Origin of the sequence: Aquimarina macrocephali JAMB N27, from assembly GCF_000520995.1 — a bacterium.
Classification (GTDB): Bacteria; Bacteroidota; Bacteroidia; order Flavobacteriales; family Flavobacteriaceae; genus Aquimarina; species Aquimarina macrocephali.
This window is the reverse complement of record NZ_JACA01000001.1, coordinates 287,581-402,923: the sequence shown is the minus strand read 5'-3', so window position 1 is coordinate 402,923 and position 115,343 is coordinate 287,581. Positions and strand designations below refer to the sequence as shown.

At 33.1% G+C, this 115,343-nt stretch carries 102 protein-coding genes and 1 tRNA gene (2 of these 103 only partly in view); 45 read left to right on the top strand and 58 right to left on the bottom strand.

Annotation, left to right across the window (positions count from 1 at the left end; translation table 11 throughout):
* Positions 1-1,314: the 5' portion of a prolyl oligopeptidase family serine peptidase gene (locus Z054_RS0101945; protein ID WP_024768418.1), read on the bottom strand. 855 nt of this gene lie to the left of the window's left edge; the window shows 1,314 of its 2,169 coding nt (coding positions 1-1,314); it begins with the start codon at positions 1,312-1,314; its stop codon lies off the left edge, out of view.
* Positions 1,315-1,513: 199 nt separating this feature from the next.
* Complete coding sequence (locus tag Z054_RS0101935; RefSeq protein ID WP_024768417.1) at positions 1,514-1,882, bottom strand: DoxX family membrane protein; 369 nt, start codon at positions 1,880-1,882, stop codon at positions 1,514-1,516.
* A gap of 196 nt (positions 1,883-2,078) precedes the next feature.
* Between Z054_RS0101935 and Z054_RS0101930 the strand changes: the two genes are divergently transcribed.
* Complete coding sequence (locus Z054_RS0101930) at positions 2,079-4,616, top strand: M14 metallopeptidase family protein (protein ID WP_024768416.1); 2,538 nt, start codon at positions 2,079-2,081, stop codon at positions 4,614-4,616.
* Between the two features lie 87 nt (positions 4,617-4,703).
* Here Z054_RS0101930 and Z054_RS0101925 read toward each other — a convergent pair whose 3' ends face one another.
* The 4 genes from Z054_RS0101925 to Z054_RS0101910 all read right to left on the bottom strand — a co-directional run bounded on the left by Z054_RS0101925 (position 4,704) and on the right by Z054_RS0101910 (position 8,201).
* Positions 4,704-5,696, bottom strand: a complete 993-nt coding sequence (locus tag Z054_RS0101925; protein ID WP_024768415.1) for an aspartate-semialdehyde dehydrogenase — start codon at positions 5,694-5,696, stop codon at positions 4,704-4,706.
* A 235-nt stretch (positions 5,697-5,931) separates the two neighbouring features.
* On the bottom strand, positions 5,932-6,348 hold the full coding sequence (gene mscL, locus Z054_RS0101920; RefSeq protein WP_024768414.1) for a large conductance mechanosensitive channel protein MscL: 417 nt from the start codon (positions 6,346-6,348) through the stop codon (positions 5,932-5,934).
* Between the two features lie 100 nt (positions 6,349-6,448).
* Positions 6,449-7,561, bottom strand: a complete 1,113-nt coding sequence (alr, locus tag Z054_RS0101915; RefSeq protein ID WP_024768413.1) for an alanine racemase — start codon at positions 7,559-7,561, stop codon at positions 6,449-6,451.
* Positions 7,554-8,201: a thymidine kinase gene (locus Z054_RS0101910; RefSeq protein WP_024768412.1), complete on the bottom strand. Its 648-nt coding sequence runs from the start codon at positions 8,199-8,201 to the stop codon at positions 7,554-7,556. The genes alr and Z054_RS0101910 overlap by 8 nt, the downstream gene beginning before the upstream one ends.
* A 105-nt stretch (positions 8,202-8,306) precedes the next feature.
* Here Z054_RS0101910 and Z054_RS0101905 point away from each other — a divergent pair, with 105 nt between their 5' ends.
* The 9 genes from Z054_RS0101905 to Z054_RS0101865 all read left to right on the top strand — a co-directional run bounded on the left by Z054_RS0101905 (position 8,307) and on the right by Z054_RS0101865 (position 14,575).
* A complete protein-coding gene (locus Z054_RS0101905; RefSeq protein WP_024768411.1) occupies positions 8,307-9,149 on the top strand; it encodes a hypothetical protein in 843 nt (280 codons plus the stop codon).
* Between the two features lie 9 nt (positions 9,150-9,158).
* Positions 9,159-9,503 (top strand): DoxX family protein, encoded by a 345-nt coding sequence (locus Z054_RS0101900; RefSeq protein ID WP_316929912.1) that lies wholly within the window; start codon positions 9,159-9,161, stop codon positions 9,501-9,503.
* Complete coding sequence (gene rsmI / locus Z054_RS0101895; protein ID WP_024768409.1) at positions 9,503-10,174, top strand: 16S rRNA (cytidine(1402)-2'-O)-methyltransferase; 672 nt, start codon at positions 9,503-9,505, stop codon at positions 10,172-10,174. Before Z054_RS0101900 ends, rsmI begins: the two co-directional genes overlap by 1 nt.
* 60 nt (positions 10,175-10,234) lie before the next feature.
* Entirely contained in the window at positions 10,235-10,933 is a 699-nt protein-coding gene (locus Z054_RS0101890; protein WP_024768408.1) for a M50 family metallopeptidase, read from the top strand.
* A 267-nt stretch (positions 10,934-11,200) separates the two neighbouring features.
* A complete protein-coding gene (locus Z054_RS0101885) occupies positions 11,201-11,947 on the top strand; it encodes a hypothetical protein (protein WP_024768407.1) in 747 nt (248 codons plus the stop codon).
* 19 nt (positions 11,948-11,966) lie between these two features.
* Positions 11,967-12,638: a hypothetical protein gene (locus Z054_RS0101880; protein ID WP_024768406.1), complete on the top strand. Its 672-nt coding sequence runs from the start codon at positions 11,967-11,969 to the stop codon at positions 12,636-12,638.
* A 78-nt stretch (positions 12,639-12,716) separates the two neighbouring features.
* Entirely contained in the window at positions 12,717-12,872 is a 156-nt protein-coding gene (locus tag Z054_RS31530; RefSeq protein WP_161635231.1) for a hypothetical protein, read from the top strand.
* 196 nt (positions 12,873-13,068) lie between these two features.
* On the top strand, positions 13,069-13,851 hold the full coding sequence (locus Z054_RS0101870) for a sensor histidine kinase (RefSeq protein ID WP_024768405.1): 783 nt from the start codon (positions 13,069-13,071) through the stop codon (positions 13,849-13,851).
* Between the two features lie 70 nt (positions 13,852-13,921).
* The gene (locus Z054_RS0101865; protein WP_024768404.1) at positions 13,922-14,575 is read left to right on the top strand and encodes a response regulator transcription factor; all 654 of its coding nucleotides are present in this window, start codon (positions 13,922-13,924) and stop codon (positions 14,573-14,575) included.
* A 270-nt stretch (positions 14,576-14,845) separates the two neighbouring features.
* Here Z054_RS0101865 and Z054_RS0101860 read toward each other — a convergent pair whose 3' ends face one another.
* Entirely contained in the window at positions 14,846-15,436 is a 591-nt protein-coding gene (locus Z054_RS0101860) for a carboxymuconolactone decarboxylase family protein (RefSeq protein WP_024768403.1), read from the bottom strand.
* Between the two features lie 129 nt (positions 15,437-15,565).
* On the opposite strand from Z054_RS0101860, the gene recJ reads away from it, so the two are divergent.
* Together recJ and Z054_RS0101850 are read left to right on the top strand one after the other, a co-directional pair.
* Positions 15,566-17,251: a single-stranded-DNA-specific exonuclease RecJ gene (gene recJ, locus Z054_RS0101855; RefSeq protein ID WP_024768402.1), complete on the top strand. Its 1,686-nt coding sequence runs from the start codon at positions 15,566-15,568 to the stop codon at positions 17,249-17,251.
* Between the two features lie 61 nt (positions 17,252-17,312).
* Positions 17,313-17,666, top strand: a complete 354-nt coding sequence (locus tag Z054_RS0101850; protein WP_024768401.1) for a hypothetical protein — start codon at positions 17,313-17,315, stop codon at positions 17,664-17,666.
* A gap of 178 nt (positions 17,667-17,844) precedes the next feature.
* Here the strand turns inward: Z054_RS0101850 and Z054_RS0101845 are convergent, their stop codons facing one another.
* From Z054_RS0101845 to pdxA, 10 genes are all read right to left on the bottom strand, one after another.
* The gene (locus Z054_RS0101845; RefSeq protein ID WP_024768400.1) at positions 17,845-18,786 is read right to left on the bottom strand and encodes an alpha/beta fold hydrolase; all 942 of its coding nucleotides are present in this window, start codon (positions 18,784-18,786) and stop codon (positions 17,845-17,847) included.
* Between the two features lie 111 nt (positions 18,787-18,897).
* Positions 18,898-19,353, bottom strand: a complete 456-nt coding sequence (locus tag Z054_RS0101840; RefSeq protein WP_035090123.1) for a 3-oxoacyl-ACP synthase — start codon at positions 19,351-19,353, stop codon at positions 18,898-18,900.
* Positions 19,354-19,357: 4 nt separating this feature from the next.
* Positions 19,358-20,035: a monofunctional biosynthetic peptidoglycan transglycosylase gene (mtgA, locus tag Z054_RS0101835; RefSeq protein ID WP_035090120.1), complete on the bottom strand. Its 678-nt coding sequence runs from the start codon at positions 20,033-20,035 to the stop codon at positions 19,358-19,360.
* A gap of 18 nt (positions 20,036-20,053) precedes the next feature.
* A complete protein-coding gene (locus tag Z054_RS0101830; protein WP_024768397.1) occupies positions 20,054-21,166 on the bottom strand; it encodes an NAD(P)/FAD-dependent oxidoreductase in 1,113 nt (370 codons plus the stop codon).
* A gap of 210 nt (positions 21,167-21,376) precedes the next feature.
* The gene (accC, locus tag Z054_RS0101825; protein ID WP_024768396.1) at positions 21,377-22,726 is read right to left on the bottom strand and encodes an acetyl-CoA carboxylase biotin carboxylase subunit; all 1,350 of its coding nucleotides are present in this window, start codon (positions 22,724-22,726) and stop codon (positions 21,377-21,379) included.
* Between the two features lie 88 nt (positions 22,727-22,814).
* On the bottom strand, positions 22,815-23,297 hold the full coding sequence (gene accB / locus Z054_RS0101820) for an acetyl-CoA carboxylase biotin carboxyl carrier protein (RefSeq protein ID WP_024768395.1): 483 nt from the start codon (positions 23,295-23,297) through the stop codon (positions 22,815-22,817).
* Between the two features lie 28 nt (positions 23,298-23,325).
* Positions 23,326-24,321 (bottom strand): beta-ketoacyl-ACP synthase III, encoded by a 996-nt coding sequence (locus Z054_RS0101815; protein ID WP_024768394.1) that lies wholly within the window; start codon positions 24,319-24,321, stop codon positions 23,326-23,328.
* A 173-nt stretch (positions 24,322-24,494) separates the two neighbouring features.
* Complete coding sequence (gene rpmF, locus Z054_RS0101810) at positions 24,495-24,692, bottom strand: 50S ribosomal protein L32 (RefSeq protein ID WP_024768393.1); 198 nt, start codon at positions 24,690-24,692, stop codon at positions 24,495-24,497.
* Between the two features lie 7 nt (positions 24,693-24,699).
* Positions 24,700-25,242 (bottom strand): YceD family protein, encoded by a 543-nt coding sequence (locus Z054_RS0101805; RefSeq protein WP_024768392.1) that lies wholly within the window; start codon positions 25,240-25,242, stop codon positions 24,700-24,702.
* A gap of 175 nt (positions 25,243-25,417) precedes the next feature.
* Positions 25,418-26,476, bottom strand: a complete 1,059-nt coding sequence (pdxA, locus tag Z054_RS0101800) for a 4-hydroxythreonine-4-phosphate dehydrogenase PdxA (RefSeq protein WP_024768391.1) — start codon at positions 26,474-26,476, stop codon at positions 25,418-25,420.
* 87 nt (positions 26,477-26,563) lie between these two features.
* On the opposite strand from pdxA, the gene Z054_RS0101795 reads away from it, so the two are divergent.
* Positions 26,564-27,151, top strand: coding sequence for a riboflavin synthase (locus tag Z054_RS0101795; protein ID WP_024768390.1), 588 nt, complete (start codon positions 26,564-26,566; stop codon positions 27,149-27,151).
* 137 nt (positions 27,152-27,288) lie between these two features.
* Here the strand turns inward: Z054_RS0101795 and Z054_RS0101790 are convergent, their stop codons facing one another.
* Entirely contained in the window at positions 27,289-27,546 is a 258-nt protein-coding gene (locus tag Z054_RS0101790) for a hypothetical protein (RefSeq protein ID WP_024768389.1), read from the bottom strand.
* 375 nt (positions 27,547-27,921) lie between these two features.
* Here Z054_RS0101790 and Z054_RS0101785 point away from each other — a divergent pair, with 375 nt between their 5' ends.
* Positions 27,922-28,260, top strand: coding sequence for a hypothetical protein (locus tag Z054_RS0101785; protein ID WP_024768388.1), 339 nt, complete (start codon positions 27,922-27,924; stop codon positions 28,258-28,260).
* 106 nt (positions 28,261-28,366) lie between these two features.
* On the opposite strand, the gene Z054_RS27715 is transcribed toward Z054_RS0101785, so the two are convergent.
* From Z054_RS27715 to Z054_RS0101770, 3 genes are all read right to left on the bottom strand, one after another.
* Positions 28,367-28,897: an aminopeptidase gene (locus tag Z054_RS27715; protein ID WP_262482413.1), complete on the bottom strand. Its 531-nt coding sequence runs from the start codon at positions 28,895-28,897 to the stop codon at positions 28,367-28,369.
* Between the two features lie 104 nt (positions 28,898-29,001).
* Positions 29,002-29,223 carry a hypothetical protein gene (locus Z054_RS0101775; RefSeq protein WP_024768387.1) on the bottom strand — a complete coding sequence of 74 codons (222 nt, stop codon included), beginning with the start codon at positions 29,221-29,223 and terminating at the stop codon, positions 29,002-29,004.
* Positions 29,224-29,258: 35 nt separating this feature from the next.
* Positions 29,259-29,510, bottom strand: coding sequence for a hypothetical protein (locus tag Z054_RS0101770; protein WP_024768386.1), 252 nt, complete (start codon positions 29,508-29,510; stop codon positions 29,259-29,261).
* 421 nt (positions 29,511-29,931) lie between these two features.
* Here Z054_RS0101770 and Z054_RS0101765 point away from each other — a divergent pair, with 421 nt between their 5' ends.
* The 4 genes from Z054_RS0101765 to Z054_RS27710 all read left to right on the top strand — a co-directional run bounded on the left by Z054_RS0101765 (position 29,932) and on the right by Z054_RS27710 (position 34,713).
* Positions 29,932-31,575 carry a helix-turn-helix domain-containing protein gene (locus Z054_RS0101765; protein ID WP_161635230.1) on the top strand — a complete coding sequence of 548 codons (1,644 nt, stop codon included), beginning with the start codon at positions 29,932-29,934 and terminating at the stop codon, positions 31,573-31,575.
* A 90-nt stretch (positions 31,576-31,665) separates the two neighbouring features.
* Entirely contained in the window at positions 31,666-31,824 is a 159-nt protein-coding gene (locus tag Z054_RS31525; protein WP_161635229.1) for a hypothetical protein, read from the top strand.
* 169 nt (positions 31,825-31,993) lie between these two features.
* Entirely contained in the window at positions 31,994-34,024 is a 2,031-nt protein-coding gene (locus Z054_RS0101755) for an alpha/beta hydrolase family protein (RefSeq protein WP_024768384.1), read from the top strand.
* Positions 34,025-34,089: 65 nt separating this feature from the next.
* On the top strand, positions 34,090-34,713 hold the full coding sequence (locus Z054_RS27710) for a serine hydrolase domain-containing protein (RefSeq protein ID WP_051473642.1): 624 nt from the start codon (positions 34,090-34,092) through the stop codon (positions 34,711-34,713).
* Here Z054_RS27710 and Z054_RS27705 read toward each other — a convergent pair.
* Positions 34,663-36,567 (bottom strand): AAA family ATPase, encoded by a 1,905-nt coding sequence (locus Z054_RS27705; protein WP_035090303.1) that lies wholly within the window; start codon positions 36,565-36,567, stop codon positions 34,663-34,665. The two genes, Z054_RS27710 and Z054_RS27705, sit on opposite strands and share 51 nt — an antisense overlap.
* On the bottom strand, positions 36,564-37,928 hold the full coding sequence (dndC, locus tag Z054_RS0101745; protein WP_174412242.1) for a DNA phosphorothioation system sulfurtransferase DndC: 1,365 nt from the start codon (positions 37,926-37,928) through the stop codon (positions 36,564-36,566). Before dndC ends, Z054_RS27705 begins: the two co-directional genes overlap by 4 nt.
* A gap of 525 nt (positions 37,929-38,453) precedes the next feature.
* Here dndC and Z054_RS0101740 point away from each other — a divergent pair.
* Positions 38,454-39,986: a pentapeptide repeat-containing protein gene (locus tag Z054_RS0101740; RefSeq protein WP_024768382.1), complete on the top strand. Its 1,533-nt coding sequence runs from the start codon at positions 38,454-38,456 to the stop codon at positions 39,984-39,986.
* 196 nt (positions 39,987-40,182) lie between these two features.
* Here Z054_RS0101740 and Z054_RS0101735 read toward each other — a convergent pair.
* Positions 40,183-40,256, bottom strand: a tRNA-Ile gene (locus Z054_RS0101735).
* 142 nt (positions 40,257-40,398) lie between these two features.
* Positions 40,399-40,821, bottom strand: coding sequence for a methylmalonyl-CoA epimerase (gene mce / locus Z054_RS0101730; protein WP_024768381.1), 423 nt, complete (start codon positions 40,819-40,821; stop codon positions 40,399-40,401).
* A 63-nt stretch (positions 40,822-40,884) separates the two neighbouring features.
* Here mce and rbfA point away from each other — a divergent pair, with 63 nt between their 5' ends.
* Entirely contained in the window at positions 40,885-41,277 is a 393-nt protein-coding gene (gene rbfA, locus Z054_RS0101725) for a 30S ribosome-binding factor RbfA (protein WP_024768380.1), read from the top strand.
* 119 nt (positions 41,278-41,396) lie between these two features.
* Positions 41,397-42,599: an ABC transporter permease gene (locus tag Z054_RS0101720; RefSeq protein ID WP_024768379.1), complete on the top strand. Its 1,203-nt coding sequence runs from the start codon at positions 41,397-41,399 to the stop codon at positions 42,597-42,599.
* A 154-nt stretch (positions 42,600-42,753) separates the two neighbouring features.
* On the opposite strand, the gene dusB is transcribed toward Z054_RS0101720, so the two are convergent.
* On the bottom strand, positions 42,754-43,746 hold the full coding sequence (gene dusB / locus Z054_RS0101715; RefSeq protein ID WP_024768378.1) for a tRNA dihydrouridine synthase DusB: 993 nt from the start codon (positions 43,744-43,746) through the stop codon (positions 42,754-42,756).
* Positions 43,747-44,095: 349 nt separating this feature from the next.
* Between dusB and lepA the strand changes: the two genes are divergently transcribed.
* Both lepA and Z054_RS0101705 read left to right on the top strand, forming a co-directional pair.
* The gene (gene lepA, locus Z054_RS0101710) at positions 44,096-45,892 is read left to right on the top strand and encodes a translation elongation factor 4 (protein WP_024768377.1); all 1,797 of its coding nucleotides are present in this window, start codon (positions 44,096-44,098) and stop codon (positions 45,890-45,892) included.
* Between the two features lie 106 nt (positions 45,893-45,998).
* Positions 45,999-47,075: a hypothetical protein gene (locus Z054_RS0101705; protein WP_024768376.1), complete on the top strand. Its 1,077-nt coding sequence runs from the start codon at positions 45,999-46,001 to the stop codon at positions 47,073-47,075.
* Positions 47,076-47,080: 5 nt separating this feature from the next.
* Here Z054_RS0101705 and Z054_RS0101700 read toward each other — a convergent pair whose 3' ends face one another.
* Positions 47,081-47,893: a Cof-type HAD-IIB family hydrolase gene (locus Z054_RS0101700; protein ID WP_024768375.1), complete on the bottom strand. Its 813-nt coding sequence runs from the start codon at positions 47,891-47,893 to the stop codon at positions 47,081-47,083.
* A 176-nt stretch (positions 47,894-48,069) separates the two neighbouring features.
* On the opposite strand from Z054_RS0101700, the gene Z054_RS0101695 reads away from it, so the two are divergent.
* The gene (locus tag Z054_RS0101695; protein WP_024768374.1) at positions 48,070-48,492 is read left to right on the top strand and encodes a secondary thiamine-phosphate synthase enzyme YjbQ; all 423 of its coding nucleotides are present in this window, start codon (positions 48,070-48,072) and stop codon (positions 48,490-48,492) included.
* A 145-nt stretch (positions 48,493-48,637) separates the two neighbouring features.
* Here the strand turns inward: Z054_RS0101695 and Z054_RS0101690 are convergent, their stop codons facing one another.
* The 12 genes from Z054_RS0101690 to uvrC form a co-directional block, all read right to left on the bottom strand.
* Positions 48,638-49,078, bottom strand: coding sequence for a hypothetical protein (locus tag Z054_RS0101690; protein ID WP_024768373.1), 441 nt, complete (start codon positions 49,076-49,078; stop codon positions 48,638-48,640).
* 150 nt (positions 49,079-49,228) lie between these two features.
* Positions 49,229-50,281, bottom strand: coding sequence for a cytochrome-c peroxidase (locus Z054_RS0101685; RefSeq protein WP_024768372.1), 1,053 nt, complete (start codon positions 50,279-50,281; stop codon positions 49,229-49,231).
* A gap of 264 nt (positions 50,282-50,545) precedes the next feature.
* Entirely contained in the window at positions 50,546-53,800 is a 3,255-nt protein-coding gene (locus Z054_RS0101680; RefSeq protein ID WP_024768371.1) for a TonB-dependent receptor, read from the bottom strand.
* A 460-nt stretch (positions 53,801-54,260) separates the two neighbouring features.
* Complete coding sequence (pgi, locus tag Z054_RS0101675) at positions 54,261-55,910, bottom strand: glucose-6-phosphate isomerase (protein ID WP_024768370.1); 1,650 nt, start codon at positions 55,908-55,910, stop codon at positions 54,261-54,263.
* A gap of 3 nt (positions 55,911-55,913) precedes the next feature.
* Entirely contained in the window at positions 55,914-57,176 is a 1,263-nt protein-coding gene (locus Z054_RS0101670) for a peptidoglycan DD-metalloendopeptidase family protein (protein ID WP_024768369.1), read from the bottom strand.
* A gap of 12 nt (positions 57,177-57,188) precedes the next feature.
* Positions 57,189-58,154 (bottom strand): tryptophan 2,3-dioxygenase family protein, encoded by a 966-nt coding sequence (locus Z054_RS0101665; RefSeq protein WP_024768368.1) that lies wholly within the window; start codon positions 58,152-58,154, stop codon positions 57,189-57,191.
* Positions 58,154-58,933: a DUF3108 domain-containing protein gene (locus tag Z054_RS0101660; protein ID WP_024768367.1), complete on the bottom strand. Its 780-nt coding sequence runs from the start codon at positions 58,931-58,933 to the stop codon at positions 58,154-58,156. The genes Z054_RS0101665 and Z054_RS0101660 overlap by 1 nt, the downstream gene beginning before the upstream one ends.
* Before the next feature lie 507 nt (positions 58,934-59,440).
* Positions 59,441-60,433: a fumarylacetoacetate hydrolase family protein gene (locus tag Z054_RS0101655; RefSeq protein ID WP_024768366.1), complete on the bottom strand. Its 993-nt coding sequence runs from the start codon at positions 60,431-60,433 to the stop codon at positions 59,441-59,443.
* Between the two features lie 205 nt (positions 60,434-60,638).
* Positions 60,639-61,778 carry a 4-hydroxyphenylpyruvate dioxygenase gene (gene hppD, locus Z054_RS0101650; RefSeq protein ID WP_024768365.1) on the bottom strand — a complete coding sequence of 380 codons (1,140 nt, stop codon included), beginning with the start codon at positions 61,776-61,778 and terminating at the stop codon, positions 60,639-60,641.
* A 189-nt stretch (positions 61,779-61,967) separates the two neighbouring features.
* Entirely contained in the window at positions 61,968-63,125 is a 1,158-nt protein-coding gene (locus Z054_RS0101645) for a homogentisate 1,2-dioxygenase (RefSeq protein WP_024768364.1), read from the bottom strand.
* A 179-nt stretch (positions 63,126-63,304) separates the two neighbouring features.
* Positions 63,305-65,587, bottom strand: coding sequence for a patatin-like phospholipase family protein (locus Z054_RS0101640; protein WP_167549781.1), 2,283 nt, complete (start codon positions 65,585-65,587; stop codon positions 63,305-63,307).
* Between the two features lie 2 nt (positions 65,588-65,589).
* Complete coding sequence (gene uvrC / locus Z054_RS0101635) at positions 65,590-67,389, bottom strand: excinuclease ABC subunit UvrC (protein WP_024768362.1); 1,800 nt, start codon at positions 67,387-67,389, stop codon at positions 65,590-65,592.
* Between the two features lie 167 nt (positions 67,390-67,556).
* On the opposite strand from uvrC, the gene Z054_RS0101630 reads away from it, so the two are divergent.
* From Z054_RS0101630 to Z054_RS0101610, 5 genes are all read left to right on the top strand, one after another.
* Entirely contained in the window at positions 67,557-67,985 is a 429-nt protein-coding gene (locus Z054_RS0101630; RefSeq protein ID WP_024768361.1) for an ATP-dependent zinc protease family protein, read from the top strand.
* Positions 67,985-68,857, top strand: coding sequence for a 30S ribosomal protein S6--L-glutamate ligase (gene rimK / locus Z054_RS0101625; RefSeq protein ID WP_024768360.1), 873 nt, complete (start codon positions 67,985-67,987; stop codon positions 68,855-68,857). Before Z054_RS0101630 ends, rimK begins: the two co-directional genes overlap by 1 nt.
* Positions 68,858-68,861: 4 nt before the next feature.
* Entirely contained in the window at positions 68,862-69,842 is a 981-nt protein-coding gene (locus Z054_RS0101620; RefSeq protein ID WP_024768359.1) for a succinylglutamate desuccinylase/aspartoacylase family protein, read from the top strand.
* Positions 69,835-70,404, top strand: coding sequence for a 5-formyltetrahydrofolate cyclo-ligase (locus Z054_RS0101615; RefSeq protein WP_024768358.1), 570 nt, complete (start codon positions 69,835-69,837; stop codon positions 70,402-70,404). The genes Z054_RS0101620 and Z054_RS0101615 overlap by 8 nt, the downstream gene beginning before the upstream one ends.
* A gap of 65 nt (positions 70,405-70,469) precedes the next feature.
* Positions 70,470-70,871: a response regulator gene (locus Z054_RS0101610; RefSeq protein ID WP_024768357.1), complete on the top strand. Its 402-nt coding sequence runs from the start codon at positions 70,470-70,472 to the stop codon at positions 70,869-70,871.
* Between the two features lie 19 nt (positions 70,872-70,890).
* On the opposite strand, the gene Z054_RS27700 is transcribed toward Z054_RS0101610, so the two are convergent.
* From Z054_RS27700 to ileS, 8 genes are all read right to left on the bottom strand, one after another.
* Entirely contained in the window at positions 70,891-71,493 is a 603-nt protein-coding gene (locus Z054_RS27700) for a lipoprotein signal peptidase (RefSeq protein WP_035090110.1), read from the bottom strand.
* A 129-nt stretch (positions 71,494-71,622) separates the two neighbouring features.
* On the bottom strand, positions 71,623-73,071 hold the full coding sequence (locus Z054_RS0101600) for a S41 family peptidase (protein WP_024768356.1): 1,449 nt from the start codon (positions 73,069-73,071) through the stop codon (positions 71,623-71,625).
* A gap of 78 nt (positions 73,072-73,149) precedes the next feature.
* Positions 73,150-73,866, bottom strand: coding sequence for a DUF4097 family beta strand repeat-containing protein (locus tag Z054_RS0101595; protein WP_024768355.1), 717 nt, complete (start codon positions 73,864-73,866; stop codon positions 73,150-73,152).
* 37 nt (positions 73,867-73,903) lie between these two features.
* Positions 73,904-74,659 carry a DUF4097 family beta strand repeat-containing protein gene (locus Z054_RS29805; RefSeq protein WP_024768354.1) on the bottom strand — a complete coding sequence of 252 codons (756 nt, stop codon included), beginning with the start codon at positions 74,657-74,659 and terminating at the stop codon, positions 73,904-73,906.
* 25 nt (positions 74,660-74,684) lie between these two features.
* Complete coding sequence (locus tag Z054_RS0101585; RefSeq protein ID WP_024768353.1) at positions 74,685-75,479, bottom strand: HEAT repeat domain-containing protein; 795 nt, start codon at positions 75,477-75,479, stop codon at positions 74,685-74,687.
* Positions 75,480-75,484: 5 nt separating this feature from the next.
* Complete coding sequence (locus Z054_RS0101580; RefSeq protein WP_024768352.1) at positions 75,485-76,018, bottom strand: RNA polymerase sigma factor; 534 nt, start codon at positions 76,016-76,018, stop codon at positions 75,485-75,487.
* Between the two features lie 189 nt (positions 76,019-76,207).
* Positions 76,208-76,591: a TraR/DksA family transcriptional regulator gene (locus Z054_RS0101575; RefSeq protein ID WP_024768351.1), complete on the bottom strand. Its 384-nt coding sequence runs from the start codon at positions 76,589-76,591 to the stop codon at positions 76,208-76,210.
* A 5-nt stretch (positions 76,592-76,596) separates the two neighbouring features.
* The gene (gene ileS / locus Z054_RS0101570; protein ID WP_024768350.1) at positions 76,597-80,001 is read right to left on the bottom strand and encodes an isoleucine--tRNA ligase; all 3,405 of its coding nucleotides are present in this window, start codon (positions 79,999-80,001) and stop codon (positions 76,597-76,599) included.
* Positions 80,002-80,329: 328 nt separating this feature from the next.
* Between ileS and Z054_RS0101565 the strand changes: the two genes are divergently transcribed.
* Complete coding sequence (locus Z054_RS0101565; RefSeq protein WP_024768349.1) at positions 80,330-81,112, top strand: amidohydrolase; 783 nt, start codon at positions 80,330-80,332, stop codon at positions 81,110-81,112.
* Here the strand turns inward: Z054_RS0101565 and Z054_RS0101560 are convergent.
* A complete protein-coding gene (locus Z054_RS0101560; protein ID WP_024768348.1) occupies positions 81,104-82,717 on the bottom strand; it encodes an Ig-like domain-containing protein in 1,614 nt (537 codons plus the stop codon). The two genes, Z054_RS0101565 and Z054_RS0101560, sit on opposite strands and share 9 nt — an antisense overlap.
* Before the next feature lie 178 nt (positions 82,718-82,895).
* On the bottom strand, positions 82,896-83,576 hold the full coding sequence (locus tag Z054_RS0101555; protein ID WP_024768347.1) for a ComF family protein: 681 nt from the start codon (positions 83,574-83,576) through the stop codon (positions 82,896-82,898).
* A 73-nt stretch (positions 83,577-83,649) separates the two neighbouring features.
* On the opposite strand from Z054_RS0101555, the gene Z054_RS0101550 reads away from it, so the two are divergent.
* From Z054_RS0101550 to Z054_RS0101540, 3 genes are all read left to right on the top strand, one after another.
* Positions 83,650-84,531 carry a hypothetical protein gene (locus Z054_RS0101550; protein WP_024768346.1) on the top strand — a complete coding sequence of 294 codons (882 nt, stop codon included), beginning with the start codon at positions 83,650-83,652 and terminating at the stop codon, positions 84,529-84,531.
* A 176-nt stretch (positions 84,532-84,707) separates the two neighbouring features.
* Positions 84,708-86,243, top strand: a complete 1,536-nt coding sequence (locus Z054_RS0101545; protein ID WP_024768345.1) for a glycine--tRNA ligase — start codon at positions 84,708-84,710, stop codon at positions 86,241-86,243.
* Between the two features lie 230 nt (positions 86,244-86,473).
* Positions 86,474-89,461: a T9SS type A sorting domain-containing protein gene (locus Z054_RS0101540; RefSeq protein WP_024768344.1), complete on the top strand. Its 2,988-nt coding sequence runs from the start codon at positions 86,474-86,476 to the stop codon at positions 89,459-89,461.
* 5 nt (positions 89,462-89,466) lie between these two features.
* Here the strand turns inward: Z054_RS0101540 and Z054_RS0101535 are convergent, their stop codons facing one another.
* On the bottom strand, positions 89,467-89,835 hold the full coding sequence (locus tag Z054_RS0101535) for a hypothetical protein (RefSeq protein WP_024768343.1): 369 nt from the start codon (positions 89,833-89,835) through the stop codon (positions 89,467-89,469).
* 147 nt (positions 89,836-89,982) lie between these two features.
* Between Z054_RS0101535 and Z054_RS0101530 the strand changes: the two genes are divergently transcribed.
* The gene (locus tag Z054_RS0101530; RefSeq protein ID WP_024768342.1) at positions 89,983-90,747 is read left to right on the top strand and encodes an exodeoxyribonuclease III; all 765 of its coding nucleotides are present in this window, start codon (positions 89,983-89,985) and stop codon (positions 90,745-90,747) included.
* 48 nt (positions 90,748-90,795) lie between these two features.
* Positions 90,796-91,755 carry an OmpA/MotB family protein gene (locus Z054_RS0101525; RefSeq protein WP_024768341.1) on the top strand — a complete coding sequence of 320 codons (960 nt, stop codon included), beginning with the start codon at positions 90,796-90,798 and terminating at the stop codon, positions 91,753-91,755.
* Between the two features lie 65 nt (positions 91,756-91,820).
* On the opposite strand, the gene Z054_RS0101520 is transcribed toward Z054_RS0101525, so the two are convergent.
* Positions 91,821-92,225, bottom strand: coding sequence for a hypothetical protein (locus Z054_RS0101520; RefSeq protein WP_024768340.1), 405 nt, complete (start codon positions 92,223-92,225; stop codon positions 91,821-91,823).
* 300 nt (positions 92,226-92,525) lie between these two features.
* Between Z054_RS0101520 and Z054_RS0101515 the strand changes: the two genes are divergently transcribed.
* From Z054_RS0101515 to Z054_RS0101500, 4 genes are all read left to right on the top strand, one after another.
* Positions 92,526-93,038, top strand: coding sequence for a hypothetical protein (locus tag Z054_RS0101515; RefSeq protein ID WP_152538425.1), 513 nt, complete (start codon positions 92,526-92,528; stop codon positions 93,036-93,038).
* 334 nt (positions 93,039-93,372) lie between these two features.
* Positions 93,373-94,053: a TerB family tellurite resistance protein gene (locus Z054_RS29800; RefSeq protein WP_024768338.1), complete on the top strand. Its 681-nt coding sequence runs from the start codon at positions 93,373-93,375 to the stop codon at positions 94,051-94,053.
* A 294-nt stretch (positions 94,054-94,347) separates the two neighbouring features.
* On the top strand, positions 94,348-97,722 hold the full coding sequence (locus tag Z054_RS0101505) for a CHAT domain-containing protein (RefSeq protein WP_161635228.1): 3,375 nt from the start codon (positions 94,348-94,350) through the stop codon (positions 97,720-97,722).
* Between the two features lie 214 nt (positions 97,723-97,936).
* Complete coding sequence (locus Z054_RS0101500) at positions 97,937-98,233, top strand: phage repressor protein (protein WP_206538787.1); 297 nt, start codon at positions 97,937-97,939, stop codon at positions 98,231-98,233.
* Positions 98,234-98,729: 496 nt separating this feature from the next.
* Here the strand turns inward: Z054_RS0101500 and Z054_RS0101495 are convergent, their stop codons facing one another.
* Positions 98,730-99,053 carry a cell division protein FtsQ/DivIB gene (locus Z054_RS0101495; protein WP_024768335.1) on the bottom strand — a complete coding sequence of 108 codons (324 nt, stop codon included), beginning with the start codon at positions 99,051-99,053 and terminating at the stop codon, positions 98,730-98,732.
* 329 nt (positions 99,054-99,382) lie between these two features.
* Between Z054_RS0101495 and Z054_RS0101490 the strand changes: the two genes are divergently transcribed.
* The gene (locus Z054_RS0101490; RefSeq protein WP_024768334.1) at positions 99,383-100,414 is read left to right on the top strand and encodes an aldo/keto reductase; all 1,032 of its coding nucleotides are present in this window, start codon (positions 99,383-99,385) and stop codon (positions 100,412-100,414) included.
* Here the strand turns inward: Z054_RS0101490 and radA are convergent.
* The 5 genes from radA to panC all read right to left on the bottom strand — a co-directional run bounded on the left by radA (position 100,411) and on the right by panC (position 105,409).
* Complete coding sequence (gene radA, locus Z054_RS0101485) at positions 100,411-101,778, bottom strand: DNA repair protein RadA (RefSeq protein ID WP_024768333.1); 1,368 nt, start codon at positions 101,776-101,778, stop codon at positions 100,411-100,413. The genes Z054_RS0101490 and radA overlap by 4 nt on opposite strands.
* A gap of 249 nt (positions 101,779-102,027) precedes the next feature.
* Positions 102,028-103,173, bottom strand: coding sequence for an alpha/beta hydrolase (locus tag Z054_RS0101480; protein ID WP_024768332.1), 1,146 nt, complete (start codon positions 103,171-103,173; stop codon positions 102,028-102,030).
* A 48-nt stretch (positions 103,174-103,221) separates the two neighbouring features.
* On the bottom strand, positions 103,222-104,187 hold the full coding sequence (locus Z054_RS0101475) for a lysylphosphatidylglycerol synthase transmembrane domain-containing protein (protein ID WP_024768331.1): 966 nt from the start codon (positions 104,185-104,187) through the stop codon (positions 103,222-103,224).
* Positions 104,188-104,190: 3 nt separating this feature from the next.
* Entirely contained in the window at positions 104,191-104,541 is a 351-nt protein-coding gene (gene panD, locus Z054_RS0101470; protein ID WP_024768330.1) for an aspartate 1-decarboxylase, read from the bottom strand.
* Positions 104,542-104,560: 19 nt separating this feature from the next.
* The gene (panC, locus tag Z054_RS0101465; RefSeq protein WP_024768329.1) at positions 104,561-105,409 is read right to left on the bottom strand and encodes a pantoate--beta-alanine ligase; all 849 of its coding nucleotides are present in this window, start codon (positions 105,407-105,409) and stop codon (positions 104,561-104,563) included.
* A gap of 112 nt (positions 105,410-105,521) precedes the next feature.
* Here panC and Z054_RS0101460 point away from each other — a divergent pair, with 112 nt between their 5' ends.
* From Z054_RS0101460 to Z054_RS0101440, 5 genes are all read left to right on the top strand, one after another.
* Positions 105,522-106,331, top strand: coding sequence for a glycogen/starch synthase (locus tag Z054_RS0101460; protein WP_024768328.1), 810 nt, complete (start codon positions 105,522-105,524; stop codon positions 106,329-106,331).
* A 20-nt stretch (positions 106,332-106,351) separates the two neighbouring features.
* A complete protein-coding gene (locus Z054_RS0101455) occupies positions 106,352-108,013 on the top strand; it encodes a DUF4270 domain-containing protein (RefSeq protein ID WP_084050026.1) in 1,662 nt (553 codons plus the stop codon).
* 22 nt (positions 108,014-108,035) lie between these two features.
* On the top strand, positions 108,036-109,883 hold the full coding sequence (gene glmS / locus Z054_RS0101450; RefSeq protein ID WP_024768326.1) for a glutamine--fructose-6-phosphate transaminase (isomerizing): 1,848 nt from the start codon (positions 108,036-108,038) through the stop codon (positions 109,881-109,883).
* Positions 109,884-110,122: 239 nt separating this feature from the next.
* Positions 110,123-112,885: a TonB-dependent receptor gene (locus tag Z054_RS0101445; protein WP_024768325.1), complete on the top strand. Its 2,763-nt coding sequence runs from the start codon at positions 110,123-110,125 to the stop codon at positions 112,883-112,885.
* A gap of 32 nt (positions 112,886-112,917) precedes the next feature.
* Positions 112,918-114,402, top strand: coding sequence for an SGNH/GDSL hydrolase family protein (locus Z054_RS0101440; RefSeq protein ID WP_024768324.1), 1,485 nt, complete (start codon positions 112,918-112,920; stop codon positions 114,400-114,402).
* 53 nt (positions 114,403-114,455) lie between these two features.
* Here the strand turns inward: Z054_RS0101440 and Z054_RS0101435 are convergent, their stop codons facing one another.
* Positions 114,456-115,343 carry the 3' portion of a sterol desaturase family protein gene (locus tag Z054_RS0101435; RefSeq protein WP_024768323.1) on the bottom strand. 387 nt of this gene lie beyond the right edge of the window, so the window shows 888 of its 1,275 coding nt (coding positions 388-1,275); the start codon falls outside the window, past its right edge; the stop codon is at positions 114,456-114,458.

Below are 115,343 nucleotides of genomic sequence, written 5' to 3'. Positions count from 1 at the left end.
TTTTGGCTTACGATATAATTCTGAAGTACCTTCGGCAATATTGTATTTATAAATACTACTTGGTGTTTTATAATTGGTAAAGGAGTAATACAGTTCTTTTTCTTCTTTTTGGCTTTCGAAATCTTTTATGCTTCCTACTCCAGGTAATTCTACTTCACGAATTAATTTACCATCATAATCATATTGCATTACTTTAGAAACAGCATCAACCATATATTCTGCAAAGAAGTATCCTCCTCCAGTATTAGGACTTAATACATTTTCAGTTTCAGGAATAAAATCTTTCCAGTTCTCTGGAGTTGGATTAGAGGCATCTACCGTTACAATTTTCTGGTTGGGCGCATTTAAATTAGTAACAAGATAGAGCTTAGAACCTACATTTTCTATAATATAGGTGTCACTATCTGTAGTTCCCATAATAGTAACAAGTTTACTATTTGGATTTGTAAGGTCTTTGATAAATAACTTATTTCCTGATGTAGAAACACTGGCAGAAATAATAAGATACTGATCATCCTCTGTAACATTTGCACCAATATATCGGTGTTTTTCTTCTGGTGTACCTCCAAAAATTAAAGCATCGTCTTTTTGAGAAGTACCCAGGGTATGGTAGTATACCTTGTGTTGATCTGTTTTGGCAGAAAGCTCACTTCCTTCTGGCTTATCGTAGCTAGAGTAGTAAAAGCCTTCGTTACCTTTCCAGGATATTCCAGAAAACTTAACATCAACAATAGTATCTTCTATGATCTCTTTGGTTTCAGCATTTTTAACAATTACTTTACGCCAGTCACTACCTCCTTCAGAAATAGCATAGGCTACTAGTTTTCCGTTTTTAGAAAAAAATGCTCCACCTAGAGATGTTGTACCATCTTTACTAAAGGTATTAGGATCCAGAAAAACTTCGGGATCATCATCTTCATTCTTAAAACGATAGATAACATATTGATTTTGAAGTCCGTCATTCTTATAAAAATAGCTATAATCTCCTTCTTTAAAAGGAGCGCCAACTTTTTCATAATTCCAAAGGTCGGATAGGCGTTTTTTTAGATCTTTTCTAAAAGGGATCTTTTCTAAATACCCAAAAGTAGTTTTGTTTTGTGTAGCCACCCAGTCTTCGGTCTCTTTGCTACGATCATCTTCTAACCACCGATATGGATCTTCTACTTGAGTACCAAAATATGTATCTACTGTATCAACTGTTTTAGTTTCAGGGTAGTTCAATGCAATGGTAGTTTTAGAGGGTTCTTCTTTAGTTTCGTTTTTGCAAGCCATCATTATTGTAATGATGGATAATACAAGGAATGCTTTTTTCATGATGTAATGCGTTAATATGATTCACAAATCTATCAAAAGATGTGTCTATAAATGCTAAAGAAAATATAAAAAAGACTGCTCCGCAATTAACCTGTAAAGAAAGTAAGGTTTCTACCATATTGCTTTGGGGTATAGCAACATGTAGGATTAATATGCAGGAGCAGTCAGAATTTTCTGTAAGAAACGAAAAATTTTGGTCTTAGAAAAGTGTTTTATACTTGTCCCAATATTTAAATATTAAGAAAGCGTTTATAAGGAAGACTAATGCTCCGGGACCAATGTTGGCAGGATCTAATGTGGCATGGAATAAAATAATATTTACAGAAATAGGAGCTAATAATACCAGGGCAAAGGGAACTGCTTTATTTGTAAGAAGTAAAAGTCCGACAATCACTTCGATAATCCCCACTACCTTTAGTACATAACTACTGGCTAATGCACCAAAAAAAATACCAGCATCGGGATTGGCAAATTCAAAAGCAGGCATGAATTCAAAAAATTTATTACTTCCAAAGACAACTAACATCACTCCGAGTAGTATTCTTAAGGCTAAAATCAACTTGTTCATTTTTATATTTTTAAGGGATTAAATTGCTGTATTAGAGGGAGAAATGTTAAAAACCTTACAAATGTCAAGGAAAACCAGAGTTAAAAAAATACCTTTCAAGATTATAAGTACACTACATTGATTTGTCTCTTAATTATAAGTGACTTCAATTGTTTTTATGTAGCTAATCTATTTAATCTAAAAATCAATGAAACTAATGAACTTGCTAAAAATCAACTTTTTGGTTTGTATATTCTCTGTTTTTTCTGCTACTGCGCAGGATTATTTTTTTAAAGACAAAGCACCTTTTAATACAGAAATTCCTTCACCCGAAGAATTTCTTGGATATCCTATTGGGCAGCAACATACTCGCCATGATCAAATTGTAGCCTATCTTACTAAACTTGCAGAAGTTTCTGATCGGGCAACGATCACTAGCTATGGAAAAACTCATGAAAACAGAAAATTAGTAATACTTACCGTTTCTACTCCAGAAAACCTAAATAAGCTTTCTGTATTAAAACAGCAACATTTAGCATTTACCAATCCTTCTAAAACGCCTACTAATTATGATGCAGTACCAATTTTTGTTCAATTAGGATATAATGTACATGGTAACGAACCTTCTGGTTCAGAAGCAGCTATGTTAACAGCATATACGTTGGTGGCATCTACTGGCGCAGAAGTAAAGAATTATATAGAAAATGCTGTAATCTTTATTGATCCGACAATTAACCCAGATGGACGTGACAGACATACGCAATGGGCTAATCAATATAGAGGAACCCCTTTGGTAAGTGATAATTATGATGCAGAGCATAACGAGATGTGGCCTCGGGGACGTACTAACCATTATTGGTTTGATCTTAATCGTGATTGGTTGCTAGGTATTAACCCAGAGAGTCGAGGAAAACTACAATGGTATCATGAGTGGTATCCTAATGTAGTGACCGACTTTCATGAAATGGGAACGAATAGCACCTATTTTTTTGAACCTATGAAACCCATTGGTTCTCAGGATCCTATTATGCCCAAAGAGAATTATGAGGATCTAAACAATTTATTTGCGCCGTATTTTTCTAAAGCTCTGGATAATATAGGATCATTTTATTTTACTAAAGAAGCTTTTGATGGCACCTATCCTGGATATGGTTCTTCGTATCCTGATTTACAAGGAGCATTAGCACTATTGTTTGAACAAGCTAGTTCTCGCGGACATTTACAGGATACAGAGTATGGAACCATATCGTTTCCATTTACAATTCGTAATCAATATGTATCCAGTATTGCTACTGTTAAAGCTGCAGTTGATAATAAGAGCAAACTACGTAAATACCAACAAGACTTTTTTAAATCAGCAGTTAGCAATACTTTCAAAAAAGGAAATGATGCATATGAGTTCGGAGATGCATATGATCATAATAGAAATAAAGCTTTTATCGATAAACTATTACTTCATCATATAAAGGTTTATAAAAAAGGGACACGTTTTGTAGTGCCTGTAAAGCAGCCTCAACAACGTATGGTACAAACGATTTTTGAAACCTATAATAAGTATCGAGATAGCGTATTTTATGATGCTTCGGCATGGAGCATAGCCAATTTTTATAATATGAAATATAAAGGCATAAAATCCACCGATATGAGTGAAGAAATTCTATCGACAGATGGATTGGTGAATGTGTCAAAAGTATCAAAATCGGACTATGCATATATCATGGATTGGGATGATTATAATGCTCCGGCGGCGTTGTATTTTATGCAGTCTAAAGGATTAAAAGTAGCCTCGGCATTTAAGCCTTTTAGTAGTATAACTTCAGAAGGAAATAAAAGTTTTAATTATGGTAGTGTGATGGTGCCTGTAAGTAAGCAGAAGAAAACCAAAGATGAGGTGTATGCAATTATTAAAGAAGCACAGAACAAGTACGATGTGCCCATATATTCTGTCGATTCTGGTTTTAGTGTATCAGGAATTGATTTAGGGAGCAGGAATTTTCAGAAGTTAGATAAACCAAAAGCATTAGTACTAGTTGGTGAAGGTGTTAGTTCTTATGAAGCAGGAGAGGTATGGCATTTGCTGGATACACGAGTGCATATGCCTATTACAAAATTACAAATGAGCGATTTTGGCAATGCACCTTTAAAGGAATATAATACGCTGGTCCTGGTTTCGGGAAGATATAATACATTAGATTCTCTTCGTCAGAAAAAAATAAAAGATTGGGTATCACAAGGAAATACCTTAATTACAATTGCAAGGGCCTCAAAATGGGCGATTGATAAGAAAATTGTAAAAGAGAAACTTATCAAAAAACCAAAGGATACGACAAAGAATAAAGTAATAAAACGATTACCATATGTTGATGCCGGGGAGAATATTGGTCGCGAACGTTTGGGGGGTGCTATTTTTGAAGTTGATCTGGATATCACTCATCCTTTAGGTTTTGGGTATCGTGATACTTCTCTTCCGATATATAAAAATAATGAAGTGTTTATTGCACCCAGTAAAAACCCATATTCTACGATTGCAAAATATACAGAAAATGCACATATAGATGGTTATATTTCTGCTGATAATTATGAAAATTACTTAAAACCTTCGGCTTCGCTAGTTGTAAGTAAATTAGGTAGTGGACGAGTAATTTTATTTGCGGATAACCCTAATTTTAGAGGTTCATGGTATGGAACCAATCGTCTGTTTTTGAATGCATTGTTTTTAGGAAATCATATATCTGTGCCTAAAGTAAGGGAATGACGAAATTATCATAATAAATTAAAAAGAAGATCCTTGTTTTCACTTTGAAAACAAGGATCTTCTTTTTAATAGTATTGTTAGGATGGATTAACCTATAAGTTCATTTTCAACCAGGTATTCTCCGATTTGTACTGCATTAGTAGCAGCTCCTTTACGTAGATTATCTGATACTATCCACATATTTAAAGCATTCTCTCTAGAGTGATCTCTTCTAATTCTACCAACAAAAACATCGTTTTTACCTTCGGCATAGATTGGCATAGGATACGTATTTGTATCAGGATTATCCTGCACAGTAACTCCAGATGTTTCGTTTAGAAGTTGTCGTATTTCATTTTCATTGAAATCACTAGCAAATTCGAGATTTACACTTTCACTATGGCCACCAACTACAGGAATACGAATTGCTGTTGCTGTTACTGCAATAGTACGGTCATCAAGAATTTTTTGGGTTTCGTTTACCAACTTCATCTCTTCTTTGGTATATCCGTTTTCCTGAAACACATCACAGTGTGGAATAGCATTACGGTGAATAGGGTATGGATATGCCATTTCTCCTTTTTCACCTGCATATTCATTTTCTAATTGCTGTACTGCTTTTACTCCGGTACCTGTTATAGATTGGTATGTAGAAATCACAGCACGGTTTATTTTATATTTATCGTGTAATGGACCTAAAGCCATAACCAATTGTATAGTAGAACAATTAGGGTTGGCAATAATTTTATCTTCTTTGGTCAATGATTTAGCATTGATTTCTGGAACGACTAATTTTTTTGTAGGATCCATTCTCCAGGCAGATGAGTTGTCAATAACAGTTATTCCTGCTTCTGCAAATTTTGGAGCCCATTCTTGAGAAGTACTTCCTCCGGCAGAGAATAAGGCAACATCTGGTTTCATTTCTATGGCAGTAGCAAGTCCTACTACAGAAAACTCCTTACCTTTATATGAAATTTGTTTCCCAATAGATCGTTCAGACGCTACGGGAATTAATTCTGTTACCGGAAAATTTCTTTCTTCTAATACTTTTAACATTACGGTTCCTACCAGACCGGTAGCACCTACTACAGCTACTTTCATCAGTTTATATTTGTTTTCATTTTCGCATAGCGAAAGTCATACACCTTTTAATTTCATACAAATTTGAGGAATATTTCCTAGATGGCAAGCGTTTATATTGAAAATATAAAAATTTGTACTATTTGTATATTATATAACATTATGTAAAAAAGAACCGCCCTAAATTTGGGCGGTTTAGTGTTAGAATATGTAGTATAGCGGTAGCTATAGATAATTCGTTATACTATTGGAGTTTTTATTTTTTTAATAAATCTCGTATCTCGGTTAATAATTCTTCTTGAGTTGGTCCTGCTGGTGCTGCAGGAGCTTCTTCTTCTTTCTTTTTAGATTTTTCATATGCTTTGAGTACCATAAAAATAAATAAACCAACAATAATAAAATTAATTATTGCTTGTATCAAGTTACCATAGGTCATAACGGCAGCTCCCGCTTCTTTAGCAGCGGCAAGAGTAGCATACTCTCCACCATCAAGAGCAATAAACTTTTGAGTAAAATCTGTTCCTCCTGTTATTACACCAACGACAGGCATTATAATATCTGCTACAGCAGAGCCAACAATTTTATTAAATGCACCTCCGATTACAACAGCAGTAGCTAGTGCAACAATGTCTCCTTTTAGTAAGAAAGATTTAAAATCCTTAAAAAACCCCATAATTAATTTTATTTAGATAGTTAGTAATGTACTAATTTAACAAAAATTTAAAATAATTATAAAAGTGTTCCTGCCTAATACGTTTAGATTTCGTTAAAAATCAATTATCGTCGACAACAACACGTTTTACTCTGGGAGAAATTGCAGTAAGTAGTTCATAAGAGATTGTTCCCGAATTTTCGGCTACTATAGCTGCGCTTGAGTCTACATCAAAAATAACGACTTCATCCCCTTCTTTACAATCAATATTGGTAACGTCTACCATGATCATATCCATACATACATTACCAACAACATAAGCTTTTTTATTATGTATGGTTACAAATCCTTTTTTATTTCCATATTGTCTGCTAATCCCATCGGCATGCCCGATAGGTATGGTAGCGGTTTTTGTAAGTTCTGAAGCAATGAATGCCCTGTTATACCCTAATGATTCTCCGGGTTCTAAGGTGTGAATTTGTGAGATTACCGATTTTAACCCAGCTACAGGCTTTAGTGCAGCATCATATTTTGCATCATTTCCGTATCCATACAGTCCTATACCTGCTCGTACCATACCAAAATGTGCTTCGGGATAATTAAGAATCCCAGAAGTATTAGATTGATGAAGTATAGGAGTGTACCCTAACTTATCGATCATATTACGAGTAATTTTTTTAAAAGAATCGATCTGTTGTATTGTAAAATCTCTTTCTGAAGCATCTTCACTAGCCGCCAGGTGAGAAAGAAGAGCAACTACTTTAATAGCTTCAGTAGTATTGAGATTTTCAATAATATGGTCAATATCATTTTCCCAAAAACCAATTCTGTTTAATCCAGTATTAAATTTGATATGTACAGGATACTCTTTTTGATTTAGCATTGTAGCTGTTGCTATAAATGTTTTGAGCACTCTGGAGCTATATAGACTAGGCTCTAATTGGTATTCGATTAATTTTTGAAAATTTACGGGCTGCGGATGCAATACCAAAATAGGAGTTTTTATCCCCGATTCTCGAAGTGCAATACCTTCTGATACATAAGCAACGGCAAAATAATCGGCTCCTATTTTTTCTAAGTGTTTTGCAATTACAGAAGCATCACTACCATATCCCGAAGCTTTTACTACTGCTAAGATTTTGACATTGGAGTTAACCTTGCTTTTTAAATAATTAAAATTATGAGTAAGATGAGCCAGGTTGATTTGCAAAACAGTTTCTTTTACACTACTCATCAGTTTTTTCAGTTTTTTTCGATATTTCTTTAGGGTCTTTAACCTCCATTTGATTTACTTTTTCTTTGAGCATGGCTTTATAATATGCAGCTCGACTTAAAGGTTCATACTCATCTGTTTCTCCTAATAAAACCAAATCATCTTTTGCAGATTTTCTATAGCTAAATTGAGCGAGATTTCCTGTCCTGGTACAAACAGCATGGACTTTGGTAACATATTCTGCAGTAGCCATTAATGCTGGCATTGGTCCAAAAGGATTTCCTTTAAAATCCATATCTAATCCAGCAACGATAACACGAATTCCTTTATTAGCTAAATCATTGCAGACAGCTACAATTTCATCATCAAAGAATTGCGCTTCATCAATTCCAACAACATCACAAGTATCAGCAAGAATTCTAATATTAGCTGCTGCAGGAACAGGGGTAGAACGAATTTCATTAGCGTCATGAGAGACTACCATTTCATCGTTATACCTAACATCAATTGCAGGTTTAAAAATTTCAACACTTTGTTTGGCAAATTGCGCGCGCTTTAATCTGCGAATCAATTCTTCGGTTTTACCCGAAAACATAGAACCACAGATTACTTCTATCCACCCAAATTGCTCTTTATGATTTACCGTATTTTCGAGAAACATTTTGTATTTTTCAGCATCAATTAAAGAAATCCCTTCTCCTTACTCTAAAGATGAGGTAAATTTATTAAAAAACAAAAAGCAGTATTGTAAACGAATAAGAAAGTTATGAAGAAGAAATTGGAAGCGGAACTTATAAGTATTGCCCACAGAATATTACAACTTAAGGATAAGACTACCTTATCACAGTTACAGGAAGAAGCCCGTGAACTATATGAAAAGTTAACCATTCTTAATTTTTCTGAATCTCATTTTACAGGGCCACAACCTACTATTGGTCAGATTAAAGCAGTCTTGGACACTAATGAATCAGATACCTCTGACAAATTAGATGAGTCAGATGAATTAAAAAAAGTAGAGCAAAAAGTCAAAGCTGTTATTAATCCCAAACCAACTTTTGATAAAAAAGAAGAACCTGTTCCCGAACAATTTTCTTCGTCAAAGAGTGATCAAGAGCAAAAAACAGATGATATTGCTGCTATAGAAAATAAACCCGAAATTATTATCGAAGAAATTAATGCAAGGGTTACTGAGGATCTTTTTGTGCCAGCAAATACTAAAGTGACAGAAGAAGCTGTTTCTTTTTCAGATTCGATTCCACCTCAATCAACATATGATAAAAACGATAAGGAAGATGTTACTCCAACTGCAGAGGATATATCTTCTTTACAGAACACAGACGTTAATGATCGGCCTAAATCTCTTAATGATCAATTAAGAAAAGAAATTAATATTGGACTTAACGATCGATTAGCTTTTATAAAATACCTTTTCGGGGGGAGTGCTCCCGATTATAATCGTGTATTATCCCAATTAAATACATTAAGAGAGAAAAGTGAAGCAGAAGAATTTATCACAACTATGATAAAGCCGGATTATCAAAATTGGGAAGGTAAAGAAGAATATGAGGAGCGTTTTATGGATGTTGTTCTTAGTAAATTTGATCACTAAATACAGATTATGAAAATTATATATTGGATTGCCACGATTGCTTTATGCGCTATAATGCTGTACTCTGCTCAGATGTATTTTTTTAAAACTGAAATGGTAAAAGGTTTTTTTGAAAGCTTTAATTATCCAACATACATCGTAATTCCCTTGGCAGTGGCTAAAGTATTAGGAATAACAGCTATTCTAACAAATAAAATAAAATGGCTCAAAGAGTGGGCATATGCCGGTTTTTTCTTTGATTTGGTATTGGCTACGTTAGCACATTATCATGCAGAACACCCTATAGGATTATCAGTATATGCAATTTTAATTCTTATAGTTTCCTACACTATTGGTAAAAAAATAAGACCTTAATGTCAAAATTATACCTTGTACCTACACCGATTGGTAATCTTGATGATATGACTTTTAGAGCGATAAAAGTTCTTGAAGCGGCAGATTTGATATTAGCCGAAGATACTCGAACCAGTGGAAAACTATTGAAGCATTTTGAGATTACTACCCCCATGCAAAGTCACCATATGCATAATGAACATAAAATGGTAGATCGTATTATTCAAAAATTAAGTGCAGGAGAAACTATAGCATTAATAAGTGATGCAGGGACTCCCGCAATAAGCGACCCTGGATTTTTACTCACCAGAGCATGTGTAGAGCAAGGGATAGCCGTAGAATGTCTTCCGGGAGCAACAGCTTTTGTACCTGCTTTGGTTAATAGTGGTTTACCTAATGATAAATTTATTTTTGAAGGGTTTCTACCCGTAAAAAAAGGAAGGCAAACCAGATTAAAACTTTTATCTGAAGAATCTAGAACGATGGTGTTTTATGAATCTCCTCACAAATTGATTAAGACATTAGGAGATTTTGCAACTTATTTTGGTGAAGATCGACAAGTTTCGGTATCACGTGAATTGAGTAAACTGCACGAAGAAACCATACGAGGAACCACAGCAGAAGTCATAAAGCATTTTGAAAAGAAGCCCCCAAAAGGTGAAATTGTAATTATTGTAAAAGGTAAGAAATAGAGGGCTTCAATTTTTAGACATAAAAATCGTTATCTATTTTAAGTATAAAACTTTGAGTGCGTGAAAAACTACCCCTTGCTTTCTATAATAGGAATTAGCTTGCTTGTTTTTTTATTGTGGCAACTACCTTATTTTGGGTTTATACAATATCCATTATTATTGTTAGGTACTTGGTTTCATGAAATGGGCCATGGCTTAACTGCAATACTGGTGGGAGGTAAGTTTATCTACCTCGAAATATATGAAAACGGAGGTGGTGTAGCCTACTCTAATGTTTCGGCTAGTTACTTACCTTTTAAAATCGCCAGAGGTATTACCGCTGCAGGAGGCTTATTAGGTCCGGCAATTTCGGGAGCTATACTTATAGCCTCGGCCAGAAATAGAATAAGTTCTAAAATCGCATTATGGTTACTAATTGCAATAATGGTATTATCATTATGCTTATGGATTCATGAGTTACTGGCATTAATTATCCTAAGTGTTTTTGCCGCACTTCTCTTTTTTATCGCAATTCTACGAGTAAGAAACCTTGAAGCTTTTACGCTCTTGTTTTTAGGAACTCAATGTGTGTTAAGTTCATACCTACAAATAGGATATCTATTTACAAAACAATTCGAACGAGACGGGAAAATCCAATATTCTGATACGCAAATGATTGCGGCTCATCTACCCGGTACCTATTGGATGTGGGCAGTATTAATTTTATTAATTACCATGTATCTGCTGTATAAAAGCTATCGATATTACTTAAAAAAATAATCACTTTATACGCTGGTATAGATTATTGTTTTTTGTCACTCCAACCTTTCGGCCAAGCTCAGGATAAACTAAAGGCTGAGATCCATTTTTACATATATTTTCCTAATAAAAAGCATATAAAAAATCGAAAAAATACTTGAAATTAAAATACGTGGTAAATACGTGTTTTTATACGGTAATTACCTGTAAATTCCTTTTGAAGCAAAGTGTGCAGGTTTTTTTTGATTAACTTTAATACTAATTATTAACTTATAAATATATCATCCAATGGAAAACGTAATCACACAAGAAAGCCCTCTAATTACAGAAAAAGTTTTTAAAGAATCTACCTCTCTATGGAGAAATGCAGATGTACTACAATTAACACATCATTTTCATAAACTAGATCCTGCTAAAGGGCAATATGAACGAGTATATTATTTTAGCATGAGCGATGATGATGTTGAGCGTTTTAATAAGATACAAGAGATTAAGACTTTTACTATGCACATGGCGTTGAAACGTGGATATAAAGAAAAATTTACATTTTTTCCAATTTTTGAGATTGTTGATATAGATGGTAACAAGCAGTACTTTGGTCTGGAAGCTTATCAAAAACCAAGAATCAAGACATTACAAAATAAAGAAGACGAACTGGGATCCGAGATTGTGCCTTTAACCTTTAAGCAAATGATTCATGATAATTGGGAAGAGGTAGATATGAGTCTGGTTGATGATTTGTTTACAGTAAAAACGAAGAAAAAGCCAATGGAAAGAGTAATTTTTTATACGGTAACAGCAGCTTTGATCAATCCCTATTTGCCTAATGGTATTGAAAAAATAAAATTTTATCCTGGATTAGATATGAACAAGTTTCAATATAAGGATATGATATCTTTTACTCCTGTTATTGGGATCACACCCAAGGAGCCAGTAGAAAATATGTTACAACGAGCTGGTATCATAGAGTATAGCGATAATGAGGTATTTATTGAATATTCAAAACCATGTCCACCTACTTGTACAGGAGAATGATCTATCTAATTAGAAACTAATGAGTGAAGAACTTTTTAATATTTTAGGTAGTGTCTCGTCTTTTATAGTGATTATCCCTTTAATATTATCGGGATATAAATTTAAATCACTAAATATTGTACAGAAAAAATTACTGTATTTACTAATAATAGTACTAATAGTAGAATCCGTATCGAATATCCTTTGGTATCAAAAGGTAAACAATTTACCACTGTATCATTTTTTTACGGTAATTCAGTTTTTATTGATTGTTAATATTTATAGGAGAGTATTGTCACAAATGTTTTCAAAGTATTTCTTTGTTAGTTTAAGTATTGGTTTCATTGTATTTGCTATTATCAATATTATATGGTTTCAAGATTTATTTACTTTTAATTCTAATGCAACAACTCTTACTGGAGTGATAGTAATCTTTTTTTCCTTAAGCTATTTTTATGCATTGCTTAAAGAGGTAAAATATAGTGCCCTGGAAACGAATCCTATGTTTTGGATCAATTCTGGATTTTTGATTTATTTTTCTAGCAATTTAATCCTGTTTATTATGAATAATACACTATTCAAAGGGGTTACTGAAGCTAGTTTGATTCTATGGGGATTACATGCTATTATAAATATTGTATTAACTATTTTTTATACAGTAGCTATATGGGTGAAACCCAAAAAAGAGACTAATGAAAATAGTGATTTTTGATCAAATGATTTTGGCCTGAAGTGCTGGTTTTACTGTTTTTTTGAGCTATATTTATGTAAACTTTTAAAACCTAAAATCATGAAAACAATTCGTTTATTATTTTTAACCCCACTGAACTCATTCGTTGTCAGACAGCAGGAAGGGCCTCCAGATAGTAGTGAGCAAAAAAATCCAATACTTAATTGGAAAATAGTAAATCCAGAAGTCATGATATTTGGTTTTTATCAGAATTAGACTAAAACAGGACCGTTTATTTATGAGTATTTAAATCTTGTACACCAACTTGTACACCACCGATAGACTAGTCTGGAAAAGATAATTAATTAAGAAGTAAAGAGCTATATTTTACATGTAGGTTATGAATAAAAAACAAGAAGTATAGCTATTGTATTTGATGTAGCTCTTTACTTTTTTTTATACTATTTGTTTTATGGGTGAACCCGAAGAAGCTGTTGCATTAAAGGTTATAATTATCGGTATGGTGGTGATTTTTTTGCTATCATTATCTGTAATTATATTTTTTATTCTCTATCAACGCAGGTTGTTGGCACAACAGCAGAAACATCAAAAAATAGAGTCTGATTATCAGAAAGAATTACTTAAGACCTCAATTATTAGTCAGGAAGAAGAAAGGAGTAGGATTGCCAAAGAATTACATGATGATGTGGGAGCTATGTTAACCACAACCAAATTGTATTTTGGGCAAATTACACCAGAATTGCCTCCAGAAGAACTTATAGGCATTGCTAAAAAAATGACTTCTTTTCTTGATGATATGATACAAAGTGTACGTAGTATTTCTCAAGATCTAAGACCGGTAGTTCTAGAAAAATTAGGACTGATAGAAGCAATACAAAGCTTGGTGCAAACCATAAATGATTCGGGAAAAATTAGTGTGCATTTTAAAAATAACACTATAAAAACGATTGCCAAATCAAAAGAACTTAACCTATATAGAATCATTCAGGAATTAATTACGAATACACTTAAACACGCAGAGGCTTCTGCAATACATGTTGAGTTAAAAAATGAAAAACGTTCGTTAATTATACTTTATGAAGATGATGGTAAGGGTTTGGAACAAAAAAACCTTTTACATAAAAAAGGGCTAGGGCTCAAAAACATAGAAAGTAGGTTGTCTGTACTTTCTGGAAATATACATTTTTTAAAAAAGAGCTCTGGTATGAAAGTAAAAATTGTAATACCAGTTTGATCATAACAACAGTAAAAAAAACCCCTAAGTAAGTAAAAAGAAGCACTAACAATTTTAATCACAATTAATCATGGAAACTATAAAACTAGGACTGATTGATGATCATAACTTATTTCGTGAAGGTATAAAGTCACTGTTAAAAAGAATGGCCAATATTACATTGGTATTAGAAGCGGTGAGTGGTAAAGACCTGTTAGCACAGTTGAATAATGTGGTTCCGGATGTAATCCTTTTGGATTTAGAGATGGGAGAGATGAATGGTGTGGATACAACTCTAAAATTACAAGAATTGTATCCTGATCTAAAAATTATTATTCTAACAATGCATACAGAAGAAAGAATGATCTCTTATTTGATGGAAGCGGGAGCTAATGGATATCTACTAAAAGATACCACCCAGCATGAGTTAGAAATAGCAATACGATCTACATACGAAAAAGGATTTTATTTTAATTCTTTTGTATCAGAAGCGTTATTAAAAGGGTTGAAGCATAAAACTTCTAAACCCCCTGCTATACGAAAAGATTATCACCTTACTTCTAGAGAATTAGAAGTGTTAGAAGGGATTACTCAAGAGTTTACAACTGCAGAAATTGCAGAGCAACTTTTTCTAAGTGTAAGAACAATTGAAGGACATCGAAAAAATTTAATGGGTAAATTAGGCGTAAAAAATACGGCTGGTTTAGTTATTAAGGCAGTTAAAGAGAAAATCATTTCTGTTTAAACCCGGATTATGTATTAGAACTTTGTTATGAAGCTTTCAAATACCATAAATACGGGTATTTTCTTGATTTTAGCATAGCATCGCTATGGTTAAATTAAAAAATAAAGCAAAGCGTCAGTATTTACAGTAGTTGGAAGATGGAATAAATTTTCTAATGCATAAAGCGGGTCAAATCATTTAGGAAAGTAAAAATAAACCTGTCGGGATTTTAAAATCCCGACAGGTTTCTAATACGAAATATTCTATTATAATCTTTAGCTTCAGAAAATACTAAATATGCTTTCCTTTCTCCCAACCGTGTTTTCCTAGGTATTTTTCACCAGATTCAATAGCTCCTTCCTCAACCATTGTGCCCATAGAATCATTCCAGCGATTTAGATATCCAAATAAAGAAATCACGCCTAGCATTTCTACAATTTCTCCTTCATTCCAGTATTTATATAATTCTTCTTTGATGGTGTCATCTACAGCATTAGGAACCATCGATGCAGCAAGCGAAAAATCAAGTGCTGCACGTTCTGCATCACTAAAAGCGGCATGCGTTTTATACTCCCATATATTATCTAATTGCTCTTGCTCTGCTCCATATCGTTCGGCCGCACGAATAGCATGTGCCTGGCAATATCTACATCCTGTAGCGTTACTGCTTACCCAAGCAATCATACGTTTTAATGCAGAAGTTACTTTACCTTCATTTGCCATTACGGCTTTGTTAAGGTTGATAAATGCTTTAGAAATAGCTGGCCTTCTTTGCATAGTAAGTACAGAATTAGGGCAAAACCCTAAGGTTTCATTAAAAAATTCTGCTAATTCTCTGGTTTCTGGATCATGATCTGCCGATAATGGAGTAACTAATGCCATATTCTATTTTTTTTTTGAGTTTAAACGTATAATTTTTAGCAAAGCAAAATACAAAACTAATGTCAAATCAAGAGAGGTCAGGATGTTTTTTGTACTTTGGATTTTTTAATATAGGAATTTACCGCACGAATGAGATGGACACTACAACCAAAACCTGATATTTCAACAATAGAAAATCTGGCAAAAACTCTTAATGTAGATACAATAATTGCTTCGCTATTAGTGCAAAGAGGGATAACAACTTTTGATCAGGCCAAAAAATTCTTTAGACCGTCTTTAGAAGATATACACGATCCTTTTTTGATGAAAGATATGGATAAGGCAACTGTCAGAATCCAAAAAGCAATTGCTAATGGCGAAAACATAATGGTATATGGCGATTATGATGTAGATGGTACCACATCTGTAGCATTACTGTCTTCTTATTTAAAAACCTTATCCAATCAAATTGCTACATATATTCCTGATCGGTATGGTGAGGGATATGGGATATCATATATGGGAATTGATTATGCTCATGATAATGATATTTCTCTTATTGTTGCTTTAGATTGTGGGATTAAAGCTATAGAGAAGGTAGCGTATGCCAAAGAAAAAGGAATCGACTTCATCATTTGTGATCACCATAGACCAGGAGATAAAATTCCTGATGCAGTCGCGGTTTTAGATCCAAAACGTAAGGATTGCGAATACCCATATAAAGAATTATGCGGTTGTGGAGTAGGGTTTAAATTGATTCAGGGATTGGCAGTTGATCAAAATCAGACTATAGAAGATTTGTTTCCATATTTAGACCTGGTGGCTACTGCAATTGGCGCAGATATTGTGCCAATAACAGGTGAGAATCGTGTATTGGCATATTATGGCTTACAAGTTATTAATGCAAATCCAAGAATTGGATTTAGGGCAATGTTATCTGAAGTGAAAAAAGAAACTTTAACGATAACAGATTTGGTGTTTATCATCGCACCCAGGATTAATGCAGCCGGAAGAATGAAACATGGATTACATGCTGTTAATTTATTGACAGAAGAAAATCTTGATATTGCATTACAATATGCCGCAGAAATAGAATTGTATAACACCAATAGAAAAGATGCTGATAAAAACATAACTCAAGAAGCATTAGAACAGATACTTCAGAATAAAGAAGAGGATAGATATACTACTGTGGTGTATGAAGAAAATTGGCATAAAGGAGTGATAGGTATTGTAGCATCACGATTAACAGAGACGTATTATCGTCCAACTTTGGTTTTTACAAAAAGTGGCTCGAAGTTAGCAGCTTCTGCAAGATCTGTAAAGGGATATGATGTGTATAATGCATTAGAAGCCTGTTCTGAGCATATAGAACAGTTTGGAGGCCATAAATATGCTGCAGGTTTGACATTAGAAGAAAAGCAATATCTGCCGTTTAAGCAAAAATTTGAAGAAGTAGTGTCTTCTACTATTGATAAAAAAATGCTTATCCCCGAGATATCTATTAATGCATCTCTTGAATTAGATCAAATCACCCCTAAATTCTATCGTATTTTAAAACAATTTGCTCCATATGGTCCAGGAAACATGGCCCCGGTATTTATGACAGAAGGATTAAATGATACCGGATATGGAAAACGTGTAGGAGGTGATGAGAAACATTTAAAATGTAGAGTACAAAAAAATGGAGTTGCTATTGGAACTATTGGCTTTAATCTTGGTCCTAAATATGATTTGATAACCGAAGGGCAACACTTTAAAGCTGCGTATACTATCGACGAAAATGAGTGGAACGGAGAAGTATCTCTTCAATTAAAGTTGAAAGATATAAATTAACTTATTTTTATTTAGATTTATTATAAATAGTTACTATTTTTGATTCAAATATGTATTCAGGATGAACGCTATAGATAAAATATACAGTAACGAATTAGGTATTTCTTTCTTTTGGAAACAAGAAAAGCATATTTCAACGCCTAGAGTTCAGTTGGTATTTAGAGATATTGGATTTTTACTTACTTTAAATGAATTAAAGGATTTTTCTAATTCTTGTACTACTACTATTGAATCTCAATGCTGTAATCAATGCAAAAATTCACAACAGTGTAAATCATTATTATTGAGAACACCTTCTGATAAGATAGATTTAGCAGTAAGTAGAGAAGAGGTTCATCAAATCCAGGAACTAATCAAGGGTACTATTTTTAGAGTAGAGTTAAAAGATTGGGTGAGGAACCTATCTCTTAATTGAACCCGTGCGTAGATAAGGTTTTAATTGTCAGTCTGAGCCTGTCGAAGACATTTGAAAACCCGTATTTGAAAGTACTTCGACAGGCTCAGTGTGACAAGAAATTTTAAACCCTACCCTTAACTTAAAATCATTATCCGGATTTATGTATTAGAAAATCTATTTCATGTGAGAAATGGTTTTATTCTTTTTTATATAAAAACTCAACAATTTTATACGTGATTTCTTTTGCTTTTGTTTCCTGCAAAAAATGTTTCTCATCTATAAAATGAATATCTTCATTCTTAACCTTTAGTGCATTAGCTGCATGAACTTGTTGTGGAGGCCATTGTAGCATTGTGTCATGTATCCCCCATATAACAGTAACAGGGATATTGATATTTTCAAAAACATCTGAGTAGTCAGGTAATTCATTACAGGTTTGACTATAGAAATAATACATAGCATGTGTTTTACCTTCTAATAAAGGAGTTTTATATCCTTCTACATCAAGAGAATTTAAAACGTTTTCTTTAAGTCCTTGATTAAATAGATTTTTGAGCAAGGTATTGGTTGTAACTCCATTTCTATAACCCCACATAGCTGTTTTGGCTAGACCTCCCGGTTTCATACGTACAGGAGGGTAAAATCCAGCATCATAAATGATGGTATTAAGTACAATTAGTTTTTCGATTTTATCAGGAGCTTGTTTCATAAGTTCCCAGGTCCATAATCCACCAGCATCATGCATAACATGAGACCAGGTATCGATGCCCAATGCCTCCATAAGTTGTAACAAGCGTTTGGCATGATTTTCTCCGTTATAGATTTCAAAACCTTCTGGAGAATCGCTAGAGCCATACCCTAACATATCAGGAACAATGACACGATATCCATTTGCCACCAAGGGGTCGATCATTTTACGATACAACCATCCCGAGGTAGGTACGCCATGTAATAATAAAATTGCAGGCCCTTTTCCTTTATCTATATATTTAATTAAACCATCATCTGTAGGATATAATCTTTGATCAGATCTAAAATCTTCATAGGTGATTTGATTTTTCCTGATTTTGGTATTCTCGTATGGTTTACACGAAAAAAGCAATACCCCTATTAGGGTAAGCACAAAAAATTTATTCATGGTAAAGATGATTTATGAACTGGCAATTTACTTAAAATCATTTTTGTATGCTATACAGGTTCAAAAATTTAATAGCCGCTATGTTTAAAACCAGATTTTTTTATTCCTTATCTAGGAGACTTGTTTGATTATTATTTCATTTCCATTAAAGCTAAAAGAATCACCAGTGGTTTTTCCCAATAGTAATTTACCAATAGGAGAATTAGCAGCTATGGCAAAATAGGATTTATTTTCTATAGAGAGTTTACCAACAGAGATGCTAATAAAATAATGACCTTGTGAGGTAATCACTAGACTGCCTAAATGAATATGTTCTGAAGGAGAAATTTTAATCTTCGCTAAGACTTCTTGCAGTTTCTGTACTTCGGCTAATTGTTTTCCTGCTTTTTCACGTTCTAATTGTAACATTGCTCGCCCGGTTTCATGTTTATCTCCAGCAGTACTTTTGGTTTCAGAAGTTAAAGATTCTTGAATACCAGTAATAGTATTTTGAATTCTTTGTAATCTTTGATCTACATAATTTTGGCATTGATGAAGTATTTCTTCTTTGATTTTTTGTGGATTCATATTACTATTTCTTATCAAATACTAAAGTACCGTAATTACGCATTTGTATCATAATCCATTTTTTTCTTTTTTTGGTGTATGCCGAAGGAGGATTTGCCAAAAAGCGTATGGGATTAGGAAGTATTGCTGCAATAGCTGCAGCTTCATCCTTATTGAGTGCAACTGCAGAGGTGTTAAACCAAAATTGGGCAGCAGCTTCGGCTCCATAGATGCCATCTCCCATTTCTATACTGTTCAGATAAATTTCGAGAATACGTTCTTTACTCCAGAAAGTCTCTATCAAAAATGTAAAATAGGTTTCAAATCCTTTTCGTATCCAGCTGCGATGAGGCCATAAAAAAATATTTTTGGAAGTTTGTTGAGAAATCGTACTTGCGCCTCGCAATCGTTTACCAGATTTATATGCTGCCATTGCTTTTTCGATAGCTTCTTTGTCAAAACCATGATGGTCAATAAACCGTTGATCTTCACTGCAAATAATTGCTAGTTGCAGATTCTTAGAAATCTTAGATAATGGTACCCATTGATGGCGAATAGTATACTTATTTTTAGATTGTAACTTTCGAATTCCCATTAACGGGGTAGCAGGAACATTAACCCATGTATATATGAGTACCCACAGCACACTTAATATGATAAATGCGATGCAGCTTTTAAGTATAAAACGGAAGTATTTTTTCATAATTCAACAGGAATCGACTTATAAAAGATCAGCTAATTCTGCACCTACCAAACTTCCTATTGCAACTCCCATTCCGCCCTGGCGCACACCGCAAAATACGTTTTGGGATAATTGTTTAACAATAGATTGTTTTTGATTTCCTACACCCATAATTCCGCTCCAGCGATGATTGATTTCAAAATTAATATCGGGCAAAATGATATCTCGTAAAATTTCTTCTAATTTTTGTTGTACCAACTCTGTTTGAGCTAAATCTGTAGTTTCTTCTGCCTTAAAATCTAGATTTCGACCTCCACCAAATAAGATTCTGTTATCAATATTTCTAAAATAATAATATCCTTTATCTAGATGAAATGTTCCTTTAATGTGTAAATTTTCTATAGGCTGGGTAATCAAAACCTGAGCACGAGCAGGTTTTACTTCCTGAATTCCTAATTGAGAAGCAAAACCATTTGTAGCAATCAATACTTTGTTTGTAGAGAACGTAAATTGATCGGTTTTTATTTTAACAGCAGTGTTGTCATCATCAAAAGTTTCGACGGTACAATTATTTAGAATCTTAATCCCAGAATTTTGAACCTTTTTTAGTAATGCTTCCATCATTTTTCCGGTATCGATTTGACCTTCAAATTGATTAATGATGTATTGAGGCTGGATATTTTCAAAATTAAAAACATTATCACTTATGCCAAAAACGTCATCTTTAAAGATTGGTTTCAATAAGGTGTTTATTTGCTCTCTTTTTGAAAAACAATCTTCATAAAGAGCTTGATCATTTTTGGTAAAAAGTTCATATCCTCCGTTTTGATGATAGCCGATAGTCTGATCTCCCAGATGTTTTCTCAATAGTTGAAGCCCATTGTGTCTTTTTTTAACAAGCTGCAATACTTCTTCTTCACTGTGCGAGTTTAGGTCGTCCAGAATTTCAGAGAGGCTTCCAAAACAAGCAAAGCCTGCATTCTTGGTACTAGCGCCATTGGGTAATATACCACGCTCCAGAATAAGAACTTTGGCTTTCGGAAAATTATTTTGCAATCTTAATGCGCAAGTAAGCCCTACAATACCGCTTCCGATAATAGTAAAATCAATATTAGATAACCAAGTTTTATGTTCCCAATAGCTAAAATTCAAAGTACAAGAGGTATTATTTGTTAGAAAAACAAATATAGTCGTTCCTAAAGAGATTTTACGATTTCTTGTATAGTTACACTAGTAGAAAATACATTTTTAAGAAAGTGTTCTTAAAAGTGGTTAGGGGTAGAATCTTGTTATTTTGAAAATGTAATTTTTGATGGTAAGTAAAAGCAAAAAAAAGCCTCATTGCTGAGGCTTAATTGGTTGTTATTCAGTTGGGTCTTCCATTTCAAAATCTTCCATAAACTTAGTGGTGTAATTTCCAGCTATATATTCTGGATGATCCATAAGTTGTCTGTGAAAAGGAACGGTAGTTTTTATACCTTCTACTACGAATTCGTCTAATGCTCTCTTCATTTTATTAATTGCCTCTTCACGTGTTTGCGCGGTGGTTATTAACTTGGCAATCATAGAATCATAGTTAGGCGGAATAATATACCCACTATATACGTGAGTATCTACTCGCACACCATGGCCTCCAGGTATATGCAAATTGGTAATTTTACCTGGTGAAGGTCGAAAATCTTTATATGGATCTTCTGCATTGATCCTACATTCTATAGAGTGTAATTGTGGAAAATAGTTTTTACCCGAAATTGGTATTCCGGCAGCAACAAGAATTTGTTCTCTAATTAAATCATAATCGACTACTTGTTCTGTAATAGGATGTTCTACTTGGATACGAGTATTCATTTCCATAAAGTAGAAATTACGGTGTTTGTCAACCAAAAATTCTACAGTTCCTGCTCCTTCATATTTGATATATTCTGAAGCTTTTACTGCAGCTTCTCCCATTTTTTTACGCAATTCGTCTGTCATGAATGGCGAAGGAGTTTCTTCTGTAAGTTTTTGGTGTCTACGTTGTATCGAGCAATCTCTTTCGGATAAATGACAAGCTCTACCATTGCTATCTCCTACAATCTGAATTTCGATATGGCGTGGCTCTTCGATAAGTTTTTCCATATACATACCGTCGTTACCAAAAGCAGCGGCAGCTTCTTGTCTGGCACTATCCCATGCTTTTCTCAAGTCTTCTTTTGCCCATACGGCTCGCATACCTTTTCCACCACCACCGGCTGTAGCTTTTAGCATTACAGGGTATCCCATTTCATCGGCAAGCTTTTCGGTTTCTTCAAAAGAATCCAGAATACCTTCACTACCTGGGATTGTAGGCACTCCTGCTGCTTTCATAGTCGCTTTTGCAGAGGCTTTATCACCCATCTGATCAATCATTTCAGCACTGGCACCAATAAATTTTATTTCGTGCTCTTCACAAATCTTAGAAAACTTAGCGTTCTCAGAAAGGAAACCATAACCTGGATGTATTGCATCTGCATTTGTGATTTCTGCAGCTGCAATAATATTAGACATTTTAAGGTAAGATTCATTACTGGGTGCAGGTCCGATACAAACTGCTTCATCTGCGAAACGTACATGTAAACTTTCTGCATCTGCTGTAGAATAGACTGCAACGGATTTTATCCCCATTTCTTTGCAGGTTCTGATTACACGCAATGCAATCTCACCTCTATTTGCAATTAGAATTTTTTTAAACATAACTTCTTAGAAATTATAATATTCAAACAACAAATTCCAATTCTCAATATGTGATTTGAAATTTAAAGATTTGAAATTATGGGTTTAATTATGATGGGTCTACTAAGAATAGTGGTTGATCAAATTCTACTGGAGAAGAGTCATCGACTAATACTTTTACAATTTTACCAGAAACTTCACTTTCAATTTCATTAAAGAGTTTCATCGCCTCAATAATACAAAGTACATCTCCTTCTTTTATTGAATCACCAACTTCTACAAACGTAGGTTTGTCTGGTGATGGTTTTCTGTAGAGTGTACCTATTATAGGTGATTTAATAGTTATGTATTTCGAATTATCGTCAGAAGCACTTTCTTCAACAACTGCTGCAGGTGTAATTGCAGTGGGTGCTGGTTGTACGGGAGCTACCACTTGAGGAGTTACTGGCATTTGTTGTACAAATGTGGTTTCTTTACCATCTTCTGATGCAGTTTTAATGGTGATTTTAATGTCATCCATTTCTAACTTTACTTCGCTAGCCCCTGATTTGGCTACGAATTTAATTAAATTCTGAATTTCTTTTAAATCCATAATGTTGGGTATTGTGTGTTTTAGTTGTTTAGGAATTATAGGCCCATTTAAGATAAATAGACCCCCAAGTAAAGCCTCCACCGAATGAAGCAAATACTATGTTATCTCCTTTTTTGAGTTGTTTTTCGTAATCGTGTAACAGTAATGGTAATGTGGCTGAGGTTGTATTACCATATCGTTGGATATTCATAAGGACTTTATTCTCATCTAGCTCCATTCTTTTGGCTGTAGCGTCAATGATACGTTTATTGGCTTGATGTGCAATAAGCCAATTTACATCCTGTCCTGTTAAATTATTACGTTCCATAATCTTAGAACTGGCATCTGCCATGTTAGAAACTGCATATTTAAATACAGTTTTTCCGTCTTGTTGAACAAAGTGCTGCCTTTTGGCTATAGTTTCTTCTGATGGAGGAAGGATAGACCCTCCAGCTTCAATTTTTAAGAACTCTCTTCCGATACCATCGGTACGAAGGTATTCGTCTTGATGTCCTAGACCTTCATAATTGGGTTCAAAAAGAGCTGCGCCACCACCATCACCAAAAATGATGCAAGTGGTACGATCAGTATAATCAATAATAGAGGACATTTTATCTGCTCCTATTACTAATACTTTTTTATATCTTCCTGATTCTATATAACTGGCGGCGGTAGACATTCCATATAAAAAACTGGAACAAGCGGCCTGTAAGTCATAAGAAAAAGCATTAACGGCTCCGATTTTTGAAGCTGTATATGCTGCTGTTGCAGCAACTGGAAGATCTGGAGTTGCAGTTGCAAAAATCACCATATCAATCTCTTTAGGGTCGAGATTTTTTTTAGCGATTAGATCTTCTGCTGCTTTTATACCTAAGAAAGAAGTTCCCTTATCTTTATCTTTTAGTATTCTGCGTTCTTTGATACCTGTACGACTGGTTATCCATTCGTCGTTAGTTTCGACCATTGTTGCTAATATATCATTAGATAACACATAGTCTGGCACGTATGCACCTACAGCGGTGATAGCGGCTGTGATTTTACTCATATCTTAGTTTTAGTTTCACAAACTATAGCATAAAAATGCGCTCAAAAAGTTGTCGAAATTACTAAATTATACACAAATATGGCGCAAAATAACGGGATTTTGACACATATTCAACTAAAAACAAAAAAACTCTCACATTTGTGAGAGCTCTCTTTAAAATTTTAACAGTATCCTTACGCTACTTCTTCTTCAGTATTGTCGATAACAATTTGACCACGATAGTATAATTTACCTTCATGCCAATGTGCTCTATGATATAAATGCGCCTCTCCAGTAGTTGGATCAGTAGCTATTTGTGGTACAGAAGCTTTATAATGCGTTCTTCTTTTATCTCTTCTTGTTTTCGATATTTTTCTCTTAGGATGTGCCATTGCTTAGCTATTGTTTATCGTTTAATAAGTTTTTTAATTTATCCCAGCGAGGATCTGTCTCCTCATTGTTATTTACTATTGTTTTTTCTTTTGGACTTAATTCTTCTAATTTTTCAAGTATGTCTGATTCTAATGTTCCGTTCTCAACACCAGGATGAACTCTTTTGGATGGCATAGCCAAAACAATAAGCTCATAAATATATTGTTGAACGTTTACTTCATAATCCCCATGAGGAATAATAAGAAGCTCTTCATTTTCATCATTATATTCGTCTCCAAACTTCACTACCAAAAAGAATTCATTTTTAATAGGTAAGTCAAAAGGTTCATTGGTGAGATCACAATTTACATTTACAGTTCCGGTTGCTTTAAATTGAAGTTCTAATAAAGTCGCTTTTTTATTAAACTCCATATCAACTTTTACTGCAGATGAATTAAACTCATCATACTCAAAATGTTCAAAGAACGCATTGTCAATTTGATACTCAAACTGGTGTAATCCTTGCTTCAGTCCAACAAAAGGAATAGTATACTCTTTAAGTTGTATCATTTCATCATCAGTTTCAAGTGCCTATCAATTTGATAAAGGCGGGTGCAAAGATAATAAAAATTCGTTATGAAAGTATTTTTGTAAACAAAATTATATCAGATTGTTAGTGATTAATTAGGTTTGTGGATTATGGTAATAGGTTTGAGAACTACTTTCATACTTAATTCCTAACCTATCATGGCTTATTTTGAGGTTTACGAGGTTGCCTTTTTAGAGGGTTTTTGGTTAATTCGTTATACTCATTTCTATTTTTGAAAATCCTTAATGCAGCAAAAACAGCTTCTTTAAATGAACTATTATCGGCCTGGTCTTTCCCAGCAATTTCAAAAGCAGTACCGTGATCTGGAGAAGTGCGAACTTTATGTAAGCCTGCAGTATAATTTACTCCTTTGCCAAAAGAGAGTGTTTTAAAAGGAATTAATCCCTGATCATGATATGAAGCTACAACAGCATCAAAAGCTTTATAATTATTAGAACCAAAAAAACTATCTGCTGCGTAGGGTCCATATACTAATATGCCAGATTCATTAATTTTTTGGATCGTTGGCTTTAATACATCTTCATCTTCTTTGCCAATTACACCGTTGTCTCCACTATGAGGATTGATTCCTAGTACCGCGATCTTTGGTTTTGAGATACCAAAATCCTGTTTAAGCGCGTGATGAATAGTGTCTATTTTTTGTTCGATCAATTCTGGTGTTATAGTATCGGCAATATCCTTAACGGCAACATGATCAGTAAGTAATCCTACTTTTAGATCATCGGTGATCATAAACATAAGGCTATTTCCTTCTAGTTCCTGATCCAGGTAATCGGTATGTCCCGGGAATTTAAATTCTTCAGATTGAATACTGTGTTTGTTAATAGGTGCGGTGACCAGCACATCAATTTGATCATTTTTTAAAGCTTCGGTTGCAGATTTAAGTGATTTGATCGCGTAGCTTCCTACTTTTTCATCTTCTTGCCCAAAATTAATACTAACGGCTTCTTTCCAAACATTAAGAACATTTATTTTACCATCCAGAATTTGAGATGTCTTATCTATACCATGAAGGTTTATGTTGCTAGTATATTGTTTTTTTAAGAAAGAAAGAATTTTTACCGAGGCAAAAATTACCGGAGTACAAAAATCTAACATTCGCGAATCTTCAAAAGTTTTAAGGATAACTTCACTTCCTATTCCGTTAAGATCACCAATAGAAATCCCTAATCTTATTTTTTCTTCTTTCTTCATTATATAAACTACTTTATCAGTATTTTTGAAATCTAAAATCAGACTTCAAACTTCAAGGTCACAAATTTAATTAAATAATTCGCATTTATGTTTACAGGAATCATCGAAGAATTAGGAATTGTTACTTCTTTACAAACTAATAAAGAAAATCTGGATATTACAGTACGTGCGAATTTTACCTCAGAATTGAAGATTGATCAAAGTATAGCGCATAATGGAGTTTGTTTAACAGTGGTGTCTATTAATGAAGATATGTATACAGTTACGGCGATCAAAGAAACGCTGGATAAGACCAATCTTAATACCCTCGCAGTTGATACTGTTGTAAATCTGGAAAGAGGAATGAAATTAGGAGATAGGTTAGATGGACATATTGTGCAAGGACATGTGGATCAAACTGCAATTTGCACGGCAATTACAGAAGCTGATGGAAGTTGGTACTTTACTTTTGATTATGATCCATCACTAAATAATATCACTATAGAAAAAGGATCGGTAACAGTTAATGGAGTTAGTTTGACTGTGGTTAATTCTAAAAAGAATGAGTTTAGCGTTGCTATTATTCCATATACATATGAACATACAAACTTTAATACTTTTAAAGTAGGCAGTCTTGTTAACCTTGAGTTTGATGTTATTGGTAAATACGTAAAACGAATTACAGAGCTAAGATAGCTTACTATATATTTATTACCAGTAGATGTTTTAACTTTCCTTAATTACCTTATTCCTGATAAAGAAAAGGCTAAAAGAATTTATAATTACTTATTCGTAATAAATAATAAGGAAGGTTGAAAGAAGTAGAATGGCAACTATACCAATTCTACTTCGTTAAATTTAAAAAGTGAAACCCTGTTTCTTCCGATCTTTAAGAGTACTCCTCCCAGATCACTTAAAGTAGCGCAGGATTCGAAATCCAATACTTTGCCAAAATACTGGCTTTTTGCATCAATTACTTTATACCGCATAATTCTAGATTTGATTAATTTTCCCAATTTTTCGTTATCGTAGTTCTTTCCCCAAAAAACATACCATACCGTATCAAATTCAAAAGTAAATTTAATAGACATGCTTGGTTTTTTAAAATAAACTTATCAGGTTTTATTAACAACAGTTATTGGTTTTAATGATTAAATAACTGTAGGTCAAATAGTTAAATATTGTTTGGTTTTCGTTGTATTCTTGTTTTTTTAGGTAAAAAATTGAAAAATAAAGACATAAAAGTGAAATATTATTATTGGAATCATTCCTAATTCCGTATTTTTGTATTGGAATTATTCCTAATAAGGAATATGGATTATGAATTAAAATTTTAAGATTTACTTAAGCTTTTTTTGGTTAATCTTTTAAAGTTCTGGCATACGTTTTGCAAAAACAGAGATAACTTCGAATCGTATACTTATGAGAATATGAATACTTAACCTAGTGCAAATTACTCTTATGTTATGAGTGGTATTAACTACGAAATACAAAATAGAAAATTACAATCGTATAAGCATACTTTTGATTATGACTTCTGCAAAAGAAAGTATGATGAGTATGCACATATGACATTGGATGAATTTAGAGAATGTTTAAAAGATGCCCAAAAACTGGGAGAGATAGGTCATTTGTGTTGTTTTATTCTATGGGTAAAAAATAAGGCCAAGTATGAGTATCGGGATAGCTTAGGTGATTATGGATTAATTCACTTATTATTTCATTGCCTGGAAAATAAACACCATGCAGAAGTGCACGCCGAATATATTCACATGTTATTTAAGGAAGACATTAAGTTGGTATAGTTTCCTTTCTTCTAAAACAGTGGTAAAAGAAGAGTAATTTTACGTTTCAGTATATCTAAATAACAAATAATATCATCTACGATTTATTTTGCTAATCTTTTGTGTATTATATAAGAAACTTTCCATTTTCATAGATCAGTTTTTCGTCTGCCAATATCTTACCTCCTTGCGTCATATCTGTAATCATATCCCAATGAATGATAGATTTGTTTTTAGCTCCAGTTTGAAAATACGATTGTCCTACCGCCATATGTATAGTACCTCCTATTTTTTCATCAAATAAAATGTTTTTTGTGGCTTGCTGTATATTGTAATTGGTTCCAATAGCTACTTCTCCAAAATAATTAGCTCCGGGAACTTTAAATATGTCATCTAATAGTTCTTGTCCTTCTTCTGCTTTCCAGTCTATAATTTTACCATCCTTAACTGTTAGTGTAATTCCCTTCACGATATGACCTTCAAATACAGAAGGTAAACTAAAATATGCTGTTCCGTTCACGCTATCTTCAATTGGCCCGGTAAATACTTCTCCACTTGGCATGTTTGTTCGCCCGTCTGAGTTTATCCATTTACGTCCTTTAACACTAAACTGTATGTCGGTTCCTTTGGTGATGTACTGTACCTTGTCTGTAGATATATAAATTACTCCTGCTTTTCCTTTTTTACCGTGGTATATATATTATTATTTAGTCTTTTTTTGGTACCCTTATCTTCGAACTGACTTCTGACTCTCGACTCTTTTCAATGTTCATTACAATTATGAGGTGAATTACGTATGTTTTTCTCTATTCGTTTTAGGGTATTTGCATGTAAGGCTATTTCACCATCTGTAATGGTTATTGGGGGATTCATTTTAGATAGCACTTTTTTAACCTCCCCTATAGAACTATTACTCCATAATGCAATTTTGCTATCCGTACGTTTTTTTTGATCAAGGTTTAAATTATTATAATAAGTGTGCATAAGTAGAAAAGTTCTGGATTGATCCTTTGGTAAACTCAGGAAGTTGGGGTACTACACAAACCATTTTTGGGGTTAAGCAATAATATATTACGTGCTTTATAAATCAATTGTATGGCATCATCTATAGATGTTCCTTTACTGTATAGTTTATCAATCCAATTATACAATACCATCTCATAAGGGGTATGATGTGCCAGGTTATACATAAAAGTATCCATTTTAAGGTGTAACATTTTTAAGATATCGGACATGAACTTGTGTTTGCTGTTATATTCTATATATTCCATGTTGGTTGTTTTTTGTTGAGTCAAATATAACGGGGAGAATTGCGTTAATGCAAGGGAGATATATCGAGATTGATGAATATCGTGATCTATTTTTATAAATCTCGAGTAATACTCTGTTTAAATTAAGAGCTTAACAATAAGTCATTTATAGGTGTTTTTAAAGTATTAAGAATATTATATTTACAACTTCAAAATCTGAACTTAGGCAATACACATTTATTTTATAAATATTTATAACTCTATTTATTAAAAAACAATGTTCCCTAATATTCTGAAAATACTTGAGAAAGTAAAACTAAAATATTGGAAATTTTCAATGAAAAAGTACCAAAAAGAAATAGCAGTATTTTTGACTTTAGGGTTATTAACTCTTAGAGTTTATAGTTGTTTTGCATATCAGGAGAAATCAGAATATTTGGTTTTGGATTCATTAAAAAATAAAACATTTGAAGAATTAGAAAAGGGATTTAACCATAACAAAAAAAGAAATGATTTTAACTTAGCTAAATTATACCTAAGTACATATTTAAAAAAAGCTAAGAGACTTAATAGGAAAATGAAAGTTGTAAATGCTTATGAGTTATATTATAAAATAAATCGAAACAAAAGTTCATCATTAAATTATGCTGATAGCATAATCCAATTAACTATTGAAATCAAAGATAGTCTTTACCCAGCAAGAGGCTTCTTTTTAAAAGCTGCCTACTATTATAGAAATGGAAAATATGATTTAGCTTTAGATAATTATCTCAAAATGGATCAATATGCAAAGAAAAACAATAATCTTTTTCAACAATACAAAGTAAAACATTCTATAGGGTTGTTAAAAAATGCCAGTGAAGAAGAAGATCAAGCTCTCCAACTTTTTAAAGAATATTATGATTTCATTAAACATCATAAAAAGACCCACCAAAGAGAGTATTTAGTTTCTCTTATTGCTTTGGCAGATGCTTATAGTAAAATGGATGATTATGATTCTGCAAAAAAAATTGCTGAATTAGGAATTGCTGAAAGTGAAACATCTGGAGAAAAATTACATTCTTCTTTTCTTCTGATATTAGGAATCGTTAATCATGCAAATAAAAACTATAATGAAGCAATTGATGCTTTTAAAAAAGCTGAAAAAGAGCAAATAAGAAACAAAAAATATACAAATTTAATGGTAACTTATCTTCATTTAGGTAAAACATTAAAAGAACAAGGTTTAGAAGGGAAAAGTATTAAGTATTTAAAAAAAACCGATTCAATAGGGTTAGAAAAAAGTCTTATTTTTCAAGAAATGAGACCTACCTACGAACTACTTATTGATTATTATAAGAAAAATAATAATAAGGAGCAACAATTAAAATATATAGAGCGATTATTACATGTAGATAGTGTGTTAACTAAGAATGAAAAAACATTATCTAAAAATATTTTGACAAATTATGAAACTCCACAGCTAATTTTAGAAAAAGAGTTAATTATAAGTCAATTAAGAAATAAGCAAAAAAGAGCCTATATTCTTGTCTGCATTTTTGTAATAATAGCTATAAGTTTTCTAATTGTAATTTATCGGCTTTACTTAAAACATAAAACTTACCAAAAACGTGTTGATAAATTACTACATAGTAATGTTAAAAGTACTAACCACAACATAAATGTGAAAAGTTTTCAAAGTACAGATTCTGAAAAACTGGGTATATCAAAATCTGTAGTTGAAAATGTTATTTCAAAACTAGAACTATTTGAAAAACATCATTCTTATCTCTCCAACGATATAACCTTAATTAGTACTGCAAAAAAGTTTAAAACTAATTCATCATATCTCTCTAAAATAGTCAACTCATCTAAGAATAAAAGTTTTAGTAACTACATTAATGATTTAAGAATTGACTATATAATTGAAAAGCTAAAAAAAGATAAAAAAATTAGATCATATTCAATCAAAGCAATTGGAAATGAAATTGGCTTCAATAATGCTGAATCTTTTTCTAAGGCATTCTATAAGAATACAGGTGTTTACCCTTCTTTTTTTATAAAAGAGCTTAAAAAAAACAAACAGAATTATGGTCGACATTCATAAATATCGACCATAACTAAAATTATTAATAATTCTAAAAGTATAATTTTTGTTAAGTTTGACGATGTATAATTATTAAAAATGAATATTGAAATGAAAGATTCTAACACAAAAAAAATAAAAGATTCTAAAAAAAATTTAACCTTAGAAAAATTACATATCAGTAAAATTAATAATCCCAAAATAATTAGAGGAGGAAGTGATTGTCCGGATCCAGAAAATAGTACTATACTTACTGATGAAACCATGTGATTTTTTAAAAAGTTTCGATTCACAGAGTTAAAAAACCAGAAACTTTTTAATTTTATATTTTAGAAGAACAATTAAGAGTTAATGACTCTTAATTGTTTAAATCTTTTAAAGACAGGTGTAAAAAACACCTGTCTTTATCGCTCATAATTTATTAAAAATTAAGAACAGAATGAATAATTTAGTCTTTAAAAAAACAATCAGTTCGAATTTAATTATATTAGCAATAATAATTCTAGCTTACAATAATTTAGTTTATGGGCAAAAATCTACAATAGAAGTTGGATATCCAGTTGAAGAATACTTATCCCAAATAAATATCTCAAATATTTCCATATCTCCAAATGGGAAATATATAGCTATTGTTACGAATGAAAATGATTTTAAGGAAAATAAAATTCAAAAAAGATTATGGCAATATGAAATTGATGAAAAAGATAATGTAATTGCTAAAATAGAAGTCCCAATATTTAAAAACACAATCTCACAACTAAAATGGACAAGTAATAGCGATTTTTTATTATTTAAATCAAAAGATAATATAGGTTACAACTTATTCAAAATATCTCCTAAAAACCCACTTATTATTACTCCTGTAATTAATTCAAAAGAAAGGTTAAAGAAATTATACTCTTATTCAGTACTTGATAATAATCAAATTGTTTTTTGTGAAAAAATTTCCGTGATAAAGCCTAAAACCAATTCAAGTTTCATTAAACTTCCAAAAGAGAACTTAATTAGACATACGGTATTTAAAACCTTTAAGTTAGGGTCAAAAATTATAGATTCTTTATTTACCATTAAAGCAAATGTTTCATATTTTGAAATTTCACCAAATAAAGAAAATATAGTATACTCTAATTATAAAACTAAAAGTTATTTTAGTAATGATGTTTATTCTGAATCCCACACTTATATCATTAATAGTAAAAATGGTTCATTAATAAAACAATTGACAAAAGATATGGTTTGGGATCGATCACGATGGTTTACAAACGATAAAGTAATCTCTATGTTTACTGGAGATCCACAGAAAAATAAGAATAATAGATCTTTTGATCAATTATATTTTATAGGGTTAGATAATAATACAAAGAAATTGATTAAAAACTTTAAAGGTAAAATACAAGGTTTTGTCACATTAAAAGATAAAACAGTTCTTATTAATGCTGAAGAATCTACGTCATCAAACCTTTTTATCTATAAGGAAGATTCTTTTAAAAAAATAAGTGATTTTAAAGGGACTATTAATAATTTTACGACGAATAATAACGAAAAAAAACTCTTCGCTTTTTCTATGGTTAAAAATGACTCATTTGAAGAAGTATATATAGCTAGGTCAACAGAAGGGTTGAAAACTCCAATTAAAATAACTAATTTTAATGAAAAACTAAATAGCTACCCTAAACCTGAAATAGAAAAAATTATTTGGAAAAATTCAACTGGAGAGACTATTGAAGGTGTACTTATGTGGCCTCCGGGTAAAAAAGGGTCTAAAAACTTACCTTTTGTTGTTGACATACATGGAGGGCCCATGTCAAGTAGATCTGAAGCTATTACAGTTAATAAATTACAATATTATTATTTCGCCTCCTTATTAGCTTCTAAAGGTTTTTTAGTTTTACAACCTAATTATAGAGGTAGTACAGGTAGAGGACAAGAATTTGTTGATGCTATTATCGGAAACCCTAAAACTAAACCAACAGATGATGTCTTGAAAGGTGTTGAATATGTAATAAATGAAAAGTGGGTTGATAGAAATAGAATGGTAGTTAAAGGGGCTAGTTATGGAGGGAACTTAACTAATATGATTATTGGAGAAACAACTTTATTTAAAGTTGCGTTAACCAGTTGTGGGATATGGAATGAAATTGCAAATTTTGGCACTAATGATGGGGATGTAAATAAAAATATTCTTTTTAATAATATAAAAGTATGGGAAAACCCTACGCTCTACAGAAAAGAAAGTGCTATCTATAATGCTACGAAAATAAAAACGCCTACTTTGATTACTCATGGCGAAAAAGATTCGCGAGTGCCTACAAGTAATGCATATGCGATGTATTATACTTTAAGAGATTTGGGTGTAAAAACAGAACTTCTAATTTTTAAAGGAGAAGGACATGTATACAGGAAACCTTCAAACAAATTAGCTAAAGTGAAAGCTGAACTAGATTTTATTAATAAATACATTAACTTATAAAATCCTAGATCAATTTTACTGATATAATTATCCAAAATAAAAATCCATATTATATCAATCGTTTAATGAAAACATCAGTTCTTTTATTTGTTTTGAGTTGTTTATTCATCGCTTCATTAAGTTCCTGTAAAAACAAACAAACAGTAACTAAAGCTACACTATTACAAACTCAACTCGATTCTTTGTATACTAAACAGTTTCCAAATCCTGATCAACCTGGGGGTACTGTTTTAATTAAAAAAGGAGAGAAAACCCTTTTTTTACATAGTTATGGGGTTGCCGATATGCAAACAGGAGATAAAAACACAGAACACACCTTATTCAATACCAGTTCAATCTCTAAGACTTTTGTAGCTAACGGTATTCTAATATTACAGCAGCAAGGTTTATTGTCAATAGAAGACTCTATAGTTAAATATTTTAATGATTTTACCAATCAAGAGATTGCTAACAAAATAAAGATTAAACATTGGTTATCTCATACATCGGGAATACCTGATTCTCGTAAAGTATCACAAAATCGAGAGTTTTATCTTACCGCTAGAGATACACAAAATTTTGCTCCTCTTAAAAAAGTAGATAGCCTTTATTTTGAGCCAGGTGAGCGTTTTAAGTATTCTAACCCTACTTATAATGGTTTAGAACTCTTTAATAATATTTTTAGAGTGAAATTTATCAAATTTCTGTAACGGGCTATCAATAAATACGGGAAACTTAATGCCAGATTCGTCAACCAATGCTTTTAACAGTGCTGTAGCATATAATTGCTGTTCTCCTTTAGACAAAGAATCTTTATCTATAACATTACCTTCTTTATCTAATAAATCAATATCCATAATGTCTTCTTTGATGTTTACCCTTACATCTATAATGAAATCATTCTTGTGCATTAATCTTTTAAGACCTAAAATCATAGACCTCTGTAATGAGAATTTTTTGTCTTGCTTAATTTTCTTAATAACATCATTAATTTTTAATAGTAGTTGTTCAGTGACTTGGTGTTTTTTTCTATCAGTTTTAGCCAAATTAAAGTTCTTTTCATATTCTGAACGTACTTTTCTTGTTGAAGAATGATTTGTATTAAGTCCTCCTAATTCTTCTATAAGCTTATTTTTCTGCTCAATAAATTCCTGAATACTTTTTTCCGTTTCAGCTTTTTCTTCTCTAAATTGTTTTGCTAATGGCTTATCTTTTCGAGCTTCGGCTTGTTTTATTTTATTTGTAACTCTTGACAGTAGTACTCTGTTGTTTTTCTCTTCCTGAACAATAGCATTAAACTGACTTACATAAGTCGTTTTGATATTTGTGTAAATGGCTTCAAAATCTCTAAATCTTTCTTCAGAAAAATCTAACAATACTTTTTTATCATTTTCAGAAGTATTTTTCTTTTTGAATTTAGTTTCTAATGATAGATTGAGAGCTTCTTTAGCTTTCTTCTTTGAATCAGTGTCTAAGATTAGAGCATCAATGTTTTCAAGTACACTTTTTGAAAAAGATTCTATTTCCTTTCTCAATAATTGAGAATTTAATACTCCATTTAGGACATTACTTTCTAGAGCCAATTGATCATGAAGTTTTACCAATTGTTTTCCAGCAATTACAAGAGGAACTATATCTAAAAGCTTTTTAAGTTTATTTTTGATTCCAATAGATTCTTCTTTTAGAATATTTCTTTCAGATTTTAATTCTTTTAATTCTTCTAAAGTGATAGCATTTCCTTCTCTGATTAACTTTTCTTGAAGACTATCACTTTTACTCTTTAGAATAGTAATTTGTTTATCAATATCATCTCTTTTATCTTGATTATGATCGATACGTTTTTGAAGTTCTTCTTCTTTAGAAATTAAATCATCTAATTTGGATTTTTCGAATTCAGATCCGCCTCGTCTTCGAAGTTTTGAAAGTAATACTTCAAGATTATTTTTAAGTTCTTCATACTTTTTAATACCCAATACTTCAGAATACGCCTTACTCAAACTCTTTAATTCGCTATTTGATTTAGCTTCGGCAAGAGAAACTATTTTTTCTGCATCAAAAAAGAAGAATTTGGCTATCTCTCTAGGTAAAATAAAGTCATCGATAAAAACCTCGTAACCTACGTCTTTGGTTAGTTCATTTTCATCTCCATCTATTAAGATAATCAGGTTTTCTTCTTCAGATTTTAAATCAAAAGATCTTTTTATAGTTACAGTTCTGCAAGGGATAGATGGTATGAATAAATCTTGTAGTTCAACTTCAACAGAAAAGTTAGAAATTTCTGAATCATTTTGCTCGAAATCTCTTTTTACACTTCGATTAATCAGTGATTTCAAATACTTTTCATAACCACCAGAATTTTTAATGTCTTTTTTGTATTTATCTTCAACTTGAGCCATTAGTTTTCCATAAAAAACCCAAATTAAAGAAGTCAAAAAAGTTGTTTTCCCAAAACCATTTTTCCCTGCTATTATACTGATGTTTTTTTCTCCATTAGAAGGGAATATTAACTTGTTTTCACCTTTGTATATTCTGAAATTTGTTAAGTTTATTTTACTTATCTTCATATTTCGTTATCATTTACAAAAGATTCTATTCTGTTTTCTACATCATTGTGTAAACCATATTTAGAAATCATCAATGTCTTAGTTTCTTGTAAAGAAATTAAATTATCTATTAGATGGTAATACTGAATATCATCCTTACAGACATCTTTCAAAATCCTTCTCTCAGTATTATCAAGCGATTTAATGTTATTTGTACTTATCTCTTTATTATAGATTTCTCTGTAAATCTCCCCTACGTTATAATCAAATATCATATCTCTACTCCAAGTTACTTGAATAGCGATTAATTCTTGATTTGTAATCAGTGTTATATGAGGTCTTTCCTTTTGAATTTCCTTTTGAAAAGTAAGCAAATCTTTAAGAATAGAAGCTCTGTATTTTGGGGTATAATTTCCATTGAACGTACCATCCTCTCTAACTGCTTTTTGCCCATTTCTTCTTGTAGACATTCTGTTTTCACTAACATTTCTCTGTTCAACAAGGTCATTTCTAAAATCAAGAAGAGGTTTCATCCAATGTTGCCCATTCTCTACTAGTGAAGACATGGATTTGTCTTTTTTAACGACAGTACAAGTCCAACATCCAAATCTGCTTTGCCCGCAAGATTTGTGTTCTTCACTTGTTACCACAGTGGGGCATTCATAGTCATCTGCACTCGCATCAGAATAAATTTGAAAAAGGATGGAGTTATCAAAACCCCAAGGAGAAGGAACCACATTGATTATATACCAAATTTCTTCAAGCATCATTTCTTTAATGGGAGCATATACATATGTATTTGCAGTGGCTTCATGTTTTGATAATCGTTTACCTTCTACTTCATGCTTTCGCATCGAACGTTCTCTAGCAGCGCTTTCTTCATATCTTGTGCCCAGTAAAACAATAGCTTCTCCTTTTCGATCTATTTGTTCTAACAAGAAATTTGAGGTAGGTTTGATTTTTAGCTTAGTAGTACACCATCTAAATGCATTATTAGGCACAGGATATCCTTTGCCTATTACATTAATCCAATAGGTTTCTTCAAGCTTAGGAACTGTTTTCTGAACAAAAATAGGTAACCCTTGATCTCTAGCACTTTCTTGTATTTTATCAAGAACATCATCTACATAACTAGAAATTATTGGATTTTCTACCATTGTATCATTGGAAACTACATAAACTGGCCTTCTTAATTGATAAGGATACGGCATTTCTTTACGAATCCTTTCTAGGGCTATCCATACTAGAGTCAAAAGTACTGTTGAATCTTTCCCTCCACTAAAACCAATAATCCAAGGTCTTTCAGAAGTATCAGTATATGCATATTGATCAATGATTTCTGGTATAATCCCTTCTACTTTTTTGCTTTTTATTTTCAACATTATTTATCTCCAAAACTTTTTCTAAAATTAATCCAAATGTCTTTGATTAAAGACTTTATCAAAGTTTTGTTATTAAAAAATTATAAACATTTTAGATTTAATTGATCGTTTTTTTTACACAGCCAACATAAGTAATTATAGATCATAAACAAAGGAAGATAAATAGAATTTGTAAATTGAAGTTTAACTATCAAAATTGTGATTTAAAATGTTTGATTTAAATAGTATGAGATCACTTCGTTATACAGAATCCAACTGGATTAAGTTTGAAGTAGAAAGTATCTATTCTCATCTAAGTTTGTCTTGATTAGAGTAGATTGATAGTGTAGATTTATGTAAAAAAACAAGAAATATGATAACGTTATTCCTGTTGAAAAAGATTCTCATTTAATTTAGCTTGCTTTATATCTATATTGCTGACCTTGTAAATAATGTTTGTTTTTCTGCATCTATTTTTACTATATTTATATTCTAATTTAATTACCCTTCGTCATAATTATATTTTTTAATTAACATCTTGTTGTTTTGGGCGAAGAGAAATCAAACTACAGAGAATTAGAATCTGAAAATAAACTTCTAAAATCTAAATTAGAAGATGTTGAGCAATCCAAAAAAAGAAAAACAGGTACAATTAAATGGATTATTAGGCAAGGAGTCTCGATTTTTGTTGGGAAAGGTTTAAAATCTGCCATTAAACAAACAATTGAAGAATATAATACAGAAGAAAAAATTTCAGTTGATTCAATTTCTAATCTAGGCACACATGTTATTTGGCGATTGACGAGAGTTGGAATATTTGCAATAGTAATAGGTTTGATTCCTACTTGTTTTCTAATTATTCAGACTCAATATCTAGGGAAACAAAATGAAAAAATTGATAATCAGAATGTACTTATATGTAAACAGAATGAATTGATTAATAATCAAAATATTAGACTGGAACAGCAAACATATTTGCAAGAAGCTGGCAGAAGAAGCTCTATTGTTTTTCTTTTTAGCAATGTGATGGATGCAATTGCTTCCGAATTAAGTAATAATTTAAACACCAAGAGAGAGCTATCAAGTCAATTAATTGGAAGAATTATATCATTGTCGAGAAGTTTAAAACCCTATAAATACCTTCAAAATGACTCATTAACTTTTCTTAGAAGTCCAGAAAGAGGTCAATTACTTATTAATTTGACAAATGCTAATCTAGGTCAAGAAACTTATTTAAAGATATTTGAAAGCGGAGATTTTTCCTATTCAGAATTGAAAAATTACACTTTTAAAAATAAAGACTTTGGGAATATCAAATTAGAGAATTCTGTTATGGATAATATTGCCTTTGAAGATTGTGTTTTTCAGAATCCTAACTTTAGTGGTTTATCTTCCGAATACATAAGATTTAGAAAGTGTTTTTTTGATAGTTTAAATTTGTCACGATCATTTATCAAAACAATCTATTTTAAGGATGTAATATCTAATGAATTGTCCTTTGATTATTCTTTGATTCGTTTGATGAATTATAGTACGTCTTTTTCAAAACGTCTGGAGTGTTCAGTTTGTTATATTAATAATTTCTCTTTAAAAGAAAGTTTCTTAGTAGAATTACACTTGTTTAATTATCGAGCTCAAAAAGAGGAGAAGAAGTTTTTAAGAAAGTTTAATATTGATAGATATAACCGTTGGGAGATTCCAGGAATTAGCAAAGACGCACAAAATTCTTCAGAATATTTTTTATTTGACAATTCGTATGTGATTGATGCAAGAGTAACATCTGATTTACTTCAAAATATTAGAAATCCCAATAAATTTCATTTTGATGTTTTTTATATACCTGTCGATGATAATAAAAAAATGGATATAATCAGTTTGCCAAGTTTTTTGAAAAATCAAGAATTTGAAATAAAGGAAGATGAAGACAATAAAAATAATTTGATAATAAATAATCCAAATATTGATGGTTCTATAATAGCGGAGAGGTTGAAAGCACTATATGAAGAAAACAATAAAAATAACCATGCTTCGTATAAAAGACTTTATCACCATGCTTTTGATATTTTCAATGAATTATAATTTTAATTCTTTGGATCAAGGCTTAAAATTAAATTACAAAGAATAATAATAAAGACTCATTTAGTTTGTGTTTAAGGATATTTGAGCCTGTATTAAACCACCAAAACCGAGCAAAAACCGAGCAAATTGTTGCAAAAAGGTATAAAAACAAAAAGAGTTACGAAATTTTATTATCGTAACTCTTTGATTATTAAGGTGGTCCCACTTGGGCTCGAACCAAGGACCCCCTGATTATGAGTCAGGTGCTCTAACCAGCTGAGCTATGGGACCTAAAACGGAGGGCAAATTTAAGGATTTGATATAAACACGCCAAACATTTTTCTATTATTTTAATAGTCTTTTATTCCTAAGCCAGATAATGGCTTTGATTCCTCTTTAAAAAAGGAAAAAAGAGCTATAAAAACGATAGTATTTATTTTGTAATATCCTGATCAATAGGTTTTTCCTGGCATAACTCTATTAAAACCCCATTTGTGCTTTTAGGATGAAGAAAAGCAACTAATTTATTATCAGCACCAGGTTTTGGTGTTTTATTGATTAATTGAAACCCTTCTTTTTCTAATCGATCCAGCTCTAGTTCGATATTATCGACATCAAAAGCGATGTGATGAATACCTTCTCCCTTTTTGGTAATAAATTTTCCGATAGGTCCATCCTCCCGGGTACTGGCCAGTAATTCTATTTTACTATCTCCCACTTTAAAAAAAGAGGTGATTACAGCTTCGCTTTCTACGGCTTCCTGCTTATATGGAGCGACTCCCAAAAGTTTCTCATATAATGTATTTGCTTGCTCGATATCTTTGACTGCAATGCCCAGGTGTTCTATTTTATTGATATGATTCATAATATACTTTTATCACTATGTGGCAAAAATACATATAAATTGTACTTTTGCACCATGGAAACAAACAGACAGAAAAAAATTGGAGGAGTATTACAACGGGATGTAGCCGATGTGATACAACTTGCATTACGTGAAGCGGGAGTACAGGGGATTTTGGTTTCCGTTACCAAAGTAAGTGTGACTACAGATCTATCTATTGCAAAAGTATATATGAGTGTATTCCCGCATCAGGAAGGAGAAAGAGTGCTAAAAGAAGTAAACCAGGTAAGATCACAAATAAAACATCAGGTAGCACAGCGTACCAGAAATCAGTTACGCCGTATGCCAGAATTATCCTATTTTATTGATGATTCTCTTGAGTATATTTCTAATATAGAAGAAGCTGTAAAAGGGAAAGAAGATCCGATTAATAATCCCGAACTTCTCGAAAAACGTAAAAAGAAGTAATTTTAGGTAGTGCCATAAAATAGAAAAATCATAGAAAGTAGAAGAAATAGAATTTTCTTTTCTCTTATCTTTATTGCAGAATTAAAATTTCATACATATCTAATGCTCATCATAAGGATTTGAATTTTTCATACTACATCGCAAAGCGATACCTGTTTTCTCCTGGTAGTAGCAATGCTATTAATATTATTACAATTATTGCTGCGACCGGTGTAGTCATAGGAGCGATGGCATTATTTCTTGTGTTATCGGGATTTGCAGGGCTTAAGGATTTTAGCCTTCAGTTTTCTTCATATTTTGATCCCGATCTTAAGATTTTTCCGTCAAGCGGAAAGACATTTACATTTACCGATACCCAAAAAGAAAAACTAGCTAAACTTGATGGGGTTGCCAATTTTTCTGAAATTGTAGAAGAGCGTGTTTTCCTAGAGTTTATGGATAAACAAAAGATGTCCTATATCAAAGGAGTAGATGCTAATTATCATAACGTTATTCATGCCGATAGTATACTGGTATTCGGGGATTGGTTAACCAATAATGATTTTCAGGTAGTTGCGGGTAATGGCATTAGCAGGGAACTTAATATGGGAGTTGAGCAAACGTATACAAACCTGCTAAGTATTTATGTACCAAAACCGGGTAAAGGTATTCCCAGCGACCCATCAAAAGCATTTAGATCAGAGAAAGCAGTAAATATTGGGGTGTATAGTGTAAATGAAGAACTTGATAAAAAATATATTTTTGCAACTACGGGATTAGTACGAAAATTATTGGAATTACCAGAAGATAAAGTGACTCATATAGAGCTTAAACTATCACCACAAGCTAATGAAGAAGTAGTGATAGATGAATTACAGCAGATTTTTGATCATAATGTGATTGTAAAAAACAGGGTACAGCTTAATGATACATTGTATAAGATGTTAAATACCGAGAATTTAGTATCCTATCTGGTGATCACGTTGATTGCCATTATTGCCCTGTTTAATGTCGCCGGAGCCATTATTATGATGATTATCGATAAGAAAAACAATGTAAAAACACTCTATAATGTGGGGGCTTCTCTGCCGAGTATCAGAAAAATATTTTTGTTTCAAGGTTCACTTATGACCGTTTTGGGTACAGTATTAGGATTGTTATTAGGGTTTATACTTATTGTATTGCAACAGCAATTTGAATTATTAATGATCACACCTTCGTTACCTTATCCAACTCGTATTACCATGATTAGTTTTGTTGTGGTGTTTTTTACGATTACTATTATCGGTTTTATAGCTTCTCTTTTAGCTTCTAGTAGAATTAATCAGAAATTGGTGAATTAGTGTAGTCATTATTATAGATAAAGATATGGGTGTTCGGGCGGGCTATCCGTTTTTACTCCTCGATATGTTGATCTTTCGACTGGGCTCAGAATAGCAGCTTTTCTGTGGGGTAATCACTACTATCCCTAACACAATGCCTTTTGGTTTTTTAAAATTATACAAACTCAAATCCGGTGAATGTAGACTGTACTTCATCAAAAGCAGCAAATACATCTTCGGGGAGGTCACTGGTTACCATTTTGGTCCGATATTCTTTAAAATGAGGTATTCCTTTAAAGTAATTGGTATAATGTCTTCGGGTTTCAAAAACGCCTAATTTTTCACCTTTCCAATCAATTGCCATTTGTAAGTGTCTACGTGCTGCATTTACTCGTTCTTCTATAGTTGGTGGTGGTAAAAGCTTACCGGTTTTAAAATAATGTTTTACTTCCTTAAAAAACCAGGGATAACCAATACTGGCACGGCCAATCATAGCGCCATCAAGACCATATTGATCTCTCATTTCCATAGCACGCTCGGGTGTATCTACATCACCATTCCCAAATACAGGAATGTGCATTCTCGGATTGTTTTTTACTTCGGCAATAGGTTTCCAATCTGCATTGCCTTTATACATCTGTGCCCGGGTACGACCATGAATAGAAATGGCTTTGGCTCCCACATCCTGTAGTCGCTCTGCAACTTCTACAATTCTGATAGAGTCATGATCCCAACCCAATCTGGTCTTTACGGTAACAGGTAATTTGGTATGTTTAACCATGGCTTCGGTAAGAGAAACCATAAGATCAATATCTTTAAGAATTCCTGCTCCGGCACCTTTGCTCACTACTTTTTTTACGGGGCACCCAAAATTAATATCAATAATATCAGGGCCTGATGCTTCTACAATCTCAACAGATTTAAGCATAGAATCCAAGTTAGCTCCAAAAATCTGAATACCAACCGGGCGTTCTTTTTCATAAATATCAAGCTTCATGACGCTTTTGGCAGCATCACGTATTAGTCCTTCACTAGAAATAAATTCTGTATACACTACATCGGCTCCTTGCTCTTTACACAATGCACGAAAAGGAGGATCGCTTACATCTTCCATCGGGGCTAATAATAATGGGAATTCTCCTACATCTATGTCTCCTATTTTGGTCACAGCAACTATTTTTTTGGTAAAAATACAAATTCTTTAAGACCTCACAGGTCTCTGAGATCTGTGAGGCCTTATTTTTTTGAAATGAGTAAGATCTAAAAATACAGGGAGAGATAGTATAAAGCTTCTAAAATCGATTATATTTGCAAGTTATTAAGAGTGTGAAAATTGCGTTAGGGATAGGAGCAAGCTACCATGTAGCGCAGATAGCCCGCCCCATAATGTAATGACGGGTCACGCCCTAAAACGTATTGAAAAAGAAGAATGAGACCCATAATGGGTATTTAAAAATGATTGATATACCTTTATAAATGATTATGTTAGATTTGACGGTATACAAGAGAGAGACTACATGAAAAATATTAGAAATTTTTGCATTATCGCACATATTGATCACGGTAAAAGTACACTGGCAGATCGATTATTGGACTTTACCGGATCAGTAACCGCACGCGAAGCTCAGGCGCAATTACTTGATAGTATGGATTTGGAGCGCGAGCGTGGGATTACCATCAAGAGTCATGCAATCCAGATGGAATATACGCATAAAGGAGAGGAGTATATCCTTAATCTTATTGATACTCCTGGCCATGTTGATTTTTCATATGAGGTTTCTCGTTCTATTGCAGCTTGTGAAGGAGCATTGCTAATTGTAGATGCAGCGCAAAGTATACAGGCACAGACAATTTCTAATTTATACCTGGCTCTCGAAAATGATCTGGAAATTATTCCGGTACTCAATAAAGTAGATTTACCAAGTGCTAATCCAGAAGAGGTTACCGATGATATTGTGGATCTTTTAGGATGTGATGCAGAGGATGTAATTCCTGCAAGTGCTAAAACAGGAATTGGAATAGAAGAGATTCTTACTGCAATTATAGAGCGCGTTCCCTCACCAAAAGGAAATCCTGAAGAGCCATTACAAGCCCTGATTTTTGATTCGGTATATAACTCATTTAGAGGCGTAGAAACATATTTTAAGGTAGTTAATGGTGAGATTAAGAAGGGGCAACAGATTAAGTTTGTGGCTACCGGGAAAAACTATTTTGCTGATGAGGTAGGAACATTGAAATTAAATCAGGAACCTAAACAAGTAATCAAAACAGGTGATGTGGGATACCTGATTACAGGAATCAAAGATGCTCGAGAAGTAAAAGTAGGAGATACTATCACAGATGCTAAAACACCTACACAAAATGCAATCGAAGGTTTTGAGGATGTAAAACCCATGGTATTTGCAGGGATTTATCCTGTAGATACAGAAGATTATGAAGAGCTTCGTAATTCTATGGAAAAATTACAGCTTAATGATGCTTCTCTGGTTTTTGTACCAGAGAGTTCTGCAGCATTAGGTTTTGGTTTTAGATGTGGATTCTTAGGGATGTTACATATGGAGATTATCCAGGAGCGATTAGAACGTGAGTTTAATATGACTGTGATTACTACAGTACCTAACGTATCTTATCATGCGTTTACTAATAAAAATCCCGATGATATCATAATTGTAAACAACCCATCGGATTTACCTGACCCTTCTTCTATGAACAGAGTAGAAGAACCATATATCAAAGCTTCTATTATTACCAAATCTGATTTTGTAGGATCTGTAATGTCTTTATGTATTGAGAAACGTGGAGAGATTACTAATCAGACCTATTTAACTACAGAACGAGTAGAGCTTACTTTTGATATGCCATTGGCAGAGATCGTATTTGATTTTTATGATCGCTTAAAAACAGTATCAAAAGGATATGCGTCTTTTGATTATACGCCGATCGGTTTACGTGCTTCTAAACTGGTAAAGGTAGATATATTACTTAACGGAAATATTGTAGATGCGTTATCTGCATTATTGCACAAGGATAATGCTTATGATATTGGTAAAAAAATCTGTGAGAAATTAAAAGAATTAATCCCTCGCCAACAATTTGATATCCCGATACAAGCAGCAATTGGAGCTAAGTTTATAGCTCGTGAAACGGTAAAAGCTCTTCGTAAAGATGTAACAGCCAAATGTTATGGTGGTGATATTTCTCGTAAGCGTAAATTATTAGAAAAGCAGAAGAAAGGAAAGAAACGAATGCGTCAGGTAGGAAATGTAGAGATTCCTCAGGAAGCGTTTATGGCGGTATTAAAGCTAAATGACTAGAAATTTTGTTATCAGTTCCTTATAAATAGGTTCAATTTATTTGCTGTATAATTCAAATAAAGTGTCTATTATAGCGTTGTTTTTTTATAACTTAAGAATTTATATCATGCTAAAGCCCCAACCAAAGCAGAGCCTAAAGATCTTATCTTTTGTAGGTTTATTTGTTTTTTGTTTTTTATCCTGTAGTAAAGATGATACTACCGGCTCTACAGATACAGGAGTTGATCCTGATCCTGATCCATCAGGAGAACAAACTGTTTTTTCAGAAGATTTTATTTTAGGCAAAGACAACAAACTTATAAACTATGTTTTATCAGAAGCTGATTATAATAAGTTTATTGCCGGAAATGGTGATTTTGCTATGGTGTCTAAAAAGGTGTATGAGCATTTAAATGACAATTTTGATTTTATTTTTATACTCTCTGTTGAAACAGAACAACCTAATGATTTGTATTATGGAGTTACTCAAAAGGTTAAAAACGATGTAGAAGGTATAGGTTCGTCCATATATAATAATACTGCTGCATATGGATCTCAGGGTACATTGAAGAGTATTATTCATATGCCAAGGGCCGAATATATTAAAAATGGCCCCTTTTTACATGAAATAATGCATTATTGGGGGAATTATGATTTTATCCCAACTACGGTTGGTGGTCACTGGGGATATTCTAGCGTAGGAGGGCAACTTGGTGGTTTTGATGAACTTATTGATTTAGGAGGTAATAATTATCAAGGAAAACGGGATGGTGAAAATGGATTTGGAACTTTTGCTAATGGAGGAAACACATTGCCGTATGGTAATTTAGAATTATACCTTATGGGGCTAATAAAAGAAAGCGAACTCGAATCGATTCAAGTGGCTGAGAATCCACAAGCAGTAGCAAGTGGAGGTAAATTTGCAGCAGATAAAATTACAACTTTTACAGCAGCAGACCTTATTACAAAGAATGGAGCTCGTGTACCTTCTGAAGAGAATTCTCAAAAAAGCTTTAAAGGAATTACCGTAGTTATTTCTACTTCAAAATTAAGTGATGAAAGGATTGCATCTATTAATATGGATCTAGATAACTTTACTAAAAAAGGAACTCCTGATTGGGGTAATTTTTTCTTTAATTTTTGGCAGGCTACAGGAGAAAAAGCTACTATAGAGATTGATATTTCTCAGGCTAATATAAAATAGCAGATTTAGTTAGCTTTTTTGGCTTCAATCATTTTGTGTAACATATATTCTACACCATTGTCATTATTGCTCTTTGTCGAGTAATTGGCAATTGCTTTTATGTTTGGGTGGGCATTTTCCATAGCAAAGCTATACGTTGCTTTGGTCATCATTTCAAGATCATTGTTGTAATCTCCAAAAACCATAGTCTCTTCAGGTAATATATCATTATTTTTTTGCAACTGTTGTAGCGCATGACCTTTATTAGCGAGGTTATGAGAAAGGTCCAACCAGATTTCTCCAGACACTTTTACTTTCAATTTGTTTTCCAGATGTTTTAAAGCAGGATAGAGATATTCTTCTGCTCCCTTTTGATTACAAATTGCAATTTTGAGATATTGATCATCGATTACTTCAGAAAGATCTTCTACAATCTCATACCGGTCATAAAATTCACTAAACATATCGACAAAATCTTGTCCGTAGTCTTCAATATACCCTCGTTTTCTTCCGCAAACGATTACTTGTGAACCTTGTAATGTTTTAGTAATATCAAGGAGTTCCAGGTATGTTTTATGATCGATTTCTGTAATCTGAAGTTCTTTGTCTTGTTGCATGGTTAAAGCTCCATTTTCGGCAATGACATAAATGTCATCTTTAATGGGTTTTAGTTTATCAATAATACTATAGTATTGTCTTCCGCTAGCAGCAACAAAAGTTACGCCCAGGCTATTTAGCTCTTCAAAAAGCTCAAAAAAATGACGACTTACTTCACCTTTAGCGTTAAGAAGTGTGCCATCCATATCTGTAGCAACCATTTTGATTTGGGATAGATCCATAGTAGTGTATAATTTTAATTGTAAAGGTATTAGAGTTAGAATAAATACAGGGTATTATAACTGTAAAATTTGTATTAAATTGCTAGTAAATAAAGAGCTTTGATCGGTTTGATATTACCTGCCAAAGTAAATTAAATACTAATTAAAAAAATCCCGAGTCGTACTAGGACAATACCATGAAATTTTTTCAAAAAGAAATACAATTACCATCATATCCCAGAGGGTTTCATTTGATTACTTCTAAGATTCTTGCCAAGATACCAGAAATCAAACAGATACGAATGGGACAATTACAAGTGTTTATTAAGCATACATCTGCTAGTCTTACTATAAATGAGAATGCGGATCCCACAGTACGACAGGATTTTGAAAGTCATATGAATATTATGGTTCCAGAAAATGCTTCGTATTATATTCATACCTACGAAGGGCCTGATGATATGCCTGCCCATATCAAAGCTTCTTTGATGGGTACTTCTGTTTTGATTCCTATTACTAACGGAGAATTAAATTTGGGAACATGGCAAGGTATTTACCTCTGTGAACATAGAGATTCTGGAGGCCCCAGAAAACTGGTTTTAACAGCTTATGGATCTTAGAGACTATAAGTTAATCGAGATTACTTCTATAACAAAACCATTTTGGTTTTATACTAATTAAACTTGTCATTCTAGCGTAGACCAGAATGACAAGCATTATAGGTTTTTACAAGCCTAGTTTAGCTATAATTAAAACACTTTTGATTTAGAACCATTGTGCCCAAGGTATTCTTGATAACATAAGAATCCAGGCAATAGTATAGAAAATAGCTAGCATTTTAAACTTAGGTGTAGAAGTAAGTTTCTTTTTATGTTTAGAGTATCCCATTGTGATAAAAACAATGGTTAAGATCATTACCATAGGATGCTCTACATTATATAATCGTAAAGTAGCGTCCTTCATAATTTCTCCCATTTTGTGAGTTCCCGAGAACCAAACTACAAGAGGGGAAACAAAGAAGATAATAATACCGATTAAAAGCTGAATATGGGTAACGATAAGCGCAAATAGAGAGACTCTAAAATCTTTTGGAGCATATTCTCTTTTGGTAAAAAATCCAGCTAGGGCATTAATAGTTGCTAGTGTAACGATAAGAACAACAAGATAAGCCCAATATGAATGGACGATTTGAATAGCTTCGTACATAAAATGATGTGTTTAATTTTTTCAAAGGTACATATAATGCATAAAAAAGCCTCATCCTACGAGCACAGGAGTCTTTATTTAGACTTATTCTACAAAGTGTTTGCTCTATTGAAAATTTATTTAGTCATAGCTATATATAACATACCAGTTTTATTCTAAAGCTTCTTCTGGGACCTCTCCTGTTAAGGTTTGTAAAAATAAGTGAATCTCATTAATTTGCTGTGGATTTAATTTTTGATTTAATTGAGTTTCTCCCATAATTGAGATCGCTTTTTTAAGGTCTTTAATACTACCATCATGAAAGTAAGGTGTGGTTTTTTCAATATTAAGTAGCGAAGGAACTTTAAAGACGTATTTATCAGCTTCATTTTTGGTGAGATCAAACCTGCCATTATCTACTTTTTCACTATTTGTATACTCCCAATAATTTACGGTAAGCCCAAATTTTTGATACATATTACCTCCTAGTAATGCTCCAGTATGGCAGGTGATACAACCAACACTTATAAAGGTTTCCATACCTTTCTTTTCGTATTTGTTTAGTGCAGAACCATCTCCAGCCATGTATTTGTCGAACTTAGAGGGAGTAATCAGTTTTCGTTCAAAAGCACCAATAGCTTTTTCTATATTTCTATATGTTATAGGGGTTTTCTCCTCTGGAAAAGCTTTGGCAAAAAGCTCGATATACTCATCGATTTTTGATATTCGGTCTACCACTACTGCTTCGTTAGGCATTGCCATTTCTATTGGGTTTAATATGGGGCCTCCGGCTTGTGCTTCTACATCAGGTTCTCGTCCATCCCAAAATTGAGTCATATGTAATGCAGCGTTTAAAGTTGTAGGGGAGTTACGTCCTCCTGGTTTGCCATCGTTACCTATTGAAAAAGACAGATTGTCTACTCCATATGTTTTTAGATTATGGCAGGTATTACAACTTTGTGTATTGTCTTTAGAAAGTCGTTTGTCATAATAAAGTGTTTTCCCCAGAGTTACTTTTTCCTGGGTTATTGGATTGTCTGGGTTTTCTGCTATTTCGGGTAATATACCAAAAATTTCTCGAGCTTTCTTGTCAATTTCTGATACTGCAACCGCCTTATTTCCGACTGAAGAAACTGGAACGTAATCTTTGTCTTTTTGTTTAGAATCGTTTTTACATCCTATACATATTGCAAGGATTACACCCCATTGAAGTACGTTTTTCATAGTGTTTTTTTTGTGTTAATATATATATGTTAAAGTTGGATTTTTTACTGTCGTTATCATATGGAGATACTTACAGATAAAATGGTGTTTTTTTGAAAAAAAAATAAACCGTTGTAAATATTTCGATATCAGAAATTTACAACGGTTTTTACTATGATTTAGTATTCATTATTATGGAGAATAATGAAGATCAGAAGTTGAGGAGATAAAAAAAACCTCATTCGATCTTCGAATGAGGTTTTTGATATTTGATTTATAAATTTCTTAGTTGAATATATAACGTAATCCAACTTGCATTTGCCATCTTGATGATTGAAGACCATTATCATCTATTTGTTCAATTCCATCTTCAAAAGAACTAGCGTCAAAGGTAAACTCTGGATCTGCTGTTCCACCTCTTACAGTTTCAATTAATGCAACATTTCCAGGGATGAATTTACGTTTTCCCCAATCTTTATTTAAAAGATTAGTGAAGTTAAAGATATCAAGAGAAAGCTGAAGCGTATTTTTCTTTTCGCCGGTTTTGATATAAAAATCCTGTAAGAATTTTAAATCAATAGCATGACTCCAAGGACCTCTGTCTCCGTTACGTTCTGCATATCCACCTCTTCTTTTTCTTAAATAATCATTTCCTTCTATAAAAGCATTTAGTGCAGCCCATTGCTCTGCAGGAGTATCTGATCCTGGGATTATGTCTCCGTCACGATCTCTAAAAGGAACAAGGTTAATTTCACTTGCGTTTGAAGGAATATAGATAAGAGCATTATCTCTAGAATCATCATTTAAAAGGTCTCTACCTTCTCTGTAAACAAAAGAGTGAGGAGCACCTTGTGTACCTTCATAAAATAATGCAATTGTTGATTTCATAAACCCTAGGTATTCTTTTTCATAACTAACATTAGCAGAAAAACGAGACCCTTGTGAAAAATCAGATCTTGATGTTGGTAAGAATGAGTTCTTACCATTTACCGTTTGAATACCTCTCCACTGTGAACTGTTTTGTGAAGAAGTACCATCAAAAATAGCTTCTGATTCACCATAAGAATAAGATACACTTCCCTGAAATCCATTGTCAAAAGGTTTTCTTAGGGTAAAAGATGTATTATAAGAGAATCCCTCACCAGTATTGGTTCCAAGGGTTATTCTACCATAAGTATTATCAATTAAGTCTCCAAAACTATCACTATAGTATGGTCTGTTATCAGCACCATTCAAGGCTCCTTCTGGGCCGCGAATATTTAAGTTTTGATAATAAATATTAGTAATAACATCAGTATATAAAAAGTCTGCACTTGCAATTAATCCCCAAAGTGGTAATTTTTGATCAATAGCGATATTATATTTCATTACCTGAGGTAATTTTAGGTCAGGAGTGAAAATATCGATATTTCCTGCTGTTCCTCCTGTTCCTGGTGTTACAGCTACAGGTTGTTGATTAACATCTGGGTTAAACGTTATTGTAGAAGGATCTAGATTAAATCCGCCAGTAAATCCACCAGTAATACCATTATTGTTATATGAACCACCAGGCCATACTAACGGAATTCTTGAAGTAAAAATACCAAAACCACCACGTACTTGAGTAGTCTTATCATTTTTTACATCCCAGTTAAATCCAACACGAGGAGATAAATGTGCAGAAGGTCTTATTTTTTTACCTACTCTTGCTCCTTGAAGATCTTTTCCGGCAGCTTCAAGAAGAGGAATAGTTCTGTCATTAAAATCAGCATTTTCAGCACCAGCATCAAAAATAGGAACATCAACTCTTAATCCAGCTGTTAGTTTAAAATTATCAGTTACACTTATTTCATCCTGAACATAAAAACTCGGTTGGTATAATTTAAATTCTGATGCTCCGGCAGATTCATCACCTACTGCAGTACCACCTACTAGAGAATATCCTTTTTGGTATTCATCAATAACACCATTAAAGAAGTCACTTAAGTTATTAAAGGTGTAATCTCCGTAATTAAAAGCAAAGAATAAGTTTTTAATTTTTGAAAACTCATGTTGAGTACCTATAGTTACAGTATGTTTACCACTATAAATCTCAAAATTATCGGCTATATTAACAATATCCTGATCTAATAGGTTTGCAGTAGAAAATGGTTCTGCTCCAAAAGAAATTGTTCCTCCACCATCACGAATATCAACAGTTGGAAACGGGTTACCAGAAGGATCACGATCATCTCTTACTGATTTATAACCAATAAGTAAGTTGTTAGAAGCCCAGCTTCCTATAGACGAACTAAATTCTAAAGTAGTTTCATTTTTAGTACTTTCAAAAAGCTCAGAACCATTAATAAAACCAATATTTCTGTTTCCACTATTTCTTGCTTCTAGATTATCAGCTTTTACAAAATTGTGCTTTACACTTAATTGATGGTTATCATTAATATTCCAATCTAGTTTAACTGTTAACTTATCACTTTCTAATGTTCTTGTGTTATTGTCAAACCCACCAGGGTTATAGCCATATGTAGTCTGTAAGAAATTAGATAGATTTTGGATATCAGCCAAAGTAGAATTTCCTTGGTAATTACTAAAATTAAACGGCTGTGGAGTTTCTTGTTCTTCTCTCTCATAATTAACAAAGTAAAATAATTTGTCTTTTATGATTGGACCACCAATACGAGCTCCGTAAATTTTTGCAGAATAATCAGATAATTTTTCCCTTGAATCGCCAGTTCCTACTAAATCTGGAGGAGTTTTTCCTGAAAGACTTTCGTTTCTAAAATATGTATAGGCAGATCCTTCGATGCTATTTGTTCCTGATCGAGTAATTGCATTTATAGCACCACCAGAAAATCCTGATTGTCTTACATCAAAAGGAGCAATGTTAATTTGAAAAGTTTCAATCGCATCGATTGAGAATGGGTTTACCCCTGTTTGACCACCATCAGTACCAGAACCAGCTAGACCAAATACGTCATTACTTACTCCCCCATCAATATACAAAGCATTGTATCTGTTATTTTGCCCAGCTAAAGAAACTGAAAAGCCATCATCTCCTTCAGTTATTTGAGCTTGAGGAGTAATTCTTACAAAGTCGGCAACAGATCTTGATACCGAGGGTAAAGAATTAATTTGTCTCTCGGTCACCGTAGTTTCTGTACCCGTTTTACCAGAATCAAATACACTATTGTTAGTTACTGTAATTATAACTTGTTCAAGTGCACTAGCTTCTTCAATCATTTGAGTGCTTATATTTTGCGAATCCCCTAATTGAAGAAAAACATTGTCTTTTACATAATCCTTAAAACCAACATATGAGATAGTAACCTTGTATGGTCCACCAGTTCTCATATTTGCTATTCTGTAAAAGCCATCAAAATCAGTAATTGCGCCATATTTTGTTCCAGATGGAGTGTGGATCGCAACTACATTGGCACCAGGAAGAGCTTCTCCTGTATTATCAGTCATTTTACCATTAATGGAAGACTTAGTTACCCCTTGCGCAAACGTTTCCCCAACGACTGCCATAAGGATTACAACAAATAAAAATGTAATCTTTTTCATGAGTGTGTTTTAATAGTTTTTAATTGTCTCATGAAACTCTTAACGATTAAAATAATTACACTAAAAGGTTTAAAATCATTTAAATCGTATACAGTTTCGTAAATAATTGATAGAGTTAATAATCTTCGCAAAAGAACGAATCTTTATGCGTGCATAGTTTATTAAAATGTTAAATTTTATACAGATTTATATTATAGTTTTTAAGATAATTTTTTTTTGTACCAGATTGATTATTAATTAATTGAAGATATTAAAAAGTTATTAACTAAGAAATTGTTAATTAAAAATTGATTCAATCTTGCAACATTGAGTAAAAAAAACGTCTAGAGCTTGGAAAACAGCCTCTAAATAGATTAATATTAACACATTACTATTTTCAAAAAAAGAGTATAAGTCTCAAATCAATTTATAATCATAAACCGATTTGAGACTTATTTTTTTATGTTATCTGAAAATAGATTTAGTATTCAGATTTCCCTAAATACCGTTGTAAAAGAGTATGTGTTGAAGAATCATGTTCTTTAATCTCACGAGTGTCGATCTCAGATAAAATAGTAGTAGCCAATTGCTTACCTAATTCTACACCCCATTGGTCATAGCTAAAAATATTCCATATAATACCTTGAACAAAAATACGCTGTTCATACATCGATATTAATGCCCCTAGGCTTTTAGGGGTAAGGGTGTCGATTAAAATAGTGGTCGTAGGTTTGTTACCTGCAAATACTTTAAAAGGTAGCAGTTTTTTCAGCTTTTCTTTAGCGGTGTTTTTAGCACTTAATTCCCGAAGCACTTCGTCTTGGGTTTTACCATTCATCAAGGCTTCTGTTTGTGCAAAAAAGTTGGCCATTAATTTATTTTGATGATCAAGATCATCAAATAAAGAGTGCTTAAAACCAATAAACTCTGCTGGAATCAATTTTGTCCCCTGATGAATTAATTGAAAGAATGCATGCTGGGCATTGGTTCCTGGTTCTCCCCAGATAACCGTACCAGTTTGGTAGTTAATAGGGTTACCATTGCGATCTATACTTTTTCCATTACTTTCCATAATACCTTGCTGTAGGTACGCTGGTAATCTATGTAAATATTGAGAATAAGGGATGACAGCCTCACTTTCTGCATTAAAAAAATTATTGTACCATATGCTAAGCATTCCTAAAATTACAGGAATATTTTCTTCAAAAGGAGTATTCTTAAAATGCTCATCCATCTCATGAGCACCTGCTAGCAGGGCTTCAAAATTTTCATAGCCTACGGATAAACTTATAGATAGTCCTACTGCACTCCATAAAGAAAAACGACCTCCAACCCAATCCCATAGCGGGAAAATATTTTCTTCTGCAATCCCAAAATTAGTAACATTAGGAATATTACTTGATACGGCTACAAAATGCTTCTCTATAGCTTCTTTTGGCGCATTTTTGGTGAACCAATTTCTTGCTGTTGTAGCATTTGATATAGTTTCTTGAGTAGAAAAGGTTTTAGATACGACTACAAATAAGGTAGTCTCTGGATCTAATTTTTTTAGGCTTTGATGAACATGATCTCCATCTACATTAGAAATAAAATGTAGAGTAAGATGATTCTTATAATAAGCTAAGGACTCGGTAATCATAGCAGGACCAAGATCAGATCCTCCAATACCAATATTTACAATATCGGTAAAAGCTTTACCTGTATATCCTTTAAGATTTCCCGAAATAACCTGATGGCTAAAGGACTTTATTTTTTCTTTTACGTTTGTAATTTCCGGAATTACATTTTTACCATCAACATTAACTTGATGTGTTGATGGTGTTCTGAGGGCGGTATGTAGAACGGCTCTATTTTCTGTTTCATTAATGGTACTTCCATCAAAATAATGTTGTATCGCTTCATCGAGCTTTACTTCTCTGGCTAGATCTAATAACAGTTTTTTTGTAGTTTTATCGATTCTGTTTTTAGAATAATCTACATAAAAATCCTTCCATTCAATCGAAAAAAAATCTGCACGATCCGGATTGTGTTCAAAAAGATCTTTAAGATGTGTTTCTTTTATGGTTTCGTAATGAGATTTTAATGCTTCCCAGGCTTTTGTGGTGGTTGGGTTAATAGTTGGTAACGTCATGGTTTATAAAATTTCCAGGGGTTTTTGTGGTTTAAAAGGAATGCTATCTAATTCGGTCTTTAAAGGCTGGACATGGTTATAAAATCCTTGTTTAAGACTATCGGCTAGTGGTTTTGAAGCCGGAAGATCTTGTTTAAATGGGTCTACTTCTTTTCCGTTTTTCCAGAATCTGTAGCATACATGGGGACCTCCTGTATTACCAGTCATCCCAATATAGCCTATAACATCTCCTTGCTTTACAAACTCACCTACTTTTACAGCTTGTCTGCTCATATGTAGATATTGAGTGTCATAAGTGGCATTATGTCTTATTTTTACATATTTACCATTTCCACCTCTTCGCTCAGATTTGGTTATGACTCCGTCTGCAGTGGCTAATATCGGTGTGCCAATAGGAGCGGCAAAATCGGTGCCTCGATGTGGTCTTACTTTATTGCCATAGTATTTGATTCTACGTTTAAGGTTGTATCTCGAAGAAATTCTACTAAATTTTACCGGAGCAGTAAGAAATGCTCTACGCAAATTATTAGCTTCTTCATCGTAATAATCTATAGAATTGTTAATTGAATCATCTATAAATCTAAAGGCATAAATAGGTTTGCTTCTATGTTCAAAATAGGATGCTTTGATCTGGTCAACTCCTGCAGGAATAGTATCGTCAATAAATTTTTCGGTATAAATTACCTTAAATCTATCTCCTGCTTGTAATCTTGTAAAATCAATAGTCCAGGCATAAATATCTGCCATGTTATATGCAACCAGAAAATTGAGATCCATATCATCAAATGTTTGCATTAAACTACTATTTATGATTCCAGAAGCAGTTTTTTCAACCAGTGTTACCGGTTTTTTACTTTTTTTGGCAATGATACTATCTCTAAAATCAATTACGGTATAATCGATTTTGTTATTTTGATATACAAACACCTGTGCTTTTTCTGTTGTATCCTTTGTTTTAAGAAGCATATAAGGTTTTCCTGCCTGAATTCTGGCTACATTAAAAGTATCTTTAATTGTATTGGTGATTTCGAATACTTTAGTTCTACTTATACCATGAGTATCCATAATGGCACCAAAACTATCTCCGGGGCGTATGGTATCTTTGACAACATTAAAATCATTTAGGACATAACCAAATTCGGTTATAACGGGGGGTGCTTTTTCTTCCTCGATAACTTCAGGAACAATAATTTTTGCTTCTTTTTTTTCTTTCTGACATGAAAATAATACTACCGCTATAAGTAGTAAATAACCTATTTGCTTCAACTGACGACTATTTTATTTTGCGGCATTAAATTGATGAGCAACCCATTGTTGGCCCCAGTTTTCTTTTTCTTCCTTGGTCCAAAGATTAGGGAAAAACATAATTCTTTGAAAACTTGGAGGCAAGAAACTTTTCCAGTTCGTTCCTCCTGTGGCCAAAACTTCACCTTTCTCTTTATTGAGATACCTATAGGCGGCACCCATGTGCATTAATAACCAATTAACATTCACATTAATGTCAAAAGTACGCAAAGCTTCGATAAGGAGCACATTATTTTGCTCTTTTTCTGGTAGTTCGAGGTATTTATGAAAAATAGTGCTGTGTTGTACCTGGTGAGCAATACGCATCATTCTTGGTGTATATCGATATTCGAATTGCTTAAGGGTAAGTGTTTTTTCACCAGTTTCTTTATCAGTAGCACCAGATTTCCAGTATAAATGTTCGAATACTTCTTCGAGGACATCTTTTTCAGAAAATAAACTTCTTTCTTTAGCACTTACAAGATTTGCAAGGGGAGTTGAATATATTTCGATCAACCTGAATTGCACCGATTGAAAACCACTTGCTGGCAGAAGAGACATTCGGTATTTAAGAAACTGTTCTTTGTCCATTCCTCTAATCATGACATCAAAAGAATTGATCAAAACTCTAAAATAACGATTTACTCGATCAATTTTAGCGGTAAAAAACGCTGCATTTTGTAATTTATCATCAATAATTTGTTTTAACTCATGTATAATGAGCTTAAAATAAAGTTCTGTAATCTGATGATAAGTAATAAAAATTTCTTCGTCGGGAAAATGCGTTCTTGGAATTTGTAAACTTAATAGGGTGTCCAGATGTATATAGTCCCAATAGGTTAAATATCGATCATGAAGCAAGCCATCCAAATATGATCCCAAATCCTGGCCAGAATTTTTAAATTTCTTTTCTAGTTGCTTTATTTTTTCAGCAATCTCTGGTTTTATAGATTCATTCATTAATCTACTATAATTTTAAATGGGTGTTTAAGTCCTTTAAATGCATCTAAATCTGCTTTTATCGAGCCTACAACAATATCTGCTTTTATTCTTACAGGCATACGATTATCATCATCACTTACCCATACAGTCATACTTTCTTCTTCTTTAAAAACTCGATCTGCTTGGACATATGGCCTAAATTTTAAACATGCAATTTTACCCATTTTGGTTTTAATTACTTCTCTTCCTAAGAATTTTAACTTAAAACGATAGCTTTCATTATCAAAAAACATATTTACATATTGTTCGTCTCCTTTTTTTAGAGAAGATGTATTAATGCTATTACGCAAGTAGTAAAAAGAAGACATCATATCCTGTACATCAGATTGTATAGGGTAAGATTTTTTTGTGTTGTGTTTTTTGTTGAAAACTAATGCTTTGTTTTCATTATGATCGAAGTTAATTTCTATATTCTTGGTATGCCCTCCTTCATTTATTTTTCGAATAAAACGATATGGTTTTACTCTATCCATGTCAATATAAGTTTCATAATAGTCTTCTACTTTAAAAAAGACACTTAAAAAACCAGATGATTTACCTGTACCAATTATATGATGTACTGGTTTCCCATTTAACTGCTCTTTTTTAATTTCAAGTGTAGCATAACTAGCTGTAAAAAGACCATAATGAATTCTGAATTTAAACCATTCTCCAGAATCGAATGCTTTATGGTTCTCTTGCGCAAAAGCAGGAACTATACTTGTTATCAAAAGCAATATTATGATATACTTTTTCATAGTTTAGGGCATTGTTATTATTTGATATACATATTAATTGAATATGCAATTACAATATCCATTCCAAAAATACTATTTAATATGAAGAGATAAAAATGAATATTGTTATCTAATCTAAAAATATAAACAAAAAAAGAGAGCCACCACAGCTCTCTTCTTTACTTTTATTAACCAACTAAAAACTTAAATTATGAGAATAATTATTGTTTTAGATATAGGCGGTAACCACTCCACCTATTATATGCAAAAATGGACTTTTTTTGAATAATTATCAAACGAAAACGTTTTTTTATTATGAAATTTAACAAAAGTTTATATCGATTGCTACGAAAATTGCATTTTTCTCAAAAATCAAAAAGTAGTTTTAATCCATAAAAAAGAGCCTATTTCAGTTATTTTTTTTAACCAAAATTCTTTCCATTTTAAACTTAAAAAGGAGATTTGATCTGCTTGTCGATAACTTGAGTTAACTTGTCTTTGATTAAAAATGTTAAATTCACAATTTATTTAATTTATAGGTTCGTATTGTTTTACTACCTGATCTATTTTTCCAAAAATTGTTTCTCCTTGTTTATTTTTCATTTCGATTTCTATACGATCGTCAAAACTCATGAAAGGAGTGGATGGTTTCCCGTTTTTTATAATTTCTAAACATCTAACTTCTGCCAAACAACTTGATCCATCTGGACTCCCTTGGTTAGCAACAGTGCCTGAGCCTATTACGGATCCAGCCATTAAAGATCTTGATTTAGCTGCATGAGCAATCAATTGGCCAAAATCAAAAGTCATATCTATTCCTGCATTAGGTGATCCTATAACTTTAGAATTTAATGTAGAGACTAATGGTAGATGTACTTTGGCATTACTCCAGGCATCATCTAGTTCATCTGGTGTAACTACTACCGGAGAAAATGTAGTCCATGGTTTAGATTGATAAAACCCAAATTGTTTAGCTAGCTCATTAGGGATTAAATTTCTTAATGAAACATCATTAATGATTGCCACAAGTTTAATATGCTTTTGAGCATTTTTTGCACTTACACCAGCAGGAACATCATCTGTTATTACAGCGACTTCAGATTCAAAATCTATTCCCCACTCTTCTTTTTCAATTTCAATATCTTCATTTGCTCCAATGAATGCATCAGAAGCTCCCATATACATTAAGGGATCGGTCCAGAAAGTCTCTGGTAATTCGGCATTCCTTGCTTTTCTTACTAGTTCTACATGAGTAACATAGGCGCTACCGTCTGCCCAATGATAGGCTCTGGGAATTGCAGCCATGGTTTCGGTCGAATCAAAATCAAAAGTATTTGGTAATGTATTATTTTGTAACTGATCGTACACTTTTTCTAGTTTAGGAGAAATATCATCCCAATTATCCAAGGCTTCTTGCATTGTTTGAGCAATTTCAGGAACTTTTATTGCTTTGGTTAGATCCCTGCTTACTACCACTAGTTGTCCGTCTCGGCTGTTATTTTTTATTGTTGCTAATTTCATTGTATCGTTTTTCTTTGAAGTTCATAACCTGTATTATAATTTCATTTCGAGGAAACTATTTTTACGGGAAACTTTTGTTTGATTTTTTAGAAATACTATACCATACATTATATACCAATTAAAAGATAAGTTCTAAATAATTGGTATATAAAAATGGTAAGAAAATAATAAGTCTATTTTCTTAAAATGTAGTGTTATGCTCTTTTTAAAGCGTACCTCTTTGTTCTTGTTCTCTCTCGATAGCTTCAAACAATGCTTTAAAATTACCTTTACCAAAAGACTGAGCTCCTTTACGTTGTATAATTTCGAAAAACATTGTTGGGCGATCTAAGACTGGTTTAGTAAAAATCTGAAGCAGATATCCTTCATCATCCCGATCGATTAGAATTCCTAATTCTTTAAGTGGTGCAAGATCTTCATCGATTTCTCCAACTCGATCCAAAACAGTTTCATAATAACTAGAAGGAACAGTAAGAAATTCTATTCCTCGATTCTGAAGTGAAGAAACGGTTTCAATAATGTTATCGGTAGCTAATGCTATGTGTTGTACTCCGGCACCATTATAAAAATCGATATATTCTTCAATTTGAGATTTTTTTCTTCCCTCTGCAGGTTCGTTTATAGGAAACTTAATACGACCGTTACCATTACTCATTACCTTACTCATTAAGGCTGTATATTCTGTAGAAATATCTTTATCATCAAAAGATACTAATTGTGCAAACCCCATAACTTTGGCATAAAACTCGCACCATTTGTTCATCTCATTCCATCCTACATTACCTACCATATGATCAATAAACTTAAGACCTGTAGTTTCTGTTTTATAGGGTTTGTTCCAAGCCATATAGCCGGGTAAGAATATTCCGTGATAATTTTTTCGTTCTACAAAAATGTGTACTGTTTCTCCATAAGTGTGGATTCCCGAAAACACAACACGACCGTTTTCATCTTCTTCAATGGTGGGTTCCATATAGGATTCGGCACCACGTTTTACGGTTTCCTGATAGCTTTTGGTAGCGTCATCAACCCAAAGAGCTACTACTTTTACTGCATCACCATGGGCATTTATGTGTTTGTTAATATCTCCATCTGGTTGTAGAGGAGAAGTAAGAATCAATCTTATTTTATCCTGTTGTAGTACATAAGAAACACTATCCTTGCGTCCTGTTTCTAATCCGGCATAGGCTATAATTTGAAACCCCCATGCTGCTTGATAATAATAGGCCGCTTGTTTGGCATTACCTACATAGAGTTCTACATAATCTGTTCCTAATAGCGGCAAGAAATCTTCTGCTTGTGGAACTACTTTTTCTAAATTCTGAGGTGTTATGTTGGTCGACATAATGCTTTTAATTTTTATAGTTAAATAAATGAGTCAATGAGAAAAATATATTCATGATTTTTCTCGAATAGGGTAGTCTAAAAACATTACCACATGGCTCTTAAATGCGCTGTAATATCTTTCCTGTAATTTAGCATAACAAATTATCTTTTTTAAAGCTATTTTGGTTATAAAACATTTCCTGATGTGTTACTCAAGCCAGGATTTATGATAGTCTTCGTCGGCTATTTTCATAGCTTCTTCGGTAACCATAAGAGGTTTAAAGGTATCTACCATAACGGCTAATTCATCAGTTTTGGTTTTCCCAATACTTCGCTCTACTGCTCCAGGATGAGGACCATGAGGTATTCCTGCAGGATGTAAGGAAATATGTCCTGCATCAATATCGTTTCTACTCATAAAATCACCATCTACATAGTATAATACTTCATCACTATCTATGTTACTATGATTGTAGGGAGCAGGAATACTGTCTGGATGATAATCATATAGTCTTGGTACAAAAGAACAAATCACAAAAGCATCAGTTTCGAATGTTTGGTGCACTGGTGGTGGTTGATGTATTCTACCAGTGATAGGTTCAAAGTCGTGTATCGAAAAGGCATAAGGGAAATTAAATCCATCATATCCTACCACATCAAACGGATGTGTAGCATAGATCATATCAAAAATTTCGTCCTGCTTTTTTACCTTGATTAAAAAGTCTCCTTTTTCATCGTTAGTTTCTAATTCGTATGGAGTCCTGATATCACGCTCACAAAATGGAGAATGTTCTAGCAATTGCCCAAACCAATTTCGATATCTTTTTGGAGTATAAATTGGTCTTCTTGACTCTACAATAAACAAGCGATTATCAGAAGTATCAAAATCAAGTTTATAAATAGTTCCTCTGGGAATCAATATATAATCTCCATATTTAAAATCGAGATTGCCAAGGTGGCTACGAAATTTTCCACTTCCGCGATGTACAAAAATTAACTCATCGGCATCTGTGTTTTTATAAAAATAATCGGTAGTGGATTCCTGAGGGGCAGATAAAATAATACTTACATCACTATTGATTAGTACATTTTTTCTGCTCTGTAAATAATCCTTTTCCGGATTGACTTTAAAGCCGTGGAGTCTATAGGATTTGATATTATTTTTAATAGCTACTTTGGGAGCTACACTATAACTTCCTTTAATTTCTTTTACTTGTGTCGGTCTATGGCAATGATATGAATTGGTTGACATTCCGTCAAAACCGATTGTTCCAAATAATTGCTCATAATATAAATTACCATCGGGTTTTTTAAAGATGGTATGGCGTTTTGGGGGTATTTCCCCGAGAGTATGATAAAAAGGCATGATGTTGCAAATTTATAATATTAACTACTTTTTTTAATAAGACAATAATAAATAGCAGATCTACCTTATTCGGGATTGCGCTTAATAAGGTAGTGTAGTAATAATAGTAAATCCTGCCAAAACAAGTTCATAACAATACAAATATCGTAAATATTTCTATTCTTTTGCAGTATAATTTTTTAAAACCAAAAACCAATACTAAAAAACCAGCTACTTTCGTCTAGTTCTGGAGAATAAGAATATTTAACTTGTACGGGTCCAGCAAAGGTATCCAAGCCATAACCCAAAGCATAACCAGAAAATTCTGGGTCTTCAAACCATTTTCCGGTACTAAATAGCTTATTGCCTACATTTGCAAAGTTGGCAGATGCGTTAATATGGTTATTTTTAAATATTTCATAATCTACAGATAGTAAGGCTTTCACAAAACTTTGCCCTGTCATTCCGAAAAAATCATATCCATAAAAAGGAATAAAATTATTAATAGTTTTAGCGCCAAAACCTCCAAGTAGAAAATCGAGAGAACTTAGGGAAGTATTTCCAATTTTAGTGCCTGCTTCCAGGCTAATATTCATAGAAAAATCATTATATAATGGTGTAGCGAACCCTAGTTGCGCTTTGGTAATTGAAAATTCATCAAAACTTTCTGTAAAATCAGAAGAAAAGAGATAGGTATGGATATCACCTTCAAATAAAAATCCACGCTTTGGAAAATATTTGTTGTCATAAGTATCTAGTTTAATATACCCAAAGACACTCCAATAATCGCTGTCATCAAATACGGTTCTTGGAATTTGATTTTCATCTTCTCCAAACGTTTCAGAAATAATGCTAAGGCGTTTATATTCTGCACCTAATCCAACAGAAAAGGTTTGTTGTAATAAGGTTTCTGCATAGATTTGTGCATTATAGTCGGTATAATCTACATCGATAGTATTAATATCTAAATCAGGGATTTCTCCAAATCTTCCTATAAAATCAAAATCAATCGCTTTTTTAAAATTGGTATAGCGAACTTTTAGCCCGGTACTCCAATAAAAACCTTTGTCTATATAGTAGTCCAGATTATAACGAATATTATCACCTAAAGCTACATCGGCAGAAAGTACATCATTATCAAATAACAGGCTTTTTCTGGTAACATTAATTAGGGCTGCAGTTTGATATAGATCATCATAATGAAGTGCAAAACGTAGTAACATTTTGTTATCACTCTCTTTTACATTAAGTGCTAGATGCTTGCCATCTTTTGTGTCAATGAGTTTGTGACTTACACGATCAAAATTTCCCGTTGCCGATAAGTTGTTAATGCCTTCATTTAATTTTCCATAGGTAGTAACTCTAGGAGTTTTTAGTTTTAGCTTTCCTTTGATATAAGCTCTTGTATATCTTTCATTTCCTGAAATGGCCAAACTGCTGACTAATATGTTTTCTGAGCTTTTAGCAATTACAGGTTTCTTTGATCGAGGTTTTTGACGCATTGCAATTGCTTTGAGCTTTTCATAATTTGCAAAGGCAGCTTTTTCTCCATTAGCAATAATTTTATCAACCTGGTCAAAAGAGATTACCGAAAAATCCGTTATCGAAGGCTTAATGTATAAATCTGTTTCAGAAGCTTTATTTTTCATGGCTTCATAAGTTCTGAAATTGTTGATTTGAAGCATGATATTAGTTACCGAGGTTAGTTGGTCTCTAGACATTAGGCTGTCTTGTACGTCAATCCCTATTACTATTTCTGCTCCTTTTTCTTTAATTTCTTTAACAGGATAGTTATTGGTCACTCCTCCGTCTGTCATTAAAATTCCATTTAATTCTACAGGGCTGAAAACTGAAGGCAATGCACCACTAGCAGCAACAGCATCGGGCAAATATCCTTTGTCCAGCAGTACTTGTTCTCCAGTCTCAATATTAGTAGCCATACAGAAAAAAGGGATTGGCAGATCATTAAAATCACGTATTTCACTTACATGAGCTGTAAATCTTGAGAATTGGTTATAAAAATTTTGTCCCTTAGATAGCCCTTTGGGTAAACCGATTTTAAATTTATCAAAAGGAAGGGTTATGGCATATTTTTCTGAATCTTCTCGTTCATAAAAAGTTTTAGCACTTCTCGGAAGTTCGTCTTGTATAAATGCATCAAAGTCAACAACCCTAAAGATAGAGTCGAGTTCTGCCGCACGATATCCAGAAGCATATAAAGCTCCTACAATAGCTCCCATACTGGTACCACCAATATAATCGATACGTACTCCTGCATCTTCTATTATTTTTAAAGCACCAATATGAGCAAGTCCTTTTGCACCACCGCCACTTAAGACTAATCCTATCTTTAGATCTTCTGTAGCAGGATTATCGTGAACTTCTAAGGATTGTTTTTCTTGCGACCAAATTATATCGGGAGTGAGGAACACTAAAAGTAGTATTCCAGATAAAAAAAATCTTAATGTATTGTGTCTGGCCACGCTTATTCTTTTTTAGAAAGATAATAATTATACACTTTGGTTGCGCGCGAATCCCCTATCACTTCACTTAATTCGTGTTTAGAAGCTTCACTTATTCTTTTTACAGATCTAAAGTTTTTTAATAATTCTATTACGGTTTTTTCTCCAATCCCAGGAATTAAATCTAATTCGGTATCTAAAGCGGCTTTGCTTCTTTTTTGTCTATGGAAAGTAATTCCGAATCGGTGTGCTTCATTTCGTAAATGTTGTATGACCTTTAAGGATTCTGATTTTTTATCTAAATATAGTGGTATAGAATCTCCTGGATAATAAATTTCTTCTAATCGTTTTGCAATACCAATAATGGTTATTTTTCCTCTTAAACCCAATGCGTCCAGAGCTTTTAATCCTGAAGAAAGCTGTCCTTTCCCTCCATCTACAATCACTAGTTGAGGTAAAGGTTGATTTTCTTCTGTTAATCGTTTATATCGTCGATATACGACTTCTTCCATAGAAGCAAAATCATTGGCACCTTCTACCGTTTTTATATTAAATTTTCTATATTCTTTTTTACTGGGTTTTCCGTCTTTAAATACTACACAGGCAGCGACTGGATTAGTCCCCTGGATATTCGAATTGTCAAAACATTCGATATGTCTTGGTTCTTCGGGTAACCTCAAGTCTTTTTTCATTTGTGCCATCAAGCGTTTTATATGTCGATCAGGATCCATGATCTTGATTTGCTTAAAACGTTCTTGTCTATGGTATTTTGCATTTCTTAAAGATAAGTCTACAATCTTTTTTTTGTCACCTAATTGCGGGATTGTGATTTTTAGACCTTCTCCTACTTCTACATTAAAAGGAACAAATATTTCTTTAGATGTAGAGTTAAAACGCTGTCGGAGTTCGATAATGGCAAGTTCCAAAAGTTCTTTATCAGATTCGTCCAATTTCTTTTTAACCTCTGTAGTATGTGATCTAATTATCGCACCATAGGATAGTTGAAGAAAATTTATATACCCATAGGATTCATCTGATATGATAGAAAACACATCGACATTACTTATTTTAGGATTAACTACAGTTGATCTTGCCTGGTAGTTTTCTAGTATTTGTATTTTTTCCTTAATCCGCTGGGCATCTTCAAACTCCATTTTTTCTGCATGTATCATCATTTGACCTCTAAAGCGATTAAGAGAATCTTTAAAATTTCCTTTTACAATTTGACGAATAGCTTCAAGGTTTTCGAGATATTCTTTTTCATCTTGTAACCCTTCGCAAGGTCCTTTACAATTACCTAAATGATATTCTAAACAGACTTTATATTTTCCATTATTTATTTTTTCCTGGGATAAATCATAAGTGCATGTTCTAAGCTGGTATAGTTCTTTAATAAGATCCAATAGGACATGTACTGTTTTTACCGAAGTATAAGGGCCATAGTACTCTGAGCCATCTTTGATAAGATTACGAGTAAGAAATACTCTGGAGAAACGCTCTTTTTTGATACAAATCCAAGGATATGTTTTATCATCTTTGAGCATGACATTAAACCTGGGTAAATATTTTTTAATCAGATTGTTTTCTAATAAGAGTGCGTCTGTTTCTGTTTCAACAACAATATGTTTTATAGTATGAATCTTCTTTACAAGAACCTTAGTTTTATAGTTATCATGATTCTTTGTAAAGTAAGAAGAGACTCTTTTTTTTAGATTCTTTGCTTTTCCTACATAGAGTATTGTATCGTCTTTATCATAATATTGATATACTCCAGGACTGGTAGGTAATATTTTAATTTGTATGTCTAAAGTAGCTTCTTGCATATTCGAATGGTAAAGTTAAGAGTTTACCTCAATTGTAATACGAATATTAGGAGTTTAAATTTTTGTTAAGTACTGTTTAGTGTTATGGTTTTCTATTAAATAGTGAGGATGTAATACAATGCTTATTGATTTTTATTACATTAGTAGCGCAATATCAATCATATCTTTTGGAGAAAGAAAAGAAAATAATTGGCAGGACTGATAAAGTGGATTTTCCTCTTTTAGAATTGAAAGATATCGATACCAAAATCGATACAGGAGTATATACTTCATCTATTCACTGTATTGATATAAGAGAGGTGGATCAAACATTGCAATGCAATCTTCTTGATATAGCGCATTCAGAACATAATGGCAAAAGATTTACATTTAAAAATTATGACATTACCGCAGTAAAAAGTAATAATGGAAAAGTAGAAGTGCGATATGCCATTAGAACACAAATTATTGTATTTGATAAAACGTATCCTATAACTCTTACATTATCTCCCCGTGATGATATGCGTTTTCCAGTGTTAATTGGCCGTAAATTTTTAAGTGGTAAATTTTTGGTTGACCCCCAATTAGAAAATCAGTCTTATAATAGAAAACGGTAATGAATATCAAAATCTTGTCGCGTAGTGCAAATTTGTATTCTACTAATGTCCTGGTTCAGGCAGCAGTAAAACGAAAGCATAATGTACAGGTAATAGACCCTCTTAATTGCGATATTATTATTGAAAAACAAAAGCCTGAAATTTATTATCGAGGTAAAAAATTAGATCATGTAGACGCTGTGATTCCCAGAATTGGAGCTTCTATTACTTTTTACGGGACTGCGGTAGTACGACAGTTTGAGTTAATGAATGTCTTTACTACACTTAAATCACAGGCGTTACTGCAATCTAGGGATAAACTAAGAAGTTTACAAATATTATCTAAAGCAGGATTGGGACTTCCGAAAACAGTATTTACCAATTATTCTAAAGATGTTTCTGAAGTTATATCTCATGTAGGAGGAGCGCCTTTAATTATTAAATTATTAGAAGGAACCCAGGGATTAGGAGTTGTGTTGGCCGAAACTAAAACTGCTGCAGAATCTGTGTTAGAAGCTTTTAATGGATTACAGGCTCGTGTAATTGTACAAGAGTTTATAAAAGAAGCCAGAGGAGCAGATATAAGAGTTCTTGTTGTTGATGAAAAAGTAGTCGGAGCTATGAAAAGACAGGGTAAAGAAGGTGAGTTTCGATCTAATTTACATAGAGGAGGTAGCGCATCGGTGATTACTCTTAGTGAAGAAGAAGAACAAGCTGCTATAAAAGCAGTGAAAGCTTTAAAAATGGGTGTAGCAGGTGTAGATATGCTACAAAGTGATAGAGGGCCTCTCATTCTCGAAGTTAATTCTTCTCCGGGATTAGAAGGTATAGAAAAAGCTACAGGAAAAGATATCGCAAAAACCATTATTCGTTATATTGAAAGAAGTTTATAACACAATGACCAAAGTAACAGGAAAAAATATACTTAATATTCTTGGTAAAGAAGTATTGCCCGGGACAAGTACAACAATAAATTTTAATATAGCCAAGTTATATACTTCTACCAAGGTAGAAATACCTATAATTATAGAAAGATCAAAAAAACCAGGTCCTACAGTGCTTATTACTGCAGGAATTCATGGAGATGAGATCAATGGAGTAGAAGTTGTGAGGCAGATCATTGCAAAAAAAATCAATAAGCCTGCAAAAGGTAGTATCATATGTATTCCTGTACTTAACGTATTTGGTTTTTTGAGTATGGATCGTTTTTTTCCTGATGGTCGAGATCTTAATCGGGTTTTTCCAGGAACCAAAAATGGATCTCTAGCCAGTCGCTTTGCTTATCAATTTATAAATGAGATTTTACCAGCAGCAGATTTTTGTTTAGATTTTCATACCGGAGGGGCCAGTAGATTTAATGCTCCACACATCAGAGTGGATCCTAAAAATGAAAGATTGATAGCTTTGGCAAAAATTTTTAATGCTCCGTTCACTCTTTTTTCTAAGAATCTTGAAGGATCATATCGAGCTACCTGTGCCAAAAAAGGAAAAGATATATTATTATTTGAAGGAGGGAAATCCCAAAACAGTAGTAAAGAAATAGCCAGAGAGGGAGTACAGGGAACCATGCGGATACTAGATCATCTGGGAATGCTGAACACCGAATTTGAATCTCTAGTTCAGAAATCGGATACTCAAATTGTCATAAAAAGCGTATGGATGCGCGCAAAATATAGTGGTTTATTGCATATTAAAGTACCCATTGGAAAACATATAGAAAAAGGAGAGATTATGGCAACAATTACAGACCCTTATGGTAAGATGAGGCATGTGGTTAAAGCGAATAATGAAGGGTATGTGATAAATGTAAATGAATCTTCAATTGTATATAAAGGAGATGCTATTTTTCGTATAACTAAAGAATTAGTCAATGAATAAAAAAGAACTACGAGCTAAATATAAAACCCTTAGATCTCATTTAAGTAACGAAGAAGTTGAGAATTTAAGCATTGATATAGCAAATCGATTGCTCGAATTACCTATTTGGGAAAAGTCGTATTATCATATTTTTTTATCTATTGATCAAAAGAAAGAGATCAACACAGAATTTTTGTTGAATATTCTCCTGGGAAAGGATAAAAATGTCATCGTATCAAAAAGTAATTTTAAAGAGAATACATTGCAGCATTTTTTACTTACAGATACCACTGCGTTAAAAGTGAATTCTTGGGGAATTCCGGAACCAATTGATGGGATCCCAATCCCCGAAGATAAAATAGAAGTAGTTTTTGTGCCTTTATTAGCATTTGATCAAAATGGGAATAGAGTAGGTTATGGAAAAGGGTTTTATGATAAGTTTTTGGCAAAATGTAATCCCAATACTTTAAAAATTGGCCTTTCTTTTTTTTCTGCTGAAGAAGAAATAGAAAATGTAACGACAGCAGATATACCACTTGATTTTTGTGTTACTCCAACAGAGGTTTACTCTATTAAGAAGTAAATAGGATTTTCTGAAATAAAGAATACTTTTGTATATTAGATATTTTAACTTGTATCCTCTAAAAAATGCCCCAAAATATAGAAAGTGTTTGCATCATTGATGATGACCATATTTATATTAATCTACTAAGCAAGATCATTGAATTAAAAAAACTATCAGAGTCTGTTTTAGTTTTTAACAATGGTAAAGAAGCTTTAGATTTTTTTCTACAGTCTTTACTGAAAGAAGAAAACGAAGAGGTGCCACAGATTATCTTTTTAGATCTTAATATGCCAGTTATGGATGGTTGGGAATTTTTGAATGAATTCTCTAAAATCAAAAATCAAATTAGAAAAAAAATTAGCCTTTATGTAGTAAGTTCTTCTATAGATTCCAGAGATATAGAACGTGCCAAATCTATTGATATAGTGTCGGATTATCTTACCAAACCCATTAAGTTAGATGACTTCGAGAGAATATTGATATAGTTAGAATTTAATACTTATTTTATTTTTTCGGAAATGCTTTTTTGTTAAAAACAATCAATAAGAATACACCAATACTTATTGCAGAATCGGCAATATTAAATACAGGATCAAAGAATGAAAAATGTTTGCCTCCCATAAACGGAATCCAATCTGGCAGAATATCATCATAGAAGGTAAACTGAATCATATCGACTACCTTACCATAAAAAATACTTTCGTAACCACCACCTTCTGGTAAGAAACTTGCAATCTCCACAAGTGTGCTTTCACTAAATAAGATACCATAAAAGATAGAATCAATAATATTTCCAAAAGCACCAGCAAAAATTAATGCAATGCAGAAGGTAAGAATAGTAGGGCTGTTTTTGCGAACAGAATCGTACAACCAATATCCGATTCCTGTAATGGCAACTACTCTAAATAAAGTAAGAATAAGTTTTCCATAATTACCCGGAAGTTCAAATCCCCAGGCCATCCCTTTATTTTCTACAAATATGATGCGAAACCAACCGAATACTTCGACACTATCATGAAGAGTAAAATGAGTTTTAATATAAATTTTGGTGATCTGATCAATAAGTAACACTAAAATTATAACTAAAATAGATTTCTTTAAAGACATATAAGTATTAATTTGCTTGGCTGTTAAAAGCGACGGACAAAAATAGTGTTTTATTTTGTTTTATAGATACTTATTGTTTTAGCTACAAGATTTATGAATTTTTGTTCAGCATTAAGATAAAATTTATGACTAGTCTTCTTTTAGTATTTTTTCAACATATTTGATCCATTGATAATCAGGAATGCTCTTGTCGATATAATAATCTGGTTGAATACCTTTATTATCAATTGTCATTTCTGGTATTCTCATACTTTTGGATAAACTATATCCCAATTGTAGATCTTTACAGGGAGAATCAACAAAATTCATGTTTGAAATATCTAAAACACCGGTTGTAGTAGTGCCATAGAGTTTTACTTTTTTACTTTGCTTTGCTGCTAATAAAAATTGTTCTGTTGTACTGCCATTATTTTTATTAATTACAATAGCAACATTTTTTGGGTAAGGGTAGATAGTATCTATTTTTTTGATATCTATTATGGTGTCATCAAGATTTACAAATTCACCAATATGCTTATTCAATTTTTCCAATCCTTCTTTTGCCCATTTCTTTTCTTCAGCAGACCAGCTAGGGTCCTTCATGAATTTCTTCATTCGATTATTATTAAGTGGTGTCGATAGCAGTTTAACACCTACTGTGCGTATAGGGTTAGTATACAAATAAGGAATGATTTTTTTATAGCTAGCATCACTTCCTCCACCATTATTTCTTACATCAATGATGAGGTTTTTTTTACGAGTCAACTGATCGTGATTAACCATAATCAAGCTGTCTATATATTTTTTGTTAGAATATGAAAATGATGGAATTCTAAGAAGAATGGTATTGTCATTTAACTCTTTAATCATAGGGTTTTGGGCTTTGATTAACGCGAAATGTTCTTCTATTGTTTTATCAACTTCAAAATACGGTTTTAACCTTTTTAAAGCGATAAAGCCCATTTGCAGGTAATTTTTTCCAACCAATTTTATATCTTTAAATATTCTGGCAGAATGATCTTTCATGTAATAAATAGCTTCTTTCTGGTCATTTTCAGAAACTTTGATCCTAAATTTGATTTGATTTTTTTTCCAGTAAACTCCATCAGCTTCAAGGACAAATCCAATATATTCGTTTTTGGTTTTTATGACACCAATTTTATACGGTTTTGATTCCCATACTCCTTCATAAGTAGTGTTTTTTAATTTAGAAATATAGTGTTCAAATTCTTTTTCTCCTATATCATATTTTTCCCAATCCTTAAATTGATCCAAAGTTTCAGTATCAGAAGATCCATTTTGAACTTTGTTTTGTTGATTATTAATCCGTACTCCTATATGCCCAGATCTAAAAAACCGAAGCCAGTCATTTAGTACAGAAGAGCATTCCTTAATGGTTTTAACAGGTTTTATTTTAGCTCTAAATTTTTTATTATGGTTTGCATAAAGATCTTCTCCTTTTTGCTCTAATGTATAAAGAAAACCAGCATCGTTTTCTTCAAATGTTTTCTTTAACCAGTTGAAATTATCTTCGCAAGAACAATTTTGTGAAAAAGTAAAAAATGAAGTGAAAAAGAATAAAAGAAATACTGGTTTCATTACATTGGATATTTGCTGTTGTATAATAGAAAACAATTACCTTATTTTTCTAAGGCAATTGTTTTCATATTCTTCTCATTATTGTTTTCTAATAAATATACTTCCACTCACGGTTCCAAGTTTTAGCTCGCTTCTTACGTCTCCAAAAGTACCTGTTACTTTACTCCCTACTACTCTGTTTTTACCATGATCAAATTTCATGTCTTTATCAGAATAAATCATTCCGGTAACTGTTTCAGCTTTTAATCTCGATTTTGAAACATTGATGTCTATATCACCACTTATGGTTTTAAGATTAAGATCTCCATTGTAGCTTTTTATATCGATATTTCCACTAATAATATCTACAATTAATTCTCCCTGATAATTTTCAGACTGTACGTTTCCAGAAATGCTTTTTACTCTTAGAGTAGAATTTTTTGGAAGATACAAGGTGTACATAGCATCAATATCTAAATTATTACAAGGACCCCAATTGTTTTTACGGTTTGATCCACCACGTTCTTTTTTCCACTTGTCGAATAGATCACCATAGTCTGATGATATATCCAGAACAGATGAGGTGTTCTTTATTTTTAAGTTAAAATAATCGTCAAATTCACCGCCATTAATACTTACACTGGCTTTTAAAGATACGTTGCTTTTGTCCCATGTTTTGATAACGATGTCTTGAGCGAATTTAAATTCTACTTTGATTAGATCGGCAGAAGTGGTAAGTTCTTTTTGGATTACTTTCTGTGCATTTATTTGTAATGAAACAAAGCACAATAGGATGAGTTTTAATACAGTTTTCATGTTCGTTTTTTTTTTTTTGATTAATTGATGACCTCTACTATTTTTTTCTCAGGTAAATATTTCCTGTGGATGACCTTAGGGTAATATCAACTCCACCATTATTTATTTTGGTGTTTATAGCTCTTCTACCGCTGATTACCTTCATATTTTTATGTTCAACGGGGAATTTTATATCAAAATCAGTATAGATTTCTCCCATAGAAGTTTTTAATTCTAGGTTTGCAGGAGTGCTAGATGGCAGACTTACATCGATCGCTCCCGTAGCAGATACAATAGAAATTGGTGAACTTTGGCTTACTTTGTCGAATACAATATTAATTTCACCTGTTGCAGTTTTGGCTACAATTGGACCTGTAACATTTTTTAATGTAATACCTCCAACATTGGTTCTTGCTTCTATTTCGGCAGAAAACCCATTAAAAGATAAGCTTCCCAGATTACTACTCTCTGTAGTGATGTTGATCTCTTTTGGGAGATAGATTTCTAAGGTCTCGCTATGCATACCTTTTAAGTTTCTGATAATAAGCGTTTCTCCTTCTTTTTGAATATAAATCCCTATACCGGTGTTGTCGCTTCCGCCAGAATACACGGCCTTTAATCCTCTGGCTTTTTCGGGAGTTTTTCTTCCTTCTCCTTTGATCAATACTTCATTTTGACTGTGAGTTTTTGCGATAACTCCAGATTCTGAAGCTATTCTTACTTTTTTGACTCCTTGTAGAGAGTGTTTATAATCTTGTGCGGTTAGATTTCCTGCTACTATAAATACTAGTAATGCGATTGCTATTTTCTTCATGACTATTTGTTTTTTGATTGTACTTTTAAATTAAATTGGGCAACCCAATTTTTACCTGATCTTTTACATAATCTGGTGTTTCTTCATTCTGAAGTAATTTTTCCATAGAAGGAACTGCGCGTTTTTCCTGAATAGAAACTAATATTTGAATTAATTCAATTTGTATACCTGGATCTTGTTCAATATCCAAGGCATTGATTAATGCTTTACGAACCATCTCAGAATCCGAAAATTTTGCCAGTGCTTCTGCTGCAGCTAATCGCACATTGGTATGATCGTCATAATGCATTTTATTGATTAAAGCGTTTAAGATGTCATTTCCTGGTTTTTCAAATTCTTCTGCATAGTTTACAGCCTGTAGGCGTTTGCTTGCAGATTCATTTTCTATTAAAGAAATAGTCATCGTTTGCTTCATTTGATATTTTTCTTTTTCTAATACTGCCATTTCTTCAGAAAGTGATGCGGTATTCTCTAGTTTTCCGTAGAAATACCCCGAAAGAACAAGTGCAATAGTTGCAGCGATCTGCAAAGCTGTTTTCCAGGAGCTTTTGGTTGTTGGATTTAAGGATACAATCTTAGGATCATTGACTCCCTCTTTTTCTTTCTTCAACATTTCCTCAAAGTTCATTTGTAAACTTTGATCCGGTAGTTCCTGAGAAGAAGTGTTATGTATAGCTTCAAAAACGGTTTGAAGTTCTTGTAGGGCTGTTTCACACTGCTTACAGCTTTTGATATGTACTTCTACTTTTTGATATGTTTCCTGATCCAGATTATGATCTATATAATCAATCAGTTGATTTTGTATGTCTTTACAGTTCATAACAGTTATATGTTTTGTAAATAATAATCTTTTAGTTTATGGATAGCGCGATGAACTTTTGTTTTTACAGCTCCTGCTGTAGAGCCCGTGATCTCGGCTATTTCCTGATACTTTATTCCTTGATATCGATTCATAACAACGAGTTCTTTATCAGTTTTATTAAGTTGATTTAATGCTCGATATAATTCCTCATTAGTCTCCTTTATTTCGATATTATCTTGCTCTTTTTGTTCTATTTTATATTCGACATTTTCAAAGCGTTGAGCGACTGTTTTTTGACTTTGATAATGATCGCTAAATATATTTCTGGCAATGGTATAGATCCACGATGAAAACTTTCCTTTTTTATAAGAGGATCTATATTTAATCGCCTTATAGAAAACTTCTTGCGTAATGTCCTGGCTGATCTCCCGATCTCTCGTCATTTTTAATAAGAAATTAAAGATTTTGATATGGTATCTTTCAAAAAGGACACTCATTACATCCAGATTACCATTGGATACCAGAATCATTAATTCTTCGTCAGTTAGATTTTTCAAGATGTTACTCTTTTGGTTGGTTTCTATTACTAATACCTTGTTTTTTTAAAAAGGTTACATTTAATATCAGATAAATCAAATTCTTTTAGTCTCATTTTATAATCTATTTAATATAAGATAAAAAAAAAGACCTCACTGGTTTAAAAACCGGTGAGGTCAAATCTAAAATTATAGATTATTTTTTTGTATTTAACTCTGCATATTTTTTGCTTCGATACTTAATGTAGCATGCGGAACCAGTTTTAATCGATCAGGATTAATTAATTTTCCTGTTACACGACAAATACCATATGTTTTGTTTTCAATACGTAATAAAGCATTCTTTAAATCGCGTACAAATTTTTCTTGTCTAATAGCAAGTTGTGTATTTGCTTCTTTAGACATAGTTTCACTTCCTTCTTCAAATGCCTTGAACGTTGGTGAAGTGTCATCTGTACCGTTATTTCCGTCATTTTTGTAAGCACTTCTTATTAATTCTAAATCTTTCTGTGCTTTTTCCATTTTTTCTACGATGATTTCCTTAAACATCGTTAAATCAGCGTCGCTGTACCTTACTTTGATATCTTCTGCCATACTTCTTAATGTTTTTTTATTATCAATTGGGTTGCAATGTCGTCAAACGCAATTTCTGTACCATTTATTACATCTGATGCAAATTCAATTGTCTCGGTTAAGGTTTCATTTTTAATATAATTCTCATTAGTGGCGATAGCTTCTTTAATAGCTTCATTTTCTTGGAAAACAATTTTTATCTTATCAGTCACCTCAAGACCACTATCTTTACGAATGTTTTGAATACGATTTACAAGCTCTCTGGCGATTCCTTCTTTTTTAAGCTCAGAACTTATCGTTACATCTAATGCTACAGTCAAAGTTCCAGAATTTGCTACTAACCAACCTTCAATATCCTGAGAGCTTATCTCTACATCATCGGTACCTAATGTAATAATTTTATCATTAATTTCTACATCAAAATGCCCTGTTTGTTCAAGAATTTTAATGGTTTCTTGATCGAATGACTGTATCTTACTGGAAATCAGTTTCATATCTTTGCCAAAGCGAGGGCCTAATGTTTTAAAATTAGGCTTGATTTGCTTTACCAGAATACCCGATGCATCATCTATAAGCTCTATTTCTTTAACATTAACTTCACTTTTTATAAGATCTGCAATGTCATTGATTTCATTCTTTTCGGCTTCGTTTAGCACAGGAATCATAATACGCTGTAATGGCTGTCGAACTTTGATTTTTTCTTTTTGACGAAGAGAAAGTACCAAAGAAGATATAGTCTGCGCTTTCTGCATCTTGTGTTCTAAAGGTGTATCTACAAAATCCTGATTATACTCAGGGAAATGCGCTAAATGAACACTTTCAAAATCTTCTTTTTGTGTCCCTGTTACCAAATCTTTATATAATCGATCCATAAAAAATGGTGCTACCGGTGCTCCTAATTTAGCAATGGTTAACATACAGGTATACAATGTTTGATAGGCAGAAACTTTATCTTTTTGATAATCGCCTTTCCAGTATCTCCTTCTACTTAAGCGTACAAACCAGTTACTTAGATTTTCCTGAACAAAATCAGAGATTGCTCTGGTTGCCTTTGTAGGCTCGTAATCATTATAATAGGTGTCTACATTTTTGATCAAGGTATGTAGCTCGCTTAGAACCCAACGATCAATCTCAGGACGTTCTGCTAATGGGATGTCGGCTTCAGTATAAGTGAAATTATCGATATTGGCATATAAAGTAAAGAATGAATACGTATTATATAGTGTGCCAAAAAATTTACGGCGAACCTCTGCAATTCCTTCAGAATCAAATTTCAAGTTATCCCAAGGATTGGCATTACTAATCATATACCATCTGGTAGCATCTGGTCCAAAAGTTTTTAAAGTCTCGAAAGGATCAGCTGCATTACCTAGTCTTTTAGACATTTTCAGTCCATTTTTATCTAATACAAGACCATTAGATACTACATTTTTATAGGCAACATCATCAAAGATCATGGTTCCTATTGCATGAAGTGTATAGAACCATCCACGAGTTTGATCTACTCCTTCGGCTATAAAATCGGCTTTTCTTCCTCCTGCTTCTACCTTTTCTTTATTCTCAAAAGGATAATGCCATTGCGCATAAGGCATTGACCCAGAGTCAAACCATACATCGATAAGATCGCTTTCGCGTTTCATAGGTTTTCCTGTAGGAGATACTAAGGTAATTTGATCTACCACATTTTTATGAAGATCAATTTTATCATAGTTCTCTTCGCTCATATCGCCAACTGCAAAGTCTGCAAATATATCTGCTTCGAGTGCCCCTGCCTTAACCGCTTTACTCATTTCGGTTTTTAATTCTTCAACAGAGCCGATGATAAGTTCTTCTTTACCATCTTCTGTTCTCCAGATTGGTAATGGAACACCCCAGAATCGAGATCGAGATAGATTCCAATCATTAGCATTAGCCAGCCAGTTACCAAAACGGCCCTCACCAGTTGCTTTAGGTTTCCAATTGATACCCAGATTAAGCTCATGCATACGATCTTTAAAATCGGTTACTTTTATAAACCACGAATCTAAAGGATAATATAAAACAGGTTTATCGGTACGCCAGCAATTTGGGTAACTGTGTACATATTTCTCGACCTTAAAGGCTTTATTTTCTATTTTTAGTTTAATGGCTATTTCTACATCAACAGATTTCTCTGGAGCTTCACCATCATCGTAATATTCATTTTTAACATATTTACCACCCAAATCACCCATTTGCGAGATAAATCGCCCTTGTAAATCAACAGTAGGTACAAGGTTATCATTTTTATCCATTACTAATAATGCAGGTACTTCGGGCTTTGCTTGTTTGGCTACTAGTGCATCATCTGCACCAAAAGTTGGCGAAGTATGTACTATCCCGGTTCCATCTTCGGTAGTTACAAAATCACCTGCAATGATTCTAAAGGCATTCTCTGGGTTATGGTATGGTTGCACATAATCTATAAGTTGCTCATAACGAATATCTATCAGATCTGCTCCTTTACATTCCTTTAAGATGAAATAAGGAATCTTTTTATCTCCTTCTTTGAATGTAGTTAGTTCTTCTTTAGTTTCTGCCTGCACAAACTTGCCGGCAAATTGTTTTCCTACCAAATTTTTTGCAAGAACAACATGAATCGGCTCAAAAGTATATTGATTAAATGTTTTTACAACTACATAATCAATTTTAAGACCTACTGTTAATGCTGTATTCGAAGGAAGAGTCCATGGAGTTGTCGTCCAAGCCAAAAAATAAATAGTTTCTTCTATCTCCTGCAAAAACGAAGGCAATGTTTCTTTTTTAGCTTTAAATTGAGCTACAACTGTTGTGTCGGTAACATCCTGATACGTGCCAGGTTGATTAAGTTCGTGTGAGCTTAGTCCTGTGCCTGCTTTAGGAGAGTACGGCTGTATCGTATATCCTTTGTATAATAATCCTTTTTTATAAATCTGAGAAAGCAACCACCATACACTTTCCATATACTTAGATTTATAGGTAATATATGGATCGTCCATATCTACCCAATATCCTATTTTTTGTGTAAGATCATTCCAGATATCGGTATAACGCATCACGGCTTTTTTACAAGCTTCATTATACTCTTCTACAGTGATTTTTTTACCAATATCTTCTTTGGTAATTCCTAATTCTTTCTCTACACCAAGTTCTATCGGAAGTCCATGTGTATCCCACCCGGCTTTACGTTGTACTTGATATCCTTTTTGTGTCTTATAGCGACAAAATATATCTTTAATTGCACGAGCCATTACATGATGAATTCCCGGTAATCCATTTGCTGAAGGAGGACCTTCAAAAAAGATAAACGGTTTTGCTCCATCTCGTTCACTAATACTTTTTTCAAATATGGTATTCTGTTGCCAGAAATCCAGTATTTCGTCAGCTACTTTAGGTAAGTCAAGTCCTTTATATTCAGGAAACTTCGTGCTCATTTGATCGTTCTTTCTATTAAGTGTGCGAAAATAAGGATTTTCTGGAAAAAAGAAGGGTGAATTTGGAATGTGATATGAAATAATTGTTAGGTAAATATGATTTTTTAACATAGAATTCAATTTTTCATTGAATTTTTATCGAAAACACACCTAGTAGTAGTAATATTAATTTTGAAATAAACGATATGTAATGTCGAATAATGAGATCTCTTTTTAAAATCATTTGCCAGCGGTTAGATTTTAGTATTTTTAGGCGACGAAATAATTACATGTGATTTTGTATTGATCTATTCAATACAGATCTGATCTCTAAATATAGTATAAACAGATGAAAGAAACTCTAGATATTGTATTACTCCAATCTCATCTGGCATGGGAAAACCCAGTACAGAATCGTGCGGCTTTTACTCAAAAGATTAATTCGATATCCCAGAAAGTAGATCTAATTATTTTACCCGAAATGTTCACTACAGGGTTTACAATGAATGCTATCGAAGTAGCAGAAAAAATGGGTGATGATACTTTACAATGGCTAGCGAAAATGGCCAAATCGGGGGATTGTGCAATTGTGGGAAGTATTATTATTGAAGAAAAAGGAAACTATTATAACCGATTGGTCTTTATGCTTCCTGATGAAACTTATGAGATGTATGATAAACATCAGTTATTTACACTAGCCAAAGAACAAGAAGTTTTTACCGCAGGCCAAAAAGATGTGATTATAGAATATAAAGGTTGGAGAATTAAGCCTCTAATTTGTTATGATCTCAGATTTCCGGTATGGGCAAGAAATACTTCGGGATATGATGTATTGCTATATGTTGCCAGTTGGCCAAAACCTCGTATTGATGCATGGGATGCATTGCTAAAAGCAAGAGCTATCGAAAATATGTGTTATTGTATCGGGGTAAATCGTGTTGGTCTTGATGGTAAAGGATATGAATACAATGGTCACTCTGGAGTATATAATGTTTTAGGAGATTCGGTTTTAGAAGAAAACCCTGTCGAGAGAGAAGCTATTTTATATGCAACATTAGATATTTCTCATGTTAAAAAAATAAGAAATAAATTACCTTTTCTTGATGATAAAGATAATTTTAAATTAATCTAATGTGAAGGTTTGTTTTATTTCCCAGTTTGCTCTAACATCTATTGGTTCTGCAAAGTAGCGGATTTCTTCAGGTTGTATTCCTTTTAAAAAATTACCGCTGTCCCACTTGCCATTATTATTACGGTCAAAAACGATTCTGATGTAATATTTAGACGGGTCGAGATAATCAAAAACCAAAGTTTCCTGACGTTGCACATTTTTTTCTGAAATCACTTCTTCTTTTTCATTAGTGACTTGAACCAAAATTGGATAAGCTTCTACTTTTTGGAGTGTTAAGAAAATAGTCCCGTAATCGGTTAATTTCTTTGTCCGGAAATTGATTTTTATAGTATCATTAACATTGCCTGTGAAATCTTTAATAGCTTCTGGCAAAAACTGTAAACTGTAGGCATTATTTTCTGTTTTTTCAAAAGTTAGTTGTGCTTCATTTTTTGCGATATCTAATTTGATAGAAAAAGGAACCTCAAGTGTATCCTTATCAGTTAGAGAGATTAGTTGCTCATTAATGCTGTCCAGGGCAGTATTTGCTGTAAAAACAAAATCTTTATTAGGTGGAAGTGTAGCTCCAATGTAAGAGGATACTACAAGAGAATCTTTATACTGATCTTTAAATCTGGTAAGTACAGTATCTCGATATTTTTTGACATTGGTTACTTCAAATAATAATGAATCAGCTTTAAAAAATGGTCTAAACCAATAGTGCAATGTATCTTTGTTTTTATCGGGAAAGATTCGAGTTTCAAATGTATCTGGTGCGTCACTTAGCAACTTAATTTTCATACTATCTACTTCACCTTCATATGGAAAAATAAATTTGTTTTTTGAGACTTGTTTAGGATTTAGCGCTTTAAAATCCAGGGTTTCTTTAAATATATTAAGATTAAAGACTTTAGCGGTATCTTCAGGAAGTGATATTATCTCTTCATAAAACCCTATTTTATCCTGTTTAGGTTCATAGATATAGTTATTAGAAACATCTTTTAAAGCAATGAGTTTAAATTTTCCTTCTTTCAGATTATGCAGACTAAAAGCTAAGCTATCTAAGGTATTAGTAATATATCTGGGAACAGTCTTATATACTAGTGAATCTGAGTAGTTTTCATCAATTTCATATAAAGCTACTGTAATATAAGGATCTACCTTTTTTTGAATGGCATCACCAACAGTACCTTTTATACTTAAAGAATCAAGAGAGTCTCCTGTAGAAAAAACATATCTAAAAAAAGAATTAGGGTTTTCTTCGTTATTATCTACTACACTTTCACCAAAATTAATACTATAGGTTGTGTTTTCTAATAAGGTGTCAAGAAATTTAATTTTTATGTATTTACTGGCTCCTCCCAAAGGAGTGATGGTTGGTTTAGGATCCATAGGAGGAGAAACGATGATTTGTTTTTGCGGATCTTTTAATTTTACATATTCATCAAAATAAATTCTGATCTCGTTTTTGTCAAAATTTGTAGAGAAATTGGGAGGCATAGCTTTTATAAAAACCGGAGGAGTCTCATCTTTAGGACCACCGGTTATAGAACCTTTTTTGGCACAACTAACCACGATGACAAGTGACGCCAAGGTAAGCAATATCATATTTATTCTTTTGCTCATATCTCCGCAATAATTTTAGGACACAAAGAAACAACTATATTTAAAAAACAAAAAACTTAATGAAATTCTATTTAAGAGCGAATTCAAAATTGGCATATAAATAGAAATACTTTGTATCAATCTCACTTGTATAAAAGGTTTCAAATGTAAATTTATTGTATATCAGACTTTATTCTAATTACTCTGTTATAGCTATTGTGGCGACACTTATTTTGATACCAGGAATAGATTTTAACGCATTTACACAGGATTCTATTGTTGCACCTGTTGTAACAATATCATCAACCAACAAAATATGCTTGTTTACAAGTAAGGACTCATTTTGAATCCCGAATGTTTCAACAGTGTTTATCCATCTGCTAAGTCTTCCGTGTTTGGATTGTTTTTTATTGTAGGAAATTTTTTTCAAAACAGAATCAACATATTCGGCATTTAGTTTTTTGGCAATTTCGACTCCGAATTTTCCTACTTGATTATATCCTCTTTCCTGTAATCTCTTTTTGTGTAAAGGAACTGGGATTACAGAATCAATAAACTGGTATCCAGATGTTTGAATTAACTCCTCGCCGAGCCATTTTCCTAGCTCTTCTCCTATCTCTTCTCTTCCTCGATATTTTAAGTTATGAATTAAATTTTGTACTAAGCTATCTTTATGAAATACAAATAAAGCAGTAGCATTTTCAATTTTGACGCGACCATAAAATACTTTTTCAATTTTTTTTGCGTTTACGTTATGGAAATTGCCCAAAGGAAGCTCGTGTCTGCAAGAAGTGCACAGTAACCTTTCATTAGTATATAGAGGGCTGTCACAGGCAGCACAATATATAGGATAGAATAAATACGCTAAGTCTCTTAGCATTTTATTAGGGAGATTAACATTAATTATTATATTTAGCTATTAAAATAACCATCAAAAATTATAAATCTTAATTATGACAACTCAAAACAATAACTTAACCCTTAAGATTCTTATCGGTGTTCTAGGAGCACTGTTACTTATTCTAGGGATATTTACGTATAAGTTTTACAACGAAGAGAAGCAAAATAAAGCAATTTTGCAACAAGAAAAGGATCTTATTGAAAGTGAATTAGGAGAATTGATAACAAAGTATGACAATGCTATTGCTCTTAATGAAGTAATGGATGATCATTTACTTAAGGCTAAAGAACGTATTGTAGTCTTATTAGATAGTGTAAAAGATAATGATGCTAATCTGGCTTTGATCTCTCGATACAGAAGAGAAGTAGGTAAACTTAAAAAGGAACGTGAAAGATTGTTTAAGCTTGCAGATAGTTTAACGGTTGCAAATACGCAATTAACTACAGATTTAGATAGTACTTCTGTTGCATTAAATAAAAGAATAATCTTATCAGATTCGTTACAAACTCAAAACAGTAAACTTGCTGATATTGTAGAAAGAGGTTCGGCGCTTACGGCAGCAAATATCAAAGCAGAAGGAGTACGTGTACGTAACAGTGGTAAAATATCAACAACTTCTAAAGCAAGTAGAGCAGAAAAAGTAAGAGTTTGTTTTACACTTGCACCAAATAAATTAACAGAAAAAGGAGATAAAAACCTTTATGTACAGGTAGTTAATCCTGATAATGTTTTGATAGGAGATAAAATAGCTATAAACTTTGATAGTGCTACACTTACCTATAGTGGAACTAATAAAGTATTCTATGAAAATGAAGCACTGGATGTTTGTGTATTAGTAGATGCAGCAGAAGGTGAACTAGTTAAAGGAAACTATATTGTAAATGTATTCTCTGGACCAAAAATGATCTCAAACACTCAGTTTGAACTAAGATAATTTTTTTAGATACAGAATTAAAAACCGTCATATTGCTTAAAATATGACGGTTTTTTTATGCTTTTGTCAGAAATTACTTTCGATGAGTAACCCCTGCATTAGCAACTGATGAAGATTTTAATAAAAACAAAATCAGATTCGTTTTCAAATCATTTAAATTCAGTTATTTTTGCGCAATGGCAAAGCAAGAAGATAAATTTAAAAAGGTTATTGCCCATGCTAAGGAGTATGGGTATATTTTTGGTTCTAGTGAAATTTATGATGGACTGAGTGCGGTATATGATTATGGTCAAAATGGAGTAGAACTTAAAAAAAATATAAGAGAATATTGGTGGAAAAGTATGGTAAATATGCACCAGAATATTGTTGGTCTTGATGCTGCAATATTTATGCACCCTACAACCTGGAAAGCTTCGGGGCACGTAGATGCTTTTAGTGACCCTCTTATTGATAATAAAGATTCTAAAAAAAGATATAGAGCCGATGTACTTATTGAGGATTATGCAGAGAAGCTTAATCAAAAGGCTCAAAAAGAAATCGCTAAAGCAAAAAAACGTTTTGGAGATGACTTTGATGAAGCTCAATTTGTAGCTACTAACCCGAGAGTGGTAAAATACTTTTCTAAAAAAGAAGAGGTTATACAGCGTATGGCAAAATCTTTGGATAACGAAGATCTTGCAGATGTAAAGGCATTAATAGAAGAATTAGAAATTGCTGATCCAGAGACTGGTTCTAAAAACTGGACAGAGGTGCGACAATTTAACCTAATGTTTGGTACTAAATTAGGAGCATCTGCAGAATCTGCTACCGATTTATTCTTAAGACCAGAGACCGCTCAAGGTATTTTTGTGAATTTCTTGAATGTTCAGAAAACGGGACGAATGAAAATACCGTTTGGAATTGCCCAAACCGGAAAAGCATTTAGAAATGAGATCGTAGCGCGCCAGTTTATCTTTAGGATGCGGGAGTTTGAACAAATGGAAATGCAATTCTTCGTACGTCCTGGTGAAGAAATGAAATGGTACGAATACTGGAAAGAAACCCGATTAAACTGGCATTTATCACTAGGATTAGGTAAAGAGAACTATCGTTTTCATGATCATGATAAACTAGCACACTATGCGAATGCCGCAGCCGATATTGAGTTTGATTTTCCATTTGGATTTAAAGAATTAGAAGGAATTCACTCTAGAACAGATTTTGATCTTAAAGCCCATGAAGAACACTCAGGTAAAAAATTACAATTTTTTGATCCAGAGTTAAAAGAAAGCTATGTTCCTTATGTTGTTGAAACTTCGGTTGGATTAGACAGAATGTTCCTAGCTGTATTCTCTACCGCATTACAAGATGAAGAATTAGAAGATGGTAGCAGTAGGGTGGTATTGAAACTACCTGCAGTTGTTGCGCCAGTAAAAGCAGCAATACTTCCTTTGGTTAAAAAAGATGGCCTGCCAGAGATCGCAGAACAGATTGTTGATGATCTAAAATGGAAATTTAATGTCATTTATGACGAAAAAGATGCTATTGGACGTCGATATAGAAGACAAGACGCTAATGGTACCCCATTTTGTATCACAGTAGATCATGATACTAAAGAAGATAACATGGTTACGATACGAGATCGAGATACTATGGAGCAGAAACGAGTGGCGATTACAGAGCTTAAAGCCATCATTTCTGAAAAGACAGATGCCGAGTATTGGTTAAAATAATTTTGGGATAGGTTTTCCATGATAAAGCTGCTTCATTATGAGGCAGCTTTTTTATTTTAATAAAAACATAGATAAGATATAATCATTGACAATTATTGATAATTTTTTTTAAAATTAACCGTTTTTTTATCAATACTAAGGATAAAGTGCCTTATGGTTATCGTATTTTGAAGTTTAGTTGTATTTTAGTCTCTAAGTAAAGAGCCAGATCTTAATATAAATTATTGCTTATGCTATTAAAGAAAATTGTAGTAGTTTCTTTTCTATTTTTTGTTGCCATAGGATTTTCGCAAAAGAAAGAAACCATGAATGCTAGTATGGTAACTACTGCTGCTTATATGAGGGCAATAGAGCCATTGGCAGGAAAAAAATTATTACCTGGTGAACCAAGAGAAGGTAAGATTAATCCTAGAAGAACAGATGCGAATAAGATTGTTCCGGGAAAAGGTTTTCCAAAAGGAATGGATCCTTTACTTGCAAAACAAAAGAGCAATCAGATGATGAGAGCTGGTAAAGCTCCTTCTCTTACATTTGAGGTAAATTCTAGCAATAGAGCTCCTTCAGATCCTACAGGAGCTGTTGGTCCTAATCATTATGTAAGTGCCAAAAACTTTGCTTTTGCAATACACGATAGAAGTGGTAATGAGTTAGTGGCTTCATCATCATTAGCCAATATATTCCCAGGAGAAACTCTTGGAGATCCAATTGTATTTTATGATAGTTTTGCAGATCGATTTGTGATTACTCAGTTTTCTAATACTCCAAACGGATTTTTGGTAGCTGTAGGTCAAGGGCCAGACCCTGTAAATGATGGATGGTTTACATATAGATTTAATACAGAAGGATTTCCTGATTACACAAAATTTTCAATTTGGTCTGATGGATACTATGTAACGGCAAATAAAGATCAGAATTCGGTACAAACCAGTGAAATTGTGTTTGTGATCGAAAGAGAAAAAATGCTACAGGGAGCAGCAGAAGAAAATGTAAAAATGGTAGGTTTTCCGCTTCCAGGAGCTAGAATAGGTGGGTTTTACAGCCCGGCATCATTTAATGCTTTAGGAAAAACGTTACCTCCCGATGGTGATGCGAGAATTGTTTATTTTCAGGATGATGAATGGGAAGGTGTCGATCAGGATATTTTAAAACTATGGAAAATTGATGTAGACTGGGTTTCTCCCAGTCAATCAACAATTACAGAGGCCGAAGAGCTTGCAGTAACAATTTTTGACTCTACTTTTGATGGTGGGTCTTTTGGTAACTTACCACAACCAGGTAGTGATCGAAATATTGATGCATTACAAGGTGCAGTTATGTTTGCCAGTAATTACAGGAGATTTTGTAATTATAACTCTGTAGTACTTAATCATGTAGTAGATATAGATGCAGATGCAGATGATGTAGCAGGAATACGTTGGTATGAACTACGACAAAGTGGAGATGGTCAACCCTGGACTGTATTTCAGGAAGGAACCTATACCTCTCCCGATGGTAAAAGTGCATGGTGCGGGAGTATGGCTATGGATATTTATGGTAATATTGGTATGGGATATACTACAATGGGTACAACCAGTACCGGAGCAAGTGCAGATAGTTTTGCCTCAATTCGATATACTGGTAGACTTGCAGGTGACCCATTAGGAACAATGACCATAGCAGAACAAGATATCAAAATAGGAACCGATATACAACGCGAAGGAGATCCGCAACGATATGGAGATTATGCGCAACTTACTGTAGACCCTGTTGATGATCAAACATTTTGGCACATTGCAGAATATTTTGAAAATACAGGAGACAACTCAAGAAATGTAGTAGGTGTTTTTAAAGTGGCTGGTACAGTTACTACCGATGTGGGAGTAGTAAGTATAGATACCCCAGGAAATGATGCTACTTTTACCAATTCTGAAAACATTATTGTAACAGTTAAGAATTTTGGATCTACAGCTCAAAGTAATATTCAGGTTACATACTCTATTAATGGAGGGCCAGTAGTTAATGAGTTATTAGCAGGTCCTATAGCTCCGTTAGGAACAGCTTCCTTTTCATTTGCTACCAATGCAGATCTTAGTACAGAAAGAGTATATACTATAACAGCAGAAACTAATGCGGCGGGAGATACTAATCCAGAAAATGATTGTAGCGAAGTAACACTCAATAATTTATTTCCTATTGATGTAGGAGTAGGAGAATTATTATCCCCCGCTCCTGATAGTGGAATTACAGCTTCTGAAGAAGCAATTACAGTTACATTGTATAATTTTGGTTCTACTGCGCAAACTAATATTCCGGTTTTTTATACTTTAAATAACGGAACCAGAATAGAAGAAGTTTTTACAGGCACCTTGCAACCACAAGCAGAAGCAAGTTATACATTTACCACTTTGGTAGATATTACAGGAACAGGAACTTTCGAATTTCAATTAGGAACAGCTTTAGCTACAGATGAGAATACGGGGAACGATATGATTACCCGAACAATAGAAAGAACGTTTTGTAGACCAACATCAAATTGCACTCGATTTGAGGACGGAATTAAGTCTTTCGAATTGGCAAATGTTACGAATACTCAAATTACTTGTGATACAGGGTATGAGGATTTCAGGAATGATTTTACCATCAATTTAAATCGATCTATAGGAAACTATACATTAACCGTACAAACAGGGTTTGCAGACAATAATGGATCAGAGCGAGTATCTATGTGGATTGATTTTAATGACAATATTGTTTTTGAAGAATCAGAATTGTTGGTAGATAACCAGATTATTGAAGCTGCTAATACAGATCAGGAGTTTACTATATCAATTGCTGACGATGCTGTGTTAGGAAGCCATTTGCTTAGGATTCGTGCAGGTGATGTTAATACCAATAGTGGAGCCCCTCTTAATAATTCATGTGGTTCGATGGACTTTGGTACGACCCATGACTATACAGTAGAGTTAGGAGAAAATAAAGAACTGGATACCGGATTGATTGTAATTACAGAACCCGATAATCAATTCTTGATCACCAAATCAGACTCAGGCTCAGAAACTGAAACGAGACTTTATATATTTAACATTTTAGGACAAGTTATCGTTTCTAATATAGTGAGAAAAGATGCTAATGGTAGATTTGTATACGATTTAGATATGTCCTATGCGAGATCAGGAGTCTATTTTGCACGATTTGGTAACAATAGAAAAGCAGACGCTACGAGGTTTGTTGTACAATAATACACTTATTCTTTACGTGTATTGATTTCTGTAATAGAAACCGGACGAGCATTGTTGCATCTACTTGCCATTCTAAGGCTGCCAAATTTTACCCAAACATGTTTGGGAACCTCGGCTTTAAAAAACTCACTAAGATTAATAGGATCCAGATTATCTTTATATTCTTCAACATTTAGAATATAAGGACACCCTTCAGATTTACTACTCACTATAGTGCCTTTGCTAAACCCTTTTTCTACCATTTCTTTTGATGTTATAAGTTGAGTGTCACTTTTTGAATCCGAAGTATTCTTAGCATCTACTCCCTTTGCAGGAACACAATTGTATGCATTAAATAGTAGAAGCAAGCAGGCCATTTTAAGCATGTTTTTCATGATTTGTGGTTGTTTACTATAAAGATCATAAAAAATTATTACAATATGATGGGATTTATATACCAATTTAAATTCATAATAGATGATTAAAATGTATCGATATGACACTTCATTTTTTATTTTTACTAAAATTTAAACCACAATTCAATGAAAATCGTCTCCTATAACGTAAACGGAATTAGAGCAGCAATAAACAAGGGGTTTTTAGAATGGTTACAGCAAACTGACCCCGATGTGATCTGTCTTCAGGAAATAAAAGCAAATAAAGAACAGTTAGATCTCGATCTGTTTTCAGAAGCCGGATATCCACATAATTACTGGTACAGTGCTCAGAAAAAAGGATATAGTGGTGTTGCTATTCTATCAAAAACGAAACCTGATCATGTAGAGTATGGTACCGGGATTGATTATATGGATTTTGAAGGTCGTAACCTGAGAGCTGATTTTAATGGAGTATCGGTAATGAGTTTATACCTACCCAGTGGCACCAATATGGATCGTTTGGAACATAAGCTAAAATATATGGCAGATTTTCAAACCTATATAAATGAATTAAAAAAAGAGCATCCCAACCTGGTGATACTAGGAGATTATAACATCTGTCATAAAGCAATCGATATTCATGATCCAGTACGTAATAAAAAAGTATCAGGGTTTTTGCCAGTAGAGCGTGAGTGGATAGGTAATTTTATGGATAGTGGTTTTATAGATTCTTTCAGGCATTTTAATACAGAACCACATCAATATTCATGGTGGAGTTATAGAGCTAATGCCAGAGCGAATAATAAAGGATGGCGTTTGGATTATGGTATGGTATCTCAACCTTTACAAGATAATTTAAAAAGAGCCGTTATTCTATCAGAAGCCAAACATAGTGACCATTGCCCTATTGTAGTCGAATTAGATGTGTAGATTTTGTTGACGAGATTAAAAATATAGTAACCCCATAAACAACATAAAATGATAAAAAGAATTGTATCTGTTATACTTGTTGGTACTCTTATGACTTCTTGTGTTTCTTCTAAAGTATACAAAGAATTGGAAAGCAAGTATGCCCGTCTGAAGCGAGAAAATCGTAAAACCAAAGACGAATTAGCAGCTTTAGAAAAAACAAGTGATGCCACTAGAAAGGCATTAGAACAATTAGATGCCGAATATCAAAAGGTTAAAACCGAAAGAGATGATTTACAAGGAAAATATAATGCTGCACAAGCCAATTATGAAAACTTAAAAGATTCGTATGATGCGTTAGAGAAGAACAGTTCGGCGGCTATAGCAGCAAATAGTAAGAAAAACAGAGAACTGCTAAAACAACTGGAAGAAAAAGAAAGAGCTCTGGCCGAAGAACGTAATCGTTTGGATGCATTACAGAGAGATCTGGCTTCTCGTTCTAAACGAGTAGATGAATTAGAAGGATTGATTGCCGCCAAAGATGCCAAAATGCAGGCGCTTAAAAATGCAATATCCAAAGCACTACGAAATTTTGAAGGCAAAGGTCTTACTGTAGAAGAGCGTAATGGTAAAGTCTATATCTCTATGGAAAACAAACTACTGTTCGAATCTGGTAGTTGGGCAGTAGGAGCCCAAGGACAAAAAGCGGTAAAACAATTAGGTAAAGTATTGGGTGATAATACCGATATCGCTGTTTTGATAGAAGGACATACCGATAATGTACCGTATACAGGAAATGGGCAGCTATCTGGTAACTGGGATTTGTCTACCAAGAGAGCTACTGCCATTGTAAATATTTTGTTGCAAAACCAGAAAATTGACCCGCAAAACATTACTGCGGCTGGTAGAGGAGAGTTTGCCCCTGTAGCCTCTAATGATAATAGTACAGGAAAAAGTAAAAACAGACGAATAGAAGTGATCCTAACTCCAAAATTGGATGAAATCACTAAGCTGTTGAATGATATATAAGAAGTAATTAAATATAAAAAGAGCGACACATTGTGTCGCTCTTTTGTTTGAAAAAGAATTGTATTTTAATTAAATAAATCCTTCAAAATATTCTCTACATCAACATCTTGATTCTCTGCTAATGATGTCTTTAGTTTTAAAAGCTTGGCATGAAAAGTTTCAATCACACGTTCAGCATTCATTTTATCTAATAAAATATCCTTACCTGCAGTAGTCAATAGATGATATTCAAAGTGATTTAAATGCTTAGGTTTAGATGGATCTAATTTTTTTTGTACCGATATAGTTCCTTTACCAGTAATAACAGAAATCACATTACCTGCTGCAGCCACTTTATCAGTTTGTTCACCAAGATCAGTAGCTAAGGAGTATACCCTATCAAATACAACTTTTTGGGTTTTCCAATCTTCTTGAGCTTGAAGTGATAATCCTGCGCATAGTACAAATGCAAGTAGAAATAATTTTTTCATAATGTTTGGGTGTTAAAATAATGTATTATAGTTTATAGGTTAATTACACCGGTTATCAGAACGTGATAAAATTTATTTTATTGTTAAAATAACCTTAAAAATTGCCTCAAAATAGGTAATTTATTTGATAAAAACCAAAAAGCATGCCACGTATTTAGTAAACAAAAATAAAATCCTTAATTATGCATATAATGAAAAAGCATACTGTTTTTATATAAAAATATAAAAATAAGGAAAGCAAGTAACAAAAGGACGTTACCAAACGTTTATTATACCAATTAATTTAAAACTTTAGAACAAATGAAGAGGCTACCCATTTTTGTTATATTAATAGTATCCATGATCAAAGGAGTAAGCCAGGAAAGCGAAGAAGGGTACCAGAATGAAGAAGAAATACAAAGTGAAGAAGAGGTGCAGGAAGATGAAAAAGGAGAAAACAACTACTTAGACATCTATGAATATTTTAATTTCACCAATGATGAATATTCCAATGCCTTGGATAAGGTGAATGATATGGATCCAGAAGATCAAAATGTCCTATATACGTTGGTAGTAGAAGTCCAAAAAGATAAAGTATTAAAAGATCGCTTGTTCGGGGAGTTGATCGCAAAACCCAAAAAAAAGAATCCTTTTAGAGGTAAAGACAGCCCAGGTTTTACCTGTATCCTACGTGGTCTTATAGAAAACAAAACAATATATAATGAGGTTATTAAAGACGGAGGCTCTGAGGATCGGGCCAGAAATGTCGCAGCCCTCGCCGAAAGAACTGTTCGGAGAAAATGTGGTATCGCCAAAAAAGTGAATAAACCATAGCATGAATTGTTTCTATATTCCAGTAAATTCTAGTCACAGGCGGTGTTATATCAGTATATTGGCAAAAAAACATAACCTCTCCTGCTACTCCAGTCCAAATATAGCTTAAGTTCTTATATAATAGATATGTTTACTACGTGTTATGAACACGTTTTTTGGTAGAGTTATACTCCATAGTTTTTGAATTTATGTTTAATTAAACGACATTGATAATCTGGGTTTGATTTTTGCCATAAGTGGTTCGGCAATACAAGGATAGTAGTTTGATTATTAGGAGGTTTAGAATATTATAGTATCTTTAAAATACCTTAAATCTATAAATACCTACATAGTTATGTTTATTATCTTCGGAACAAGAGGACTAAAACACACGGTGAGTGAAAGTCCTGTTTTATCAAATTCATGTCCAAATTGTAATAATGGAAATCTCGTAAATAAGCTATATCGCAGATGGTTTACCTTATTTTTTATTCCCATGATCCCATTAGATGTAGTAGATCGATTTTATCAATGTGACAGCTGTAAAAGTGCCTATAACGAAAGTATAAAAACGATTTTACAACGCTCTCAGGATGAGATTAACGAGAATCAAAAACGGGTAAAATTAGTATTTGCCAAAGCGCTTATAGCTTCGATGACGCATATGTCGATTATCGATGGAGATTTTGCTGCAGAAGAAGAACGCGAAATCATGGACGCTATAGAAGGATTACCAGAAATGGAGGAAGAATTAATGGCGATACATCAAAATATAAAAGCAACTGGTAACCAAGATAATCAGGTGTTTAATTTCCTTAATGAAGCACGAAATGAACTATCATCAGAGGCACTAATTAATATTTTGGCGCAAGCAGCTGTAGTACTATTGGCAGATGGAGCTATCGAAAAAGAAGAAGAAAATCTTATGAAAGAATATCTGATCGCTTGTGGTTTACCAAAAGAGATGTATCAGACATTGATCGATAAACTGATGCAAAAAGATATGACCAAGATTAAAAAAGAACAATTGAATTAATAAGAATTTAGCATTGATATAGTATAAACAGTTAACCATAGGTTGACTGTTTTTTTTTGTGATGTATTTAAACAAAATTCATATTGAATCTGTTGATAAGCAAGAATAAAAAATAAGTAAGGAGACGATATAAACCTATATCTTTGTTATCAATCCTACCCAAAGATCATCTATAGAGGAGCATACTTTTTAGATGATCTATTTTTAGAACAGTACACTTCTCTTTAAAGAGATAGAACTATGTATGTGATAAAATATAAAACTATAATTTCGTTTATTGATCAAAGCTCTCTTATGAAAAAATTAGCATCGATTTTTCTAACCTCCTTTTTCTCTATTATTTTGTGTGTTTTATCGTTACAGGCTACTCATGCACAAGTAACAAATGATACTTTGCTAGCTTTTCAATACTATAAAAAAGCAGATTCGTTATTGGTACATAGGTATTCAGATAGTTCTATCGTTTATTTTAAAAAAGCTTTGTCTATTTATGAAAAAGCCAAAGCCCAGGAACGTGTTGTAGCTTGTTATAACGGATTGTCATCAAACTACATCTTTTTAATTGAAGATGAAAAGGCAATGTCTTCTATGCGACAGGCATTGTCTTTATGTAATACTCATAAATTAGATCAGCAAAAATCAAAAGTTCTGGATAATTTAGGAGATTATTATTATTACATAAAATCCAATAATAAAAAAGCCGAAGAATATTATAAAAAAGCATTAAACATTCGAGAAAAACTAGCTTTTCAATACCCTTCAGATTTATACAATTTCTATATTAATTTGGCCAGGATAAATATTTATAAAGGTAAGTATGAAGACGTAAGAAAAAATGTTGAAAAGGCACTTGCTTTAATTACTAAACATCATGGATCTAGTCATTATAAAATAGCAGATATCTATGATATAAAGGGGCATTATCATCTCCGAAAATGGAATTTCGAACAAGCACGTGATAATTTTGAAAAAAGTCTTAACATCAGGAAAGAATATTTTGGCGAAAACAATTTGCAAACAAGTTCTTCTATTAGTAAATTGGGAATATATCATTATATTAAGGGAGAAATCGATACTGCAATCAAGTATCAAAATAAAGTATTAGCTATTGAAAAATCTTTTTTTGGTGAAGGCCATTTAAAACTAAGAAAAGTTAATGTTAATCTGGCCAATTCATACAAAGAACAAGGGTTTTATGACCTGGCGTCAGAAATATTAGTGAAGACTTCGAAAATGATCCGAAAGGAGTTAGGAGAGGATCACTTAGACCTTTATCTTGTTTATTATAATCTTGCCAGTATATATTATTTTACAGGACGTTTGAATATGGCTCTTGACTTCAATCGGAGAATCATTCGTCTATTAGAAAAAAACAATCAAGACGATAGAGAGTTTGCTTTTATTTATAACAAAATGGGGCTTATTTATATAGAAATGGACAACTATATAAAAGCAATAGAGTGTTTAAAAAAGTCAATTGATTTAAAAGAAAAAGTTTATGGGGAAAGTCATATCGCTATTGCAGATGGTTATAATAACTTAGGAACAGTATATATGCTTAAAGATGAAAAGGATAAAGCGCTTCAATTTTTCATGAAATCCCTAAAGATTAAAAACAAAAGATATAAAGGAAGTCATGTATCTCTTGCCAATAGTTATAAAGAAATAGGTCAATTATATACTAGAGGTAAGAATATAGATCTTGCCTTAAAATACCTTCAAGATGCTTTAGAAATAAGAATTAGTGAATATGGAGAAAATAACCCTAGAGTATCTCATATTTACAACCTAATAGGAAATGCTAATTTGGCTAATGATAACTATATTTTGGCTATTTCTAACTTCAAAAAAGCAGTTGAATCAAACCAAAGATCTAATTCTTCAACAGAAGTAAAGTTTTCTAATTTTTTGAATCATAGTGTTTTATTGAGTTCTTATGAAGGGCAAGCTAAAGCATATTTATTGGCATACAGAAAAAGTTTGAATACGAATAACCTTTTGAAAAGCCAGAAACAATGTAAAATTTCGGATTCTTTGATACGTTTTGCAAGGTTTCATAATACGAATTACAAGGACAAAGTATTTTTTTCTAAAAAGGCTAAAGATATTAATAAGATTGCAATAGAAGGATCATTGTTGCTGTACAATAATGATATTTTAGATTTACAAGATGTTCTTTATTTTTCTGAAAAAAGTAAAGCAAACACTTTAATAGAATTGATTAATAATGATTCTAAAAGGTTTTCAGGATTACCTGAAAAGATAATAAAATTCGAAAAAAAATTAAAAATTGACAGATCCTATTATCAATCAAAAATCCAAAAAGAAAAATCTGAATCAAGTAAATTAATAGAATTCAAAAATAAATTATTTAGTATAAACAGGAAGCAAGATTCATTAAATGAGGTATTAGAAAAGAACTACCCTAAATATTACCATTTAAAGTATAATGACAAAGTAATTTCAATTGTCGATATTCAAAAAAAGTTAGATCAAGAAACTACTTTATTAGAATACTTTACTGCAGATAGTATCACCTATGCTTTTACGATTTCTAAACATGATATTAGTGTACAAGAACTATCGACTCCAAAACTTACCGAGCAAATCGAGGCATTTCGTAAAAGTATTATTGCCAAAAACACAGGAGCATATAAACAACAAGCATATGCTTTGTATAATACACTTATAGCACCGGTTAAAGATAAATTAGTCGGGGATCAATTGATCATAATCCCCGATGGACCGCTATGGCATCTTAACTTTGAGTTATTGCTCACTCAAAAAGACGATTCTAATAATCCAGCTCTCTTATCGTATTTACTTAAGAAATATGCGGTTACTTATGCCAATTCTGCAAATCTGTTGTTTACTACTTTTAAAAGTGATTTGACAACTAAACCATTACAAGAATGTCTGGCGTTTTCTTTTTCAGATAGTACTCAAACTACAGAAACCCGTACAATGAGTATGGCTACACTAAGAGATACTGGTGGTGATCTACCGGGAACTCGTAAAGAGATCAAAGCTATTTCTGATATCATCGATGGGCAATACTATTTTGGATCACAAGCTATAGAAGCTAATTTTAAGAGCAATGCAGGTCAATACAACATCTTACACCTGGCACTACATGGAGAGGTAGATAATGAACGCCCAGAGAACTCTAAACTCTATTTTACCAAGAGTAAAGACACCATAGAAGACAACCTGCTCTATAGCCATGAACTGTTCGCTCTGGATATCCCTGCAGAACTCACCGTACTTAGTGCCTGTAATACGGGTAGTGGTAAGATTGCCAAAGGAGAAGGGATTATGAGTTTGGGGACTGCTTTTCAGTATGCAGGAACCAAAAGTTTGTTACTTACCAGCTGGGAGGTATCAGATCAAACCACACCAGAGTTAATGAAATATTTCTACACCAATCTTAAGGCAGGAATGCATAAAGGTAAAGCCTTACAGCAGGCCAAACTACAATACCTAAGCACAGCTAATATCAATCGTACCGATCCTTTTTATTGGGGAGGATTTTACCTGGTAGGTGATACTACTGCAATGCAGTTTAATAACGATACCCAACTATATTGGATTTTAGGATTGGGTATTGTAGGAATTATGTTTTTGATGATATTTTTGTATAGGAGGAGAGTTAAGGATGTAGAATTATAAACATATTTCAACTGGTCTGCTCTGAGTTTATCGAAGGGCCTAGTACAGGCACTTTCTAGGGATTTTTAAGTTGTAGATTTACTTCGATAAGATTGATAATTGGTTAAGGATCATGGATAATTCAAGTTAAATACCTACTTTTGCACAAGTTCTTTGGTATAAAACCATACTCCATAGTTTATGAATTTATGTTTAATTTTTAAAACTATGTATGATGAATTGGAAAATTCAAAAACTATTGAATGGTGAGACTATTGTCTCCAAAGAACCTGGTAATTCTATGTTACCCATCTTAAAATCAAAACAACCTGTAATTCTTGAACCCGTAGATTGGGAAGATTGTGAAGCAGGAGATATTGTTTTTTGTAAAGTAAGAGGGAATTGTTTTACGCATTTGGTCAAAGGAAAAAATGCTAAACGAGGATTGCTGATCGGTAATAACCGAGGACGCCTGAATGGGTGGACCAAAAATGTATATGGTAAAGTAATTGAAATATTACCGATGCCATAGAGATAGCGCTGAGAGCGCTTTTTTTGTTTGTATACCACATGTTTTTAAACATAAAGGAGCTTTCTAAGCTCTAGATTTCTGATCAAGTCTGATGACAAATCTATCCAAATAACGACTAGATAATACCTTAAAAATGAGAGTTCCCTCATTCAAAACCACCATTCCCTCATTCTGTGTTTTGTAAAACGATAGTCTGCCTTACTTTTGAGTAAACCAATGAACATATGATTACTTTAATCTATAGATTAAACTTGGAATAGGGGTTCAAATAAAGTAAAAATAGAAAGGAAAAAATGTAGCATTTATGTATAGAGAGAAGCTTTTATAGGTTCATTCCTAAAATATATTTGATGGATGCTGGAGGAATAATTTTAGGTTGGTTTAGTGTGTGAAACGGATGCGGCAAGGGGTAGTCGTATCCGTTTTAATTAAAAAAAAGAGCTTCTTATATAAGAAGCTCTTTTCTGGTTAAAATAAGGAAGTCAGTAACTTGGTATCACCCTTTTTTACTTGGATCAAACCATTCTCCCCTAGCGTTGGTATATACCGTTTTAGTGTCGTTACCTATGGTAAGGATTAATTTGTAATTTCCAATCTTATCAGTATAGGCTTCAGAAATACTAGCTTCTGGAAAATCTTTTTCTACAGCAGCTTTAATGATTTCAGAAAGTTTTTCTATTTTGACTTGCTTATAATCCTCCTGATTGGTAGAAGCTTCAGTTTTAGTAATTGGCAGAGCTTCTTCGACTTCTTGTGCAGATACGGTTTGGAATGAAAATAGGACAACACAGATAGCAGCTATGATACTTATCTTTTTCATATTCTTAGAATTAATTTTGTTATACTTTATTATGTAAAAAGAAATTATCATTCCAGAATATGAAACATTTTATTTTTTAATTTAAATAATTGATTATAAGTAATTTATGTAATAAATGTTTTTAACTCGTTATTTCAAAACTGTTGATTTGGTATGCTGATTGTGGATTTATTTCACATCTAGAAAGAAAAGATGCAGAGGTGTGGGTTGTGTTTTAATCAGATTTATTATGATAATTTTTACACTAACTAAGAGAAGAGTTTCTACTTTTGATCAAAAACTGATTTGAAGTTTTTTTATTCTCAACTTAAAAATTTATAACCAAAAGAATGAAGTACACTACATTACCAGGTACAGATATACGAGTAAGTAAAATATGTCTGGGAAGCATGACCTGGGGTGAACAAAATACAGAAGAAGAAGGACATCAACAGTTGGACTATGCGATTGATCAGGGGATTAATTTTATTGATACTGCAGAGTTGTATTCTGTTCCGGCAGATAAAAAAACCCAGGGAAGCACAGAAAGAATTATTGGAACGTGGTTAAAAAAAACAAACAAACGGGATGATGTAGTTATCGCTACAAAAATTGTTGGCCCGAGAGATTTTGTTAATCATATTCGTACAGGAGGTTTTACAAAAGCAGAGTTTACTGATGCAATACATAAAAGTCTGCAACGATTACAAACGGATTATATTGATTTATACCAACTGCATTGGCCAGAACGAGAGACCAATTTCTTTGGAGTTAGAGGGTATACTCATGACGAATCAGAGCAATGGAAAGATAATTTTGGAGAGGTGTTAAGCTATCTTCAGGATTTTGTTGCAGCAGGAAAAATAAGACAAATAGGTCTTTCTAATGAAACGCCTTATGGAGTAATGCGCTATGCTGAAGAAGCTCGAAAAGGAGCTCCGAAAATGATTACGGTTCAAAACCCATATAATTTATTAAACCGAAAAGATGAGATAGGTCTTACCGAAGTTTTGCATCGCGAAAATATTGGGCATTTACCTTATTCTCCACTTGGTTTTGGACAATTAACAGGAAAATACCTCGAGGAAACTCCAAAAAATGCAAGGGTAACCTTATTTCCTCAATTTGCAAGATATCACAACGAGAAATCGTTTGAAGCAACAAGAGCTTATAATGAGATAGCAAAAAAACATGGTATAAGTTTAACTCAAATGGCTTTGGCATTTATAAATGATCGTCCTTTTGTAACTAGTAATATTATTGGTGCTACATCATTGGATCAGTTAAAAGAAAATATTGGTAGTATCGATATTACCCTTTCTGATGCGATTTTAGATGAGATAGAGGCGGTACATGAAAGTAATCCTAATCCGGCTCCTTAGCCAAACAAAAACTCAACTACATCTTCAATTTTGGCAACCATCTGAATTTGAATTTGAGTATTTTGTAGGGATATTTTATTGTATTTAGAAACAAAGATAGTAGAGAAACCTAGTTTCTCTGCTTCTTGTATGCGTTGTTCTACTTTGGTTACCGGGCGTATTTCTCCTGCCAGGCCAACCTCTGCAGCAAAGCAAAAGTCTTTGGGTATAGGTATGTCTTCACTTGAAGATAATATTGCTGCAACTACTGCCAGATCAATTGCAGGATCATCTACAGAGATGCCACCTGTGATATTAAGGAATACATCTTTGGCTCCTAATCTAAAACCAGCGCGTTTCTCTAAAACTGCAAGGATCATATTAAGACGTTTGAGATTGTATCCTGTTGCGCTACGTTGAGGTGTTCCGTATACAGCGGTGCTTACTAAGGCTTGTACTTCTATCATGAGTGGTCGCATACCCTCTACCGTAGAGGCTATAACTGTACCGCTCAATTCTTCTTCTTTTTTAGAGATCAGGATTTCACTGGGATTCGTAACTTCACGAAGACCGCTTCCTTGCATTTCGTAAATTCCTAACTCAGAAGTAGACCCAAATCTATTTTTTAAAGCACGTAAAATTCTGTATACATGGTTTCGATCTCCTTCAAATTGTAGTACAGTATCAACCATATGCTCCAGGATTTTTGGGCCGGCGATATTGCCATCTTTTGTGATATGACCAATCAATACCACAGGTGTTGCAGTTTCTTTGGCAAACTTGATTAATTCTGTAGTGCATTCTCTGATCTGAGAAATACTTCCTGGACTACTTTCAATATAATCACTGTGTAAGGTTTGGATAGAATCTATAATAACAATATCGGGTTGAGTCTCCTCAATTTGCCTAAAGATATTTTGAGTCTTGGTTTCGGTAAGAATTAAGCAATTATCCGTTTTAGAATAAATACGTTCTGCACGCATCTTGATTTGCTGTTGACTTTCTTCTCCAGAAACATATAATGTTTTATATGGTAATTTAAGACTGATTTGTAATAGTAATGTACTTTTTCCTATTCCTGGTTCGCCTCCTAGTAGTGTTAAAGAGCCAGGTACCAATCCTCCTCCAAGTACCCGATTTAATTCTGCATCATCTGTATTATATCGAGCTTCCTGACTAGTGTCAATTTCTGAAATCCGTAAGGGCTTTGCTGTTTTATTTGTTTTAGAGCTAGATGTAGCACTTTTCCAGTCACTTGCTGAAGCTTTTTGAACGACTTCTTCGGCAATAGTATTCCACTCCTTACACGATGTACATTGTCCTTGCCATTTGGAATATTGTGCTCCACAATTCTGACAGAAAAAAACAGTTTTGGTTTTAGCCATAGAAGATTGATAAGAGTGTAAAAATACTATTATTTTGATAATACCGTAAACAAAAATGAACTCTTAAAACAAGTATCAAATATTTTGTTCGAATTTAAAAAATCAATCTTCTTAGTCGGAAATACAATATCTATATATAGTATTCACAGGCCTATCTATGAATATTTAACCAACAAAATCATACGTAGCTATCAAAAACAAAAAGATCCTGAAAAACAAGATCTTTTTTTATGTACGTGATTGATAAGTTTACCAGCCAAAATCTTCTTTAATTTTGTTGACTTTATCCAGCATATAATCTTTAGTTAAGAAAGCAACTTCAGAAAGCTGAAAACCACTTTCATAAGCTCTCATAGCTTTTTTAGGTTCTCCTGTTTGCTCATAGAACATACCTAAATAATAATATCCCAGCATTAAATCAGAATGCTCTTTTATAGCTAACTTACCTAAAGGTTCTAATTCTGACCAGTTTTCATTCTTTTCGAGAGCGGTAGATACTGCAATAAAATCGTTGATTCTTATTTTACGCTTTATACCATACAACTTTTCTGTAGTTTTATACATATCTACAAGATAGTCATAGGGCGAAGTTTCTAGTGTAAGGAGAACTTCTTTGTAAGTTTTCTTACTGATTGGGCGATACATTTCAAAAATACCTTCGAGGGCATTAGGGATAGCTTTTCCAACCAAAGTATAGTGAGAAGATTCTTCAAAATTATCAAAGAAATAACTCATTTCAGTATTTTCTATTGTAGACAGCTTTTCATCTAGAGCAATGAGGTTCTTTTTGATATTATCGGCATCATTAGTTGCAGTAGCCAGATAATACCAAATATCAGAAGAAATCTCTAATTTACTTGAAATTCGATCTCCCATTGGTGGTCCTAATTCTGGACTAATGCATATATATCCCTGAAAAATAGGATTGTCTTTAAATAAAAAGTAATTTATAAAATTAGCGGTATAGTCATGTCCAACAATAATTTTAAGTTGTGCAGTACGATAAGTTTCATTAAGATAAGGAACAAGCTCCTGCCCTATAAATTCAAAGAATTCTGCTCCTTTTAGAGTAGGTAAAAATTCTGCAGTATCATACCTGCAATCATCTTCTCTGGTTTTTCTTTGATTAACACCAACAACAATTGATTCAGGCATATCTTCCCAATAGGAAAAGTAATCCACGTTTCCGGCAACAGGTTCGAATAAATAATCCCCATCAAGAACAATAATCAAGGGGTATATTTTATCTTCATTTTTCTTGTAATTACGCGGAAGCTGAATTTTTAACTCTCTACTTTGGTCTAATTTGATAGATCTGAAAGACTCATATATTGTTTGACCATAACTGGAAACAACAAAAATACAAGCTATAATAAGAGTCACACTTTTTTTCATAAGTATTAGGATTAAGGTTAAGCAAGGGACAATATATAAATTATTTCCTTATTTTTCTCTGTTTAAAATAGGGAGAAACAAAAAGGATAACGCCCCAATGATTATATTTATTGCGGTTTGCGAGCCCCATAATATCCAGCCAAAAGCTTCTCCCGCTGGTTTTTCGATATCAAAAAGCAGTAAAATTGTAGCAATGGCGATAGGAAATGCACCAATACCTCCATTGGTGGTAGACATAGCAAATGATCCAGCTACAAAGGTTGCCAATATAGGGCCTATAGATAAAGAAGTGGTTTCGGGAACCGTAAATTTGATGATATAAAACATCCCTATATAAAGTGTCCAAATAAAAAAAGTATGAAACACAAAAGCTCTTTTTTGCCTTATCTTAGAAATGCTTTTTACTCCTTCTAAAAGACCATTTCCAAAATTTCGTAATTTAATAAGTATTGGATTGCTAGAGGTTTTTATGATTTTTAAGAATGCTATTCCGGCAATTAATAGCCCTAATAAAACAGCAAGAGTGATAAAAGGACTTGCAATTTTTTCTTCTAAGTACGATAATAGAAGTTCTGATTGAAAAAGCAGTGTGATGCCTATTATTAGTAAAAGCATTAGCAAATCAATAACTCGTTCTGAGATAATGGTTCCGAAAGCTTTTTTAAAAGGAACACCTTCATATGTTGATATCGTACCTCCCCGTAGAATTTCTCCAGATCTTGGGATTCCCAGATTCGCAAGGTATCCCACCATAACGGCCATAAAACTATTTGATAGTTTGATCGGGTATCCTAAAGGTTCTAATAAAAATATCCAACGGTATGCTCTTGAGAGATGAGAAATGATTCCCATAATAACAGAAAGGATAATCCACTTAGGGTCTGCTTGTGTGATATACTGAAGCGTTTTTTGTCTTTCTTCTGGAGTTGCCGAAGCGATAGAATACCAAATTAAAAAAACTCCCAATGCTAAAGGGAGTATAATTTTAAGAAACTTTATAAGTTTAGGGTTCACTATTTATTTTAATAAATTATTTTCCTCGTTTGGGAAAAGAAGTCTTGGTTTGAAGTTTTTAGCTTCTTCAATATCCATCATGGCATAGGTGATTAGTATTAATACATCTCCTTTTGCTACTTTTCGAGCAGCAGCACCATTTAATGTAATTTCACCACTGTTTCTAGGTCCTGGGATAGCGTAAGTTTCTAAACGTTCTCCATTATTATTATTTACAATCTGTACCTTTTCTCCCTCAACAATATTAGCAGCATCCATTAGATCTTGATCTATAGTTATACTACCGATATAATTAAGATCGGCACCAGTCACTTTAACGCGATGAATTTTTGATTTTACTACGTGTACAAACATGTTACAAAGTTAGTTATTTTTAATTTAGGGCAATGTTATCAATGAGTCTTATTTCTCCTGCAAATACAGCTATAAAAGCTCTGTATTTAGTATCTTTTTGTTTTCGTTTAATGGATTTTAAGTCAGATACCTTTGCAATTTCAAAGTATTCTAATTTTAATTCATCATTATTTTTGAATTGTTCTGACACCCATTTGTTTAAGATATGAACACTTTTTGTGCCAAAGTCTTTTTTTACTTGTTTCAGGATTGAATAAATCAAGGGAGATTCATTAAGTTGTTTCTGGTCTAGCCTTTTGTTTCGAGAACTTAAAGCCAATCCGTTTTTTTCTCTATAAATAGGACAACCAATGATTTGAACGGACATTTTTTCAATTTCAACTAATTTTTTAACAATTTGAAGTTGTTGAAAATCTTTTTCGCCAAAGTATGCTTTATTTGGATTGACAATAGTAAAGAAATGTTTTAAGACCGTCCCAACTCCATCAAAATGACCAGGCCTGTATTTGCCTTCCATTTCGTTTTCTAACCCTTCAAAATCATAATTAGTTGATGACATTTCGTCTCCATAGACCTCTTTTGGCGTAGGAGCGAATACAATTATTTCTTTAGATAACTCTGATAAAAGTTCAATATCAGAATCCAAAGTTCGAGGATAATTAACCAAATCTTCGGTAGTATTAAATTGTGTGGGGTTCACAAAAATACTAACTATAACTTTTTGATTTTCCTTGAGAGCTCTTTCTATCAGTGCAAGATGACCCTTGTGCAATGCTCCCATAGTAGGAACAAATCCAATGGTTTTGTTCTGCTTATTAAAAGCTGCAACATCTTCTAGTATATCTCGTCTTTTTCCGTGTAACCGCATTTGGTGTATAACTTAAAGGCGTGCAAAAATAAGATATTACTGGCAGACTGCATAAATTTTCGTAATTTTGCAAAATTAATTCCAAAAGGAGGACGATAAAAGTATCGATTATATGAAAGATAAGAGGATATTGTATGTATCATCAGAAGTAATACCTTACCTGCCAGAGACTGAAATCTCATCTATGTCTTTTGAAGCGCCAAGAATGGTAAATAATAAAGGGGGTCAAATAAGAATTTTTATGCCTAGATATGGCAATATCAATGAAAGGAGGCATCAGTTGCACGAAGTAATTCGGCTTTCAGGTATGAATTTAGTAATTAATGACCTAGATATGCCTCTTATTATTAAAGTTGCTTCTATTCCAAAAGAACGAATGCAAGTTTATTTTATCGATAATGAGGATTATTTTAAAAGAAAAGCAACATTAACTGATGAAGAAGGGAAATTATTTCCTGATAATGATGAGAGAGCAATCTTTTTTGCTAAAGGAGTGATCGAAACAGTTAAGAAGTTAAACTGGTCACCAGATGTGATTCATGTACATGGATGGTTAGCTTCTCTTTTGCCATTATACTTAAAGAATTATTATGCTAATGAACCTCTTTTTGGTCATAGTAAAATTGTTACTTCTGTATATAATAATGGTTATGACGGGATATTGGATAAGAATATGATGGAAAAAGTAAAGTTTGATGGAATAGCTGAAGAAAAAATAAGTGATTTAGCTCAGCCAACATATAGTAACCTTATGAAGGTGGCTGTGGATAATTCTGATGCAATTATTGTGGGATCCGAAGAAATTCCATCAGAACTTGTTGAGCATTTAAAAACAATAGACCAACCAGTTTTAGAATATAAAAAACCAGATGAATTTGCTGATGCCTATGAAACCTTCTATCAGACAGAGGTATTGGTGTAAGCAAAACGACGAAATTATTTATGAAATTGAAGAATATTTTAATTAGGATAATGGCTATAGTAGCTGTTGTTTTTACCTTTTTGTCTTGTAACGATGATTTTGATTCTGTTGGTAGTGAAGTTATCGGAGATGTTAATTTTGAGGACAAGCAATACTCTGCAGTGCCAATAGCATACAGTAAAAAATTCGAAAGAGTACGTACAAGTGGTTTAGGGATTGATCAACAAGGGACTGCACATTCTAATTTGTTAGGAGTTTATAATGATCCTATATATGGGCAATCAGTGTATAGTATTTTGTCGCAGATTCAACCGTCAAAGTTAAACCCTGCTTTTGGAACCAATGCAGTGTTAGACAGTGTTATTTTTAGCTTGCCATATTTTAGTACTGCAACAGGTACAACATCGGTTCAAGTAGATAATGTTACAGAGACAGCAACTACCTATAGGTTAGATTCGATTTATGGAAACCAACCTATTAAACTTTCGTTGTATAAATCTAATTACTTTTTAAGAGATTTTGATCCTGAATCTAATGAAAGACAAGTATATTACTCTGATGATGTTGAAACTAATTTTGGAACAGAAGTAGAGCAAACATTGCTATATACTAATAACAATCTTGTTCCTTCTGCTGAAGAAATTATTGTAACAACCGAAACCGTTACCAACGGGGAGACTACGACCAAAAGAGAAAGACTAACTCCTAGATTACGAGTTGAGTTTCCAGATGATATAAAAACACTGTTTTCAACATTGTTTTTGGATAAAGCAGGTAGTGTAGAGCTGAGCAATTTAAACAATTTCAGAAATTATTTTAGAGGAATTTATATTAAAGCAGAACCTATAAATAATAATGGAAATTTAATATACCTTAATACTAGAGATGCGCAGATAACCCTTCATTACAGTTTTGATGAAACTTCAAATGATGTCACTACGCGTAAAGATGATAAATTGGATTTAAATTTTGCTAATACTTTTATAAATTCTATTACCACCGAATTGGATGGAACTCTAAATGATAATTCGCCTATCGCAGACGAATTGAAAGAGGAAAATCAGGATACAATAAATGGAGAAAGTAATTTATACCTAAAAGGAGGTGATGGTTCATATGCAGTAATCGATTTATTTGGAGGCAATGTCACCAATGAAAATGGCGAAGAAGAAAATGAACTTAGTTTCTTAAAGAGGCAAGATTGGTTGGTTAATGATGCAAGCCTAAAATTCTATATTAATCAAAATGAAGTAACAGGAGGGGATACAGAGCCCGAAAGAATCTTTATATTTAATATGGAGACAGGAACAGTGCTTCTTGATTATTTGTTGGATGGTAGTATTGATAGAGATATTCCTCTGGTTTCTGGTATTAACCACTTGGGAAGAATCAGTCGTGATTCTGATAAGAATGGAGAATTTTATAAAATAAGAATAACACAGTATATCCTAAACGTTTTAAAAGGTGAAATTGAAAATGCTAAACTAGGATTGTCAGTATCTCAAAATGTAAACATAATAACAAGCGCAATAGGCGATACCCCTACAACTAAAAATGAGATAATTCCCTCCTCATCAATAGTTTCCCACGAAGGAACAATTCTCTATGGAAATGGAGTAAATGTTCCTGAATCAAAACGTTTAAAACTTGATATTTTTTATACATCGTCAAAGGAAAACTAACAATATTTTAAAAACTTAAATCATGTGCGGAATTGTAGGGTACATAGGGCATAGAGAAGCCTATCCAATTGTTTTAAAAGGCTTAAAAAGATTAGAGTACAGAGGCTATGACTCTGCAGGGATTGCTCTTTACGATGGAAAAGACATTAAATTGTCTAAAACCAAAGGAAAAGTAGCAGATCTGGAAAAGAGATTACTAAAAGAAATTCCTACAAAAGGAACAATAGGAATAGGACATACCAGATGGGCAACACACGGAGTTCCTAATGATGTGAATTCACATCCACATTATTCTAACTCGGGTAATCTGGTAATCATTCATAACGGAATCATAGAAAATTATGATGCTCTCCGTAAAGAATTGATTAATCGAGGATATACATTTACCTCAGAAACTGATACAGAAGTATTAGTAAATCTTATAGAGGATGTAAAGACTAAAGAAAATGTAAAACTGGGTAAAGCAGTTCAGATTGCTCTAAATCAAACTGTAGGTGCGTATGCAATTGCTGTTTTTGATAAGCAAAAACCAGATGAGATCGTTGTAGCGAGATTGGGTAGTCCGCTAGCTATCGGCGTGGGTGAAGATGAGTTTTTTATAGCCTCTGATGCATCTCCTTTTATAGAATATACAAATAATGCAATTTACCTCGAAGATGGTGAAATGGCAGTTGTAAGAAGAAATAAGGGGGTCAAAGTAAGGAATATTAAAGATGATAAGCCAGTAGATCCATATTTGCAAGAGCTGCAAATTAACCTGGAGCAAATAGAAAAAGGGGGTTATGATCATTTTATGCTCAAAGAAATTTATGAGCAGCCTAATGCGATTAGCGATACCTATAGAGGTAGAATGCGAGTTGCAGAAGGGATTATAAAAATGGCAGGTATTGATGATAATCTTGCTAAACTATTAAATGCAAAACGCATCATTGTTATTGCTTGTGGTACCTCATGGCACGCTGGTTTGGTGGCAGAATATATTTTTGAGGAATTAGTTCGTATACCTGTCGAAGTAGAATATGCATCAGAGTTCAGGTATCGAAACCCAGTAATTCATCAGGATGATGTTGTAATAGCAATATCACAAAGTGGTGAAACGGCAGATACAATGGCAGCAATTAAGCTAGCTAAAGAAAATGGAGCTTTTGTTTTTGGAGTTTGTAACGTGGTTGGGTCCTCGATCTCGAGAGAGACTCATGCAGGGGCTTATACTCATGCAGGACCAGAAATAGGGGTTGCTTCTACAAAAGCATTTACTACTCAAATAACAGTACTATCTTTAATAGCATTAAAACTGGCAGAGAGAAAAGGAACAATTTCTAATAGCGATTTTCATTATTATTTACAAGAATTAGAGAGAATTCCAGAAAAAGTTAAAAAGACTTTAGAATCTAATGACCATATTAAGTTTATTGCAGATACATATAAAGATGCAAAAAACTTCCTGTATTTAGGTAGAGGATATAATTTTCCTGTTGCTTTGGAAGGAGCATTAAAATTAAAAGAGATATCGTATATACATGCAGAAGGGTATCCGGCAGCAGAAATGAAACATGGGCCAATAGCATTAATTGATGAACAAATGCCAGTTGTTGTAATAGCAACCAAAAAAGGGCACTATGATAAAGTGGTAAGTAATATTCAGGAAATTAAATCCAGAAAAGGAAAGATTATCGGAATTGTTACAGAGGGAGACGTTACTGTGAAAGAACTTGCTGATCATGTTATAGAAATACCAGAAACAGAAGAATTTTTAACACCTCTTCTTACAACAATACCTTTGCAATTATTATCATATTATATTGCTGTAATGTTGGATAAAAATGTAGATCAACCAAGAAATCTTGCAAAGTCTGTAACTGTAGAATAACGAGTTCTCTTATATAGAGATTGATTAAAATATAGTAACCCTATCTGAAAAATTTCGGATAGGGTTTTTAGCTTTTATTAGAACTTTTAATAGTGATAGGATAACAAATAGAAATCACGAAATGATAATAATGTTGTAGAATGGTTTTTTTAATAATGAAATCACAAAGGTTTGGCGGTTTTATTGAAAGATTATTAAAAAAACGTATATTGTTGTCATAACTATTAAAACTTAGGGGCATGAAAAAAATTACATTAGTAATAATGATGATGGTATGCATTATTGCTACTGCACAAACAACAATTAGTGGAAAAGTTGTTGATGATGGTAACCAACCTATTCCTGGAGCCAATATTGCATTAAAAAACTCTTCTTCGGGAACAGTAACAGATTTTGACGGTATTTTTACTTTAACGGTTCAGGAATCGCCTCCTTTTACAATAATAGCGAGTTCTGTAGGGTTCGAATCCTCATCAATAGATATATCTTCACAAACGACAGATTTGACTATTATATTAAAAGAAGGTACAGAACTAGATGAAGTAGTCATTTCGGCTTCCAGAACTCCAGAACGTATCTTCGAATCACCAGTGAGTGTTGAACGTTTCGGAATTAAAGAAATTAAAAACACACCTTCAGTAGATTTTTATGATGGATTAGAAAACCTTAAAGGAGTTGATGTCAATACTAACAGTTTAACGTTTAAATCGATTAACACAAGAGGATTTGCAACATTTGCAAATACTCGTTTTGTGCAATTGGTAGATGGGATGGATAATACTGCACCAGCTCTTAATTTTGTATTAGGAAATCTGTTGGGAATGACAGAATTAGATGTTAATAGTGTAGAACTATTGCCAGGAGCATCTTCTGCATTGTATGGTGCAAATGCTTTTAACGGAATTCTGTTTATGACGAGTAAAAATCCATTTGACCATCATGGAATTAGTGCATATTTTAAAGGCGGAATTACTTCACAAGAAGCCGCAGGAGATAATGAGTTTTATGATTACGGAATCAGGGTTGCGCATAAGTTTTCTGAGAAATTCGCGGCAAAAGCAAATTTTTCGTACCTGAGAGGTACAGATTGGTTTGCAACCAGCACTGTTAATGTTTTAGACCCGACTACAGATAGGTCAGACCCCAATTATGATGGTCTTAATGTATATGGTGATGATTTTGGAATCAATATAAGAGGTGTGGGAGAAGCACTTGTAAATAGAGGGATTTTACCAGCAGGAGCCGAAAACCTACTGCCAGATGAGAGCGTTAGTAGAACAGGATATGATGAGCAAGATTTAAATGCTAATAAAGCAGAAAGTATAAAATTCGATGCAGCACTGCATTATAGACCATTTGCTAATGATTTTGAAGTTATTTATAACGGAAAAATAGGTAGAGGAACTACAATTTACCAAGGAGCAAATCGATATTCAATTCGTAATTTTTTCTTGCAGCAGCACAAATTAGAATTTAAGAATAATAACTTTTTTGTTAGAGGGTATTTAACAGATGAAAGTGCAGGAGATTCTTATGATATAAGATTTACCGGAATTAATATTAATAGAAAATGGAAAGACGATCAAACTTGGTTTGGTGAATATGCAGGTGCTTTTGTCCAGGCAACATTAGCTGGCCAATTACCAGAACAGGCTCATCTTATTGCAAGGCAAACAGCAGATACGGGTCGTCTCATACCAGGAACACCAGGGTTTGAACAAGCTTTTGAAACGGTAACCAATGACCCGAACCTATTAACCGGATCAAAATTTCAAGATGCTTCTCAATTAAAACACGTGGATGTTAATTATAATTTAAGTCATTTTACTGGCGATTTCGCAGATATTCAGATAGGAGGATCATTTAGAGAGTATAAACTGAATTCTTCAGGCACAATCTTTACAGATTTTGACGGACCTATTAGATATTCTGAATATGGAGCATATACACAAATTCAGAAAAAATTTGCAGATGAAAGAGTAAAAGTAACAGGATCTGTGCGATATGATAAATCTGAATTGTTTGATGGCAATTTATCGCCTAGGTTGTCTATTGGGTATACCTTAGGTAGTGAAAGAAATCATAATATTCGTGCCTCTGTACAAACAGGATTTAGAAATCCAACAACACAGGATTTGTATATTGGCCTTGATGTAGGACGTGCAATATTGGTTGGATCGGCTAAAGATAATTTAGACAGAGATATAAGATCATTTGATGACTTAAGTGGAGCAGGTGAAACTATTGTAGGATCTGATACGGTTACAATAACAGGTAGAGCAGCTTATGAAAATTCGTTTTCGGCAAGTTCAGTAACAAATGGAACACCAGAAGCCTCTGGTTCAACACTTGTAGAGCCAGAAAAAATTTCTGCTTTCGAAGTTGGGTATCGGGGTAAAATAAAGAAATTTATTATTGATCTAAGCGGGTATTATAACCAGTATACAGATTTTATATCAACCGAAAATGTGATAGTGCCATTATACGGTCAGGTAGGAGATGGAACATTATCGCTTCTAGCATTGCAGAATGATGATTTTAAAGTGTATCAGGCGTATACGAATTCAGATGTAGATATAAAATCTTTTGGAGCTACGATTGGTGTGAATACCAGAATTCCAGGAGATTTTGATTTAGGCGTAAACTATACCTATGCAGAACAAGATTTTGATAAAGATAAAGACCCTGATTTCATGACTAATTTTAATACTCCAAAACATAAGGTAAAAGCTACGTTTGGGCATACAAATTTGTTTGAAAATTTTGGATTTAACGTGAGTTATCGTTGGAGTGATGGTTACTTCTGGGAAGCATCATTTGGAAATGGAGATATACCATCTTTCTCGGTTATCGATGCCCAGATAAATTATAAAATCCCAAAATTGAAAACTACTCTTAAAGTTGGTGCGACTAACATTGGAGGAGATGAATACTTCACGGCATTTGGAACTGGATTTATTGGATCCCAGTATTACATAGGCTTGTCAATAAATAATTTGTAAGCAACGATTAAAAAACAATAAAAAAAGAACAGATGAATACTCAATATAAATGGTTAATACTCCTGTTGATTTTTGGATGTATTTCTTGCGAATCTGATGATGATGCTTCTACCACAGCTGAAGAAGTAGTAATTACCTCTGGGAATGCGGATTTTTCAAAATATGTTTCCTTAGGAAATTCTCTGGCTGCCGGGTTTACCGATGGCGCCTTGTTTATTGCTGGACAGGAGAACTCAATGCCTAATATTTTGGCGAAGCAATTTGCCATGGCAGGAGGAGGAGAATTTACTCAACCTTTAATGAATGATAATATCGGGGGGGCTTTAATAGGAGGAACTCCAACTTTAAACCCAAGGTTTTATTTTTATAGTGATCCTAATCCTGATCCACCTAATGAGTCAGGGCCACGATTATTAGGAACTACACCAGGTGATAATACTCCCGAGTTACCTACGACAGAAATAACAAATGTAATATCAGGACCTTTTAATAATATGGGGATTCCTGGAGCTAAGAGCTTTCATTTACCTGCAGCAGGATATGGTAATGCAGCGGGATTACCAAATTTGGCTAATCCTTATTTTGTAAGAATTGCTTCTGGTCCTACTGCATCTGTACTTGGAGATGCTATGGCTCAGAATCCAACATTTTTCTCGTTGTGGATCGGCAATAACGATGTGCTGGGGTATGCTTTATCCGGAGGAGATGGTACAAACCCAATCACAGATGAAACTACATTTACGCAGGCTTATAATGCGTTAGTCACCACGTTAACTTCTGGTGGAGCAAAAGGAGTAGCGTTTAATATTCCTGATGTAACATCGATACCACATTTTACAACTGTACCTTATAACCCTGTTCCTTTAGACGCTGCGACAGCAGGAGCAGTTAACCAGGGATATGCGGCCTATAATGCAGGATTGTTACAAATAGAAGGCCTTGGAGGAATTGATGAGGCAGAAAGAAAAGCCAGAACAATAGAATTTGCAGCAGGACAAAATGCAGTAGTAATCGAAGATGAAAGTTTAACAAATCTAACCGGATCTGGTTTGCCAAATTACAGACATGCTACTGCAGAAGATTTGTTGATATTGCCAAGTTCTTCTTTTATAGGTACTACAGTTGGAGGGAATCCATTATTAATAAATGGGGTTTCAGTTCCTTTGGAAGATAAATGGGTATTAATACCAACAGAACAACAAGAGATATCTGCTGCAACTACTACATTTAATACCATAATAAGTACATCAATACAGCAAGCAGGTTTAGCATTTGTAGATGCAAATACAATCCTTAAAGAAGCTTCAGAAAGCGGAGTAATGTTTGATGATTTTTTGTTGCAAGGAAATTTAGTTTTTGGTGGCGCTTTTTCTTTGGATGGAGTACACCCTACTGCTAGAGGCTATGCTTTTTTAGCAAATAAAGCAATGGAATCTATAAATACTACATATGGTTCTAATTTACCTATGGTGAAAGCGGTGGATTACCCAACTTTTTATTCGCCTTTGTTAAAATAGATCATAAATTCTAAAATAATAAAACCCACTGTAGATATCCTAAAGTGGGTTTTTTATGCTGTTTGCTGAATAGAATGAGAATTGTAATTTCTTTCTATTAATTGAAAATATAAGGATAGTAAAAAAGATATAATTATATACCCTAAAACAACAAATGTAGCTCCTTGAAAAATTGTATCAATATTAAACCAACTGCCATAGTAAAGTATAAAGTACAATCCCATTGCAAGTTTAATACACTCTGCAAACAAAGAAATTATATGTCGATCCATTAGAGAGGTATAAGCAAATATTGATACCGCTAGAAAGATAGAGTAATTTATAATTTGAATAAACTCCAGATCGCCAACGCTAATCAATAAATAATACATAAGTGTTACTGTGGTTATGAGCTGAATCCAGGACCACAATTTTAAGACCAATGAACTTTCAGTTTTGTATTTTTGTCTGGAATAAGGATTAGTAATGAGCTGTATGGGATATTTTTCTTTTACATCCTCTGGCCGCCATCCCGTAGGCATAAACCATATCCTGATTTTATCAAACCAATTTTGGGTTCTCCATGCATCTTTTATTATTCCCCACAGGTGCATAAAATTGATAAAGAAAGGATTCCAGGTGTTTACAGGCTTTTTTACGCCATAAATCGGTGGTTTGTCTGGTAATTCTTCTTGAAAAGTTCCAAAAAGTTTATCCCAAAAAATAAATATTTCAGAATAATTTTTATCCAGATATTCATCATTAATAGCATGATGAACCCTATGGTGAGAAGGAGTGACAATGATATGTTCTAAAATCCCCATTTTGTTGATCAATCGGGTATGATACCAGAATTGAGCAAAGAAATGGATAGGAGCAACAAATGCAACTATACTTGCTGGTATCCCAACTAATGCTAATGGAATGTAAAGAAAAAAATAAATAGCAACTATTGCAGATAC

Excerpts from the sequence above, each read along its gene's own strand:
- Z054_RS29805 (WP_024768354.1), bottom strand. The coding sequence starts at position 74,659 with ATGAAGAAAATAGCAATCGCATTACTAGTATTTATAGTAGCAGGAAAT.
- rsmI (WP_024768409.1), top strand. The coding sequence starts at position 9,503 with ATGTCAAAATTATACCTTGTACCTACACCGATTGGTAATCTTGATGAT.
- Z054_RS0101610 (WP_024768357.1), top strand. The coding sequence starts at position 70,470 with ATGCCCCAAAATATAGAAAGTGTTTGCATCATTGATGATGACCATATT.
- Z054_RS27705 (WP_035090303.1), bottom strand. The coding sequence starts at position 36,567 with ATGAAGATAAGTAAAATAAACTTAACAAATTTCAGAATATACAAAGGT.
- Z054_RS0101620 (WP_024768359.1), top strand. The coding sequence starts at position 68,862 with ATGACCAAAGTAACAGGAAAAAATATACTTAATATTCTTGGTAAAGAA.
- Z054_RS0101490 (WP_024768334.1), top strand. The coding sequence starts at position 99,383 with ATGAAGTACACTACATTACCAGGTACAGATATACGAGTAAGTAAAATA.
- Z054_RS0101595 (WP_024768355.1), bottom strand. The coding sequence starts at position 73,866 with ATGAAAACTGTATTAAAACTCATCCTATTGTGCTTTGTTTCATTACAA.
- alr (WP_024768413.1), bottom strand. The coding sequence starts at position 7,561 with ATGAGTAGTGTAAAAGAAACTGTTTTGCAAATCAACCTGGCTCATCTT.
- Z054_RS0101795 (WP_024768390.1), top strand. The coding sequence starts at position 26,564 with ATGTTTACAGGAATCATCGAAGAATTAGGAATTGTTACTTCTTTACAA.
- Z054_RS31525 (WP_161635229.1), top strand. The coding sequence starts at position 31,666 with ATGAAAGATTCTAACACAAAAAAAATAAAAGATTCTAAAAAAAATTTA.
- Z054_RS0101660 (WP_024768367.1), bottom strand. The coding sequence starts at position 58,933 with ATGAAAAAGTATATCATAATATTGCTTTTGATAACAAGTATAGTTCCT.
- Z054_RS0101770 (WP_024768386.1), bottom strand. The coding sequence starts at position 29,510 with ATGGAATATATAGAATATAACAGCAAACACAAGTTCATGTCCGATATC.
- Z054_RS0101575 (WP_024768351.1), bottom strand. The coding sequence starts at position 76,591 with ATGGCAGAAGATATCAAAGTAAGGTACAGCGACGCTGATTTAACGATG.
- Z054_RS0101565 (WP_024768349.1), top strand. The coding sequence starts at position 80,330 with ATGAAAGAAACTCTAGATATTGTATTACTCCAATCTCATCTGGCATGG.
- accB (WP_024768395.1), bottom strand. The coding sequence starts at position 23,297 with ATGGATTTAAAAGAAATTCAGAATTTAATTAAATTCGTAGCCAAATCA.
- Z054_RS0101495 (WP_024768335.1), bottom strand. The coding sequence starts at position 99,053 with ATGAAAAAGATAAGTATCATAGCTGCTATCTGTGTTGTCCTATTTTCA.
- Z054_RS0101645 (WP_024768364.1), bottom strand. The coding sequence starts at position 63,125 with ATGCCTTTTTATCATACTCTCGGGGAAATACCCCCAAAACGCCATACC.
- Z054_RS0101900 (WP_316929912.1), top strand. The coding sequence starts at position 9,159 with ATGAAAATTATATATTGGATTGCCACGATTGCTTTATGCGCTATAATG.
- Z054_RS0101515 (WP_152538425.1), top strand. The coding sequence starts at position 92,526 with ATGAAGAGGCTACCCATTTTTGTTATATTAATAGTATCCATGATCAAA.
- Z054_RS0101785 (WP_024768388.1), top strand. The coding sequence starts at position 27,922 with ATGAGTGGTATTAACTACGAAATACAAAATAGAAAATTACAATCGTAT.
- glmS (WP_024768326.1), top strand. The coding sequence starts at position 108,036 with ATGTGCGGAATTGTAGGGTACATAGGGCATAGAGAAGCCTATCCAATT.
- Z054_RS27710 (WP_051473642.1), top strand. The coding sequence starts at position 34,090 with ATGAAAACATCAGTTCTTTTATTTGTTTTGAGTTGTTTATTCATCGCT.
- Z054_RS0101600 (WP_024768356.1), bottom strand. The coding sequence starts at position 73,071 with ATGAAACCAGTATTTCTTTTATTCTTTTTCACTTCATTTTTTACTTTT.
- Z054_RS0101540 (WP_024768344.1), top strand. The coding sequence starts at position 86,474 with ATGCTATTAAAGAAAATTGTAGTAGTTTCTTTTCTATTTTTTGTTGCC.
- Z054_RS0101665 (WP_024768368.1), bottom strand. The coding sequence starts at position 58,154 with ATGAATGAATCTATAAAACCAGAGATTGCTGAAAAAATAAAGCAACTA.
- Z054_RS0101755 (WP_024768384.1), top strand. The coding sequence starts at position 31,994 with ATGAATAATTTAGTCTTTAAAAAAACAATCAGTTCGAATTTAATTATA.
- Z054_RS0101460 (WP_024768328.1), top strand. The coding sequence starts at position 105,522 with ATGAAAGATAAGAGGATATTGTATGTATCATCAGAAGTAATACCTTAC.
- Z054_RS0101555 (WP_024768347.1), bottom strand. The coding sequence starts at position 83,576 with ATGCTAAGAGACTTAGCGTATTTATTCTATCCTATATATTGTGCTGCC.
- pgi (WP_024768370.1), bottom strand. The coding sequence starts at position 55,910 with ATGACGTTACCAACTATTAACCCAACCACCACAAAAGCCTGGGAAGCA.
- Z054_RS0101695 (WP_024768374.1), top strand. The coding sequence starts at position 48,070 with ATGAAATTTTTTCAAAAAGAAATACAATTACCATCATATCCCAGAGGG.
- Z054_RS0101680 (WP_024768371.1), bottom strand. The coding sequence starts at position 53,800 with ATGAAAAAGATTACATTTTTATTTGTTGTAATCCTTATGGCAGTCGTT.
- Z054_RS0101500 (WP_206538787.1), top strand. The coding sequence starts at position 97,937 with ATGAATTGGAAAATTCAAAAACTATTGAATGGTGAGACTATTGTCTCC.
- Z054_RS0101910 (WP_024768412.1), bottom strand. The coding sequence starts at position 8,201 with ATGTTTCTCGAAAATACGGTAAATCATAAAGAGCAATTTGGGTGGATA.
- radA (WP_024768333.1), bottom strand. The coding sequence starts at position 101,778 with ATGGCTAAAACCAAAACTGTTTTTTTCTGTCAGAATTGTGGAGCACAA.
- mscL (WP_024768414.1), bottom strand. The coding sequence starts at position 6,348 with ATGGGGTTTTTTAAGGATTTTAAATCTTTCTTACTAAAAGGAGACATT.
- hppD (WP_024768365.1), bottom strand. The coding sequence starts at position 61,778 with ATGTCGACCAACATAACACCTCAGAATTTAGAAAAAGTAGTTCCACAA.
- Z054_RS0101655 (WP_024768366.1), bottom strand. The coding sequence starts at position 60,433 with ATGAAATTAGCAACAATAAAAAATAACAGCCGAGACGGACAACTAGTG.
- lepA (WP_024768377.1), top strand. The coding sequence starts at position 44,096 with ATGAAAAATATTAGAAATTTTTGCATTATCGCACATATTGATCACGGT.
- Z054_RS0101585 (WP_024768353.1), bottom strand. The coding sequence starts at position 75,479 with ATGAACTGTAAAGACATACAAAATCAACTGATTGATTATATAGATCAT.
- Z054_RS27700 (WP_035090110.1), bottom strand. The coding sequence starts at position 71,493 with ATGTCTTTAAAGAAATCTATTTTAGTTATAATTTTAGTGTTACTTATT.
- Z054_RS0101705 (WP_024768376.1), top strand. The coding sequence starts at position 45,999 with ATGCTAAAGCCCCAACCAAAGCAGAGCCTAAAGATCTTATCTTTTGTA.
- Z054_RS0101905 (WP_024768411.1), top strand. The coding sequence starts at position 8,307 with ATGAAGAAGAAATTGGAAGCGGAACTTATAAGTATTGCCCACAGAATA.
- Z054_RS0101850 (WP_024768401.1), top strand. The coding sequence starts at position 17,313 with ATGAACGCTATAGATAAAATATACAGTAACGAATTAGGTATTTCTTTC.
- Z054_RS0101550 (WP_024768346.1), top strand. The coding sequence starts at position 83,650 with ATGACAACTCAAAACAATAACTTAACCCTTAAGATTCTTATCGGTGTT.
- Z054_RS0101805 (WP_024768392.1), bottom strand. The coding sequence starts at position 25,242 with ATGATACAACTTAAAGAGTATACTATTCCTTTTGTTGGACTGAAGCAA.
- Z054_RS0101885 (WP_024768407.1), top strand. The coding sequence starts at position 11,201 with ATGGAAAACGTAATCACACAAGAAAGCCCTCTAATTACAGAAAAAGTT.
- Z054_RS0101535 (WP_024768343.1), bottom strand. The coding sequence starts at position 89,835 with ATGAAAAACATGCTTAAAATGGCCTGCTTGCTTCTACTATTTAATGCA.
- Z054_RS0101925 (WP_024768415.1), bottom strand. The coding sequence starts at position 5,696 with ATGAAAGTAGCTGTAGTAGGTGCTACCGGTCTGGTAGGAACCGTAATG.
- Z054_RS0101440 (WP_024768324.1), top strand. The coding sequence starts at position 112,918 with ATGAATACTCAATATAAATGGTTAATACTCCTGTTGATTTTTGGATGT.
- Z054_RS0101685 (WP_024768372.1), bottom strand. The coding sequence starts at position 50,281 with ATGAAAAACGTACTTCAATGGGGTGTAATCCTTGCAATATGTATAGGA.
- Z054_RS0101505 (WP_161635228.1), top strand. The coding sequence starts at position 94,348 with ATGAAAAAATTAGCATCGATTTTTCTAACCTCCTTTTTCTCTATTATT.
- Z054_RS0101840 (WP_035090123.1), bottom strand. The coding sequence starts at position 19,353 with ATGAATCCACAAAAAATCAAAGAAGAAATACTTCATCAATGCCAAAAT.
- dndC (WP_174412242.1), bottom strand. The coding sequence starts at position 37,928 with ATGTTGAAAATAAAAAGCAAAAAAGTAGAAGGGATTATACCAGAAATC.
- Z054_RS0101545 (WP_024768345.1), top strand. The coding sequence starts at position 84,708 with ATGGCAAAGCAAGAAGATAAATTTAAAAAGGTTATTGCCCATGCTAAG.
- Z054_RS0101815 (WP_024768394.1), bottom strand. The coding sequence starts at position 24,321 with ATGAGTAAAATCACAGCCGCTATCACCGCTGTAGGTGCATACGTGCCA.
- Z054_RS0101775 (WP_024768387.1), bottom strand. The coding sequence starts at position 29,223 with ATGCACACTTATTATAATAATTTAAACCTTGATCAAAAAAAACGTACG.
- Z054_RS0101480 (WP_024768332.1), bottom strand. The coding sequence starts at position 103,173 with ATGAAAAAAAGTGTGACTCTTATTATAGCTTGTATTTTTGTTGTTTCC.
- Z054_RS0101935 (WP_024768417.1), bottom strand. The coding sequence starts at position 1,882 with ATGAACAAGTTGATTTTAGCCTTAAGAATACTACTCGGAGTGATGTTA.
- Z054_RS0101790 (WP_024768389.1), bottom strand. The coding sequence starts at position 27,546 with ATGTCTATTAAATTTACTTTTGAATTTGATACGGTATGGTATGTTTTT.
- rpmF (WP_024768393.1), bottom strand. The coding sequence starts at position 24,692 with ATGGCACATCCTAAGAGAAAAATATCGAAAACAAGAAGAGATAAAAGA.
- Z054_RS29800 (WP_024768338.1), top strand. The coding sequence starts at position 93,373 with ATGTTTATTATCTTCGGAACAAGAGGACTAAAACACACGGTGAGTGAA.
- Z054_RS0101525 (WP_024768341.1), top strand. The coding sequence starts at position 90,796 with ATGATAAAAAGAATTGTATCTGTTATACTTGTTGGTACTCTTATGACT.
- Z054_RS31530 (WP_161635231.1), top strand. The coding sequence starts at position 12,717 with ATGAAAACAATTCGTTTATTATTTTTAACCCCACTGAACTCATTCGTT.
- uvrC (WP_024768362.1), bottom strand. The coding sequence starts at position 67,389 with ATGCAAGAAGCTACTTTAGACATACAAATTAAAATATTACCTACCAGT.
- Z054_RS0101520 (WP_024768340.1), bottom strand. The coding sequence starts at position 92,225 with ATGAAAAAATTATTTCTACTTGCATTTGTACTATGCGCAGGATTATCA.
- rbfA (WP_024768380.1), top strand. The coding sequence starts at position 40,885 with ATGGAAACAAACAGACAGAAAAAAATTGGAGGAGTATTACAACGGGAT.
- Z054_RS0101860 (WP_024768403.1), bottom strand. The coding sequence starts at position 15,436 with ATGGCATTAGTTACTCCATTATCGGCAGATCATGATCCAGAAACCAGA.
- recJ (WP_024768402.1), top strand. The coding sequence starts at position 15,566 with ATGAGATGGACACTACAACCAAAACCTGATATTTCAACAATAGAAAAT.
- Z054_RS0101845 (WP_024768400.1), bottom strand. The coding sequence starts at position 18,786 with ATGAATAAATTTTTTGTGCTTACCCTAATAGGGGTATTGCTTTTTTCG.
- Z054_RS0101700 (WP_024768375.1), bottom strand. The coding sequence starts at position 47,893 with ATGGATCTATCCCAAATCAAAATGGTTGCTACAGATATGGATGGCACA.
- mtgA (WP_035090120.1), bottom strand. The coding sequence starts at position 20,035 with ATGAAAAAATACTTCCGTTTTATACTTAAAAGCTGCATCGCATTTATC.
- pdxA (WP_024768391.1), bottom strand. The coding sequence starts at position 26,476 with ATGAAGAAAGAAGAAAAAATAAGATTAGGGATTTCTATTGGTGATCTT.
- Z054_RS0101445 (WP_024768325.1), top strand. The coding sequence starts at position 110,123 with ATGAAAAAAATTACATTAGTAATAATGATGATGGTATGCATTATTGCT.
- Z054_RS0101930 (WP_024768416.1), top strand. The coding sequence starts at position 2,079 with ATGAACTTGCTAAAAATCAACTTTTTGGTTTGTATATTCTCTGTTTTT.
- ileS (WP_024768350.1), bottom strand. The coding sequence starts at position 80,001 with ATGAGCACGAAGTTTCCTGAATATAAAGGACTTGACTTACCTAAAGTA.
- Z054_RS0101870 (WP_024768405.1), top strand. The coding sequence starts at position 13,069 with ATGGGTGAACCCGAAGAAGCTGTTGCATTAAAGGTTATAATTATCGGT.
- Z054_RS0101615 (WP_024768358.1), top strand. The coding sequence starts at position 69,835 with ATGAATAAAAAAGAACTACGAGCTAAATATAAAACCCTTAGATCTCAT.
- Z054_RS0101690 (WP_024768373.1), bottom strand. The coding sequence starts at position 49,078 with ATGTACGAAGCTATTCAAATCGTCCATTCATATTGGGCTTATCTTGTT.
- Z054_RS0101530 (WP_024768342.1), top strand. The coding sequence starts at position 89,983 with ATGAAAATCGTCTCCTATAACGTAAACGGAATTAGAGCAGCAATAAAC.
- Z054_RS0101455 (WP_084050026.1), top strand. The coding sequence starts at position 106,352 with ATGAAATTGAAGAATATTTTAATTAGGATAATGGCTATAGTAGCTGTT.
- accC (WP_024768396.1), bottom strand. The coding sequence starts at position 22,726 with ATGTTTAAAAAAATTCTAATTGCAAATAGAGGTGAGATTGCATTGCGT.
- rimK (WP_024768360.1), top strand. The coding sequence starts at position 67,985 with ATGAATATCAAAATCTTGTCGCGTAGTGCAAATTTGTATTCTACTAAT.
- panC (WP_024768329.1), bottom strand. The coding sequence starts at position 105,409 with ATGCGGTTACACGGAAAAAGACGAGATATACTAGAAGATGTTGCAGCT.
- Z054_RS0101865 (WP_024768404.1), top strand. The coding sequence starts at position 13,922 with ATGGAAACTATAAAACTAGGACTGATTGATGATCATAACTTATTTCGT.
- Z054_RS0101880 (WP_024768406.1), top strand. The coding sequence starts at position 11,967 with ATGAGTGAAGAACTTTTTAATATTTTAGGTAGTGTCTCGTCTTTTATA.
- panD (WP_024768330.1), bottom strand. The coding sequence starts at position 104,541 with ATGTTTGTACACGTAGTAAAATCAAAAATTCATCGCGTTAAAGTGACT.
- Z054_RS0101560 (WP_024768348.1), bottom strand. The coding sequence starts at position 82,717 with ATGAGCAAAAGAATAAATATGATATTGCTTACCTTGGCGTCACTTGTC.